Below are 114564 nucleotides of genomic sequence, written 5' to 3'. Positions count from 1 at the left end.
GCGGCTACACGGCCGGGATCATCGGGTTCTGTTCCGGTACCGGCGACATGCTTGATCTGGTGGAGCTGTACACGAACCGCAAGCCGGGCAACGTGCTGGCGAAGTACCTGCCGGCTCTGCGTCGGGTGGACGGCACCGACTCGCATGCCGGGCTCGACCCGAACTACACGAAGGACTGGAAGACCGCTGCGGCTGACAGCGCTTTCAAGACCGCCCAGAACAACGAGCGCGACCGGGTCTACTTCAACCCGTCCGTAGCCCAGGGCAAGTCCGACGGCGTCGGCACGCTCGGTCAGTTCATGTACTACGACGCGATCGTCATGCACGGCGACGGCGGCGACTCCACCAGCTTCCGCAACATCCGCAAGCGCGCCCTGACCAAGGCCAAGCCCCCGGCCCAGGGCGGCAACGAGACCCCCTGGCTGAATGCCTTCCTCGACGCCCGGGTCTGGGCGATGAAGCAGGAAGAAGCCCACAGCGACACCAGCCGCGTGGACACCGCCCAACGCGTCTTCCTCCGCAACGGCAACCTCAACCTCAACACCCCGCTGAACTGGAAGGTCTACGGCGACAGCTTCCACATCGGCTGACCCGCCCCCACCCTCCGCACCCCGAGTGTCCCCGGGGTGCGGAGGTTCTTCTTGTACTACGTCCCCCACACCCGCTCCTGCGTCGCGTGCTCCCGCCCGCCCATTCCCGGCCGCTCCTGCGTCGCGGCTCCCGGTGGTTGCAGCAGGCGCCCGTGGGCGGGTCTACCGATGGAACAGGACGTGCTGGGCGAGTGGCCGTGTCACGACGCGTTCCGGACGGGGCAGGCCGTCGTCAACTGGCGCTGGCCGCGCGGGTGCCCAAACCGGCGGTGCCCTTGGCCGGTGGGCTGGTCGGAGCGGAGCCAGTGCACGGGGTTGCTGATGGCGTGTGGGGTCTCTGAGTCGTACACCTGCCGGGTAGGCCGTTGACTCTGTGTGAGAGGAACGGCACGATTCGAGCACGGGTTGGGGTGGGCTGGGGGTTGGGGGAACTGCGATGGCCAGGGTGTTCATCAGTCATGCGGGTGCGGATTCCGCGCTGGCTGCCGAGGTGCATGACTGGTTGAGCGCGGAGGGGCACGACGTTTTTCTCGATCGGGATCTGCGGGACGGGATCGAGATCGGTGAGGAGTGGGAAGCTCGGCTAGGGGAGCGGTTGCGGTGGGCCGATGCCGTGGTCAGTCTGATCACGACGCCTTATCTGGAGTCCATCTGGTGCACCTTTGAGATCAGCATCGCTCGCGACCGCGGGAGCCGTGTACTGCCGGTCATCGCCGAGGAGGGTGTTCGGCATCCGCTGCTCAAGTCCTTGCAGTACACGGATCTGGCCGGCGGTCAGGTCGCTCGGGACGTGCTGTCGGAGGTACTGCGACGCATCGACGCGGCGGGTGGAGCAGGCTGGCCGGACGACCGTTCTCCGTTCCCTGGGCTGGTGTCGTTCGACGTCGACCTGCGCAAGGTGTTCTTCGGCCGGGCCGACGACGTCAGCGAGCTCGTCGGTCGGCTGAGGTCGCCGGCCGAGCAAGCCACCAGTACGGTCCTGCTGGTCGTCGGGCCATCCGGTTGTGGCAAGTCCTCCCTGGTACGGGCGGGAATGCTGCCCGTACTGGCGGACGAGCCCGACTGGCTGACACTCGCGCCGATGCGTCCACGAGCCGACCCCACCGGTGAGCTGGCCCGGCAGCTGGCCGAGGCGGCGCGGTCGCTGCCATTGAACTGGACTCCATCGCAAGTACGGGAGCAGCTGATGGAGCGCGGCCTGACCGCCGTGGTCGATGACCTCCTGATCGCCTCGCCCGGCCGGCGTCGGCGGCTGCTGATCGTCGTGGATCAGTTCGAGGAACTCCTGACCCAGACTCCGCCCGCGGAGAAGACCAGATTCGCCGAACTGCTCGCGGATGCGATGGCCGGTCCGTTGCAGGTAGTCGCCACCCTTCGGCCGGAGTTCCTCGACCGCATTCAGGTCGACCCCGACCTGGCGATCCTGTCGGCTTCGTCCCACCTCATCGGGCCGTTGCGGCGCGAAGCGCTGCGCAGCGTGGTGGAAGGGCCGGCAAAGGTCGCGGGGATCGGCATCCCGGACGAACTGGTGGACAAGCTCGTCGAAGACACCAGTACGGGCGACGGCCTTCCCCTGTTGGCGTTCACTCTCGAGCAGCTCGCCGAGGGGGTACGGCGGGGCGGCGCGCTCTCCGCTGTTCGCTACCGCCAGCTCGGCGGAGTCCAAGGCGCGCTCGTACGACAGGCCGACATCGCCTTGCAGAACGCCATGAAGGCAACCGGTCGCAGTGAAGTGGACGTCATCGCGAGCCTGCTGCGACTCGTCACCGTGGACGAAGACGGTCAGCCGACTCGGTGGGCGGTGAATCGGGCCGAGCTTCCGCAGGACGTCGTCACCGAACTCGATGCCTTCGTCGAACGCCGGCTGTTGACCACCAACGCGAGGGACGAACCCGAGCACAAAGTCGTCGAGCTCAGTGTCGCTCACGAGGCCTTCTTGTCAGCCTGGCCGCCACTCGATGCCGCCATCAAAGAAGCCCGTACTGCGCTGCGGGCCCGCCGCGCCGTCGAACACGCCGCTGCCGACTGGTCCGAGCAGCACCGTCCCGCGGACCGGCTGTGGGAGCGCGCGCAACTGGATTCCGCCGTACTGGACACCGGTGCGCGAATCCAGCGGGAGCCAGCGGAAACCGGACGAACCTGGCAGCGATGGCTACCTGGCGGCGAGCGGAAGGTGGTCACCGATCGCGTCGAGCTGAGCAGCACCGCAAGAGACTTCCTGTACTCCTCGATCACCCGCGACCGCCAACGCCGACGCCTGGCCACGACGATCCTGTCGGTACTCCTGGTCCTCGCCCTCACAGCGGCCGGCATCGCGGCCGTCCAGAGCCGGGTCGCGCAGAACCAGCAAGCTGAGGCAGAGAGCCAGCAGCGGATCGCGATCGCCCGGCAACTCGTCGCCCAGGCCGAGACCGCCGGATCCAACGATCCGCAACTGGCGCTGAAACTCGCGATCGCCGCCGACCGCATCGACCCCAGCGCGCGCACCCGCTCGAGCCTGGTCAACACCCTGATCTCCACCCGTTACGCCGGAACCCTGACCGGCCACACGTCCGAAATCGGTACGCCGGCCTTCACGCCCGACAGCCGGCTGATGGCCACCACCGGTAACGACGGCACCGTGATCCTCTGGGACGCCTCTGGCACCGCCCGCCCCCGCGCGATCGGGGTGCCCCTCAAACATGAAGTTGAAATGGTTGGTCCGATCGCGCTTTCACCGGACGGCAAACTGCTGGCGGTAGGTCTGGCGTTCACGAAGGTCGGCGACGCCAAGATGGTGTTGCTGTGGGACATCGCCGACCCGGCGCATCCGAAGCTTCGCGGTCAGCGGCTGGACACTGGAGCCAAACAACTGGCCCGGCTGGTCTTCTCACCGGACGGGCGCACACTCGCCGTCGGCGGTAGCTTCCCCGCGATCATCTCGCTGTGGAACGTCGCCGCCGCGAGCCGGCTCGGTCCGGTCTTCACGGTCGGTCAGAGTCTTTACGACCTTCAGTTCTTCGCCGACAGCCGCGTATTGCTCACAGCCGCCAGCGACGAGGACTACGACAAGTCGGTCAGCCTCTGGGATCTCAGCAAACCCGCTCATCCCCGGATCGGCCGGCCTATCGCCTTCAACTCGTCCGCCGCGTTCAATCCGGCCAGACGGCTACTGGCGACGGACGGCATCGACAGCTTCAACAGCGATGTGTTCCTGCGAGATCTGACCAACCCGGCCGCACCGCGCCAGTTGGGCGAGCCGTTGTCCACAGTTAGGTCGACAGCCCAGCACCTTTTCGTCTCGCCGGACGGCAAGACGCTCGCGATCGGTGGCTCCGGGGAAGAGAGCAACAGCTATGCGGTCCGGCTGGTGGACATCGCGAACCTTGCGGACCCCCGGCCCTATGACCGGCCACCGGACAGCAGCGGCGATTCGGAGCCGGCCGGACCGTCCGGTTCGCCCAACTTCATCACGGCGGAGCGTGGTGTCACCTCCCTCGTCTTCCTTCCCGACCGTCCCGTGGTCGCCACCATCTCCGGCGACTACAGCGTGCGGCTGTGGGATCTGGCCGACCGCATGCATCCGCGACTGCTCGGCGAACCGATCAGAGGCGGCAGCAGCCAGGGCAGGGCAGCGGTGGTCTTCCCTGACGGCCGCAGGGTGCTGACCAGCCGCACGGACGGTCCGATGGTCCTGTGGGACATCACCGACCCGGGCCTGCCGAGGTCGCTGGGAAGGCCGCTGGTGGGTGACGGGCCGGTATCCGGCCTGGCCTTCTCAGAGGATGCGCGCTGGTTGTCCGTCGGCCGTAAGGACACGATGACCCGGATCGACATCAGCGAAACGGCGCGTCCGCGACCGGCGGTGCCCCAGGACGTCGTCAGCGGCGGCAAGAAAGAGTCCGATGTCGTCTTCGATCCACGGGGCACCGTCGCGGCCGCAGGTGGAGATGGGCAGGTGACGGTGATGGACACCGCCGAACCCTCCAGACGGTCGGTGATCAAGCAGCCCTTCTTCCCGGGCAAGGGCGGCGAAGGAGTGATCAACGACCTCGGGTTCTCGCCGGATGGCAAAGTCCTGGCCATCGATGTTTTCTACGGGTTCGGCAGCTATCTGACGCTGTGGGACACCAGTGATCCTGGCAAGGTGCAGCGGTTCGGTCCGCCGCTCGATCCGATTGACTTCGGTGGCAAGGTTGCCTTCTCGGGGGACGGACACCTGCTCGCCAGACCGATCGTTCCGCACGGTGGTACCCGTGGTGCCCAGATCTGGGACGTCGGCAATCCACGCGAGCCGCGCGAGCTTGGCAGCCTGCGGACCCTTCACACCAAGCATGTGACGTCGGTCGCCATCTCGCCCGACGGACGGATTCTGGCGACGGGCAGCGAAGATCAGACCATCGTGCTCACCGACCTCAGCGATCCGTCTCATCCCACCCGGCTCGGCCTTCCGCTGACGCCGGAGATCGGTGGTGTGGGTTCACTCGCGTTCAGCCCGGACGGGCGGCTGCTGGCGACCGGTGGGGACAAAGGCACCGTTGTCCTCTGGGATCTCGCGGATCCCGTCAGGCCACGCCCGCTCGGCGAACCGCTGCCCGGAAGATCGCTGGTTCGTGCGATCGCGTTCACACCCGACGGGCGGAAACTCGCTGTCGCCGGTGCAGGCGACGGCACCGTAGGAGGACAGGTCACGCTGACCGATCTGAGTGGCCTGATCGAGTTGCGGGAGCATCCGACCGAACTGGCTTGTGCGCGGGTCGGTACAGGCCTCGATGTCGGCGAGTGGGCGCAGTACGTAGGAGCAGTTCCCTACCAGGAGACCTGCGGCGGTTAGAGCTACTGAGGCATGGGCGGGTCCTCGGCGAGTTTGGCCATCCAGCCTTCGTTCTCGATCGAGATGACGTCCTCGGCGGCGATGGCGAGAAGGCTCAACCGTTCGGCGGAGGCGCTCACCGACTCGCTCTGCAACTGGTCGAGGCGGTCGGCGGTACGAAGGAACTCGATCAGCTGGAACTCGTACCGGGTCGCGGCGACATGGACCGCGATCGCCGCCGTGATTGTCGTGATGACGGCGATCCAGGGGATCAGTCGCGATCCACCGACCACCGCCGCGGTCGCTCCCAGCAACGCACCGACCATCGCAAGCGCGATCTCGGCGGTGCGGAAGGATCGCAGTACGGACTGCAGACGGGTGGCCTTCAGCCGGTAGTAGCCCTTGATCTGCCGGGTGACCCGCACCTCGAAGTACGACGTCAGGTCGTGGATCGGCGGGAGTTCGCGCTCGGCCGGGGTGATGCCGGTCTGGTAGCGCAGGAGGTCGGCGCCGTCGGAGCGGACCTTGCTCACCTTCTCGCGCAGCCGCACGGCCTGATCGTCGTCCTGGTACTGACCGGCGCGGGCCAGCCAGAGGTGGATCTCACTCTTGAGCGCCTCGGCCACTGACCTCGCGCGGGTCCAGTCGCGGAGCTTGCGGCCGCTCCAGCCCGGGCGCAGGAGCGGAATCGCAGCCACCCCGAACGCCGCCAGGGCGACGAGGACTCTGCTCGCGGTCGGCGCCGGGTCGGCCAGGAGTCCGGCCAGCGCGCCCAGGGTAGCGGCGGCGACCGTTACGGCGAGTGAGAGGGCGCGGGCTCGGGCGATCTGCCGCTTCATGCGGTCGGCGGTCAGCGACCACATCGACTGCTGACGCCACAGGTCGTTGACGAATTCGGTGACGGACACGGGACAAAGAGTCCCACGGGGTGGACCGGGTTGAGCAGGGGTCGGGCGGGTGGGCGTGGGGTTGGGGGTGGCTTCGCATAGCCTGGGGGGCATGAGCACTCCGTCCGAGAAGTACGCCACTTTCCGCTCGGACCAGGAGCATCCCGCGGTGAAGGAGTTCCGGGGGCTCTACGACTTCCGGCTGGACGAGTTTCAGTTGCGGGCCTGTGCGGCGCTCGAGGACGGGCATCAGGTGCTGGTGGCGGCTCCGACCGGGTCCGGGAAGACGCTGGTCGGTGAGTTCGCCGTGCATCTCGCGCTCCAGCGGGGGCAGAAGTGTTTCTACACCACCCCGATCAAGGCGCTGAGCAACCAGAAGTACAGCGATCTCGTGCACCGCTACGGTCACGAGAACGTCGGGCTGCTGACCGGGGACAACTCGATCAACTCCGAGGCGCCGATCGTCGTGATGACGACCGAGGTACTGCGCAACATGCTGTACGCCGCCTCGCACACGCTGCTCGGGCTCTCGTACGTCGTGATGGACGAGGTGCACTACCTCGCCGACCGGGCCCGGGGCGCGGTCTGGGAAGAAGTCATCATCCACCTGCCGGACTCGGTCGCCGTGGTGTCGTTGTCGGCGACGGTGAGCAACGCGGAGGAGTTCGGCGACTGGCTGGAGACGGTCCGGGGCAACACCGTGGTCGTGCTGGAGGAGAAGCGGCCCGTGCCGCTGTTCCAGCACGTCATGGTCGGCAAGCGGCTGCATGACCTGTTCGCGGGCGAGGCGCCGACCGCGCGCGCCGGCGGCGTAGCGCAGTACGGGCCGCAGAGCACGGGCAAGCCGAAGTCCGGCAACCCTGCGAAGGCCAATGGAGCGCCTGACCTCAAGGACATGGTCAACCCGCAGCTGGTCAAGATCGCGCGCGACGACAGCCGGATCTTCAAGGACGACTCGCGCAAGCCGCGACGCCGGCGGGATCTGCCCAAGAGCCGGCCGACCCGGTCGCACTTCACGCCGTACCGGTCGGACGTGGTCGAGGAGCTGGATGCCGGGGCGCTGCTGCCGGCGATCTACTTCATCTTCTCGCGCAAGGGCTGCGAGGACGCGATGCTGCAGTGCCTGCGTTCCGGCCTGCGGCTGACCAAGCCGGGTGAGCGGGACGAGATCAAGCGTGTCCTCGCCGAGCGCACTTCGGATCTGCCGGACGAGGACCTCGGCGTACTCGGGTACCACGACTTCGCCGAGGCGCTCAGCCGTGGCATCGCCGCCCACCACGCGGGCATGCTCGCGGCCTTCAAAGAGGTTGTCGAGGAACTGTTCGCGCGCGGCCTGATCAAGGTCGTCTTCGCCACCGAGACGCTTGCCCTCGGCATCAACATGCCGGCCCGCACGGTGGTGCTGGAGAAGCTGAGCAAGTGGAACGGCGAAGCGCACGTCGACATCACGCCGGGGGAGTACACCCAGCTGACCGGTCGCGCCGGGCGCCGGGGCATCGACGTCGAGGGCCACGCGGTCGTGTTGTGGCAGCCAGGCTTCGACCCGCGCGCGGTCGCCGGCCTGGCGAGCACCCGTACGTATCCGCTCCGCTCGTCGTTCTCCCCGTCGTACAACATGGCCGTCAACCTGGTCCGCCAGGTCGGCCGGTCGAGGGCGCGCGACATGCTGGAGCTGTCGTTCGCGCAGTTCCAGTCCGACCAGGCCGTGGTCGGCCTCGCGCGTCAGGTGCAGCGCAACACCGAGGCGCTCGAGGGGTACAAGGAATCCATCGACTGCCATCTCGGCGACTTCCTCGAGTACGCCGCGCTGCGCCGCCGGATCGGTGATCGCGAGTCGTCGGGCTCGAAGCGGCGCAAGCTGGACCGCCGGGTCGAGGCGCAGGAGTCGCTGGAGAAGCTGCGGATCGGCGACATCATCCGGATCCCGGCCGGCCGCAGCGCGGGCTGGGCGCTGGTGCTGGACGCCGGCGTACGGTCCGAGCGGGAAGGGCCGCGGCCGACCGTGCTGACGCTCGACCGGCAGGTGCGCAAGTTGTCGATGATCGACTTCCCGACCCCGGTCGAGGCGATCAGCACGCTGCGAGTGCCGAAGAAGTTCAACCCCCGCAACCCCCAGCAGCGCCGCGAGCTGGCCCATGTACTGCGCGGTCGCACCGACATGATCGGCGAGGAGGGTCCGCCGTCGTCGCGCAGCCGCAGCGGCGATGTCGTCACGCACGCTGACGACCCGGAGTTGCAGCAGATGCGGGCCGAGTTGCGGGCGCACCCGTGCCACGGCTGCTCGGATCGCGAGGACCATGCCCGCTGGGCCGAGCGGTACTTCCGGCTGGACCGGGAGAACCGCGACGTCCAGCGCAAGATCGAGCAGCGGACGAACACGATCGCCCGCCAGTTCGACCGGGTCTGCCAGGTGCTCGACGCACTGCACTACCTGGATGGTGACAAGACCACCGAGGCCGGCGACCGGCTGTCGCGGATCTACACCGAGCTCGACCTGGTCGCGGCGGAGTGCCTGCGACAAGGGGTGTTCGACGACCTCGACGTACCGGAGTTGGCGGCCTGTCTGGCGGCGCTCGTCTACGAGTCGCGGTCCAAGGACGAGCCGACCTCGCCCCGGCTGCCGCGCGGCGAAGTACGGACCGCGCTGGAGCGGATGGGCGTGATCTGGCGCGACCTGTCGGTGCTCGAGCGGGACATGCGCGTCGACTTCCTCCGCCCGATGGATCTCGGCTTCTGCTGGGCCGCCTTCCGCTGGGCGTCGGGTGCTTCGCTCGCCGAGGTCCTCTACGAATCCGATCTGGCCGCCGGCGATTTCGTCCGCTGGGTGAAGCAGCTGATCGATCTCACCGAGCAGGTCGCTGACGCTGCCGGCCCCACGCCGCTGCGTTCGACCGCTCGCCAGGTCACCGACCAGATCCGCCGCGGCGTGATCTCCTATGCGTCGGTGGTCGACGAGCCGTAAGCCCATCCGTAAAAAGCACCGCAAATCCGCCTAACCGAAGGACCTAACCCGTGGAATTGTCACGCCGTCATCTAGGCAAGCTCGCCGTGGCGACCGGAACCGCCGCAGTCGTCGGTACTGCGATAGCGCGCTCCTCCGACGCCGCTGCGACCTGGAAAGCCACCGGGACCGCAGTACCGGCGCTTGCTGGTTTCGACAACCAACTGAAGATGTTCATGCAGGCTCGCGGGATCACGGCCGGGCAGGTCGCGGTCACCTACAAGGGCCGGCTCGTACTGGCTCGCGGGTACAGCACGGAGAGCACGCTGGCGGTCCAGCCCACCTCGCTGTTCCGGGTCGCGAGCGTGTCGAAGACGATCACCGGTGCCGCGATCACCAAGCTGGTGCAGGACGGCAAGCTGAGCCTGTCGACCCCGGTGACCTCGATCCTGAACATCACCCCCGCGACCGGTCTGACCAGGGACTCGCGCTGGTCGTCGATCACGATGTGGCGGCTGCTGCAGCACCTCGGGGGCTTCGATCGCAATGTCTCCGGCGACCCGAACTTCAAGGACGCCACCATCTCCAGGACCCTCGGCGTGCCGATGGAGCTGAAGCACGCCGACGTGATCAAGTACATGGCTGGGCAGAAGCTCGACTTCGCTCCGGGCTCCAAGTACGCGTACTCCAACTTCGGCTATCTGCTGGCCGGCCGGGTGATCGAGAAGGTCAGTGGCCTGAGCTACGCCAACTACGTGCAGCAGAAGTTGCTCACGCCGCTGAAGATCAAGCGAATGGCGCTGGGCTGGACCATCGCCAAGCACACCGGCGAGACGTCGTACGACTCGCAGTACTCCGGTCCGACCGTGCTGGACGGCACGGGCAAGACCGTCGCCGCGCCGTACGGGTCCTTCAGCATGCGGACCCAGGACGCCAATGGCGGCTGGATCGCGAGCGCGCCTGACCTGGTCCGCTGGGCGAAGATGTTCGACGCGCCGTCGACCGTGCTCAACAGCACGTCGCTGGGCCGGATCTGGGCCAAGCCCTCGACCGGCCTCAGTGCCGACGGTTCGTACTACGGCCTCGGTTGGCAGATCCGCCCGACCACCAGCGGCACCGGCCGGAACACCTGGCACACGGGCAGCATGCCGGGCACCTACTCCCTACTCGTCCGGACCTCCTCCGGGATGAGCTGGGCCGCCGTCTTCAACCGCCGCGACGACGCCAGCGGCAAGTCGTACGGCGACATCGACGCCGCCCTGTGGACAGCCGCCAACGGCGTAAAAACCTGGCCGACGCACGACCTGTTCCCCCAGTACTTCGCCTAACCCCCACCCTGCCTCACCGAAGCGCTTCACCTCCCCCCGGTGGGGTTCACCTCCGCCGAAGCGCTTCACCCCTGCCGGTGGGGTTCACCTCCGCCGGTGGGGTTCACCCCCGCTCGAGTGGTTCGCCCACTCGCAGACCAGGGGGCGAACCCCGGTACAGGGGGTGAAGCCCTCGCATGCGGGGTGGAGACCGCAGTACTTCGGTTGGCCCACTCGTAGCACCTCGGGCTCACCAGGTACGGCGCGTCGATGGGGTGTCGGCCGGGTGGGGTGGATTTTGGCCGAGGCTGGGGAGGAAGTTCGCCCGGATCGGGGGCAGAATCCACCCCAAGTCCCCTCGAAACCCGGCCAAGGTACCGAGCCATCGAAGGGCCCGGACGAGAAGCGATGTGGAGTGGGCCGGAACGGCGGGTGGCTCTGCCCAGCTGACCGGCGTACGTGGTGCCCTCCCCCGCTGAGCCCGCTCCGGAGGGTTCACCGTCCCTCCGGTGGGGTTCACCGTCCCTCCGGTGGGGTTCACCGTCCCTCCGGTGGGGTTCACCTCCGCCGGTGGGGTTCACCCCTGCTCGAGGGCTTCGCCCATTCGCAGACCAGGGGGCGAACCCCGGTACAGGGGGTGGAGCCCCATAGGCGGGGTGGAGACCGCAGTGCTTCAGCTAGAACATCAGGGCGCGGAAGTGGGGGTCGGTGGTGCTGTCTTTGCCTGCCATCGCGGTGAAGACAGCACGTACTGCGTCGATTGCGTCGTCGCCGTGGGACTTGCGGAGTTTGCGTTCGTAGGACTGGTGGAAGCGTCTCGCCGCGGCCAGGGCTGCCTGGCCGCGTTCGGAGAGGTGGATCAGGCGGGCCCGGCCGTCGGTGGGGTCGGGGTGGCGTTCGACGTAGCCGCGGCGTTCCATGTCGTCGACGATCTGGGCCGCGCCCTGTTTGGTGATGTCCAGCCGGATCGCGAGGGTGCTGATCGTCGCTGGTGCCCGGCCGAGGGTTCGCAGCACGAAGCCGTCGGAGCGGCCCTGGTCGTCGAAGCCCTGGGCCGCGGTCGTCGCGCGCAGTTCGCGGACGAACTCCTGCTCCGCGAGCAGCAGCAGGATGCCGAAATCGGGCTTGCCATTCGTCGTCATGTCACCCATGATAGACAAGCCAAGTTGAACAAGTCAGCTTGTCTAATTCCTGACAGGGGGACAGATGCCGATCATCCGCGCGGCCGAAGCGCCGCAGTTCGATCTTCCGGGTGCGCAGTTCACCGTGCTGGCCGCGCCCAGCCTGGGCTCCGAAGGGCTGTGCACCTGGCGGCTGCGGCTGGCCGCAGGCCCTCGCGACGATGCGCCGCACACGCTGGACCGCGACGAGATCTTCATGGTCCTGTCCGGCACCGTGCAGATCACACCGGGCGGCGAGAAGCTCGGCGCCGGCGATGCGGCCGTAGTACCGGCGGGAGAGCCGATCCAGGTTCGTAACCTCGGTGACAGCGACGCTGAGATCCACGTCGCCATCACTGCGGGCTTCACCGGCACCATGGCCGACGGGACCACGGTGCAGCCGCCCTGGGCCAAGTAGCCAACAAGCAGTAGTAGGTCAGCAGCGGCGGATGGGAGCGCTGTAGGTGGTGTTGCTCGGGTTGGCGACGTAGTAGTCGGTCACCCAGCTCCCATCGGTCAGCCGGTCCCAGACGGCCGTAGTACCGACTGTCGACCCGGCTCGCTGGCAAGTCACCCATGCCAGCGAGCCGATCGGCAGAAGACCTGGGTAGGCGCTGTACGACGTACCGGGACCGCGGCGCCTGGACAGGTTGTCGATCGTCGTTTGGTACGGGTAGCTGCAACCCGGGATCGGTGCGCTGTAGCCGGTCTTGTTGGGTGTGCGGACGTAGTAGTCCGTGACGTAGGTGCCGTCGATCAGCTTGTTCCACACTGTGGTGGTGCCGATCTTCGGGCCGTACGTCTGGCAAACGATGCGGATGCCGGCGTTCCGGGCGATCGTCGCCCGTCTCGGGTAGGCGGTGGAGGGGCCGCTGTAGCTGTAGATGGTCGTCCTGACCGTGTAGGTGTACCAAACCGAAGCGACCGGTGCGTCGAAGCGGTCGTTGTCGATGTTCAGCGTTTCGCCGCCGTAGGTTTCGTTGTGATCACCCCGGTACTGCTTGGCCCGCTGGCCCACGGCCCAGTAGCGATCGGAGATCGCCGGCCAGCCGGTCAGCGCGGAGTTCCGGTCCCAGAAGGCGATCCACACCGCGTCCGGGCGCGCGTACGCCGTCGAGTTGTAGACCTCTGCCAAGTGGCGAGCGCCGGAATCCCGGTGGGCGTACACCGCTGAGATGTAGCCGCGTCGGTGCAGCTCCTTCGTCCAGGACGACAAGTACCGCAGTACTGTCGCCCGGCAGGTCGCATCGGTTGCGTTGTAGTGCTCCATGTCGCCGTAGATCGCACTGCCCGGCAGTAGCCCGATCGCTGCGGCCTTGGCGACCGCATCTGCCGCCTGGCTCGTCCCCTGTGTTGCAGCGGACGGTGTAGTCATCTTCACCGCGTTGGCACGTGTTGTGCAGGGCGCCTGATAGCCCATGTAGATAGGGATGAGCCGCCACCCCATCCGCGTCACACTGCTCACCCAGCTGCCCGTCAGCTGCGGCTGCGTGCAACCACGGTTCACGCCGCCGAAGTAGATCCCGACCGCCTTGTACGGTGACGCTTTCCACGCCGCCATCTGCGCGACCGTCGGCGCAGTACAGGTGTCGAACGCCAACCCTGTGAACCTCGTCGCCGTCGCACTCGCCGGATACCCCACCGATGTCGCCGGCTCAGCTGCTGCCGGTACCACCATCCCCAGCGCCAGCCCGCCACACAGCAACGCGACAATCAACCGCAAACGCCTCATGAAGACCACCCCCTAGCAGTACACGCCTCCAAGAGGCGCCCTGCAATGCCTAGCGGAGTAGGGATGCAGCTCCGAGACGGTTCTGGCGGTCCTTGGCGACGACGCGGAGCTCGAGCTTGCCGGCCGGCAGCTTCGAGAAGACGCGGTACGGCGGGGCGTCGTCGGTGCCGAGGACGGTCCACTTCTGCTGGCCCGGCACGCGCAGCGCGAACGTCGCCTGCGCATAGGAGACGCCAGAGACGGTCGAGACGAGCTCCGTGCGGCCGTCCTGGGTCGTGTTGTCGCCCAGCGCGAGTGTCGGCTTCGGGGCGGCCGGGTCGGCCGGCAGCGCGCTCCGGCTGCGATAGACGCCTGCACTCAATGGCGGCAAGGTGAGCTTGAGCGTGTCGTCGGTGCTCGTCACCTGCGTGACACCAGCCGTCTGCAAGGCCGGACGGATCCGCTCGTACTGCGTACCTGACGCGCCAATCGGTACGTCGACGGTCTGCGCCGAGTTGGACGCATTGGCGACCACCAGGAACTCGCGACCCGTCGTAGGGTCGATCCGGCTGAAGGCGATCACGTCGCCGGAGGCGAGCCGCAGTACCTGGTTGCCGCGCTTCCAGACCGGGTCAGCGGCAGTGAAGCCGGCCAATGACCGCAGCTGGCGATAGAGCGGATGTGTGGGGTCGAAGTTGTCGTCGGCGGGCGTCTTGTCGGTGCCGACCTGGTCCTGCGTCTTGTGGGCGGCCACCTGCGTCGGGAACATGTCCTGCCGCGTCTCGGCGTCGCCACCCGTGCCGATGAAGCCCTGCTCGTCGCCGTTGTAGATCACCGGGTTGCCGCGCCACAGGAAGAGCAACTCGTTGCCCAGCTTCACCCTGGCCAGTAACTCCTGCTCGCTGATGTCGGGGTGATCCTGCTTCAGCATCATCGACAGCCGGCCCATGTCGTGATTGCCGACGAAGGTAGTCAGCGAGTACGCATTCGAGTCCGCGTCCGTGTAGAGGTCGTCGGACTCGAGCACCTGGCCGAGCAGCGACGAGCCCTTGCCGGACACGAAGTCCCGGGCCGCGCCCTGGAACGGGAAGTCCAGCACCGACTGCATCTTCGCCGCGGTGCTGTAGTGCGAGGTCAGCTCCGGATCACCGCTGTAGACCTCGCCGAAGATGAAGAAGTCCTTCTTGCCACGAGCAACGGCATGAGCCCGTACGCCGGGCGCGAACGCCTGCCAGAACTCGTCGTTCACGTGCTTGGCGGTGTCGATCCGGTAGCCGTCGATGTTCAGCTGGTCGATCCAGGACGAGTAGATCTGCTCCATCCCGGCGACCACGCGCGGGTGCTCGGTCATCAGGTCGTCCAAGCCGAAGAAGTCGCCGTACAGCAACTGCTCGCCCTCGTAGACGGTCGCGTCGCCGCGGTTGTGGTAGAGCGTCGGATCGTTCAGCCAGGCCGGCTTCTTCAGTTGCGCCGCCTCAGGAGCCAGGATCGGCTTGTACGGAAAGGATTTGTCGACAGAGAGCTTCGGGAAGTCCGGCCGCCCGGCCATCGCCTCGATGTCGAAGACCTTGCCATTGGCATCCTTGTAAGGGGCTTCCTGCAACGATTTGTACGGGTGCTCGCCGGCGAAGGTGATCACGTCCGCCGTGTACTGCGCGGTGATGTCGAAGAACACCTTGATGCCCCGCGCATGCGCCTTGTCGACCAGCGCGCGCATCTCCTGCGCGGTACCGAAGTGCGGGTCGAAGCTGGTGAAGTCGATGATCGCATACCCGTGGTACGCCGCGAACGCGCCCGCCGGCCCGAGGTCGACCACCCAGCGGTTGCGGAACGGCGGGTTCACCCAGAGCGCCTTCACCCCGAGGCCGGCCAGGTAGTCCACCTTCGACGAGAGCCCGGCCAGGTCGCCGCCGTGGAAGAACTGCTTGTCCGTCGGGTCGAACCCGTTCTGCAGCCGCGTCCCGGAGTCCAGCCCGCCACGGTCGTTGCGCTGGTCGCCGTTCGCGTAGCGATCGATCATCGTCATGTAGAACGGGACGCCGGTCAGGTCCGAGCGCAGCGAGTCCCGCGCCAACGCGGCGTCACCCGGGTCGGCCGCAGTCGCCGTACCGGCAAGCCCTAGCGCGAGCGTACTAGCGGTGAGCAACGAGACGACTACAGAGCGCTTCACGCGAGCAGGCTATCCCGGCTCGGGACCATCGTCCGGCAAGATGGCCTCCACCGGACAGCATTGGAGGATCGATGGACCCCACGATCGTCGACCGCGAGGCCCAGCCGTACGTCGCGCTGCGCGGCAAGATCGCGATGAACGAGATCGCCGAATTCGCCCGGCGGACGCCGGACCTGTTCGGCTGGCTCGCCGCGCGCACCATCGACCCGGTCGGTGAGGTGTTCTTCAAGTACGACGTCGTCGACATGGAGCACGGGCTGGTCCTGGAGATCGGTGTCCCGGTCGAGGAGCGGCAGCACGGTGAGGGCGAGATCGTCGCCGGAGTACTCCCGGCCGGTCGCTACGCCAGCGTGACCCACATCGGTCACCCGGACAAGCTGGTCGACGCCACCCGCGATCTGCTCGCCTGGGGCGCCGAGCAAGGACTCGTTTGGGACAGCGATGGCGACAAGTGGGGTTGCCGCCTCGAGGTCTACAAGTCGGACGTCGACGAAGACATGGACAACTGGGAGACCGAACTGCTCTTCCGGCTCCGCGGCTGATCGCGTTGCCGACGATCCTGGCCGGGGTGAGCCGGCTCGATCCTGAGCGGGTCCGGCATGTCGCCTCGCCGCTGATCGAGCTCGGATGCGCTCTCCACGTCCTCGCCGAACCTCGGCATCACGGTCGCACCGAGTGGGCCGAGCAGGTCCCCGCAGTACTCCGGAAGGACCTCGCGGCCTGGGCCTGGACGGTCCGTGCGGTGCGGGCCCGCTTCTTCGCGACCAGTACGGCGACCGGCGTGCCGGCCTTCTCCGACGAGCTCGCGGCGCTGCGATCACGCCCGCCCGAGGACCTTGCCGCGGAGTTGGTTCGCCCGCTGCGTGGCCGTCCGCTGAGCACCCGGACGACCGACGCCGACGCAGTACGGCGCTGGGCCCGGAGCCGGGGGCCGTCGATCGCGGCTCTGGTGGAGAGGCTGCTGACGGATCCGGCCGAGCCCGTCGCAGAGTTTCTCGACCTGCTCGACTTGTGCTGGCACGGGTGGTTCGGTGAGGTTTGGGCCGAGTCGCGGGATCAGCTGGCGGCGCGAGGCAGGCAGGATCGGGATCTGGGCGTGCGCGACGGGCTGAGCGCGATGCTGCGGTCGCTGGACGCGTCGATCGAAGTACGCGATCCGGACGGCATGGTCGTGCAGAAGGTCCAGAACAAGCGCATCGACGTGGCTCAGCACTCGCTCCTGCTGGTGCCCAGCAACTTCATCGCTCCCCACCTGTTCCTCGGCGAGGTGCCCGGCGAGCCGCTGACCATCATCTATCCGGCCGGCGGTCGCGGGCAGGCCGCAGTACCGACTGCGCAGGCGATTCGCCATCGGCTGGAGGCGCTGGCTGTGCCCGATCGGTTGCAGGTCTGCCGCGCCGTCGCGAGCGAGTCGAGGACCGCGGGGGAGATCGCGACGATCTGGAACCTCAACCCGACGCAGGTCACCCGGCATCTGCGCGCACTGACCAGAGCCGGGCTGGTGACGGCCGAGCGCCAGGGCAGGTTCGTCGCCTACCGGCTGGACGAAACCGCGATGCGCAGCATCGGCACAGATCTGCTCGACCTCGTGATGCGCTGACGATTTCCGTCAATCCAACGGCCGCCGGGCCGGCCTGGCTGTTGGCTGGTGATCATGAGCCTTCCGCCGCCGGTCCGCCGCCTGGTCGCCGCGACCCTGGTCAACACCTTCGGCAACGGGGTGTACGCCGCCGTCGGCGCGCTTTATCTGACTCGGGTGGCAGGTCTATCCGTTGGGCAAGTCGGTATCGGCCTGACGGTCGCCGGTCTGGTCGGCCTGATCGCGAGTACGCCGCTGGGCGTCGCCGCCGACCGCCTCGGGCCCAAGCGCGCGTACATCGTGTTCCTCCTGCTGCAGGCGATCACGATGAGCGCACTGACCCAGGTCCGTTCCTTTCCCCTGTACGTCGGTATCGCGGCCCTGACCGCGATCGCGGACTCGGGCCAGCGCGGCGCGAAAGGCGCTCTGATCGCCGGCCTGGCTCCGCCCGATCAGCGGGTCCGCACCCGGGCGATCCTGCGGGTGACGACGAACATCGGGATGGGCGTCGGGATGGGCCTGGCCGGGATCGTGCTCGCCGTCGACAGGGCCGAGGTCTACGTGATCGCCCTGCTCGCCAACGCGGCGACGTACCTGGTCACGGCCGCGGTGGTGCGATGGGGCATGCCGAGGCTGGCTCCGGTGCCGTCGGCAACGGGTCCGTCGGGGTTCACCGCGCTGAAGGACCGGCCGTTCCTGGTCTTCGTCGCGCTCGACGGCCTGCTCAGCATGCACAACTCGATGGCCCAGGTGGCGATCCCGCTGTGGGTGGCGACCGCGACCGACGCGCCGACCTGGTTGATCTCGGTGCTGCTGGTGACGAACTCGGTGGCCGTCATCCTGCTGCAGCTCAGAGTTGCCCGAGGCACCGAACACCTGGCTGGCGCCGCCCGGGCGGGCCGTCGAGCCGGACTCCTGCTCGCGCTGGCCTGCGCGGTCCTGGCGGTGACCGATGTGACGTCGGGTGCGGTGACGATCGCCCTGCTCCTGGTGGCCGCGGTGGTTCACGTCCTGGGGGAGATGTTGCAGTCGGCCGGCGGATGGGGGATCAGCTTCGAGCTGGCGCCGGCTGGCGCGCAAGGCCAGTACCAGGGAGCCTACGCAATGGGACATCAGGTCGGCGATCTGATCGCGCCGTTCGTGCTGACCGTGGTCGCAGTCAGCTGGGGCTGGCCGGGATGGTTGCTCACTGCCACCATCTTCCTGCTCGCCGGAGCCTTCATCCCCGTCGTCGTCCGACGGGCGGAGTCAGGCCGCGACCGGCTGGAGCAGGTCGCGGAGCTGGCGAGCGGCCGAGAACCCGGCCCGGTTGCCGCCGATAGTGCTCGCTGAAGGGCCGTAGCCGACCAAATGGACCCGGGGCTCGAGGACCGTGTGCGTGCCGTCCATCCGGATGCCGCCGGAGGGTTCGCGCAGATGGAGCGGTGCGAGATGACCAAGGTCGGCCCGGAAGCCCGTCGCCCACAAGATGGCGTCGACCTGCTGCTTGCGCCCGTTCGCCCACTCGACGCCAGCAGGCGTGATCCGCTCGAACATCGGCAGCCGGGTGTAGACGCCCTTCCGGTACGCCGCCTGCTCCTGTTCGCGCAACTGCAGGCCCGTGACTGCTACTACGCTCTTGGGTGGTAGCCCGGCCCGGACGCGTTCCTCCACCTTGGCGATGATCTGGCGGCCGATCTCCGGCCCGAACTCCTCACCCGGCGTACGCCACTCCGGTGGCCGTCGGGTCACCCACGTCGTTTCGGCGTACTCGGAGATCTCGGCGAGGAGTTGGACGGCGGAGGCGCCGCCGCCGACCACGAGCACGTGCTGGCCGGTGAAGTCCCGCGGGCCGTTGTAGTCGGCCGTGTGCAGTTGCTTGCCCTTGAACGTCTCGATGCCGGGATACCAAGGGATGAAGGGACGGTTCCAGGTGCCGGTCGCGTTGACGATCGCCTCGGCCTGGTAGCTGTCGTGATCGGTGGTCAGCTCGAAGAGTTCGCCGTCGTGCCGCACTCTCTCCACGACCACCGGCCGGAGTACTGGAAGCTCATATGTTGTTTCGTAGTGTGCGAAATATTGCGGGACAAATACGTTGGCCCGCTCATCACCGGCACTGTCCGGTACTGCGACGCCCGGCAGGTTGGAGACGCCGTGCACGTCGTGCATGGTGAGCGAGTCCCAGCGATGCTGCCAGGCGCCACCCGGTGCCGGGTTGCGGTCGAGCACCACGACCCCGTCGTACCGGCTGAATCCCATCCTGACCAGGTGATACGCCGCCGACAGTCCGGCCTGCCCAGCCCCGATCACTGCCACCTGGGTGCTCTTCACACCCAGTGCAACACCTCAGGCAGGCACGGATCTTCCCCGGATCACTCCCAGCTGTTGTCGATGCGCTTGTGGTAGCGCTGCCCGGCCTTGCCGCCGATCATCGCGGCCAGCAGGCTGACCACCAAGACGGCGGCCGCGAGGATCAGACTGCCCGCGGTCAGGGTCTCGTCGGAGATCGGGATCGCCGGCAGGTCGACCCGGTCGAACACGTCGTACTGCGACCCGGCGAGCGCGCCGATCCCGGCGACGATCAGGGTCACGATCAGGCCGATGGCCCAGACGCCGATGCCCTGCCGCGCGCCGTCGAAGCGCGCGAGCCGGCCGGCGACGTACCCGCCGTTGTAGTAGGCGATCGCCATCATCACCACCAGGACGGCGCCGGAGACGATGCCGATGGTGCCGGCGTTGGCCTCGGCCGCCGAGCGGTCGATGGTGATCGCGTAGTCGACCGCGGCGGCGATCGCGCTGATCACTCCGGTCAGCAGCACTGTCAGGCCGATCGCGATCAACCAGCCGTAGAACGCGGCTCCGGACTTGAAGCCCCGGTAGGCCGGGTTGACCTCGGCCGCCGTGGACGTCTTGATGTCGGCCCGATGGGTCGCGGGGGTCCGCTCCTCCACCACCGGGTCCTCGCTGACCTGCCTGGACGGGGTGAACCGCTGGGTGTCAGAGTCGTCCCGGTATTGCTGAACCATGTCGCCGTCTCCTTACATAGACAGCCCCGTGCTCCCTCCCTCGTACCCGTCGTTATGCGCCTTAATCGAGCAGACTGTCGATCTTGTCGTGGTAGCGCTGGCCCGTTTTGCCGCCGAGCAATGCAGCGAGTAGCGGGAACATCAGCAGCGCGGCCGCGGTGATGAGCCCGCCGGTCAGCAGGACGTCGTTGCTGAGCGGTACGTCGGGGCGGTCGACCCGGCCGGTCAGGTCGTACTGGCTGTTCAGGAAGGCGCCGACGGTCGCCGCGAACACGATCAGTAAGAACGTGATCATCCAGACGCCGAAACCCTGCCGGACGCCGTCGAAGCGCGCGAGCCGGCCGGCGACGTACCCGCCGGTGTAGAAGGCGAGACTGAGCATCAGCACGAAGACGGCTGCCGCGGCGATGGCCGTAGTACCGGCCTGGCCCTCGGCGTCGGCTCTGGTGTAGTCCAGAACGTAGGTGGTACCGGCTGTCGCGCCGGTGACGATTGCGCTGAGTAGCACGACCATGGAGCCCATGATCAGCCAGCCGAAGAACGCCGCGCCGAACTTGAAGCCGCGGTAGGACAGGCGCTCGGGGTCGGTCGGCTCGGGTGGCAGCGGTTTGTCGGGGATCAACGTGACGTTGGTCATCGCTCGGTGAGCGGCCGCCCGTGCCTCCTCGTAACGCTGGGTCGCCGAATCGTTCCCGGGCTTGGTCAAGGTGATGGTGTCGCCGTTATCCACTGCCGTTTCTCCTCACAGTCCGCCCTGCGGCGGGGTCCCTACCCGGAAGGTGGGCGGCTCATGCCGGGTATTGAGAGGACTTAACTATCTCTTGCAGCCGACCTCAATGGCGCGTCCGGATAGCGGCGAGGAGTGAAGACCAACTCCCCGCCTGCGCGGGCCATCGTCTGGGTCTGCGAGGAGCCGATCAGCAGCAGACAGCGCATGTCGACCTGGTCCGGATCCAGCTCCGCGAGCGTGGTGACCGTGATCGACTCCGCGCGACCGCCGACGTCGCGGCCGATCACGACAGGAGTGGTCGGGGAGCGGTGTTCGAGCAGGAGGTCGCGAGTGGCGCCGACCTGCCAGGTGCGGGACTTCGAGGCCGGGTTGTAGATCGCGATGGCGAGATCAGCCGACGCTGCCGCGGTCAGGCGGGCGGCGATCACCTCCCACGGCTTGAGGCGGTCCGACAGCGACAACACGCAGTAGTCGTGGCCGAGCGGCGCACCCACGCGGCTCGCCACCGCCTGCGCCGCGGTCATCCCGGGCAGCACCTTGACGACGATGTCGGCGTACTCCGGTTCGGACGCGACCTCAGTGACCGCGCTCGCCATCGCGAAGACGCCGGGATCGCCAGAGGAGACGACAACCACCCGCGACCCCTTGCGGGCCAGGTCGAGGGCGAACGCGGCGCGCTCGGACTCCACCTTGTTGTCCGAGCCGTGCTTGCGCTGCCGGGCGCGGTCGGGCAGCCGGTCGACGTACGGGCCGTAGCCGATCAGGTCGTCGGCCTCGGCGATCGCCGACCGCACCTGCGGCGTCATCCACTCGGGGCCGGCCGGTCCCAGGCCTACTACTGTCACCGAGCCCTCGACGGCTATCGCCGTGCTTTCGGCGAGCGGCTTGGCGTTGTTGATCGGGCTGGGGAGCAGGGCGAGCGAGAAGTACGGCACCGAGTCGGGGTCGACGTCCTTGAGCGGTGCGGTGCGCTGGGCGTCGGTGGTCGCGCGTTCGACGTACCAGGCCTCGTCTGCCCGTCCGGACAGCTCGAAAGCCTCTCTGACGTTCTCGAACGTCCGTCCCAGCTTCATGACCGCGGCGGCGTCGGTGGTCCGGAGCCGCTCGGCCAGTACGTCGGTCGGCAAGGTGCCGGGGAGCACAGTGAGGATCTCGTCGCGCTCACACAGCGGGCGGCCGAGTACTGCGGCCGCTGCGCTCACAGAGGTCACACCGGGCACTACCTCGCAGCTGTAGCGGTCAGTGAGCCGCTTGTGCATGTGCATGTAGGAGCCGTAGAACAACGGGTCGCCTTCGGCCAGTACTACGACGTTTCGGCCGGCGTCGAGGTGGGCGGCCAGTCGTGCGGCGCAGTCTGTGTAGAAGTCGTCCATCGCGCCCTGGTAGCCACCGGGGTGATCAGTGGTCTCCGTGGTCAGCGGGTACATCAGCAGCTCTTCCAGCTGCCCTTCGCGCAGGTACGGCGCTGCTACCGAGCGCGCGATGCTCCGGCCGTGCCGGGCGCTGTGGTACGCGATGACGTCGGCCTCGCCGATCAGCCGCGCCGCCTTCACAGTCACGAGTTCGGGGTCGCCCGGGCCGAGCCCGACACCCCAGAGCCGTCCGGTCATTCTTCCTCGCTCGCGATCGCGTTGATGGCGGCGGCAGTGATCGCACTGCCACCCCGGCGGCCCCGCACGACCAGGTATTCCAGCCCCAGGTCGTTGGCGGCCAAAGCTTCCTTGGACTCGGCGGCACCGATGAACCCGACCGGGATGCCGAGGATCGCGGCCGGCCGGGGCACGCCGTCGCGGATCAGCTCGAGCAGCCGGAAGAGCGCGGTGGGAGCGTTGCCTATGGCAACCACCGAGCCTGCGAGGCGGTCCGTCCAGAGGTCGATCGCCGCTGCGCTTCTGGTTGTTGTCAGCTGCTTGGCGAGCTCGGGCACGGATGGGTCGCTCAGCGTGCAGACGACCTCGTTGTCCGCGGGCAGCCGTTTGCGGGTGACCCCGGCCGCGACCATCGCCGCGTCACACAGGATCGGCGCTCCGCCCTGCAGCGCAGTCCGGGCGGCCTTCACCACTCCGTCCGACCACGCGAGATCCTGGACCAGATCGGTCATCCCGCAGGCGTGAATCATCCGGACGGCGACCTGCGCGACGTCGGCCGGCAGCCCGTCGAGCGCAGCCTCCGCACGAATCGTCGCAAACGAGCGCCGGTAGATCTCCGCGCCATCGGTCACGTACTCGTACTTCTCACTCACTGCGCCCTCACCTCGTCGACCTCCATCACGACCCCGTCAACCGAGTAGCCGCCACCCGCCAGAGCAAGCACATCCACAAACTCTCCCCCCGGCCGCCCACACCGCCGCTCACACCCTGCCCAGTGCACGCGCCGCCCTGACGCGGCCGACCAGCCCGGTACTACGCGCCGCGCGTCGCCTCGCACATCCGCCAAGGCCTTCGCGCACCCCGGCCGCCCAGCACACGACGTAACCCCGTTCCACGGCGACGAGGGCTCCAACACCAGCCCAACCGCCTCCAGCCGCCGCACAGCGCCTTCTACTACCCCCGCGACCACTACCGACCGCCAAGGCGTAACACGCAGTACCGGACGCTGCTGGGTGTCCGCTTGCTCAGCAACCTCCGCCAGAACCGCAGCCTGCTCGGCGTCCAGCACTCCCAGCGGCACGGTGACAACCAACACCTCAGCCCCAACAAGATCTGTAAGACGCCCAGCTGCCAACCCGCGCCCCGTCTGCTCGCCTAGACGCCCAGTGGGCTGCTCTCCAAGTCTCAGGCGTGCCAGCACTCGCTTGGGGCCGGCTGTCAGTTCCGCCAGCCGCCAGGCCTCGGACTGCTGCTCGGCGCGCTCCGCCAGGAACGCCTCCGCTGCAGCGACCATGACTTCAGCCGCCTGCTCCACCGCCACCAGTACGCCGGTGGCGACTCCAGCGAGCAGCAGCTCGCCCCGCTCACCATCGACCATCCGCAAGCCCACATCAGCCTTCGCTGACGCCAGATCCCCGCGCCCGTCGTCCAGCGCGAACAGGAACCGCCCAGGCAACCCGGCCAGCCCCGGACGAGCACACAGCAGCCGATCCACCTCGCCAGCCACCGGCAGTACGTCGTACCGGCTGTGCTGGTCGAGTCCGGAGAGTGGCGAGGCGAGGACGTTGCGCACGCGCTCGTGTGAGATGGACGGGAGCAGCCCAGCCGCGTACAGCCGATCGGACAGCTCCACCGGCGCGCCCGGCTGCAGCGCCCGGATCTGCACGTTCGCCCGCGAGGTCAACTCCAGGTGACCGTCCCCGAGCTCCACAGCCGCCGCAGCCAGCAACCTCAGCTGCTCCGCGCTCAGCACCCCACCAGGCAGCCGCACCCGCGCGAGGCCACCATCAGCCGCCTCATGCACAGCAAGCACCCCCGGACACCGGTCCGGTCGCACCCGCCCACGAAGCTCCACGGCCGTGATGCTACTTCCCGCCCTCCCCCTGTGTTCCGCACCACAACCCACAACCCCAACGCCCCACCACTGCCCAATCCCCAACCACCCCAGCCCTCGCCCACTACCCGCACCCCGCCGCCCAGCACCAGCCCACCGCCGACCGCCTGCACTACCGACCCCCGCCGTCCGGCGCCTGCCCGCAGCCCGGCGCGCTGCCCACTACTCGGCGCCCCGGCACCTGCCCGCTGCCCACCAACCACCCAGCCGCTCACCGCCACCCATCAATCCGCCACCTTGGGCACCGCCGAGCCGCGATTCACACTCTGGAGTCGCTGACCAGTGCCCAAGGTGGCGGCACGACTTGTTGGGGGAGCATGTTGGGCACCGGCCAGGCAGGATTCGCGTCGCCGTGTGCCTACGCGGTGCTCAAGGTCCGCGACAGGCTACTGATCGGCGACCTTGTCCTTGACGCGGGTGGCGAGTTGGTGGCGGGGCGCTCAGGTCGTGCACAAGGTTGCGGGAGGTCCGGCTCGCCGAACGCGCCATCGGTTGGAGAGTGGCTGGTCGCGGCGTCGCCTGGACTGAGTGGAGGGGCGGGCGGGGGCTGGACTGAGTGGAGGGGCGGGGGCTGGGCGTGCGGAGCTGGCGTGGTGGTCGCGTCGCGAGGCCGGGGCAACCAGGCCCTTCGGTGGGGTCAGCTCCTCGACGAGCGGTTCGCCCGCTGGTATAGCAGGGGGCGAACGGCTCGAGGCGAGGTTGAGCCCACTGTGTGAGAGGCAATGACCTACCACACCGACGGACAACCACAGTCCCTAGCGTGCGCCGGCCAGCCGGTACTGCGGCCAATTGGTGGCGCGGGTGACGGCTGCAGTGCGCGAGGTGCGCGACGTGCGCGAGGAGGGCGGGGTGGTTAGAGGTGCGGGTGGGGGTAGTCGGGGGAGCGGTGCTGGAAGGAGAGGATGCCGGGGTTGCGGATTCGGCCGGATTCGATCTCGATGGCGCGCTGGATCGTGGTGTCGGCGTGCCAGGCTTCGGGGCCGTCGAGCACTGTCCGCAGGTAGGGGAGCAGGGCTTCGCTGATCTCCCAGCTGGCCGAGTTCCACAGGTACGACGGGGTGTGGTCGACGCCGTAGTACGTGATGTTGTCCCCGACGATGAAGGTGGGCTCGCCGAATCCGGTCGGCCGGGCCCAGCTGAAGCCCATGCCGAGGTCGCAGGAGACGTCGACGATCAGGCTGCCAGGCGCGAACTCCGCCAGGTCCTCCTGTATCAGGAACGTCAACGGCGCGTCCGGGTCCTGCAGAACACAGTTCACGACGATGTCGTGCTGGGCCAGGAAGCCCGCCAGCGGCACTCGCTCGTCGTCGATCAGCGCGTGACTGCGCCGCGGGTCGGACGTGTCGTCGGCGTCGTCGTGGTCGAACTGGATCATCCGCGCCGAGTGGATCGGCGAGCTGACCGCCGTCACGCCACGCCCGGTCAGTACGTCGACGTCGTGGATCCCGTGCGCGGCCAGTGCCGTCACGGCACCTCGCGCCGTCGCGCCGAAGCCGATCACGACGGCGTTCAGGCGGCGGCCGTAGTCGCCGGTCGAGCCGATCAGCTCCAGCGCGTGCAGCACGGAGCAGTAGCCGGCCAGCTCGTTGTTCTTGTGGAAGACGTGCAGGTTGAACCTGCCGTCGGCGGTCCAGTGGTTCATCGCCTCGAAGGCGATCACGGTCAGGTCGCGGTCGATCGCGAGCTGGGTCACCTTGTCGTCCTGGACGCAGTGCGGCCAGCCCCAGAGCACCTGGCCGGAGCGGAGCTCAGCGAGGTCTTCCGGTTGTGGCTTCGGCAGGAGGACGACGTCGGTCTTGGCGATCAGCTGTTCCCGGTCGAGGACGCCGGCTACGGACTGGGACAGCTGCAGGTCGGAGATGCCGAAGCGTTCGCCGTACCCGGACTCGAGGAAGACACGTCGGCGCAGATCCTCGTCGATCCGGTCGAAGTGGTGCGGATGGATCGGCAGCCGATGCTCGTTCTCTTTGCGGGAACGGCCGATGACGCCGAGAGTTAACTGGTCCACGAAGGCCCCTTTGGTTACCGCCTGTTTAGCACACAACCACTGACGATCAAGACCGTCAAGAGGGCTACCAGGCCGCCGCAGACCATCGTGGTGGACACGGTGATGGCGTCGACGACCAGCCCGCCGAGGAGGGCTCCAGCGGACAGAGTCGCCTGGAAAGACGACGTGAAAAGCACAGTGGCCGCCTCCCGAGCTTCCGGAGCTGCCAGGGCGAACCAGGTCATCGAGCACGCCGGTACTGCGCCGTACGCGATGCCCCAGACGACTAGTAGCGAAGTTGCGCCTGCTGTGGATCGGCCGAGCACCGGGAGTAGGAGAGTGGCGGCGGCGATGAGGCTTGCACTGGTGATGAAGGTGGCTCGCAGGTGCCTGGCGACCGTAGTACCGGCTAGGAAGTTGCCTACTAGGCCTGAGGCGCCGTAGACGAGTAGTAGCTCGCTGATGTGGTGTGTGCCGGTGACGTCTCGCAGGAAGGGTGTTACGTAGGTGTAGGTGCCGAAGTGGGCGGTGACGATCAAGCAGGTTGCGACGAGGGCGATACGTGTCTGCCTCAGGCGGAGGAGGTCGCGGAGTACGGCGAGCCGTGTCACCTGCAGCGGCGGTAGGGGAGGCAGTACAACCAACAGGGCGGCCAGCAAGGCGACAGTCAGCACCCCGAGTACTACGAACGGCACCCGCCATCCGAAGTGCTCTCCGATGAAGGTGCCCGCTGGTACGCCGAGTACGGAGCCCAGTGGCACGGCAGAGAAGATGACAGCCGTCGCGCGGACTACCCACCGCTCCGGTACCAGCCGTGCAGCCAGCCCGGCCCCGATCGACCAGAAGCCGCCAATGGTCATCCCCACCATCAGCCGGGCGATCAACTCCACCCAGTACTCCGATGCTGCCGCCGCCAGGAAGTCGGCCGTGGCGAGCAGGACCATCAGCGCGCACAACATGATCCGCCGATCCAGCCGGGCCGTCGCGACCGTGATGACGGGCGCAGCAACAGCCGCGACCAGCCCGGGTACCGTCATCAACCACCCGGCCCGCCCAGGCGAGACGCCGAAGTCGCCCGCCATCGGCGTAAGCAGCCCGATCGGCAGAATCTCGGTGGTCACGATCGAGAAGATCCCAAGCATCACCGCGATCACCCCCAGCCACCCCAGCCGCTGCGAACGGGTAATAGTCGTCGTCTCCAGAACAGGCATGCACCAAGTCCAGCCGCCCAGCACTCCGCAAACTGGCGAAAATCCGCCACCCTGATAGCCCCAACCACAACGCCGCTTTCCCGCCACTCCCGCCCCGCCGCCCCCGCCACTCCCACTCCACCCGCGAGTAGTTGACGGCTGGGATCATCCGGAAGTGGATTATCCCGAGGTACTCTGATCGCATGGCTGATACACCGTTGCGCAAGGTTCCGGACCTGACCGGGCTGCTGAAGCATGCCGGTCATGTACTGGAGACCCAGCTGACCGCCGCGCTGGCCGAGGTTGGCCTGTCGCCGCGGATGCAGTGCGTGCTGCTCTACGCGCTGGAGGAGGAGCGGACCCAGATCCAGCTCGCCGAGCTCGCGTACCTCGACAAGACGACGATGGTCGGGACCGTGGATGCCCTGGAGAAGGCCGGTCTCGCCGAGCGCAAGCCGTCGCAGACCGACCGGCGGGCCCGGATCGTCGCCGTCACCCCCGCCGGCGCCGAGGCCGCCGCCGAGGGCCAGCGAATCGTCGACCAGGTGCACGCCGACGCGCTCGCCGCCCTCGCGGCCTCCCAGCGCAAGCATTTCGCCGACTCCCTGGCCGAGCTTGTCGGCGGCCAGCTCGCGACGCCGGTGGAGGCGCAACCGGTCCGGCGCGCAAGGCAGCGCTCTTGATCCACTAAAAGATCGTCTACTACGGAACTATCTGTTAAGGTCGTTCTTGTCCTGCTCAAGTGACAAGGAGAACGACCGATGACCTCGACGATCGAGCCGACCACCTCCGGCTCCGCCGCCCCCTCCACCGGCCCTTCCGTCCAGCCGTCCCGGGCGAAGGCTCTCGCGGTGCTGTGTGTGATGCAGCTGATGATCATCCTCGACGGCACCGTGGTGACGGTGGCGCTGCCGACCATCCAGAGCGACCTCGGGTTCTCGCAGGCCGGGCTGGCCTGGGTGATGAACTCCTACCTGATCGCCTTCGCCGGGCTACTCCTGCTCGCCGGGCGGATCGGTGACCTGATCGGCAGCAAGCGCGTCTTCGTCGCCGGGCTGACCGTCTTCACCGCGGCCTCGCTGCTCTGCGGTGTCGCCACGAGTTCCGAAGTACTGATCGCGGGCCGGTTCCTGCAAGGCGTCGGCGGCGCGCTCGCCTCGGCGGTGATCCTCGGCATGATCGTCGGCCTCTACCCGGCGCCGGCCGAGCAGGTGCGGGCGATGGGGGTCTACGGCTTCACCTCCGCCGGTGGCGCCTCCATCGGCCTCATCCTCGGCGGTGTGATCACCCAGACCGTCGGCTGGCACTGGTCCTTCCTGATCAACGTCCCGATCGGTGTGGTGTCCGTGCTGCTCGCACTGCGGCTGCTGAAGGCGCAGCCCGGCCTCGGCCTCGGCAAGGGAGCGGACGTCCTCGGAGCGGTACTAGTGACCGCAGGCCTCTCACTGTCCGTCTACACGATCGTCCAGACCGCCGAGCCGACCGCCGAGCTGCTGCGGACGATTGTGCTGGCCGTGGTCTCGGTCCTCCTGCTCGCAGGCTTCGTACTACGCCAGGCCCGCGTCACGCAGCCGCTGCTCTCTCTGCACATCTTCCGCAACCGACAGGTGACAGTGGCCAACCTCGTCGTCGTACTGCTGTTCGCGGCCGGCTTCGGCTTCCAGTTCATGACCGCCCTCTACCTGCAGCGAGTGCTGGGCTTCGACTCCCTCCGGACCGGCCTCGCCTTCCTGCCGGCGCCGATCCTGGGCGCAGTGATGTCCCTGTTCATCGGGCCCCGACTGATCGCTCGCTTCGGCGGCCGTGCCCTCCTGCTGGCCGGGCTCGGCGCCCTCCTCGCCGCACTGCTGCTGATGAGCCAGGCGCCGGTCGACGGCTCGTACCTCGTTAATGTGGTCGCCCCACTTCTCCTGGTCGGTGGCGGAACCGGTGCGGCGATCCCTGCGGCGATCATGCTCGCCATGTCCGGCGCCGAGCCGGGTGACGCAGGCCTGGCTTCTGGGTTGAACAACACTGCCCAGCAGGCAGGCGCAGCGGTCGGTACTGCGGTACTGGCGACCCTGGCCGCCTCGCGTACCGCAGTACAGGCCACTGAAGGTGCGTCTCCGGTCGGCGCATTGCGGGACGGGTACAGCGTCGCCTTCGTTGCCGCGTCGGCCTTTGTCCTCGCGGCGATCGTCGTCGGCGCAACCCTGCTGCGCAGAGGCGCTAGGCGAAGGCGGTCCAGTAGTCCAGCATCTGCTCGGACAACCGCGTCTGGGTCTCGGTCAGCGGCGCATCCCAGCCGCCGAGGCTGAAGAGGTATGGCAGCTCCACAGCGTGCGCGGCGCCCTGCCCCGGTTGGGAAAGCGGTGAATGCCTGTCAGCGAACTCATACGCATACACCGGGACCTTCCGAACCGCCTGCCGATCAGTGGCGACCTGCGTGCATGACCAAATCCGGTCAGTCGTCACAGCAGTCCAAGCCGCCGCCGTCGACCCGTACTGCGCCAGCGGGTACTCCTGCAACACCTTCGTGGCGTCGCTAGCGCCGACCATGTCGGCCACCAGTCGCGGGTAGTCCGCATCGGTGAGCACGCCCCCGTTGAACGCGCTCAACCAGGCTGCAGCCTCATCGTGGTTGTTGCCGGACAACACCGGAACCCGGTGGAACAGTCCCGCCTTCATCGCCTTCGCCGGGCTCAACGGCAAGACCGCAGTACCGCCGTACGCAGGCTGCGTGAACCGCAACGTGTCCTCAACCAGTACTGCGGGGTCTGCCGCGCGTAGGCAGTCCAGCGCAGCCTGACCCGGCTTGCAGTTCAGCTTGGCCGTGGTGTCAGCCACCCACTCCTTGCCGCTCTGCTGCACAGTGCTCGCCGGGACCCACGGCGAGTCAGCCGCCTGTCCGGGGTACTGACTGTTGTCGGCCCAGTTGAAGGCGCAGGAGCCACTCTGCATGACCGCCTTCGCGAACCCAACGGAGGGGCGGCTTGCTGGTCCTGGATGCCGTAGGTGCCAGAGCCGGGCAGGCCCGGGTAGCCGAAGAAGCCGAAGATCCCCAGCCTGTAGTTGACCGTCACCACCACTACGTCCCCGCGGGTGGCCAGCTTCGATGCTCCGTAGCTGTGCCGACGCCGGAGAAGAAGCCGCCGCCCGGGATCCACACCACGACCGCACGCGGCTTGGTTGCCTTCTGCGTGGGGGTAGTGACGTTCAAGTACAGACAGTCCTCATTAGTAGAGCCGCCTAGCGCTTCCAGGTTGTCCTGTTGCGGACAGGCGCTCGAGAGCTCCACTGCCTCTCGGAAGCCGGTCCATGGCTTCACGGGCTGCGGCGGCTTCCAGCGCAGGGCGCGCACCGGCGGAGCGGCGTACGGGATGCCGTTGAAGACTCGGGTCGTTGCAGTCGGGTGCCCGCGTACTAGTCCGGCATCGGTGCGTACTACGTCCTGTTCGGCCGCTGCCGCCTTGTCGACAAGGAGTGCGGCCGGCAGCAGCGCTAGCGCCAATGCCAGCCGCACCTTCTTACGGATAGTTGTTCTCATGCCGTGCAGCCTCTGCCAGGACCTACAAGCCCCGCTTCGGCCGCACGGCCACTCCGCCTACACCTTTGGCCTAATGCTCAGCAGTAGAGGTTGTCGCCGGGGGAGACGCCCAGCAGTTGGGTGAACCGCTGGTAGGCGTCCACTCGGCTCTGTACCTGGCCCGGGTTGCCGCCGTTGCACTCGATCGAGCCGTTAATGCTGCGGATGGTCTCGCCGAAGCCGGCACCATTCACCATCGCGTTGTGCGGCGTCATCGTGCCCGGCCCGGTCTGGGTGTTCCAGTACCAGAGCCCGGTCTTCCAGGCGATCGCCGAGTTCTGCTCGACCTGCCACGGGTTGCCGAGCAGATCGATGCCGAGGGCGTCACCCGCGGCCTTGTAGTTGAAGTTCCAGCTCAACTGGATCGGACCGCGGCCGTAGTACGCCGCCTGGCCGGCCGGGCAGCCGTAGGGGCGGCCCCAGTCGCAGTAGTGCGGGTAGTTCGCCTCGTTGATCTCCTTGATGTAGACCAGCCTGCCGGTCTCGTGGTTCACGTTCGCCAGGAAGGCGGCGGCCTCGCGCTTTTTGGTGGTGTCGTCGCCGGTGTTCGCGAAGCCCGGGTAGGCACTGAGCGCGCTGGTCAGGCCGGAGTAGGTGTAGAAGGGATTCCGGTTCGGGAACATCTGGTTGAACAGCGATTCGCTGACCGGGAATGCGCCCGGCTGCGGGTTTCCGCCGTCGCAGGTATGCGGATTCCAGTACCAGGTGCTGATGATCGGGTCGTACCCGGGATTGTCGTGCTCGGCGACGTAGTACTGGCCGTCGGTGTATTTCACGATACGGCCGGAGGCGTACCAATTGCCGGCCACCCAGTTCGGGTAGCTACAGGCCTGGGTCGCGTCAGGCGCCTGTTCGCGGGCATCCGCGGGGACGGTGAGCAACATCGACAACGCGGCTGCGACGGCTACGACGACCGGCAGAACGCGCACAAAACGGGGCATCTTCATGGTGCGACTCCTCTGTCCTGACCGCGACGCAGGGGGAGGGCGCCACGATCATGGGGGCGGTGGACAAATGGCCCGGTCAGCGTAGAGCGGCCGGATCGCCGAGGAGAAGAGCGTGCGCTCTAGACTTTCTAAAGAACCTTTGGTAATGTCTTGCCTATTCTGGAGAATTGCCCAGAATTCTGTTTAGGTGCGATTTCTGCGCAAGAGATAGGTATCCATGATCCAGCCCTTGCGCTCGCGGGCTTCGGCGCGCACCTCGACGATTTTCTCGGCCACCTGCGACAGGGGTCCGGCGACGAGCAGTTCGTCCGGCGTACCGAGGTAGGCGCCCCAGTAGATGTCGGCATCCTGGTCGGTGTGCTGGGTGAAGGCGGTCTGCGCGTCGAGCATCACCACGACGTCGTCGACCTCGTCCGGCCAGTTCTTCGCCAGCCGCCGCCCGGTGGTGATCTGGACCGGCCGGCCCACCTGGTTGAGTCCGACCCGGTGCCGGGCCGCGAGCGCGGACACGCTGCTGATGCCCGGGATGACCTCGATCTCGAAGCTCACCTCACCGCGGGCGAGGATGTCGTCGAGGATCGCCAGCGTGCTGTCGTAGAGCGACGGATCGCCCCAGACCAGGAAGCCGCCGACCTGGCTGTCGCTCAGTTCGGCCGCGATCAGCTCCGCGCAGACGTCCGCCCGGCGCCGCCGCCAGTCGTCGACCGATTCGACATAGGCGTCACTGCTCCGGTCTCGCGCGGGATCCTGGCCGTACACGATCCGATGCTCGCGCTCGCCGGCATGCCGCCGGAGAATCTCCTCGCGCAGGTCGACCAGCTCCTGCTTGACCTCACCCTTGTCGAGCACGAAGAACACGTCGACCTGGTTCAGCGCCTTCACGGCCTGAATCGTCACGTGATCCGGATCGCCGGCCCCCACCCCGATCACCTTCATCTCCATCATGCCGCCGAGGGTAGTTGGCAGGCCCCCCGGGTTTGGCTGCCCACCCAGTCACTGCTAATTTCAAAGTAACTACGTCGAGAGGTCGTCGTGCCCACTGCGGAAGAAATGCTCAGTACTGCGTCTGTGGTTGCCCTCGGCGCCTGCCTCGGTGCGGTGGCGCCCGAGCTGGACCTGGTGGCGACCAAAGCGGCCGCGAAGCAGTTGGCCGGCGCGACGTTCAGCGAGCGGGGCCGGCTGGTCCGCGACGCGCTGCTGACCGATCTGCCGCCGCGATTCGCGCCGCTGGACAAGATCTTCCGGGCGGCGCTCGACGATCCGGCCTTCACCGGCTGGATGACCTGGCCGGTGACCGAGGCGGTCGCAGTACGGGCCGTTGCGGAGGGGGAGTTCGAGGCTGGGCTCGAGTTGCTTGCCGAGCTCACGCCCAGGCTGACGGGGGAGTTCGCTCTCCGGACCTTCCTTGCGGCCGATCTGGATCGCACTCTGGCGGTCGTGGCCGGGTGGACCGGGCGTCCTGATGAGCACGTCCGCCGACTTGCGAGCGAAGGCACGCGGGCGCGGCTGCCGTGGGCGAAACGCGTGCCGGGTCTGATCGAGCAGCCCGAGGTGACTCGGCCGATCCTGGAAGAGTTGCGGCGCGACGAATCGGAGTACGTACGCCGCTCTGTCGCCAACCACCTGAACGATCTCAGCCGGCTGGATCCGGCCCTGGCAGTCGCGATCGCGGGCGAGTGGCTGGCGTCGCCGGCGCCGACGACCGAGCGGCTGGTGCGACATGCGTTGCGCACCCTGATCAAGGCGGCGGACCCGGGAGCCCTTGCATTGTTGGGTTTCGAGCCGCCCACTGGGCTAGTGGTCGACGGGCCGCTGCTCGCAGTACAGGCGGTTGCTGTCGGGGACTCGCTGGCTTTCGAGTTCAGTGCGCACAACCGGGGTGCCGGGGAGTTGCGGCTGGCGATCGACTACATCGTCCACCACGTCAAGGCGAACGGAATGCTCACGCCGAAGGTCTTCAAGCTCACCACCCGCACCCTCGCGCCAGGCGAGTCGACGACGATCGGCAAACAGCACTCGTTCAAACCGATCTCAACCCGCAGCTACTACCCAGGCGAACACGCCCTCGAACTCCAAATCAACGGCCACCCCTTCGGCCGCTCCACCTTCACTCTCGCACTGGAAGGAACGCCATGACGATCCCCACCGAGTACACCTACACAGTCGACCTGACCCACGTGGAAAAGCTCGACAACACCCACTACGTCCTCACCAACCACCTGGAAGGCAACTTCCCCGGTGGCCAGGTAGACCTGATCTACCGCTTCACCCTGAGCACCGACCACCTCATCACCACCCTGGAAAACGCTCCCTGACCAAACTCCGCGCTTGTTAGGCTGCGAGCGGGTCGTGACTGGCGTCTCGGGATGGATCAACCATCGGGAAGCGGCCTCGTCATGATGACGTCGTGCCGTGCGCCTGGGCTTCTGGAATCGATCTGGGAGACACGGCATGGTCCAGTACTGCGGCCCGGCGCCCCGACTCGTCGGCATCGTCAACATCACCACCGACTCGTTCTCGGACGGCGGCCGGTTCCTGAATCCCGAAGCCGCGATCGCTCACGCGTGGAGCCTGCGCGCCGCGGGTGCTGACATCGTCGAGCTCGGGCCGGCCTCGAGTCATCCGGATGCGGAGCAGGTGAGCGCGGCGGAGGAGATCCGCAGGCTCGCCGACGTCATCGATCAGCTGGTCGACGACGGCATCCCCGTGGCGGTGGACTCCTTCCGTGCGGAGACCCAGCGGTACGCCGCCGCGCGGGGAGCCGCCTACTTGAACGACATCCAGGGCTTCCCTCACCACGACAGGTACGAAGAACTCGCCGGCCTCTCTTGCGACCTAGTGGTCATGCACTCGGTCCAACGCCGAGGACCGGCCACCAGGACGGTGACCGATCCGCGGACCATCTGGCCGGAGGTCGAGCAGTTCTTCGCCGACCGCTTGGCCGCACTCGAAGCCGCGGGCGTCAGCCGTGATCGACTGATCATCGACCCCGGTCTGGGCTATTTCCTCGGGAGCAACCCGGAACCGTCGGTGACGATGATGGCCGCGCTCGGGCAGTTGAAGGCACGGTTCGGCCTGCCTGTCCTGGTCTCGCCCTCGAGGAAGTCGTTCCTGCGATCCCTCACCGGCAGCGATCTCGCCGCCATCGGGCCGGCCACCCTGGCGGCAGAGCTGTACGCCGCGACTCAGGGCGTCGACTTCATCCGCACCCACGACGTCGCCGCCCTCCGCGACGCACTGAAGGTGTACGACGCTCTGAGTGGGTAGCTCCTGGAACAAGCAGGGCCCGCAAGGCATCCCCGGCGCGACTGGACCTGTCGGTGCGACCGGACCCGCTGGTGCAACGGGCTGCCCGCCCGGCCAGGTCGTAGTCAGTGGGGGCACCGGCGGCAGGCCCGGACCTCCACCACTCACAAACCTCCCGTTTCCCGCCGGGAGCACGCCTGCGCACGCCTGGCCGGGTGCGATCAGCTAAGGTTTGTGAGTGGCGGCGGTCCGGCCCATGTCCGAAGCAATGGAGGGCATGCGCCGCCCGCGCCGCTAGTCCGTCGAGGCTGGTTTGCCGTGGCGCCATTCGCGTTCGAAGGGGAGGCGCCAGGCGTGCGGGGCGATGAGTTGGTGGATGGCGTTGGGGCCCCAGGTGCCCGGTGCGTAGGGCTTGACCGGCGGTGGGTCTTCCAGCAGCAGGGTCGAGTTCTCCCAGAGTGACTCAATGCCCTCGGCCGTCGTGAACAGCGTGTGGTCGCCGCGCATCGCGTCCAGGATCAGCCGCTCGTACGCTTCCAGTACGTCGCCCGCCGTCGCCGTCTCCTGGGTCGAGAACTGCATCGACAACTTCTCCAGCCGCATCCCCGGGCCCGGGCGCTTGCCGTAGAACGACAGCGACACCCGCGACGAGTCGGCCAGGTCGAAGGTCAGGTGGTCCGGACCCTGCGCCCCGACGCCGGAGCCGGCCGGGAACATCGTCTTCGGCGCCTCCTTGAAGGCGATCGAGATGATCCGCATCCCCTCGGCCATCTTCTTGCCGGTGCGCAGGTAGAACGGCACACCGGCCCAGCGCCAGTTGTCGATCCCGACCTTCATCGCGATGAACGTCTCGGTGTCGGAGTCCGGCGCGACGCCCTCCTCGCCGCGGTAGCCGCCGTACTGGCCGCGGACCACGTCGGCCGGCTGGATCGGCAGCATCGACCGGAAGACCTTGTTCTTCTCCTCCGAGATGGCCCGTGGTTCCAGTGCCGTCGGCGGTTCCATCGCGACGAACGCGAGCACCTGCAGGACGTGCGTGACGACCATGTCCTTGAACGCGCCGGTCGGCTCGTAGAAGGTGGCGCGCTGGTCCAGGCCGAGTGACTCGGGGATGTCGATCTGGATGTGGTCGATGAAGTTGCGGTTCCAGATCGGCTCGAACAGCCCGTTGGCGAACCGGAAGGCGAGAATGTTCTGCGCCGCCTCCTTGCCGAGGAAGTGGTCGATCCGGAAGATCTGCGACTCGTCGAACGTCTCGTGCACGAAGTCGTTCAGCTGGATCGCGCTCTGCAGGTCGTCGCCGAACGGCTTCTCCATCACCACCCGCGCGCGGTCGACGAGGTCGGCGTCGCGCAGCATCTGGATCACCGAGTGCGCGGCCTTCGGCGGCACCGACAGGTAGTGCAGCCGGCAGGCGTCGGGTCCGAGCGCGTTCTCCGCCGTCTTCACCGCGGCCGCGAGCGCGTCCGGCCCGGCCGTGGTCGGCACATACTCAAGCCGGTCGGAGAACTGCGCCCACTCCTCGTCGGTGATCTTGTGCGTCCCGTACGTGTCCACCGCTTCCCGCGCGCGAGCCCGGAACTCGTCCGTCGTGAGCTCCTCGGTCGCAGTACCGATAATCCGTACGTCGGGCGCGAACCGCGACTGCTGCAGGTACGCCAGCCCTGGCAACAGCTTGCGCTTGGCCAGGTCGCCGGTCGCTCCGAACAGCACGATCACGTGCGGAGCAAGCGGCTCAGGATCCCTCCGCGACGGCCGCGAACCGGGCGCCGGATAGGCGATCGTCTGAGTACGGGAGTCGGGCATTTCTGAGTCCTCCTACGGACGGCGCCACCAGCGGTTTTCAGTCTAGGCAGGTCCTACGGCTTGGCGGGGTGCGCCCGGCCCACTCGAGCATGGCGTGGCGACCGTCTGGCCGCGCACGCCGTTGGCCGACGCGGTTGGAGGCAGGTCAGCGCACGGTTCCCGCGTCTGCGCTGGTGCTTCCGAGCGCCCGTGACAGCAGGACTTGCCGGCTTCGTGCGCCCGTGCGCGCGAGTACTGCGCGAATGTGGTCGTGGGCAGTGTGCTCGGAGATGACCAAGCGTTCGGCCACCTTCCGCGTGTCGGCACCTCCGCACAGCAGCGCAAAGACCTCAAGCTCCCGGGTCGTGAGCCCGTGTGCCAGGCCGTACACCTCGGCCCGGTCCGCAGGCGTGCAGTCTTCGATCGCAACTGCGATGTCGGGGCCGAGCCGAGCCGCCCGCATGGTCACCCAGCGCCCCGCAGCCAGGTGGACACGTGCCGTCGGCTCGTGGCTGTCAACGCCTGCCTCCCGGGCGACCAGTTGGGCGGCGACGTTGTAGGCCTGAGCCGGGACGGGGGTCAGGGCGCCGTCGGTTGGGTTGAGCAGGCGGAGCCAGGCATCGGTCGAGGGTGTCTGGGAGCGGACGCCTAGGTCCTCGCCGAGGAGGAGGACAACAGGCCCCAGGCGTTCATCGGGGTGTGTGGTGGTGAACGTCCTGGCCAAGGCCCCACGCAGGCCGCTCGTGATCACAGGCGCGGCTTTGTCGAGGAGAGCGACCTCCTCATCGCCGAACCCATGGGCGCCGTTGCGCCACAGGTCGAGGAACCCCCAGCATCCGTGCCTGTCCCGAAGCACCAGGGACGCCACATCGGTGACCCCGAGGTCCTGCTGGACCTCTCGCCACACCTGGCTCGCCTCGAGGCGGTCGCCCACGGTTCGACGAAGGGTGGCGACTCCGGTCAGCGCGGTCCAGCGGTTGACCTCGGTGAGGTACTTGGCCCGGATCAGCTCGGGCAGTCGCTCGTTGGGCAGCCCCGGCACGGCGGCGATCGGAGACGCGCCGACGCAGGTCACCGGATCAGTGAGGAGGAACGCGTACGCGCCGTACGAGACCAGCCCCGCGAGCGTGTCGAGCAGGCGAATGCGCAGTTCACGCTCGTCGAGGCCCCCCGCACACAGCCGCTCGATCGCGTTGATGGAGCGACGGGGATCGGCAGCCACACCACACAGCATAGGTACTGATCCCACGATTCTGGGATGGTCCGCGCCGGGGTTCCGGCCGGATCCTTGGGGGCATGACCACATTGCGCATCGAGAACACCGTGACGGACTACGACGACTGGAAGGCCGCGTTCGACAGCTACGCCGCGGTCAGGAAGCGGATGGGGGTGCGTTTCTACCGCATCACCCGGAACACCGCGGACGACCACCAGGTTTTCGTGGAGTTGGACTTCCCCGATCGGGAGAAGGCCGAGATCTTCCTCACCTTCCTCACCGACAAGGTATGGCGAACGCCGCGGTCGCGTGCCCTGCTCACTGAACATCACCAGCCGCGCTTCCTCGAGCTGGTCGATGCTGCGGCGATCGTTGCGGAGGCGTCGTGATGCGTTGGGGATCCAGCGCAAAGTGTGCTGATCTCCAGCGGAAAGTAGCAGGCTCGGCCGTGGTGGCTTGCGCGCTCAGCCTGGTGGCGGCGTGCGGCGGCGACACAGGATCGGTGACCACGTCGCCGCCGACTACCTCCACGGCCAGCTCGGGCAAAACGCCCGCCGGCGAGGCTCCGGAGGACCGGGTCGACGTGACCGCCTTGACAGCAACCACGGTCTGCGACGCGATGCCGGTCGCCGAAGTCTCCAAGATCACCGGACGCGAGGTCTCGCACGGCAAAGGCGAGGTCGGAGCCTGCAACTGGAAGGCTCCCGAGGCGATCCGCATCCGCATTTACCCGCCGGCAGAGTGGTCGCCGCACGGCGACTCCGGCATGCGTGACCTGTCAGGCATCGGCAACGAGGCGTACGTTGCCAAGGGATCGTTCGGCAACGGTTACGTCGCCGAAGCCTTGTTCACCGACCGCGCCGTCGCCGCGATCATTCCAGCCGGCTGGGCGACTGAGGAGATGGCGATCGAGCTGCTGCGAGCCGCTGCCGAAAACCTTGGTTGAGGGTCCAGATGCCCTTCCGTGTGTGCGAGCGGCGCGGACGTCGAAGTACCACTGCTGCTCCTGCCGCGACTACCTTGCCGAAAGTCCTTCTGCTGATCATGAAGGAGAACGCAGGATCCGGCGGCTAGGTTGCCTTCAGCAACGAGTGCCCATCCAACCCGCAGACCAAGGGCTTGCCGGGCTGACCTGGCGTCAGAAGGCGGCGAAGCCGCTGCGGTGGTTGGTGTTCCGGAACTGGAACCTGAACTTGGTGCCGTCCCTGACGCCGGAGGCCACGACCTTCCAGCTCGTCCCGACCTGCTTCCACGAGGTCTGACAGGACCCTGTGCCATCGCTCTTGGTGAAGCACACGCGGACCTCCGCGGTGGTGCCCGGCGTCAAGTTGAGCTTCAGATTGATGTCCGCGCACCGACTGGTTGTCGTCCAACTACTACGCCCCACCGGCGGCTGGTAGTACCCCATGCCCGTCGTCTTGGTGAAAGACGTGGGCGTACCAAGACAAGTAGCAGCACTAGCCGTCTGAGCCCCCATCCCAGCAGTAAGCCCGCCGGCCACCACCCCAACAACCCCTGCAACCGCAGCAACCCGTCCTCGTGCAAACCCACCGGCAAATCGAGACATCGTGACCCTCACATTCCCTGGAGAAGTACTCATCCCGAGAAGAGTCACAGCCGAGGCTTTCCACCACCTTTCTAAGCGCTTTCCACCACGGCACCAACCGGCGCCGATTCGCCGGAGGTGACCACAGCGATGGGGGGTCCGGGGGGCGAAGCCCCTCCGGGCGGGGTGTGGGGGCCGCGCCCCCACAAAGCACGAAGGGCGATCCCTGCACGCGCTCTCCGCGTGCATAGATCGCCCAGATCGACCGCGCCCCCGGCAGGATTCGAACCTGCGCACCCGCCTCCGGAGGGCGGTGCTCTATCCCCTGAGCTACGGGGGCTCAGGAACGAGCAGAACAGTAGCAGGAAATTCGGCAAGGGCTCGCACCGGGGGAGACCCTGAACAGCCCCTGGGTCTTGCGCGCGGCGGGATCTCGGCACCGCCGGCAGCCGTCATAGTGGTCGTAAGTCCAAGCACCGAAAGGAAAACGAACTCATGGCTAGCTCTTTGGTCCGTCCGTCCAGCGGTCGATGGATCGGCGGTGTCTGTGCCGGCCTGGGTCGCCGGTTCGGTCTGTCGGCGAACACCGTGCGGCTCATCTTCGTGATCAGCTGTCTGCTGCCCGGCCCGCAGATCCTGGTCTACCTGATTCTCTGGGTCCTGATGCCGTCGGAGCGCTGACGCGGGTGGCATGAAACCCTGCTCTCCATGAGAGCGGGTCTGCTGGCGGTCGCCGTCGCGCTGAGCTTGGTACCCGTGGTGAGCGGCTGTCAGGTCGGCCCGGCGCCACCCGGTCCCGCGGAGCTCAGGACCGGCCCGCCACCGTGGAACGCGCCGCGCGACGCGGTCTCGTACGTCGACAAGGCGGGCTTCGAGCGGTTGCCGCTCGACTTCAAGGGCCCGGCGCCGTTCACGGTGACGCTCACCGTCACCGTCGACGGCAAGCCGGTGCAGGTCCCGGCCGACATCGGCGTCGACCGGATCCGCGCCGAGCAGGCGGCGATCCACACGCACGACACGGACGGCCTGATCTCCGTCGAGGCGAAGACCAAGGCCGAGCGCCCCACGCTGAACCAGTTCTTCACCCTTTGGGGAATCCGGTACGACGCCCGCTGCCTGGCTGACGCCTGTACCTCGCTGACCGTCCGCGTCAACGGCCAGCCGGCGCCCTGGGACACCAAACTCCCCCGCGAAAGCGTGATCGAGGTAGCAGCCAAGCACTGACGAGTCGCAGGAACCTGGCGGCCACCCTCCGCCTGAGCTCAGCTTGACGTCAGTGCCGACAGTGCTAGCATTGAAGGCACTGACGACGATGGAGGTGATTCAGTATGGCAGTGATCACTGTACGTAACCTGGATGACGAGGTAAAGCAGCGCCTACGAGTCCGGGCTGCACGCAACGGCCGCTCAATGGAGGCGGAAGCGCGCGCGATGATCGTCGCCGCTGTGGGCGACGAGGACGAGCCGAAGAACTTCTTCATGGCCTGGCACGAGGCGTTCGCCGAGCTCGGTGGCGTTGACCTCGAGTTGCCGGAGCGGACCGGCACTCACCGGGTCGTCGACTTCGACTGATGATCGTTCTCGACACCAACCTCCTGTCCGAGCTGATGAAGGCCGCACCGGACGAGTTGGTCTGGTCGTGGTTCCAGGCGCAGCTACGCGAGGATCTCCACACCACGGCCATCACCGTTGCTGAGATCCACAGCGGCATCCAGCGGATGCCGAACGGTCGACGCAGAGAACAGGTGCGGAAGACCGCTGACGGGATGTTCGCAGCGGTAACGGACGAGGTCTTGTCCTTCACCGCCGAAGCCGCGATGGCCTACCCGGTCGTGCTGGACCGCCGGACGCGAGCCGGCTTGCCGATTCAGCCTCTCGACGCTCAGATCGCGGCCATCTGCCTGGTCGAGGAGGCCACGTTGGCGACCCGGAACACCAAGGATTTCGTCGAGACCGGGGTGGAGCTCGTCAACCCCTGGGAGTGAGGGCGTACCGGGCTGTGGATACTGAGTCAAGGGTTTGGGGCGCGGGCCATTAGGCTGGCCCGGTGACTCCGGAACAGCTCGCTGAGAAGATTTTACTGGCCCTGACCGCGCTCGTCGGTGACGGGGCGATCACGGTCGAGGGTGGCTTGCCTGGCGAGCTCAAGGTGGAGCGGCCCAAGAACCCCGAGCACGGCGACTACGCGACCAACATCGCGATGCAGCTCGGCAAGCGCTCGAGCCTGGGGAATCCGCGCAAGCTCGCCGAGTTGCTGGCGGCCAAGCTGCAGGACGACGACGCCATCACGGCCGTCGAGATCGCCGGTCCCGGATTCATCAACATCCGGGTCGCGGCCGATGCCCAGGGCAAGATCGCCGCGCAGATCCTGGATGCGGGTCCGGCGTACGGGAGCAGCGACTCGCTCAAGGGTCAGCCGATCAACCTGGAGTTCATCTCCGCCAACCCGACCGGCCCGCTGCACCTGGGGCACACCCGCTGGGCCGCCGTCGGTGACGCGCTGGCCCGGGTGCTGATCGCGGCCGGCGCCAAGGTGACCCGCGAGTTCTACGTGAACGACCGCGGCGCCCAGATGGACAAGTTCGGCTCCTCGCTGCAAGCCGCCGCGCACGGCGTACCGGTGCCGGAGGACGGGTACCACGGGGAGTACATCAACGATCTCGCCGCGCAGATCGTCGCCGAGGTGCCGGGGATCAAGGAGTTGCCCGAGGACCAGCAGCCGGTCGCGTTCCGCGAGGCCGGCTACGAGCGGCAGCTCAAGGAGCAGCAGAGCCAGCTCGAGCAGTTCCGGACCAAGTTCGACGTCTGGATGTCGGAGCGCAGCCTGCACGAGCAGGACGGTGTCGGCCACGCGATCGAGAAGCTCCGCGAGCAGGGCCACCTGTTCGACGACGACGGCGCGCTCTGGATGCGCACCACCGACTTCACCGACGACAAGGACCGGGTGCTGATCCGGACCAACGGCGAGCCGACGTACTTCGCCTCCGACGCGGCGTACTACGTGAACAAGCGCGAGCGCGGCTTCGAGGTCTGCATCTATCTGCTCGGCGCCGACCACCACGGCTACGTGAACCGCCTCAAGGCGATCGCGGCCTGCGCCGGTGACGACCCCGAGCACAACATCGAGATCCTGATCGGCCAGCTCGTCAAGATCCTCAAGAACGGCGAGGAGATGAAGCTGTCCAAGCGGGCCGGCACCATCGTCACGCTCGCCGAGCTGGTCGAGGAGAGCGGCGTCGACCCCCTGCGGTACACGCTGTGCCGCTACCCGGTGGACTCGCCGCTGACGCTGGACATCGAGGAGATGACCCGCCAGGTCAGCGAGAACCCGGTGTACTACGTGCAGTACGCGCATGCTCGGCTGGCCTCGATCCTGCGCAACGCCGACGAGCTCGGGATCAAGCTGGACGAGTTCGATCCGGGGCTGCTCAGCCACGAGAAGGAGGGCGACCTGCTCCGGGCGCTGGCCGAGTTCCCGCGGGTCGTCGCGACCGCGGCCGAGCTGCGCGAGCCGCACCGGGTGGCCCGCTACCTCGAGGACACCGCTTCGGCGTTCCACAAGTTCTACGACAACTGCCGCGTGCTCCCGCGCGGCGACGAGGAGGTGGAGCCGGTGCACAAGGCTCGCCTGACCCTGGTCGGTGCGACCAGGACCGTGCTCGCCAACGGGCTGGACCTGCTTGGCGTCAGCGCTCCGGAGCGGATGTGAGGGCGCACGAGGCGGGCACGCTGCACGCCGACATCGGCCACAAGGTTCCGCCGTGGCTGCGCGCGCCGCGTGATCCCAACGACCTGGTCACCTCGCTGTGGTCGAACACGGCCAAGAAGAACGCCGAAGGCGCCCTCGAGGTCGGCGGCGTCGACCTGCGCGAGCTCGTCGCCGAGCACGGCAGCCCGGCGTACGTGCTGGACGAGGACGACTTCCGGGCCCGGGCACGCGCGTTCAAGCACGGGTTCAAGGACTTCGACGTGTTCTACGCGGGCAAGGCCTTCCTCTGTACGACGGTCGTCCGCTGGGTGATGGAGGAGGGGCTCAACCTCGACATCTGCTCGGGCGGCGAGCTCGCCGTCGCCCTCAGAGCGGGCGCTGACCCCAAGCGGCTCGGGTTCCACGGCAACAACAAGTCCGAGCAGGAGCTCGCCCGTGCTCTCGACGCCGGTGTCGGCCGGATCATCGTCGACTCCCAGCACGAGATCTCCCGATTGATCGCGCTGGCGGGCGAGCGGGACATGGTCGCGCCGGTGATGGTCCGGGTCACCGCGGGCGTCGAGGCGCACACCCACGAGTACATCGCGACCGCCCACGAGGACCAGAAGTTCGGCTTCTCGATCACCTCGGGAGCGGCGTACGAGGCCGTTGCCCGGGTCAACGAAGCGGCCGAGCTGGAGCTGCTCGGGCTGCACTCGCACATCGGCTCGCAGATCTTCGACTCGTCCGGGTTCGAGGTGGCCGCCAAGCGCGTGATCGCCTTGCACGCAAGGGTTTCCGACGAGCTCGGCGTAGACATGCCGGAGCTCGACCTGGGCGGCGGTTTCGGGATCGCCTACACCACCCAGGACGATCCGTCCGACCCGGCGCAGCTGGCCACCGAGATGGGCAAAATCGTCGAGCACGAGTGTCGCGCGTTCGGCGTCGACGTGCCGAAGGTGTCGATCGAGCCGGGCCGCGCGATCGTCGGGCCGGCCGTCTGCACGGTCTACACGGTCGGCACGGTCAAGGAGGTCGCGCTCGACGCCGGCGCGCAGCGGACGTACGTCTCCGTCGACGGCGGGATGAGCGACAACATCCGCACCGCCCTGTACGACGCGGACTACTCCTGCACGCTGGCCAACCGGTACTCCGATGCCGAGCCGACGCTGGCCCGGGTGGTCGGCAAGCACTGCGAGTCGGGCGACATCGTGGTCAAGGACGAGTTCGTCCCGGCGGACGTCACGCCGGGCGACCTGGTCGCAGTACCGGGCACCGGCGCCTACTGCCGGTCGATGGCGAGCAACTACAACCACGTACCGCGGCCACCGGTGATCGCGGTCAAGGACGGGCAGTCGCGGGTCGTGGTTCGTCGCGAGACCGAGGACGACATGCTCGCACTGGACATGGGGGCCGAGTGAACACGTCAGCCAAACCCTTGAAGGTGGCGCTGCTGGGCTGCGGCGTCGTCGGGACCGAGGTGGTCCGGATCCTCACCGAGCGGGCCGACGACCTCGCCGCCCGGGTCGGCGCCCCGCTGGAGATCGCGGGGATCGCCGTCCGCCGGGCCGGCCGGGCCCGCGACATCGCCGTCGACCCCGCGCTCGTCACCACCGACGCGCAGGCGCTGGTCGCTCGCGACGACCTGGACCTGGTGATCGAGGTGATCGGCGGGATCGAACCCGCCCGCGGCCTGATCCTGAGCGCGCTCGAGCACGGCGCCTCGGTCATCACGGCGAACAAGGCACTGCTCGCCGAGGACGGCCCGACGCTGTTCGCCGCCGCCGAGAAGTACGAGCGCGACCTGTACTTCGAGGCCGCCGTCGCCGGCGCGATCCCGATCCTGCGGCCGCTGCGCGAGTCGCTGGCCGGTGACGACATCACCCGGGTGATGGGCATCGTCAACGGCACCACGAACTACATCCTCGACAAGATGGACTCCACCGGCGCGGGCTTCGACGAGGCACTCGAAGAGGCCCAGGCCCTCGGGTACGCCGAGGCCGACCCGACCGCCGACATCGAGGGGTTCGACGCGGCCGCGAAGGCCGCGCTGCTGGCGAGTTTGGCCTTCCACACCAGGGTTTCCATCGCCGACGTGCACCGCGAGGGCATCACCGAGGTGTCCGCGACGGACATCGCCTCGGCCCGCGAGATGGGCTGCGTGGTGAAGTTCCTGGCGATCTGCGAGCTGGACGAGGCGAGCGACTCCGTCGGCGCCCGCGTCTACCCGGCGATGATCCCGCTGAGCCATCCGCTGGCCTCGGTCCGGGACGCGTACAACGCCATCTTCGTGGAATCCAAAGCGGCCGGCCAGCTGATGTTCTATGGTCGTGGGGCCGGCGGTGCCCCGACGGCCAGTGCTGTCCTCGGGGATCTGGTATCCGCCGCGCGCAACCGGCTCAAGGGCGTGCCGGGGGTCGGCGAGTCGTCGTACACTCAGCGGGCCGCGCGGCCGATGGGTGCCACCCGCACTCGCTATCACGTGTCGCTGGACGTGGCCGACAAGGCCGGGGTACTGGCGGCGGTGGCCCATGCCTTCGCCGAGCACGGCGTGTCGATCCAGACCGTCCGTCAGGAAGGCCGGGGCGGTGACGCGCAGCTTGTCGTGGTCACCCACACCGCCACCGACGCCGCTCTGGCCGCGACCGTGGAAGCCCTGCGCGAGATGGACATCGTGCGAGAAGTCAGCAGTGTGATGCGGGTAGAAGGAGATTGAGCCATGGCTCTGCAGCGGCCACACCAGTGGCGAGGCGTGATCGAGGAATACCGCGACCGGCTCCCGGTTTCGGCGGACACTCCGGTGGTCACCCTCGGCGAAGGCGGTACGCCGCTGGTGGCCGCGCAGTGGCTGAGCGAGCAGACCAACTGCGAGGTCTGGCTCAAGGTCGAGGGCAACAACCCGACCGGCTCGTTCAAGGACCGCGGCATGACGGTGGCGATCTCGCTGGCCGCGCAGGCCGGTGACAAGGCCGTCGTCTGCGCCTCGACCGGCAACACGTCGGCTTCCGCCGCGGCGTACGCGGTGCGCGCTGGGCTGCTGCCGCTGGTCCTGATCCCGGCCGGCCGGATCGCGAAGGGCAAGCTCGCGCAGGCGATCGTGCACGGCGCGAAGCTGATCTCGATCGACGGCGGCTTCGACGACTGCCTGCGGATCGTGCGCGAACTGGGCAAGCACTACCCGGTTGCGCTGGTGAACTCGGTCAACCCGGTCCGGCTGGAAGGCCAGAAGACCGCGGCGTTCGAGGTGTGCGACGCGCTCGGCGACGCGCCGGACCTGCACGTGCTCCCAGTCGGCAACGCGGGCAACATCGCGGCGTACTGGAAGGGCTATCTGGAGTACAAGAAGGACGGGATCTCCTCGAAGGCGCCGCAGATGTGGGGTTTCCAGGCCGAGGGCGCCGCGCCGATCGTGACCGGCCGGATCGTTGAGAAGCCGGACACGGCCGCGACCGCGATCCGGGTCGGCAACCCTGCGTCCTGGACGCTAGCCGAAGCCGCGCGGGACGAGTCGGGCGGCCGGATCGAGGCCGTCAGCGATGACCAGATCCTGTCCGCGCAACGCGACCTGGCCGCACGCGAAGGCGTCTTCGTCGAGCCCGCCTCGGCCGCCGGGGTGGCCGGACTGCTGGCCGCCAAGGCCGCGGGCCGCCTCGATGCCGGATCGACCGTGGTGATCACTGTCACAGGCCATGGCCTGAAGGACATCGACACCGCACTGTCGTACGCGACCATCGAGGAGGCTCCCGTGACGCCGGCCGACACCGACGCGGTGGCACGCGTCGCCGGGCTGGTGTGAGTTGGCGACCGGCGGACCGGTCCGCGTCCGGATCCCGGCCACCAGCGCGAACCTCGGCCCGGGCTTCGACGCCTTCGGCCTGGCCCTGACCCAGTACGACGAATTGATGGTGACGCCCGGTGGTTCCGGGGTGACCGTCGAGGTGACCGGCCCGGGTGAAGGCGAGGTGCCGCTGGACGAGTCGCATCTCGTGGTGCGCTCGATCCGCGCCGGGCTGGAGTCGCTCGGTGCGTCAGTGCCCGGTTTCGCACTGCAGTGCGAGAACGGGATCCCGCACGGTCGTGGCCTGGGTTCGTCGTCGGCCGCGATCGTCGGCGGCATCGCAGCGGCGTACGGGCTGACTGGTACGCCGATCGACCGCGATCAGGTGCTGGCGCTGGCGAACGAGATCGAGGGGCATCCCGACAACGTCGCCGCGAGCGTGCTGGGTGGCTTCACGATCGCGTGGACCGATGGCGAGACCGGCCGGGCGATCCGGTTGGAGCCGGTGGCCGACTTGTCGGTGGTCGCCTATGTCCCGTCGACGCGAGTGCTGACCAAAGAGGCTCGCGGGTTGCTGCCGAGCGCAGTACCGCATGCGGATGCGGCGGCGAACGCTGGTCGGGCCGCGTTGCTCGTCGCGGCGCTGACGGCGAGGCCGGAGCTGCTGATGACGGCGACCGAAGACAGGCTGCATCAGGAGTATCGCGAGGCCGCAATGCCCGAGAGCCTTGCCCTGGTTCGCAAGCTCCGGGGGAGCGGACTGCCGGCCGTCATCAGTGGCGCGGGCCCGACGGTGCTGGTGCTGGGCGGTCCCCCAGAAGGCTTGGCGGCCGACTCGGTGGACGAGGAAGACCTGTCGCAGCGGCCGGTGACCTCGGACGACGAGGAGCCGAGTGGATACCCGCAGGCACCGGACGGCTGGCGGCGCTACGAGCTCGGTATAGATCCACTCGGTGTGCAGGTCTGGTCCGCCGATGCGGAACAACTGATCGCCGAGGGCGGGAATGAACGATCCCGGACACGCGTTGAACACCTCGAGGCAGCAGACTGACCCTGAGTGGTGCTAGTCTCGACTCACCCGATCCCCTCCAGGTGATCGGCGAACTCTCGCCGCATCGGGCTTTGCTCCCGGCACCCAGGTGTACGTGGCGATCTCCCAGTGAAGGACTTGCGCCGCCTGCGCCGGAGATTTCCGGGGGACCCCAGATTCAGCGAGAGCCGCCTCTTTATTACCCCGCGTCGCCGTTTCGTCGGTCGCGGGAGATGATTCCGGGCGATGAACCTTTCAGGACATCGTCCATCCGTGTGGGAAGGACCTCACGTGACAGAAACTGTTGAAGCCTCCAGCGGAGCCGGTACTTCGGCCCCGGGCACTGACGCGACGGCTACCGCCGGAACGCGGCGCCGCAAGGCCGGAGGCGGCCTCGAAGGCATGCTGCTCCCCGAGCTCAAGCAGCTCGCCGGGACGCTCGGCATCAAGGGCACCGGCGCGCTGCGCAAGGGCCAGCTGATCGAGGCGATCAAGGCGGCCCAGTCGGGCAGCGGTTCGGCGAGCGGTTCCCGCTCGCGGTCGAGCCAGCCGACCCTCGACGAGGCAGCCCCGGAGCCAGTGGTGGCCGTGCAGCGCTCGAAGCGCCCGGTGGCCGAGGCCCCGGCTCAGGACGCCCCTCAGCGAGCCGGTAGCCGCCGGACGCGGGCCGCCGCCGGTCAGACCGGCGCGGAGACGGCCGAGCAGAACGGCGCCGCCACCAAGGTGGTCGAGCCGGCCCCGGTCGCGGCGCAGAGCAGCAGCCCGGTGGCCGAGGCCGTCCAGGCGCCGGAGAAGGCTGACAACTCATCGGCCGAGCAGACCTCCGACCGCGGCGAGAGCCGTGGTGACCGGGGCGAGGGCAACCGCGACCGCAACCGTGGCCGCGACTCCCAGACCCGCGACTCGCAGCAGACCCGCGACGGCCGCGACTCTCAGCAGAGCCGTGGCGAGAGCCAGCGCGACGGCCAGCAGGCCCGCGACGGCCAGAGTCGTGGCGAAGGCCGGGACGGCGGCAGCTCCAGCAACCGCGACTCCCAGCCGGCCCGCGACGGTCAGGCCCGTGACGGTCAGGCCCGCGATGGCCAGGCCCGCGACGGTCAGCGCACCGACCGTGACGCCAACCGCGAAGGCGGCCGTGACGGTGGTCGCGACGGTGGGCGCGACGGTGGGCGGGACGCCAACCGTGACCGGCAGAGCCAGAACGACCGCGGCGAAGAGGGCGAAGGCCGTCGCCGCCGCCGTCGGGGCCGCGACCGCGACCGGACCGGCAGCGAGCGCCCGAGCCGCGACACCGGTGGCCGCGACAACCAGCGCAACCGCGGCCGCAACGACCGCTTCGAGCCGGAGCCGACGATCAACGAGGACGACGTCCTTGTGCCGGCCGCGGGGATCCTCGACGTGCTCGACAACTACGCCTTCGTCCGGACCAGCGGCTACCTGCCGGGCCCGAACGACGTGTACGTCGCGCTGTCGATGGTGAAGCGCTACGGCCTGCGCAAGGGTGACGCGATCACCGGCGCGGTGAAGCAGCCGTCGGACGGCGAGCGCAAGGAGAAGTTCAACCCGCTGGTCCGGATCGACACCGTCAACGGGTCGGACCCGGAGGTCGCCAAGCAGCGTCAGGACTTCAACAAGCTGACCCCGCTGTACGCGACCGAGCGGCTTCGCCTCGAGACCGAGCCGAACATCCTCACCACCCGGATCGTCGACATCGTCAGCCCGATCGGCAAGGGCCAGCGCGGCCTGATCGTCTCGCCGCCGAAGGCCGGTAAGACGATGGTGCTGCAGGCACTGGCGAACGCGATCACCACGAACAACCCCGAAGTACACCTGATGGTCGTGCTGGTGGACGAGCGGCCCGAAGAGGTCACCGACATGCAGCGCACGGTCAAGGGTGAGGTCATCGCCTCGACCTTCGACCGGCCGGCCGACGACCACACCACGGTCGCGGAGCTGGCGATCGAGCGGGCCAAGCGCCTGGTCGAGCTGGGTCACGACGTGGTCGTGCTGCTCGACTCGATCACCCGCCTGGGCCGGGCGTACAACATCGCGGCACCGGCCAGCGGCCGGATCCTGTCCGGTGGTGTCGACTCGTCGGCGCTCTACCCGCCGAAACGGTTCTTCGGCGCGGCCCGCAACATCGAGGACGGCGGCTCGCTGACCATCCTGGCGACGGCGCTGATCGAGACCGGCTCCAAGATGGACGAGGTCATCTTCGAGGAGTTCAAGGGCACCGGCAACATGGAGCTGCGGCTGCGCCGCGAGTTCGCCGACCGCCGGATCTTCCCCGCCATCGACGTAGTCGCCTCCGGCACCCGCCGCGAGGAGCTGCTGATGAGCAAGGACGAGACGGCTGTGGTCTGGAAGCTGCGCCGGGTGCTGTCCGCCCTGGACGGCCAGGCCGCCCTGGAGCTCCTGATCGGCAAGCTCAAGGAGAGCAAGTCGAACATCGAGTTCCTGCTCCAGGTCAACAAGACCACCCCGTCGGCGGGCAGCGGCCGCAGTACCGACGACGGCAGCTGATTGCACTACCTCGCAAGCTGACTGGATCGCCCCGGAATACTGGGGCGATTCGTCAGGTTGGGGGGTCTGATGGCAGACTTGTCTGTTGGTTCCGGTTCACGTTCGCACCTGGCGGGCGACCCGGGGCGCGCAATGACATCGAGGAGATCCATGAAGAGCGACATCCACCCGAACTACGTGGCGACCAAGGTGACTTGTGCCTGCGGCGCGTCGTTCGACACGTACAGCACCGCGGAGAACGGCGTCATCCACTCCGACGTGTGCTCGCAGTGCCACCCGTTCTACACCGGCAAGCAGAAGATTCTCGACACCGGTGGCCGCGTCGCCCGCTTCGAGAAGCGGTACGCGAAGAAGTAGCGACGAAAGCTCTGGGCGAGGTGTGCCTGCGGACAACGCAGGCCGCCTCGCTTTCGTGTGTTGTGCGGCTTCGCCGCGAGCGGGGGCTTCGCCACCCGCACCCCCTTTGCGCGGGTTGATGCTTGTTCGTACCCGAGAGGAGTGCAGGCATGTTCGAAGCGGTACAGACGCTGAAGGCGGAGTACGCCGAGCTGGAGCGGCGGATGTCGGATCCAGAGCTGCACTCCGACCAGGCCGTCGCGCGTCAGGTCGGCAAGCGGTACGCCGCGCTGGCGCCGGTGGTTCGCGCGTACGACGAGTGGCTGCAGACCGCCGACGACATCGAGGCGGCGCGTGAGCTGGCGCACGAGGATCCGTCCTTCGCCGAGGAGGCCACCAAGCTCGAGCACCGGCGCGACGAGCTGGCCGAGAAGCTGCAGGTGCTGCTCGTCCCGCGTGACCCGAGTGACGACAAGGACGCGATCCTCGAGATCAAGGCCGGCGAGGGCGGCGACGAGTCGGCGCTGTTCGCGGGCGACCTGCTGAAGATGTACCTGAAGTACGCCGAGTCGCAGAACTGGAAGACCGAGGTGCTCGACTCGGCCGAGTCCGATCTCGGTGGCTACAAGTCGATCACCGTCGCGGTGAAGGCCAAGGGCACGCCCGAGCCCGGCGAAGCGCCGTACGCGAAGCTGAAGTTCGAGGGCGGCGTGCACCGGGTGCAGCGGGTGCCGGTGACCGAGTCACAGGGCCGGATCCACACTTCGGCGGCCGGCGTGCTGGTGCTGCCCGAGGCGGAGGACGTGGACGTCGAGATCGACCAGAACGACCTGCGGATCGACGTGTTCCGGTCGTCCGGTCCGGGTGGTCAGAGCGTCAACACGACCGACTCGGCGGTCCGGATCACCCACCTGCCGACCGGCATCGTCGTGTCGATGCAGAACGAGAAGTCCCAGCTGCAGAACCGCGAGCAGGCGATGCGCGTACTGCGGTCCCGGCTGCTCGCCGCTGCTCAGGAGGCCGCCAACCAGGAGGCGTCCGACGCCCGCCGGTCGCAGATCCGCACCGTCGACCGCTCCGAGCGCGTCCGCACCTACAACTTCCCGGAGAACCGCTTCTCCGACCACCGGGTCGGCTACAAGGCGCACAACCTGGACCAGGTGCTCAACGGCGAGCTCGCCCCGGTGATCCAGGCGTTGACCGACGCCGACCTCACTGCGCGTCTAGAGGCCGTCGAGTCCCAGTGAGCGTCCGTACTCTGCTCGCCGAGGCCACTGCGCAGCTGGCCGAGGCAGGCGTCGCCTCACCCGACTACGACGCCGCCGAGCTACTTGCCCACGTCACCGGCGTACGCCGGATGCAGCTCGGCATGGTGCAGCCCACAGCCGACCAGCTAGCGCAGTACGCAGTCCTGCTGGCGCGCCGGGCGCAGCGAGAGCCACTACAACACCTGACCGGTACTGCGGCCTTCCGCTACCGCGACCTTGCCGTAGGGCCAGGCGTGTTCGTGCCGAGGCCGGAGACCGAGGTGCTCGTCGGCTGGATCCTCGACCGGATCGCCGACGTCGAGAACCCCTTGGTGGTGGATCTTTGCAGCGGTTCGGGAGCAATCGCGGGAGCTGTCGCCACGGAGCGGCCCGACAGCACTGTGCACGCGGTCGAGTTGTCGGCCGAGGCGTGCGTCTGGGCCCGGCGCAACCTGGCGGGGACCGGAGCCACCTTGCATGAGGGCGACATCGACGGCTGCCTGCCCGAGCTGGATGGCCAGGTCGACGCGGTGATCTCCAACCCGCCGTACATCCCTTTGACTGCTTGGGAATCCGTCACGGCCGAGGTACGCGATCACGACCCGGCCCTGGCGCTGTGGTCGGGCGACGACGGGCTGGACGAGATCAAGGTGGTCGCCGCGACAGCTGGGCGGTTGCTGAAGCCCGGTGGCTGGTTCGGTTGCGAGCATGCCGACGTACAAGGGGAATCGGCGCCGGCGGTGTTCGCCGCGACCGGTTTGTTCACCGAGGTTCGCGACCAGCACGACCTGTCCGGGCGGCACCGTTTCGCAACTGGCCGACGGGTCTGAACTACTCGTAGACCACGAACTCCGGCCGGGGTTTGAGCACCATCACCTGCGCGGGCGTCATCAGCGGGCCGTGCCGGGTGTCTTCTTGGTAGAAGAGTTTGAACCCCGCGTGCACCCCGGGCGCCATCGTCTGGGTGAGCTTGCGCCACGTGGATTCCTTGGCCGAGCGGCTGCCGATGCCGTCGACCGACTTGATCGTGACCACCCCCGGGTGCCGCTTCAGCGCCGTCTCGTTGCTGACGATCCGCGCCGACAACTGATGGAAGACGAACACCTTCTCCGGCAGGTTGTGCCGGCTGACCAGCCCGGACAGGTACTGCGCGATGCCGTCCAGCTCGGCACCACTGGTGTGCCCGAAGACCTTCCCCGGCACCTGGCTCGGCCCGACCGCCCACTCGGGGTCGAAGGCGAGGCCGACGTCGGGTTCCTTCAGCCACCGCTCCTGCCGTTTCACCTCGTCGAGGATCTTCGCCCGGCCCGGCTGGATGTCGAGCAGCAGGAGCATCCGGTGCTTGCGGGCGACCTTCAGGTAGCTCTCGATCTTCTGGTCGGACAGCCGGCTGCGGTACTTGCGGTCCTTGCCGGGATGATCGTTCGCGACCACGACGATGAGTTCGAGCACCGGCAGCGGAGTACGGCCGACGGCATAGGACCTGGCGAGCTTGTCCAGCTTCTCCGCCTTCGCGTCCAGGTCCTTGTCGAGCGGCCCGAGCGCCGGCGAGCCGGGCAGACCGACGTACCCGACGAGCTGGTACTTCGGGAACAGCTGCCGCCCACCGCGGGGCAGCCCGCCGTCCGCCGCGGGAGCGGGCATCGTGCTGGCTGGTTTCGGCACGGGTTTGAGACTCGGCGCCGAGCCCGCGTCCGCCTTTCCGTCGCCGTCCGCCTTGCCGTCGCCATCGCCGCAACCGGCCGCCAACAGCAGCATCAGGGTCGTGAGCACCACACCAGTCCTGCGCACCGCACCAGACAACCACGCCAAACCGACAAAGCCACGTCCAGGCGTGGCGGACTAGTGGTGGGTCACCACTAGGTGATCGCCTCGGAGACCCGGCCGAGCGCAGCCAGGATGCGAGTCGGGTCGAAGACCAGTTCCTCCGACAGCAGCGACTGGACGAGCAACCCCGTGAACATCGCGTGGACCAATCCGCCGGCGTCGATTCCGGCCGCGTCCGACCCGAGGCCGAGGAGCTGGGCGACTCGTGGACGCGTGGCGGCGAATCCCTCGGCGAGCCGGTCCGCGACCACCGGATCGTGGAGCCCCCGGCCCAGCGCGACGACGAACGCGCGCGCGAGGTCCTCGTTCTCGGCACGCGTTGCCTCGACTGCCTGCGCTGCTTGCCGGAAACGCTCGGCCGAGGGTGCCTCGCCGTCCACCGCCGAGAGACCGTCGCCAATGCTCTCGAGCCACCGATCGAGGCCCTCGACCACCGCGGCCGACATCAGTTCGTCCTTCGAGCCGAAGTGGTAGCCGATCGACGCCAGGTTCGCGCCGGACTGCCGCGCCACGGCGCGTGCCGATATCTGGTCGACCGGCAGCTGAGCGAGACAGCTGAGGGCCCCTTCGAGCAGAGCGGCTCGATTACTCGGTTGCGCACACATGGAGCGAGGGTAGCGGCAATCTAGACGTTCGTATAAATTCGAACACAGTCACTACGGGAAGGTGTCCCATGACCGTCGCGCTGTACGTTGTGGCCGGCCTCTTGGTCGCGTTGCTCGGGTTCTCTGCCAGCCTGAAGTTCTCGGGGAAGCCGGAGGTGGTTGCGTCCTACGCCCGCGTGGGCGTCGCCCGTCGCCGCCTTCCCGTCCTGGCAAGTGTGCTGCTGCTAGGTGCTGCTGGAGTTGTCGCTGGATTCATCTGGACACCCTTGGGTGTAGCCGCGGCAAGTTGTCTGGCGCTGTACTTCGTGTTGGCGCTCGTCGCCCACGCAACTCACCGGGACCTGTCGCACGCTGCGACGCCCGCGGTAATCCTGGCGCTCGCAATCGGTGCCGCCGTTCTGTTCGGCATGGAGCTATGACCTGGTCCAGATCCGCCGTAGCGACTCGGCGCGGCGAAGTCGGCGATAGGTCCACAGGACGCTTTGCGCGACAACGACCCCGACTGCGGCGTTCGCAAAACCCAGGAGCGCGGCCACCGGGATCTGCCCGATGCTGATGTCGCCGACGCTCATCACGAGGATCGGCCAGCCGACCGTCGCCAGCGGTAGGGCGGCCCACCACCAACGGCCCAGGAGCAGGCCGAAAACTATGACCGTGGGGATCACGGCCGGTCGCCCCGGTTCGGCGCGTCGTCGAACGCCGGTCGTCCCGTCCGCTCCGTCGCGTACAGCCCTCCGACGTGCATCGCCTCAGCGTCGTCGTCGGGCCGGGCCGGCAGGCGGTCAGCGAAGACCTCCGCATCGTCCTGCGGCAGGTATCCCAGTGCGCGACCCGGATCGAGGTCCCACCAGGCGCGGCTGTTGGCCGAAATGCCGTAGATCACGACAAACCCGGTCGTGCTGGCCGTCAGGCAGGCATCGAACATCCGGACGCAGTCAGCGTGGGAAAGCCAGGTCGAAAGAGCCCGCCGGGAATCCGGTTCTGACCTGAAGGAACCTATTCGGCAAGCGATCGTACTGAGGCCGTAGCGGTCGGCGTACAGACTGAGGAGTGCTTCCGCGGTGACCTTGCTGACCCCATAGAACGTGTCTGGACGATGGGGCGCATCGACCGGCAGGACTTCAGTTCGAGGGTGATAGCCAACGGCGTGGTTGGAAGACGCATAGACGAAGCGTCGTACGCGCTGGGCCACCGAGGCCTCGAGCAGTGCCAGGGTGGTGATGGCGTGCGACTCCAGTGCCGCGGGAAGAGAGGTCTCTCCCGGATGGCCGGCGAGGTGAATGACGGCCTCGGGCTGCTCGATCTCGAAGATCGACCGGACAGCCGCCGCGTCCCTGCAGTCGACTTGGTGCCAACGGGTGTGCCGGGAGTCGACCGCGACCTTGTCCAGCCCGATCACCGTGTGCCCTCGGCCGGCCAGGCCCTCGCAGAGGACCTGGCCAATGCGCCCCGCGGCACCCGCTATCAGCACCTTCATCTATCCAAGCTAGCAGCTATCTATACATTCGTGCAGATAGATCGTACGACGGACGCCCACGCGGCTCCTGCGTCGCCGCTCCCCACCCCTCAGCTACCTCGCTCCTCCGTCGCTCGTCCGCTGCCATTGAAGGCGAAATGACGCACGGGTGACGCCAGCCGACTGGCTGGCTGGCGCACCGCCCCCGCTCCCGCCCCGGCTTCGGCCCGCCCTCTCGGTGTGCTTCACCCCTCCTCCGGGGGTTAGCCCCCTGCTCTGCCAGGGGGCGAACCCCATCACGACGAGCGACCCCCTCCGCCGCTGGCGAACCCCGCGGCCGCTGGCGAACCCCTCGGCCAGGGGGCGAACCCCTCGGCCAGGGGGCGAACCTCTCCGCCCGTGGGCGAGCGAGCCCTCCGCTTCCGTGGGGGAACTACTCGTCGATGACGTCGACGTGGGCCGCATGCTGACGCACCAGGCGACCCGTTCTCCTGGCTGGCCGCATGCTGACGCACCAGGCGACCCGTTCTCCTGGCTGGCCGCATGCCGACGCACCAGAGACCCGCCGGGCTGGCTGGCTAGCCGCCGCAAGCTGACACATAGGCAGCCCCACCAACACTTCGCCAGCCTCACCGGCAAGTAGTGCTCAAGCAGTCTGGATCACGCTGACCAGGTCCATCACCGCGCCCCGGACGCCGGGGATCCGGGTCAGCCGGAGCAAGCGGTCGACCAGCGGTACCGTGCTTGTGATCAGCAGGTGCGTGCGGCGCAGCCCCTCGCTGTCGTCATGCACCCAGAACAGCACGATCCCCATCTGCATCAGTTGGTTATGCGTTGGCGACGTACTCGTCGATCTCGGTGAGCAGGGCGGCCTTGGTGCTGTCGTCGGCGTAGGAGACCTTGATGGCGGTGCGGGCCAGGTCGGCCGCGCCTTCGTTGTCGAGGTCCAGCAGGTCCGCCGCGACGGCGTACTCGTTGACGATGTCGGTGCCGAACATGGGCGGATCGTCGGTGTTGATGGTGACGACCAGGCCGGCGTCGACCATGCCGCGCAGCGGGTGCTCGTCGTACGACGCGACCACCTGGGTGGCGAGGTTCGAGGTCGGGCTGACCTCGAGCGGGATCCGGTGCTCGCCCAGGTAGTCGACCAGGGCCGGGTCCTGCAGGGCGGAGGTGCCGTGACCGATCCGCTCGGCCTTGAGTACGCGCAGCGCGTCCCAGATCGTCTCCGGGCCGGTGGTCTCACCCGCGTGCGGCAGGCTGTGCAGACCGGCCGCGCGGGCGGCATCGAAGTACGGGGCGAACTGCGGCCGCGGTACGCCGATCTCCGGGCCGCCGAGGCCGAATCCGATCAGGCCTTCCGGACGGATCTCGGTGGCGATCCGCAGCGTCTCCGCGGCCGAGACCAGGCCTGCCTCGCCGGGGATGTCGAAGATCCAGCGCAGGGTGACGCCGAGTTCCTTCTCGGCCGCCGTCCGGGCATCCTCGATCGCCTCGCAGAACGCCTCGGCGGCCATCCCGCGACGGACCGACGAGTACGGCGTGACGGTGAGCTCGGAGTACCGGATGTTGTGGCCGGCCATCTCGCGGGCGATCTCGTAGGTGAGCAGCCGGACGTCTTCGGGCGTGGTGATCAGGTCCACCACGGACAGGTAGATCTCGATGAACTTCGCGAAGTCGGTGAAGACGAAGTACTCCGCCAGCGCGGCGGCGTCGGCCGGCACCGGGGAGTTCGGGTGCCGGGCGGCGAGCTCGGCGACGATCCGCGGCGAGGCGGATCCGACGTGGTGGACATGCAGCTCGGCCTTCGGCAGGCCCGCGAGGAAATCGCGCGTCACGGTCATGGCCGGGATCCTATGCACGGCCGGAGGTGACTTGCCGGGAAGCTGACAATCATTTGTCAGGAGCGCGCCTGGCGAACCCGGCTGGAGAGTGGAGCCGGGGGAGTGGCACGATGCACTCCGTGAGCGAGCGCTTTGACTTCACCGGTGATGAGCTGGCACCGGCCTACCGCGCGGCCGTGGACGCCATCGAGGCCGGCGACCTGGTCGTACTGCCGACGGATACCGTGTACGGGATCGCCGCGGACGCCTTCAAGGCCGACGCCGTGCAGCGACTCCTGGACGCCAAGGGGCGCGGCCGCGACATGCCGCCACCGGTACTGATCTCGGTGGTCGAGTCGCTGGACGCGCTGGCGACCGACATACCGGACGCCGGCCGCAAGCTGTGCGAGGCCTTCTGGCCGGGGCCGCTGACGGTGATCTGCCACGCGCAGGGCTCGCTGATGTGGGACCTCGGCGACACCCAGGGCACGGTTGCCCTCCGCGTGCCGGACCACGAGAACACGCGCGAACTCCTGTCCCGCACAGGACCCCTCGCGGTCAGCTCAGCCAACCTGAGCGGGCAGCCGGCGGCCCTGGACGTGTACGACGCCGAAGCCCAGCTGCTCGACACAGTCGCCGTCTACCTCGACGGCGGCATCACCACCGCCGGCGAGCCTTCCACCATCGTCGACCTCACCGGCGAAGTCCCCCACGTAGTCCGCCTCGGCGCCCTCTCCCTGCAACGACTGCAGGAAGTAGTCCCCGAAACCACCACAGACCTAACCTCACCCCCCGACGAAACCGCCGAGGTGAAGCCTGCGGACGAGCCGACAGCGGACGACGGCCCGGACGGTGAGCCGACCGCCGATGCCAAGCCATCCAATGTCTCGCCTGTCGATGGTGGTCCGCCCGAGGAGGCGGCCGAGCCGAAGCCAGCGGACGAGCCGGCTGCCGAGCCGGAGCCAACCGAATCGCAGCCCTCTGCGTCTCACCAGCAGGAAGCCGGCGACAAAGCAGGGGAGCAGGATGTCGTGCGGGACAAGGCAGCTGATGTGAGGCCTGCGGACTAGTGCGCGAGTATCTGCTGGTCCTGTTCGTGGCGATGGCCACGACCTTCATGCTGACCGGCGTGGCCCGGCAGATCGCATTACGGTACGGCGCTGTCGCGAAGGTGCGAACCCGGGACGTGCACAAGGTCCCGATCCCGTACTTCGGCGGCATCTCGATCCTCGGCGGGCTGATCGCCGGATTCGCGGTCGCCTCCAGCCTGCCGTTCCTCGGCGACAGCCTGCAGGTCGCGCACGACGCCCGGGCGATCCTGATCGGCGGCGTGGTGATCTGCGCGGTCGGCGTGGTCGACGACCTGTACGAACTGGACGCGATCACCAAGCTGGCCGGCCAGGTCCTCGCCGTCGGCGTGATGGTTGTCCAGGGCATCCAGCTCTACTGGCTCCCACTCCCCGGCGGCATCTTCTCGCCACCGATGGCCCAGCTCGCCGTCCTGACCGCCGGCATCCTGCTCGTCTCCACCAACGCCGTGAACTTCGTCGACGGCCTGGACGGCCTGGCCGCCGGCGTCACCGCGATCGGGGCCGGCGCCTTCTTCACCTACTCGTACCTGCTGAACGTCGAGCAGAACCTCGACCGCGCCACCACGTCGACCTTGATCACGGTCGCACTGGCCGGCGCCTGCCTGGGCTTCCTGCCCCACAACTTCTTCCCAGCAAGGGTCTTCATGGGCGACTCCGGCGCCCTGCTGATCGGCTTGATGCTGGCCGCATCGACGATCAGCCTCACCGGCCAGATGGACCCGAACGCAGTCCCGTACGAGGTCGGCGGCTCCAGCCTCCTGCCAGCCCTGCTCCCGCTGATCCTGCCGATAGCAGTGCTCGCGATTCCGGCGCTCGACCTGACGATGGCCTACGTACGCCGTACCAAGGCCGGCCGCTCACCCTTCGCCGCCGACAAACTCCACCTCCACCACCGCCTGATGCAACGCGGCCACTCACACCGCCGCGCTGTCTTGCTGATGTACCTGTGGACGTTCCTGATCGCGTTCGGCGTAGTGGTCCTCGGCCTGCAACTCAAGTGGTGGACAGCCCTCCTCGTCCTCGCCGTAGCCGTCACCGCCATCCTCCTCACCACCGGCCTGCCCCGACGCTCCAGGGGCACACTCTCGAAGGTCTGAGATGGACCTGACCGGGACCAGACCAGTGAGCGTCGTGGCCTACGGATAAGGTGTTCGTGTACAGCGGCAGGGACGCTCGTTTTGCTGACGATTTTGCTAACGCGGAAGACTTTGTGCTAGTTTTCACAAGCACCAGCAATCAACAGCTTCACCCCTGACCCCGCCCACCCGACGACCGAGGGCAAGAATCCCGGTCGCCAGCAGGACGGAACCACCAGATGGCTCCCGAAGTAGTAAGCCAAGACACGGCCGGCCAGGCCACTCGGCACCCGGCTCTGGCGATGTTGCGTGGTGCAGTCGTCGCCGGCGTCGTCGTCGGCCTGAACGCGGCCGCGGTCGCAGGCGTCGCCGCAGGCCTCAAGGGTCTGCTGGGCGCGCTGCTGGGTCTGCTGATCGTGGTCGTCTTCTCGGGTGCCGGACTCTTCGCGCTGCACCTGTCCCGGCATGCCAGTCCGACCGCCCAGCTGGGGATGGCGATGGCCTCCTATACCGGCCGGATCGCGATCTTCGGTGGCCTGCTCGCCCTCGCGCTGAGCTCCGAGAGCCTGGCCGAGAACGTCAACCTGACCGCGCTCGGAATCAGCGCGATGGTCGTCGTGATGGGCTGGATGGCCGGCGAGATCTGGGCCTGGTCCCGGCTGCGGGTGCCGATCTACGATCTCGACCACGAAGTGAACGCATGAGCACTCTGCGTAACGCCGTGGATAGCCGTTTCCCAGCCTCGTTCGAGGGTGTGGCGAAGGGCACTGACAGCCCCGCTCAGGCCGATGTGACCGGGCGTCTTGCCGACTGGTACCTTTCGGGTGCCAATGAGCCAGCAAGAGGAACCGAAGCCGACGCCGAACCCTTCCGCCGGAGGCGGTACGAACGACACTTCCGGCGATGGCTGGCGGGTCCTGTCTTATCTGATCGGCGGAATCCTCGTCTACGGGGGTATCGGGTTCGGATTGGACCGCTGGCTGGGCACCCAGTTTCTGCTTCCGGTGGGCATCGTCCTCGGTGCCGGCCTGAGCATCTTGATGTTGCACTTCCGGTACGGGCGCTCCTGAGCCCTGCCGGGTCTGACGTAGTTGACCGCCTTGCCCTGAGCCGCCCTGCCCTTAGCCAGATGGCGAACGACTTGAGCACGACGCGAGAGGAGACCCGGTGATCGCCGGCGTTTCGACCGAGTTCATCCCACCCGGTCCACAAAGTTTCGAGACCCCACCGATCTTCAGCGGTGTGGAGTGGTTCACCAAGCCGGTCCTGGTGGCCATGCTGTCGGTGATCGTCATCGTCTGGTTCTTCTACGGAGCGTCGCGCAAGGCCGCGATCGTGCCGAGCAAGCTGCAGTTCGCCGGCGAGCTCGGGTACAACTTCGTCCGCAACTCGATCGCCCGCGACGCGATCGGCAGCCGCGAGTACATGAAGTACGTGCCGTACCTGTGCGGCCTGTTCTTCTTCATCCTGTTCAACAACGTCGCCGCGACGATCCCGCTGATCCAGTTCCCGACCTTCAGTCACATCGGCTGGGCCTATGTCGCGGCGATCATGAGCTGGGTCATCTACAACGCGGTCGGGATCAAGAAGCACGGCGCCTGGGGCTACTTCAAGCACCAGACGATGCCGGCCGGTGTCCCGCTGTGGCTGATGCCGCTGATGATCCCGATCGAGTTCATCTCGAACATCCTGGTCCGCCCGGTCTCGCTGAGCCTGCGGCTGTTCGCCAACATGTTCGCGGGTCACATCCTGCTGTTGGTGTTCGTGCTCGGCGGCGAGTACATGATCCTGCACTCCGGCAGCATCGCGATCGGCGGCGTCGGCATCATCACCTTGCTGATGGCGCTCGCGATCGCGGGTCTGGAGCTGTTCGTGCAGTGCATCCAGGCCTACATCTTCGTCGTCCTGACGGCGCAGTACATCGGCAGCGCGATCGCTGACGATCACTGATCCGCACCACCCAACAGACCCGTACCAACGGAATCCCGGATGTTCCATCCGTACCGAAAGGAAACACAGCAATGAACGCTCTTCAGATGACCGGTGACATCGCCGTCCTCGGCTACGGCCTGGCTGCGATCGGCCCGGGCGTCGGCGTCGGACTGATCTTCGCCGCCGTGATCAACGGCACCGCGCGTCAGCCCGAGGCCCAGAGCAAGCTGCAGTCCATCGCCTGGATCGGTTTCGGTGTCACCGAGGTGCTGGCGATCATCGGTATCGCCCTCGCCTTCGTGTTCCAGGGCAACTGACCTTCTCCCTGACTGACAGGACCCAGACATGCTGACGAAACTTCTGCCGTTGACAGAGGCTGCCGCTGAGGAGACCCCCAGCCCGCTGATGCCGCACACGGCTGAGATCATCTTCGGCTTCGTCTTCCTGATCCTGCTGGCCTTCGCCTTCTCCAAGTTCGTCTCGCCCAAGTTCGAAAAGGCTTACGCCGATCGGACCGCGGCGATCGAAGGCGGGATGAACGAGGCCAAGCGGGCCCAGGCCGAGGCGAAGGCGGCGCTCGACAAGTACAACGCGCAGCTGGCCGAAGCCCGGCAGGAAGCTGCGAAGATCCGCGAGGACGCGCGTGAGCAGGGTGCGCTGATCATCGCGGAGATGCGTGAGCAGGCCAACACCGAGGCCGAGCGCATCGTGACCCATGCCCGGACCCAGATCGACGCGGAGCGGGCTCAGGCCGTCGCTTCGCTGCGCAGCGAGGTCGGCACCATGGCGACCACGCTGGCCGGTCGCATCGTCGGCGAATCGCTCGAGGACGAGGCGCGTCAGCGTCGCACCGTCGAGCGCTTCCTGGCGGACCTGGAATCCTCGGAGTCGGCTCGCCAGGCAGTTGGAACGGACGGCTGATGCGCGGCGCATCGAGGGAGTCACTCGCCCGGGCCCAGGAGGTCCTGGCGGGGGTCACCGTCATCGAAGGCCTGGGCGCCGAGCTGTTCTCGGTGGCCAAGCTGCTCGACAACAACGGCGCGCTCCGGCGCACCCTGACCGACCCGGCCCGCCCGCAGGCGACCCGGACCGGTCTGGTCGAGCAGTTGTTCAGCGGCAAGATCTCCGCCCAGGCGGTGGAGCTCCTGTCCGCCGCCGTGGCCGGTCGCTGGGTCAGCAGCCGTGACCTCGGCAACGCACTCGACCAGCTCAGCGTCGAGGCCGACATCGCGTACGCCGACGGCCAGCGCAAGCTGGACGAGCTGGAGGACGAGCTGTTCCGGCTCGACCGGGTGGTCGCGGCCGAGCGGGAGCTGAGCGACAAGCTGAGCGACCGCAACATCCCGCTCGCACCTCGCCAGGAGCTGATCCACGGGCTGCTGCAGGGCAAGGCCGATCCCGTCACCGTGCGGCTGGCCGAGCGCGCGGTGGACGGCCGGGGCCGCAACTTCGCGGGCTCGATGCGGTCCTACCAGGTCGCTGCCGCGGCCCGGCGCAATGCCAGCATCGCGACCGTGCGAGTGGCTGTCGACCTGTCCGAGGACGAGCGTTCCAGGCTCGCCGAGGCGCTCGGCCGGCAGTACGGTCGGCAGATCCAGCTGAACGTGATCGTCGACCCCAAGGTCGTCGGCGGCGTCCGGGTGGACATCGGTGACGAAGTGATCGACGGAACCATCGCGGCCCGGCTCGACGAGGCGCAACGGCGCATCGCGGGCTGACCCTAACGACATAGTGCGGCGCTAGTGGTCAGCAAACCTCTAGAGCCAATTTCACAGGCCAGCTAGGTCAAGGAAGCAGGGACGGAAGATAATGGCGGAGCTCACGATCAGGCCGGAGGAGATCCGGGACGCCCTGGATCGCTTCGTCTCCAGCTACGAACCGGACAAGTCGACCCGCGAAGAGGTCGGCACCGTGGTCGACGCTGGTGACGGAATCGCGCACGTCGAGGGCCTGCCCTCGGCGATGACCAACGAGCTGCTCGAGTTCGAGGACGGCACCCAGGGCATCGCCTTGAACCTCGACGTCCGTGACATCGGCGTCGTCGTCCTCGGTGAGTTCAGCGGCATCGAGGAAGGCCAGCAGGTCCGCCGGACCGGCACGGTCTTGTCCGTGCCCGTCGGTGAGGGCTACCTGGGTCGCGTCGTCGACGCGATGGGTAAGCCGATCGACGGCCTGGGCGAGCTCAAGGACCTCGAGGGCTCCCGCGCCCTGGAGCTGCAGGCCGCCGGCGTGATGGACCGCCAGGAGGTCCGCGAACCGCTGCAGACCGGTATCAAGGCGATCGACGGCATGATCCCGGTCGGCCGCGGCCAGCGTCAGCTGATCATCGGTGACCGCAAGACCGGCAAGACGGCGATCGCGGTCGACACGATCATCAACCAGAAGGCCAATTGGGACTCCGGCGACCCGGACAAGCAGGTTCGCTGCATCTACGTGGCGATCGGCCAGAAGGGCTCGACGATCGCCTCGGTGCGCGGCGCGCTCGAAGAGGCCGGCGCGATGGAGTACACCACCATCGTCGCCTCCCCGGCGTCCGACGCGGCCGGCTTCAAGTACGTCGCGCCGTACACCGGCTCGGCCATCGGCCAGCACTGGATGTACCAGGGCAAGCACGTCCTGATCGTCTTCGACGACCTGACCAAGCAGGCCGAGGCCTACCGGTCGATGTCGCTGCTGCTGCGCCGCCCGCCGGGCCGCGAGGCCTACCCGGGTGACGTCTTCTACCTGCACAGCCGTCTGCTCGAGCGCTGCGCGAAGCTGAGCGACGAGCTCGGCGGCGGGTCGATGACGGGTCTGCCGGTGATCGAGACCAAGGCGAACGACGTCTCGGCCTTCATCCCGACCAACGTCATCTCCATCACCGACGGCCAGATCTTCCTCCAGTCGGACCTGTTCAACGCCAACATCCGCCCCGCCATCGACGTCGGTATCTCGGTGTCCCGGGTCGGCGGCGCCGCCCAGGTCAAGGGCATGAAGAAGGTCTCCGGCTCGCTGAAGCTGGATCTGGCCCAGTTCCGTGCGATGGAGGCGTTCGCGATGTTCGCCTCCGACCTCGACGCCACCTCGCGCCGCCAGCTGGACCGCGGTCAGCGACTGGTCGAGCTGCTGCGTCAGCCGCAGTACTCGCCGTACCCGGTCGAGGAGCAGACGGTCTCCATCTGGGCCGGTACGACGGGCAAGTTCGACGATGTCCCGGTCAGCGACGTACTCCGGTTCGAGCGCGAGTTCCTCGACTACCTGCGCCGCGAGAGCAACGTGCTCGACGCGGTCCGCGAGTCGGGCAAGTTCGAGGACGAGTCGGCTGCCGCCGTGACGGACGCGCTGGACGCGTTCAAGCCGACCTTCCAGACCTCCGACGGCCAGCTGCTGGTCGGCAAGGAGGAGTCCGAGGCACTGGACTCCGAGAACGTCGAGCAGGAGCAGATCATCCGGCAGAAGCGGGGCTGATCGTCCATGCCCGCAACCCAACGTGAGCTGAAGGATCGGCGGAGCTCCGTCTCCACGATCAAGAAGCTCACCCGCGCGATGGAACTCATCGCGGCGTCCCGGATCGTCAAGGCGCAACAGCGCGCCAAGGCGGCTGGTCCGTACGCGCGTGAGCTCACCCGAGCCGTGTCGGCGGTGGCGACGTTCTCGAACGTCGACCACCCGCTGACCACCGAGAAGCCGAACCCGAAGCGTGCCGCGGTGCTGTTGATCACCTCGGACCGTGGCCAGGCCGGCGCCTACTCCTCCTCCGTCATCCGCGAGGGTGAGCGGCTGAACCAGCTGCTGCGCGAGGACGAGAAGGAGATCATGCCGTACCTCAGCGGCCGCAAGGGGATCGCCTACTACACCTTCCGGCAGCGCGACATCGCGCAGTCGTGGAGCGGCGACTCCGACGCGCCGTCGTACGCCCGTGCACGGGAGGTCGCCGACGCGTTGATCGAGGCCTTCCTGACCCCGACCGAGGAAGGCGGCGTGGACGAGATCCACATCGTCTTCACCCGGTTCGTGTCGATGCTGACGCAGCGCCCGGACGTCATCCGGCTGCTGCCGTTGGAGGTCGTCGAGGGCGAGGAGGCCCCGGCCGCGGACGACGTACTGCCGCTGTACGAGTTCGAGCCGTCCGCCGAGGACGTGCTTGACGGGTTGCTGCCGAAGTACGTCGCGAGCCGTATCCACTACTGCATGCTGCAAGCGGCGGCTTCCGAGCTGGCCAGCCGGCAGCGCGCGATGAAGTCCGCGACGGACAACGCGCAGGATCTGATCGAACGACTGACCCGCGAGTACAACCAGGTGCGGCAGTCGGCCATTACCCAGGAAATCAGCGAGATCGTCGGTGGCGCCAACGCGCTGGCCGATGCCAACGCCGGGAGCGAGTGAGAGAGATGACTGCCACGGTTACCGAGAAAGACAACAGCGGCGCGGCAGGTGCCGTTGGCCGCGTCGCCCGGGTGATCGGCCCGGTCGTCGACATCGAGTTCCCCGCGGACGCGATGCCGGAGATGTACAACGCGCTCGAGGTGGAGATCACCTTGGCCGATGTCACCAACACGATCACCCTCGAGGTCGCGCTGCACGTGGGCGACAACATCGTCCGGGCGATCTCGATGAAGCCCACCGACGGCCTGGTTCGCGGTACCGAGGTGCGCGACACCGGTGCGGCGATCTCCGTGCCGGTCGGCGACGTCACCAAGGGCCGGGTCTGGTCCGTGACGGGCAAGTGCCTGAACCAGGACGAGTCCGAGTTCGAGATCACCGAGCGCTGGCCGATCCACCGCAAGGCGCCGGCCTTCGACCAGCTCGAGTCCAAGACCGAGATGCTGGAGACCGGCATCAAGTCCCTGGACCTGCTCACCCCGTACGTCCAGGGCGGCAAGATCGGCCTGTTCGGCGGTGCGGGCGTCGGCAAGACCGTGATGATCCAGGAGATGATCTACCGGATCGCGCACAACTTCGGTGGCACCTCGGTGTTCGCCGGGGTCGGTGAGCGCACCCGTGAGGGTAACGACCTGATCCACGAGATGGAGGACGCCGGCGTCTTCAAGGACACCGCCCTGGTCTTCGGTCAGATGGACGAGCCGCCGGGCACGCGTCTTCGCGTCGCGCTGTCCGCGCTGACGATGGCGGAGTACTTCCGCGACGTGAAGGAGCAGGACGTTCTGCTCTTCATCGACAACATCTTCCGGTTCACCCAGGCCGGTTCCGAGGTCTCCACGCTGCTCGGCCGGATGCCGTCCGCGGTGGGTTACCAGCCGAACCTGGCCGACGAGATGGGCGTACTGCAGGAGCGGATCACCTCGACCCGGGGTCACTCGATCACCTCGATGCAGGCGATCTACGTGCCGGCCGACGACTACACCGACCCGGCGCCGGCCACCACCTTCGCGCACCTGGACGCGACCACCGAGCTGTCGCGTGACATCGCCTCGCGTGGTCTGTACCCGGCCATCGACCCGCTGACGTCCACGTCGCGGATCCTCGACCCGCAGTACATCGGCCAGGAGCACTACGACGTGGCCATCCGGGTGAAGCAGATCCTGCAGAAGAACAAGGAACTGCAGGACATCATCGCCATCCTGGGTGTCGACGAGCTGTCCGAAGAGGACAAGATCACCGTCGCCCGGGCGCGCCGGATCGAGCAGTTCCTATCGCAGAACACCTACATGGCGGAGAAGTTCACCAACACGCCGGGTTCGACGGTGCCGCTGAAGGACACCATCGAGTCGTTCAAGAAGATCACCGAAGGCGAGTGCGACCACATCGCCGAGCAGGCGTTCTTCAACGTCGGTTCGCTCGATGACGTCGAGCGGCGTTGGGCTGAGCTCCAGAAGGAACTCTGATGGCAGAAGACACCGGCAAGCACCTCGACGTCGCGCTGGTCGCGGCCGAGCGGGTCGTCTGGGAGGGGCAGGCGAAGATCGTCATCGCCCGGACCACCGACGGTGACGTCGGCATCCTGCCGGGGCACGCACCGCTGCTGGGTCTGCTGCAGGGTGGCACCGTCCAGGTGCGGACCGTCGACGACGAGTACTTCGTCGCGGCCGCGCCGGACGGCTTCATCTCGGTGGCGAACGACCGGGTGTCGATCCTGGCCGAGAACGCCGAGATGGGTCACGACATCGACCTGGAGGAGGCGAAGCGGGCGCTCGAACAGGCCCAGGCCGCCGGCACCAACAGCGAGGACGAGCAGGAGCATGTCCGGCTCGCCGAAGCCCGGGTGAGGGCCGCCGAGAAGGCGTCCTGAACCCACCTGCCATAATTGAACAGAGCACGAGTCAGTACGGTTCGGGGATGGTGTCACCACAGCGAGGGCACCAGGAATGAGGTTGGCAACTTATGAGCACAGTCCTCGAATTGGTCGGGGTCTGTTGCCTTGCTGCCGTACTGCTGATCATCGCTTTCGCGTGCCGTCGTCGCTGGTTGTCCAGGGACGGCGGCACGTTCGATTGCAGCCTGCAACTCGCTGAGAAGGACCACGGCCGCGGCTGGGCGCTGGGCCTGGCCCGCTACGTCGGTGACGACCTGCAGTGGTTTCGCGTCTTCAGCCTGGCCTGGTGGCCGAAGCTGACCGTGAACCGCCGCCAGCTCGAAAGCGTCACCACCCGCCGCCCGATGGGCAACGAGCCCCTGGTCACCTACGCCGGCCACGTCATCGTCGACGCCGAGCTCCGGGACCGCACCGTCCACTTCGCGATGACCGAAGAAGCCCTCACCGGCGTCCTCGCCTGGATGGAATCCGCCCCTCCCAGCACCCAGACATATCTCTAGGGTTCTTTGACCGGCCTGTCTAGGGTCGGGGTATGACGGGCATTCTGCTGGAGCTGGATCTGACGCGTGGGGTCCTGGAGACTCCGCCTGCGTCGCCGTTGGCTGCTTTCCGGGCGCGGCATCTGCCGACCCTGCGGGAGTTGGTGGTGGCGTTGCGTAAGGCGGCGAAGGACGACCAGGTGGCCGGCGTCGTCGCGCATCTGGGTGGCCCGGCGCTGTCGCTGGCCCAGGTGCAGGACCTGCGCGAGGCCGTGGCTGACTTCCGGGCGTCGGGGAAAGGCGCTATCGCCTGGACCGAGTCGTTCGGGGAGGTCGGCGGCGGGACCGTGCCCTACTACCTGGCGACCGCCTTCGACGAGATCTGGGTCCAGCCGTCGGGCGATCTCGGGATCACCGGCGTGTCCGTGCAGGCGACCTTCGTGCGGGGTGCGTTGGACAAGGCCGGCGTGATCCCGCAGTTCGGGAAGCGGCGTGAGTACAAGACCGCCGTGGACACGTTCACCGAGAAGGAGATGACCGGGCCGGCGCGCGAGATGGCGTCGCGGCTGGCCGAATCGGCGTACGAGCAGATCGTCGAAGGCATCGCCGTACGGCGTCAGCTGGAGCTCGCCAAAGTGCGTGAACTCGTGGACAGCGCGCCGATGCCGGCTGAGGCCGGGCTTGAGGCTGGGCTGGTCGATCGGCTCGGCTACCGGTCCGACGTCTACGAAGAATTGCAGAAGCGGCTGGGGGAGACCACAGCCTTGCTGGCCGAGCGCTACGTACGCCGTAGCCCTCGCACGCTCCAGGAGGTTCGGGAGAACCTCCCTTGGCCGCAGAAGCCTGTAGTGGCGGTCGTTCGGGTCAGTGGAGGCATCACTGTCGGCCGCAACTCCGGTAGTGGCCCGCTAGGTGGTTCCAGCTCGGGTTCGGACACCATCGGAGCTGCTCTGCGAGCCGTAGCCGATGACGACAAGGTCAAAGCCGTCGTACTGCGTATCGACAGCCCCGGCGGCTCCTATGTCGCCTCTGACGCCATCCGCCACGAGGTACTGCGCCTGCGAGCCACCGGGCGACCAGTGATCGCGTCCATGGGCAGTGTCGCGGCCTCCGGCGGGTACTTCGTGGCGATGCCGGCCGACGTGATCGTGGCCCAGCCAGGCACGATCACCGGCTCCATCGGCGTCCTGTCCGGCAAGGGCGTAGTACGGGATGCATTGGGCCGCATCGGCATCTCGCAAGAGGCTGTGTCGCAGGGGCAGAACGCCCGGATGTACTCCGCTCAGGAGGAGTTCTCGCCGGAGCAGTGGGAGCGCCTGGAGGAGACTCTGGACCGCATCTACGCAGACTTCGTCGCCAAGGCCGCCCAGGACCGCGGAATGCCCGAAGCAGACCTGGAAGCCCTGGCCCGCGGTCGCGTCTGGACCGGAGCCGATGCGCACGAACGCAAACTGGTCGACGAACTGGGCGGCTTCGAACACGCCCTCCAGGTAGCCTGCAACCGCGCCGGCCTGGACCGCGACCACATCGCCCTGACCGTGGCCCCACACCGCTCGCTCCTGGATCGCTTGCGCCCGCCGGAGTCCACCGAAGACTTGGCGGCCACAGCAAAGGCTTGGACGGCTGACGGCCTGACCAGCACGCTCTACACCGCCCTCGGCCTCCCACCCACCGGCGTACTCACCATGCCGCTGAACTGGCGAATCACCTGACCCGCCGGTGATCGCGTCCGGAGAACTCACGGTTCTCCGGACACGATGACGGGATCAGCGGACGGCGCCGTAGATGTTCTGGTCGAGGCCGCCGTTGTTCGGGCAGGTGTCCGGCCCGAAGGTGCCGTCGGGGTTGGCGGCCCGGCACTGCAGCACGTCGAAGCCGTCCACGCCATCAATCGGATAGCGCGGATCGGTGCCCGCGACAACGTCTCGGTGATCCGTCCAGGTCATGAACACGGTCGTTCCCGAGGCGGCGATGTAGTTGTAGTCACCGAAGAACGGCACATCGCGGTTACCGAACTGCTCGTACTGCGGCATCGTGCGAGCCGTGGTCACCTCACTGGTCGTCCAGCTTGCACCGTCGTCCGCTGACGTGGCGTAGAAGGCCGCGAGTCCGGGACCGGCGGACACCCCGCCCGGCGGATTCGCCGGCACCGCACGGTTTCCGACGGGGACACTGCGGAAGTCGCGTCCGCCTGGACCCACCGCGGCGTCGAACCGGCTGTCCTGCCAGACGGCGTGCAGCTGGCCGGCCTCGGCCACGATGTCGGGGAAGTACTGATGGCCGTCAGCCTGCGAGTCGATCCGCGCCGGCGTGGACCACGCCCCGCCTCCCGTGCTCGTGCGTAGGAAGTAGATCGAGGCCTGGCTGCCGGTGCCTGGGCTGATCGTGCCGTACGTCGTACCGGTGGACGCCTGCGTGCCGGGGACGGTCCCGTCGTAGACCAGGAACACTTCGTCCGGATCACCGGATGTGGTCGGATCAGCGGTGATCCGCACCTGCGAGTTCGCCCGGTGGAACACGTAACCGGACTGGCAGGCCAGCGGCCCGTCCCCGCAGTCGCGCGCGAACGCCCGCGGCTCCGGACTCGCGCAGGCACCCAGTGTGCCGTCGCCCACGAGGCACGCGTCGTACTTCGCCTGGCCATAGGCAGGAGCCGAGACCGTCTGGTCGCCCGGGTCCCAGCCGATGAAACCAGTCGCCACGGCCGGCTTGGTGAACGACTTGCCGCCGTTGACCGACTTCACCCACGCGACAGCGTTGCCCTGCAACTGCCCCTGGTTCGGGCGGAACTCGAACTGCCGCCACGCGACGTAGACGTCACCGTCCCGGGTCACCGCGATGTCGCAGAACTGGCTGCCGTGGACCGACTCCGACACCTTCTGGCTGCTGAAGGTCTGGCCGCCATCGCTCGACCGGGCCAGGAACACGCCGTTGTTCGGGCCGCTCGCGGTGAAGCGTGCCCAGCAGACGTAGACGTTGCCCTCGTACGGGCTGTCCGCGCCGCGGTCCACCTCGAGCTGGATCTTGTCGTGGAACAGCCCGAGGAAGATCGGGCTCGGCGTCCCACGCTCGACCAGGGTCGTGAACTGGTACGACGGGCTGGCGCCGCCCGGCCACCCATAACGGGCGACCCAGATCGAGCCGAGTGCCGGTTTGCCGCGGTTGAAGCCGATGCCGGCGTAGTAGAGGTGTCCGTCGTTGTCCCAGGCCTGCACCGGGTCCCCGGCGTTGGTGACGCCGATCCGCTGCAGCGGCGACGCGGTACCGGCTGGTGAGGTGTCCCCGGGGTAACCCGGCAGCAGGCTGTTGGTCCACGATGTGCCGCCGCTACCCGAGTAGTAGAAGCCTGCCCAGGTGCCGCCGGTGGTCGGGACCGTGCAGTAGTCGTTGGATCCCGAGCTCATCAGCGCCGGATTGTGCGGGGCCACGCTCGCGGTCGGTTCGTTCTGCTGCCGATTGTTCGTCGAGCAGGCGGCCAGCACCGGGTCGGTGCCGCCGTCGTACCGCACATAGGTGCGGTCACTTACCGCTACGTCTCCCGGCGCCGCGCCGGCGGGTACGGACAGCAGCGGCGCCATCAGGCCGACGGAGAGTACGCCGGCCACCACAAAACGCTTCACGACTTCCCCTTGGGACAGTCCCCCGAGCAGTTCGACTCAGTGCGACCGCCCGATGCACTGGACGGCAGCGACAGCCACGTACAGCTCTTCTCACAGGAGACGTCCGACACCCCCCACTGTCAACAACCCGGCCAATTGGCCGGGGTTGTCGCTATTTGTCGCGTTCGCCGCCCGGTACCCAGAGGACGTCGCCGCCGGAGGAGAGGTTGGCTACCCGGCCGAGGATGAAGAGCAGGTCGGACAGGCGGTTGAGGTACGTGATGGCGAGCAGGTTGATCGTCGGGCCGTGGGCTTCTACGGCTGTCCAGGCGGAGCGTTCCGCGCGGCGGGTGACTGTGCGGGCGACGTTCAGGTACGCCGCGCCGGGGGTGCCGCCGGGGAGGATGAACGAGCGGAGTTTGGTGAGGCGGTCGTTGTACTCGTCGCACCAGCCTTCGAGCCGGTCGATGTAGTCCTGGGTGATCCGCAGCGGCGGGTACTCCGGGTCGGGCGTGATCGGGTTGCACAGGTCGGCGCCGACGTCGAACAGGTCGTTCTGGATCCTGGTCAGCAGTAGCACCAGGGCGCTGTTCAGGTATCCGGCGGCGATCGCGACGCCGATCGCCGAGTTCGCCTCGTCGACATCGCCGTACGCCACCACCCGCGCGTCGGTCTTCGATGCCTTGCTCATGTCGCCCAGGCGGGTCTCACCGGCGTCACCGGTCCGGGTATAGATCCGCGTCAAGTTCACAGCCATGTCGGCACTCTACGCAAGCGTGGAATGCTCAGCCGATAGAGTCAGCGGGTGGAACGGTTTCGGATCGCAGGTGAGGCACGACTCGTTGGGTCTGTCGAGGTGGCAGGCGCGAAGAACAGCGTGCTGAAGCTGATGGCGGCGGCACTGCTGGCGGAGGGGACGACGACGCTCCGGCAGGTGCCGAGCATTCTGGACGTCACCTTCATGGCCCAGTTGCTGGACACCCTGGGCTGCACGGTGAAGGTGGATCCGGAGACCTCCAGCGCGACGATCGCCGTACCGGCGGAGATCGGCCACCAGTGTGACTACGAACTGGTCCGCAAGCTGCGCGCCTCGATCTCGGTGCTCGGACCGCTGCTCGGCCGCTGCGGCCGCGCCGAGGTGGCGTTGCCCGGGGGTGACAACATCGGCTCCCGCGGGCTCAACATGCACGTCGCCGGACTCGAGGCGATGGGCGCGAAAGTCCATATCGAGCACGGTTTCGTGATCGCCGAGGCACCGCAGGGCCTGCACGGCGCCGAGGTCTGGCTGGACTTCCCGAGTGTCGGCGCGACCGAGACGATCATGATGGCCGCCGTGCTGGCCAAGGGCAGCACGGTGATCGAGAACGCCGCCCGCGAGCCGGAGATCCAGGACATCGCCGCGATGCTGGTCGAGATGGGCGCGCAGATCAGCGGCGCCGGCTCGCCGCGGATCGAGGTGACCGGGGTGGCCGGGCTGCTGAACCCGGTCGACCACGTCACCGTGCCGGACCGGATCGTCTCCGGCAGTTGGGCGTTCGCCGCCGCCATCACCAAGGGTGACGTGACGATCGCGAATGGTCACGCCGAGCATCTCGAACTGCCGCTGGACAAGCTGCACAAGGCCGGCGCGGAGATCACCGTGATGGATTCGGGATTCCGGGTCCAGATGCATGACCGCCCGAAGCCGGTCGACGTCGTCACGCTGCCCTATCCGGGCTTCGCCACCGATCTGCAGGCGTTCGTGATCGCGATGAACGCGGTCAGTGACGGCGCCGCGATGGTCACCGAGAACCTCTTCGAGGGCCGCTTCACCTTCGCCCAGGAGCTCACCCGCCTCGGCGCGCACATCCAAACCGACGGCCACCACGCCGTAGTACGAGGTGTGCCGCGGCTGTCCGGTGCTCCGGTGGTCGCCAGCGACATCCGCGCGGGCGCTGCCCTCGTCATCGCGGGCCTCGCGGCAGAAGGCGAAACGCTCGTCTCGGCAGCCCACCACGTCCACCGCGGCTACACCGACTTCGCGGGCAACCTCCGCCGCCTCGGCGCCGATGTGACGGTAGAACCGGACGACGCCGAGCTGTACTGGAACTAACCACCTCGCCCAACCACCTGTTCAGCTGGTTCGGGGCTCCCTCCCAGGGTGCGCCAAACTCCCCAAACGCCTTGCGCTGAAGGGTTTCTGGCTCGGCCGGCGCCGTGAGTCCAATGAGGGCTGCTTAACCGGTTTGGGGAGGGTTTTGTCCGGGACCGGGGAGGCAAATGTCCATCTTCGGGTACATTTCCCTCCCCAAGTCGGGAGAGCAGTTCGCGACAGGAACCCACCCGCGCCTCACCACCTGCCCACTGGACTTATCCACAGAAGGTCAAGACGGGGCGAATGAACACAACGGATGGGGGAGGGGGCGGATGGTTGGGGGCGCGGGGAGGGGAGGGGCAGCTAAGGTCTGTCGCATGACTGACCGTGTGATCAAGCCCGTCGGCCGTGGATTCCTCTTTCTCGACTCGCATCCCGCTGGGTGTGTGCAGCTCGTCAAAGGGCTGACGGAGCAGGTCGAGGCGCGCCGGCTCGAGCAGCGCCCGGTCGCGCTCGTAATCGGGTCCAGCTCGGGCTACGGCCTGGCGGCGACGATCGCCGGGCTGGCGCGGTACGGGATCGACGGCATCGGCATTTCCTTCGAGAAGGCGCCAGCACGCCGTACGGCGACCGCGGGCTGGTACCGCACCGCCGCCACTGCCGCGTACGCCGAGGAGCGCGGCAGCGACTTCCACTTCATCAACGCCGACGCGTTCGCCGACACCACCAAGGCCGACGTGCTCGACCTGCTGCAGGAGAAGTTCGGGGGAGTCGACTACCTGATCTACAGCGTCGCCGCGCCTCGCCGGGTCGACCCGCGCACCGACACGACGTACCAGTCGGCCATCAAGGCGATCGGGCAGCCGGCACAGACCAAGAGCCTCGCGTACGACGCCGGCGAGCCGGTCCTGCAGGAGGTGGGCATCGAGGTCGCCACCGACGAGGAGGTGGCCGAGACCGTCGCCGTCATGGGTGGCGAGGACTGGTCCCGCTGGGTGGATGCCCTGGAGGAGCGCAAGCTGCTCAAGGACGGGTTCAGCACAGTGGCGCTGACCTACATCGGCTCCGAGCTCACTGGCCCGATCTACCGCCAGGGCTCGATCGGTGCGGCCAAGGCGCACCTGGAAGCCACTGCCCGCGAGCTGAGCGAGCGAGACGGAGTACAGGCCCGTACGTCGGTCAACGGCGCCGCCGTCACGCAGGCGTCGTCCGCGATCCCCGGCATCGGCCTCTACGTGAGCCTGCTGCACAAGGTGCTCGGTGACGGGCTGCAGACACCCATGCAGCAGTCGATCGCCCTGTGGGACCAGCTGACCGGTGAGAAGCCGCTGGACCTCGACGACGACGGCCGCATCCGCCTGGACCGCTGGGAGCTCACCGACGACGTCCAGAGCGCTGTGAAGAAGCAGTGGGACGCCGTGACCCAGGACAACATCGCAGAGGTCGCCGACACCGTCTGGTTCTACGAGGAAGTCCGCCGCCTCTACGGCTTCGACGTAGCCGGCGTGGACTACGAGCAAGAGGTAGAGGTCGACGTGGAGTGGCCTACAAAGGCTTGAACGACACCATCTCGAGGACCAGGTCGCCGGCGTCGTCGGAGGCGTCCAGGTCGATGGTGGCAGTGATTCGCCAGTCGTGGTTGCCTTCTGGGTCGTCGATGATCTGCTGGACCTCCCAGTAGCCCGGGTGCTCCTCGACCATGAAGAGCGCCGGGCCACGGGCGGCAGGGCCGGTGCCGAGGCTGCTGTGCTCGGCGTAGTACGCAGTACCGGCTTCTGCCCAGCGGCCGGCGTCCCAGCCCGACTCGGTGTCCAGCTGGCCCAGCTCGGCCCAGCGATGCAGTGAGACGAGCTCGACGCGGCGGAACATCGCGTTGCGGACGAGCACCCGGAAAGCCCTGGTGTTCAAGGTGATCCGGCGCGGGCCCTGCGGGACGGGTGCGACGACCTCCGCGGTGGTCGGGTTGGTCAGCTCCTCCCACTCGTCGAGCAGGCTGGAGTCGGTCTGCCGGACGACCTCGCCGAGCCACTCGATCAGGTCGGTCAGGTCCTCGTTCGCCTTGTCCGGCGGGACGGTCTGCCGCAGCGCCTTGTACGCGTCGCTGAGGTAGCGCAGGACGATGCCCTCGGAGCGCGCCAGACCGTAGTACTGGATGAACTCGCCGAACGTCATCGCCCGCTCGAACATGTCCCGGGCGACGGACTTCGGCGACAGCCCGGCCTCGGCGATCCACGGATGGGTCTGCCGGTAGATGTCCAGCGTTGCCTCGAGCAACTCCTCGAGCGGCTTCGGCCAGCTGATCTCCTCGAGCAGCTCCATCCGCTCCTCGTACTCGATCCCGTCGGCCTTCATCCCGCTGACAGCCTCGCCCTTGGCGTGGTGCAACTGCGCCATCAGGATCGCCCGTGGATCTTCGAGCGTCGCCTCGACCACAGACACCACGTCGAGGGCGTACAGCGGGTCTTCGGGGTCGAGCAGGTCTAGGGCGGCCAGCGCGAAGGTGGACAGCGGCTGGTTCAGCGAGAAGTCCTTCTGCAGGTCGACGGTCAGCCGCAGCGACCGGCCGAACTCGTCGGGCTCGTCCAGCCGCTCGACCACCCCGGCGGTCAGCAGCGTGCGATAGATCTGGATCGCCCGCCGAATCAGCCGCAGTTGCGCCTTGGAGTCCTCGTGGTTGTCCTGCAGCAGGTGCCGCATGCTCGCGAACGCGTCGCCGTCGCGGGCGATCACGTTCAGCAGCATCGCGTGGCTGACCCGCATCCGCGACTGCAGCGGCTCCGGCTCGGCCGCGACCAGCCGGTCGAAGGTGTCCTCGCCCCAGGTGACGAAACCCTCCGGCGGCTTCTTCTTCTGCACCCGGCGCTGCTTCTTCGGGTCGTCGCCCGCCTTCGACATCGCCTTCACGTTCTCGATCACGTGGTCGGGTGCCTCGACGACGACCGTGCCGGAGGTGTCGTACCCGGCGCGGCCCGCGCGGCCCGCGATCTGGTGGAACTCCCGCGCCTTGAGGATCCGCTGCCGGCGTCCGTCGTACTTGCTCAACGCGGTCAGGACCACGGTGCGGATCGGCACGTTGATGCCGACGCCGAGCGTGTCCGTCCCGCAGATCACCTTCAGCAGCCCCGCCTGGGCGAGCTGCTCGACCAACCGCCGGTACTTCGGCAGCATGCCGGCGTGGTGGACCCCGATGCCGTGCAGGACGAGCCGCTGCAAGGTCCGGCCGAAGCCGGGGCTGAACCGGAAGTGCCCGATCAGCTCCTTGATCTTTTCCTTCTCTTCCTTCGTGCAGACGTTGATGCTGGTCAGCGCCTGAGCCCGCTCCAGCGCCGAGGCCTGGGTGAAATGCACGACGTACACGGGGGCCTGATGCGTCACGAGCAGCTCTTGCAGCGTCTCGTGCAGCGGCGAGGTGACGTACTTGTAGACCAGCGGCACCGGGCGCTCGCCCGACGAGACGATGGCGGTCGGGCGGCCGGTCCGCCGGTTCAGGTCGATCTTGAAGCGCTCGACATCACCGAGGGTCGCCGACATCAGGATGAACTGCGCGTCGGGCAGTTCCAGCAGCGGCACCTGCCAGGCCCAGCCGCGGTCGGGTTCGGAGTAGAAGTGGAACTCGTCCATCACGACCTGGCCGACGTCGGCGGCCGCGCCTTCGCGGAGGGCGACGTTGGCGAGCACCTCGGCGGTGCAGCAGATGATCGGCGCTCCGGCGTTGACCGAGGCGTCGCCGGTCAGCATGCCGACCTTGTCCGCGCCGAAGACGTCACACAGCGCGAAGAACTTCTCCGACACGAGCGCCTTGATCGGGGCGGTGTAGAAGGTGCGCTTGCCGTTCGCCAGCGCCGCGAAGTGCGAGCCGGTCGCGACCAGGCTCTTGCCGGAGCCGGTCGGGGTGGACAGGATCACGTTCGATCCGGTCATCACCTCGATCAGCGCTTCCTCCTGCGCCGGATACAGCGTGATGCCCTGCGTACCCACCCAGGTGGCGAAGGCGTCGTACAGGGCATCGGCGTCGGTGGTTCCCGGCAGCTTCTCGGTGAGCGTCATCGCTTCCATTGTCCCGCATGGTTCAGAACAGGGCTGCCATCAGGTCCGCGGGAGCTCGAGTGCCGGGCCAGTCGCTGACCTGGCCGTCGCCGAGTTCGACTATTCGCCAGGCGCCGTCGGTACGGCGTACCAGGTCGACTGTCACGAAGGGGAGGGCCAGATCGGTGACGAGCGGTTCCACCTCGACCAGGTCGAGGCCGTCGGGCAGCTCGTCCGGGGTGTCGGGGTGGGGAGTGATCAGGGCGCAACTGCCGCCGATCCACCAGGTCCGTGCCTCCGCGCCGGTGAACTCCTCGAACCGGCGCAGCACGAACCCGCCCGTGAACGCGTCACCGCGCAACTCCAGGAACCGCGCCGCGACCCGCTGAACCGCCACCCGGTCAGTGACATCGGGGATGTACGCCGCCTCGTCCCAGTAGTGCTTCATCGATTTCACATGATCACGCAGTACTGCGGGCCCGCCGCCGAGCCGCTCGCAGACGGCGTCCAGCCCGGCCAGATCCGGCCCGTCGGTCCAGGCGGACTCCGGCGTCAATGGCCTCAACGCCTCGTACCAACCCGGAAGCTCATGGGCGGCCCTGTACTCATCGCCGCTGGTCCGCAACGTGACCCGCCGGGCGTCGAGCGCCTTGGCGAATCCGTCGTACTCGCTCGCGGTCATCATCCAGCCGCGGTAGACCGCGTCATCACCCGCCGGTACTCCGGCGACGGCCTCGTCCGGCCGATCGAGTGCGTCGTGGTCGATCCGCGCGACGGCGATCCCGCTCTCGCGCGCGGCAGCGGCCTGCGCGGCGAAGTGCGGATCCACCCGGCGCGGGTTCAGCGGGTCCCCCGGTACCAGCAGCATGCCCTGAATTGTCCCCGCCCGGGCCGCTCTTCGCTCACCTTTTCCGCGCGCCAGGCCAAGGACTTCCTGCCGTAATCCGCGGTAACACAACCGATCAATGCTCCTTGTAGCTTCGCCGGCGTGACACTTTCGTCGTCCCGCCGCCGGGTCCGGCTCTGGTTCGGTCCGCACCAGATCGCCGACTTCATCGGCGAAGCGGCCCACGCCGACCGCTACGAAGCCGCCATGCGCCGCCGCTTCCCGGGTCTTCAGATCACCAACGATGGCCTGCGGCGTGCCGATGGACAGGACATACTGCCGCACAGGTAGTGCACTCGCGCCTCACCGCGGGTTCGGCGTACGGCGTCACGGGGGTGCACTACCTGTCGGTCGGCACATCTTTTGCTATCTCAGTTCGTAGGCCCGATGGATTGCCTGGTACACCTCGTTGCCTGAGGCATCGACCGCTTCGGGAGCCACCTTCGCCAGCTCGGCGGCGGGTTCGCGGCTCGCGCTCTGCGCGGTCACCTGGGCGGCGACTCGTTCCTCGTGGCCGCTGGCCGCTGGCCGCTGGCCGCTGGCCGCTGGCCGGGGTCGGCGGCGGCAACTTGGCCGTCGCGCGCGCCAGGCCCGTACCTCGTCCCGGCGATGCCGCCGGATCAGGTTGGTCGCGATCCCATACAGCCAGGCGCGCACGACGCCGTTGCGGCCGTCGAACTTGGCCCGCTGCCGGAACGCGACCAGGAACGTCTCCGAGGCCAGGTCGTCGGCCAGATCGCTGCCCAGCCGGCGGGCGACGTACGAGTGCACCTGCGGGAAGTACCGGTCGAAGATCAGCGTGAACCGGTCCGGCTCCCGCGCCGACCGTGGGGTGGGGTCAGAACTTGCACTGCTGCCGGCCGGCTCACCCTGGTTCGATTTGGGTTTGATCAGGAGGCGTCGAGGAAGCCGCGGGCCGCCTGTTCGTCGGTCGGCCAGACGTAGACGCTCCAGCCTTGTTTGGTCCGCGCGGCGGTCGCCTTGATGCCGAGATCCTTCAGCATCGAGACCTTGACCCGGGCCTCGTTGTACGTCCGCAGGGTGCCGACATCGACGAGCAGTCCGAAATTGTCCGGTTCGGCGGGAGAGTAGTCAGTACGGCGCACCAAGGACCCGCCTTTGGCCTTGGAGAACGCCCAGCGGGTGAGCAGCACCATGAACCCGGCGAGGGCGATGGTCACGACCGGGAAGAGAAAGTAGTGTTCCGCGAACACGGACACCATTGTCTCGCGAAATGGAAGGTCCCGAACCCTTGGCAACCTTCCGTGTCGCCAGGGAGTCTTTACCAACACACGCTGCAAGCGCGGCCGATTCTCGGGGGCCGCCGGAAGAGCGGAGGGCACGGACATGCTCGCACCGACCCACAACGCAGTACGACCTGATGAAAACGTGATCCGGCTGGCCGGACTCCTGGACGTCCGCTCGGTCGGCGACGTCCGCCAGGAGATCAACCAACTGATCGACACCTCCGACGGCGACGTAATCGTCGACCTGGAGGCCCTCGACGCCCTGGACGCCACCGGCCTCGGCCTGCTCGTCGCAACCCACCGGCGCACCCAACTCCTCGGCCGGCAGTTGGTACTCCGCCACCCGGTGCCGTCGGTGATCCGGATCCTGGCGGTCACCCGCCTCCACCGAATCCTCCACGTCGAGCGAACTCCGCTTCCGATATCCGCCTAGGTACTACGCCCGCCTCGCGCCGCCTCCTCCGTCGGCGCTCCCACCCGCCCCGGGGTTGCCGCTCCTACGTCGCGGGGCGGCCCCTGGCGCGCGCCATCCACAACCACCCTCCGCCCGTGGCCACGCCTCGTCGCTCCTGCGTCGCGCCTCGGCTGGTCGGGTGGATGCGTGGCTGATCACCTTGCCGGGGTTCGTCGCTCCTGCGTCGCGCCTTGCGCCTGGGGCTCGTCGCTCCTGCGTCGCGCCTTGCGCCTGGGGCTCGTCGCTCCTGCGTCGCGCCTCAGCCTGGCCAGTTGGCCGAGCGGCTGGGCCACTCTGTGCACCACCCGGGCATTCTACTAGCGAGTAACCAACTTCCCGGTGCACAAAGTGGTCCCGCCCGGCGGGCAGTTCATCGGCGCTCGCCGGTTCTTGGTGCTCGACGCCTGCCTCCGCGCCTCGGGAGGTTGGACGGGTGCCCACCAGCCACGCACTACCCCGCGACGCAGGAGCGGCAACCCCGGGTGGGCGGGCAGGAGCGGCCGACGGAGGGGGCCGCGAGCGGGGGAAACCTCAGCTCTCAGAAGCCAACTTCAACGTCTCCAGCGACTCCACCAGCACCGCATCGAGTTTCTTGTTGTTGAACAGCAAGCCGAAGAGCGGCCCTGCCATCGACTCCTCGACGACAACCCGGGTGGTGTTCTCGCTGACGGATTCCAGCGTGAAGCGGTGGACGACCTTCGCGCCCAAGGCCGCGCCGGTCCACGCGATCTCCTGCGGGCCGTTGACCACAGCGAAGCGCGCCTTCATCTTCGCGCCGCCCTTGACCCGCGTGAAGCGGCTGTCGACAGCGACGCCGTTCTCGAGCTGGATGTCCTTGACGCCAGGCTCGAGGTTGGTGGCCCAGTTCGGTACGTCGCTCAGCTTCTGCCAGACCCGCTCGATCGGTGCCGCGATGGTGATTTCGCGGCGGCCCTGGATCGCGGCCCGGTCGTCGATGCGGCTCTTCTTCGCGTACTCCTCGTGCAGGACGGCGATCGACGGGCCGGTGTAGAAGAGCGAGTTGGTCATCTGCCGTCCTTCGTCAACGCAACTTCGTGTTGCGATTGCGCCGGACTATGCCAGCTGGCCGGCCTGCGCACTTGACCTCCGACGTCATTGCGCCCGTAGTACTGGCCGGCGTGTTCGTTGTGATCTAAGCCGCTGGTGACACCAGTCACGAGAGCGCGACTCACAAGGGCACACAGTCCTACTCTCGGGTATATGACCTCCGAGAAGGACCGCCCCTGGGTGATGCGGACGTACGCCGGCCACTCGTCGGCGGCGGAGTCGAATGCGCTCTTCCGGCGCAACCTGGCCAAGGGGCAGACGGGACTGTCGGTCGCCTTCGACCTGCCCACCCAGACCGGGTACGACGCCGATCACCCGCTGGCCAAGGGCGAGGTCGGCAAGGTCGGCGTACCGGTGGCTCATCTGGGTGACGTGCGCGCGCTGTTCGACCAGATCCCGCTCGCGCAGATGAACACGTCGATGACGATCAACGCGACCGCGATGTGGTTGCTCGCGCTCTACCAGGTCGCCGCGCAGGAGCAGGGCGCGTTGCCGGACGAGCTGACCGGCACGACCCAGAACGACATCGTCAAGGAGTACCTGTCGCGCGGGACGTATGCCTTCCCGCCGGACGCGTCGCTGCGGCTGACCACCGACCTGATCGCCTACACGGTCTCGAACGTCCCCAAGTGGAACCCGATCAACATCTGCAGCTACCACCTGCAGGAGGCCGGCGCGACGCCCGTGCAGGAGTTGGCCTTCGCGCTGTCGACCGCGATCGCAGTACTGGATCGCGTCCGCGACGGCGGTCAGGTCCCGGCTGAGCGGTTCGGGGATGTCGTGCAGCGGATCTCGTTTTTCGTGAACGCCGGTGTGCGGTTCATCGAGGAGACCTGCAAGATGCGCGCGTTCGTGCGGCTCTGGGACGAGATCTGCGTCAACCGGTACGGCGTGACGGATGCCAAGGCGCGCCGCCTTCGGTACGGCGTACAGGTGAACTCGCTCGGCCTGACCGAGGCGCAACCCGAGAACAACGTGCAGCGGATCGTGCTGGAGATGCTCGGCGTCACGCTGTCCAAGAACGCGCGTGCCCGGGCCGTCCAGCTGCCGGCCTGGAACGAGGCGCTCGGACTGCCGCGGCCGTGGGATCAGCAGTGGTCGCTGCGCATGCAGCAGGTGCTCGCGTACGAGTCGGACCTGCTCGAGTACGAGGACATCTTCGACGGCTCGCACGTGATCGAGGCGAAGGTGGACGAGTTGGTCGCCGGGGCGCAGGATGAGATCGACCGCGTTCAGGCGATGGGTGGTGCCGTCGTCGCGGTGGAGAGTGGTTATCTAAAGCAGGCGCTGGTCGCGTCGCACGCCGAGCGCCGGCAGCGGATCGAGTCGGGTGAGCAGGTCGTCGTCGGCGTCAACAAGTTCGACAACACCGATCCGTCACCACTCACGGCCGATCTCGACACCGCGATCCAGACGTCGGATCCGCAGGCCGAAGCCGCCGCCCTGAAGTCGCTGGAAGAATGGCGTGCTCAGCGGGACAGCAAGGCGGTCGAGGATGCGCTGACCACTTTGCGCGACGCGGCGAAGGGCACCGAGAACCTGATGCAGGCGACCCTGAAATGCGTCCGGGCTGGGGCGACGACGGGGGAGTGGGCCGGCGTACTGCGGGAGATGTTCGGCGAGTACCGCGCACCGACCGGGGTGACCGGGTCGGTCGGGGTGTCCGGCGGTGGTGAGGCGATCGCGGCCGTCCGGGCGAAGGTCGCGTCGACGTCGGAGGAACTGGGTGGCCGGCTGCGGTTCCTGGTCGGCAAGCCCGGTCTGGACGGGCACTCGAACGGCGCCGAGCAGGTCGCGGTACGGGCTCGCGATGTCGGTTTCGAGGTGATCTACCAAGGGATCCGGTTGACCCCCGAGCAGATCGTCGCCGCGGCTGTTGCCGAGGACGTGCACTGTGTCGGACTGTCGATCCTGTCCGGCTCGCACATGGAACTCGTCCCGCAGGTCGTCGCCGGCCTGCGCGCGGCCGGGCTCGAAGACGTCCCGGTCGTCGTCGGCGGCATCGTCCCCGACGCCGACGCCCGCGCCCTCCAGGCAGCCGGCGTCGCCGCCGTCTACACCCCCAAGGACTACGACCTCACCGGCATGATGTCGAACGTCGTCGACGTCATCCGCCGCGCGAATGGCCTCTAGTTAAAAGCAGTGGTGGTGGGGCGGGGATGATGTCGAACGTCGTCGACGTCATCCGCCGCGCGAATGGCCTCTAGTTAAAAGCAGTGGTGGAGGGGCGGGGGCCGCGCCAACAACCTCTGAAAGCTGCGGACCGCCACCACTCACGAAACTCGGGTGGTGGCCTCCGGCCAAGCGTGCACAGGCGTGCTCTCGGGTGGAAACGGCAGGTTTGTGAGTGGTGGCGGTCCGGGGTCACCTCTCATGCTGGGCGGCGATCAGGTCTTCGACCGACTTCGGGAGGGTGGTTTCGAAGTCGAGGAGTTTGGCCCAGGTGAGGGTGACGGTGAGGACGACCATCTCGGAGTACAGAGCCTTCACGCCCTCGAGCCAGCCGGGGTACTGGTCCTCAGTCATCACCTTGCGGCCGGCGGTCAGGTAGCCCTCGGGGATGCCTTGGACCAGCTCGACCTCGGTGGTGCCGCGGAGCAGGAGGGCCTTCGGCGGGAAGGCGCTGGTGTCGATGGTGAGGGCGACTTTCGGGTTCCTGCGCAGCGCGGCGACCTTGGCCGACTTCGGCACGGTGGCCATCACGAGCTTGTCGCCCTCGATCCAGAAGCCGATCGGGATCACTCGCGGGTCCCCGTCCAGGCCGTCATAGGCCAGCCGGGCCGGCGTCGGGCCGTTCAGCAACTGCTGCGAGTACGGCTTGGCGAGGATCTCGGTGATCTGCTGGCTGTCCATGGTGAAACTTCCTCTCGGTTGGTCTACACCCGGGGGACGAAGCCGCCCACACCTTCTCGACATCGCTAGGTTGAAAAGATGCGGGAAACATTTGCGTTCGGGGCCGGGCAGGTTGAGCTGACCGAGGACGGGGCGGTGGCGGCGGTGCTGCATCCCCTCCGGAAGCACTCCATGCTGCTCGAAGACGGCGTCGTGCATGACCCCACGCACTACTGGGGCAAAGGCTTCGTGATCACCGATCGTGGCAGCCACCGGTTCGACGCGCCGGACTTCACGAGGTGGCGGCAGACCGGGATCGACCTGCTCCACCGCCTGGGCGACCTGGAGTTGAGAGTCGGCCGCCGGTTCGGCGAGCACTGGACCGAGACGTACGAAGTACGGAACACAGCAGACGAGCCAGTCGCGATCGGATCACTCGCGGTCAGTACGCCGTACCGCGACCTCTACAGCTCTAGCCGGGAGAGCCTCAACGGCGCAGTCCACGCTCACCTCTGGACGGGTGGCGCGGACTCCTGGGTCTGGGCGGTGCCGATGGACGGCAGCGGACCCGGGCTCGGCCTGCAACTCACGGAGGGCGAGCTATGGGCGTACTCCGTCGAGTCCCGCGACGGCGGCACCGGCAGCAACATCCGCGGCCATCTCTACCTCCACGCCACCGACCACGCCCGCGCGCCGCACGCGATGGGCGGTCAGCCCCGCATCGTCCTCCAACCCGGCGAGTCCCACCGCTGGACCTGGCAACTCGCCTGGCACGACACCCTCGCCGCCTTCCACGCCACCCGCGAGCCACTCATCGACGCGACGACCCTCGCTGCCGAGATCGGCGAGACGATCGCGCTCCAGTTGGCCGATCACGCGACCGGGCCCGCGTCCGTCACCTCGGACACCCCCGGTACGCAGTACGTCGAAGCGACCGATGGCAAGCGGACCTCACGCGTCAATGTGCTGTTCCACGAGCCGTTGCGCACCATCGTCGAGCGGCGCGTGCGGTTCGTGCTCGATCACCAAAGGCCGGTCGAGTTGAGTGACAGCCGTCGCTTCTCCTTCGTGCCCTACGACACCGAGACCGGTCTGCGGGTGCTCTCCGGCGCCTGGCGCGACTGGTCGGACGCCCGCGAGCGGATCGGCACGGCATTGTTGCTCCAGGCAACCAGAGATCGTGGCTGGGGTGACCGGGCCGAACTGGACGAGGCGCTGGCCGGCTACCAGCGGTTCGTCACGGAGCACCTGGTCGCCGACGACGGTACGGTCGCCGACGACAGCCTGCACGAGAGCCACGTCCGGCTCTACAACTTCCCTTGGTTCGCCCGCTTCTTCCTCGGCCAGGGTGACGTCAAGACAGCCATCCGCATCATCGACCGGTACTACGAACTGGGCGGCGACCACTTCCTCGCCTTCGACCTGGGACCGATTCTGCGGGAGCTGTCCACCGTCGACGAGGTGTCTGCCCGGATGCGCGATCACCTGGCCAGGCACGCGCGCGCCTTTCTCGACTACGGCGACGACCTCCCACCCCACGAGGTCAACTACGAGCAGTCGATGGTCGCTCCACTTCTGGAGCTTTTGATCGCCGCTCACCAGGAGAAGCCCTTCGACCCAACCGAGCTCACAAAGCGCTTGCCCTGGCTGACCGCCTTCGCCGCAGACCAGCCCGACGTACGGATGCGGCATGTCCCGATCCGTCACTGGGACGGGTACTGGTTCGGCTTGCTGCGCCTGTGGGGTGACGTCTTCCCGCACTACTGGTCTGTGCTCAGCGCCTCCGTCTACCTGACCTGGCCGCGTGACCTGGTCTCCTCGACCGAAGCCGATTGGCTCACCGCAGCCGGCCAGGCGATCCTTCGCGCCAACCTCGTGAACTTCCACCCCGACGGCTCGGCCACCTGCGCGTTCGTCTATCCCAGCGCCGTCAACAATCGCCCCGCCCACGTTGCGGACCCGCTGGCCAACGACCAGGACTGGGCGCTGGTCTACTCGCTTCGTTTGGGCATCATCTGACCGACATGAGCAGTTTTCTGAAACTTCCTCACTGAAATCGATTTCCAGTGGTAGCTTCCTGTCATCACGACTGAGTGCCACCGAGCGGTGGCTGACTGTGGTGGGGGACGCCGTGGTTGCCAATGTGAGTCTGGGTCGCCAGCAGCCGGATCTTTCCGAGCACGAGAAACTCTTCCGGGAACTGCTGCCCGCGCCGATCGCCGACGGCTACCTGGAGCTGATCGGCCTCGGCCAGCGCCCGTGGTCGGAGTACGACGTGGTCGGCCAGGAGCTGATCACCCGGCAGCTCGCCTACCTGCACCGGTTCCAGGGCATCGAGACGCTCCGGCCAGTCGATCCGCTGATCGCGACGAGCGGGTTGCTGACCCAGGTCCAGCGTGAGCTCGCCCGCCAGCAGGACCGGCTCGTCCAGGGGTATGTCGCCGCGGCCGAACTGCATCATCAGCGGCAGTTGCATGACAGGCAGGCGAGCGAGGTGCCGTCGCTGCTCGCCCAGCTGCTGACCGATCGCGACGAGATCGCCGAACGCTGGATGACCTCGATCCACACCGTCCAGTGCGCCTACCGCTCGATCTCCGTCCCCGATCCTGATCAGACCGCGCCGATCCTTCCGTCGCCGCTCGCGAGTACCTGTGACTCGATGCGGTTCCGCGAGCTCTGTACGCCGGAGTTCCTCGCCGGCCCCCGAGGCACCGAAGCGGTTCGAGCCGCCGTCGAGGCAGGGATCGAAGTCCGTACTGCGCACAGCCTGCCGATGCGCCTGCTCATCGTGGACGACCACTTCGCGCTCGTCGGTCTGGTCCCGACCGGGACGAGCGGCGCCCTGCTCGTCCGCTCGGCGGTGCTCATCGCCGCGCTGACCCAGTACTACGACCAGCTGTGGTCGGCCGCCACTCCAGTCGTGCTGCCAGGCGCCGTACGGACTCGGCCCGACTCCCATCAGCTCGGCGCGACCGAGCGGGAAGTCCTGTCCCTGCTGGTCCATGGGCTCAAGGACGAAGCGATCGCCCGCCATCTCGGCCTCAGTGTGCGCACCGTCCGCCGGCACATCTCCACGGTGATGGAGTTCGTCGACGCCCCCACCCGCTTCGCCGCCGGCGCCGCCGCCCAACGCCTCGGCCTCCTCAGCTGAACCCCCTCCCCGCCCGCCCCCGCTGCTGGAGGGAGGTGGCAAGCCCACCACTGGTGGGCTCGTACCCCAAGCGGCGACCTTGGACAAGGTAGACCCTGTCCGAGGCCGCCGTTTGGTGTGCATGCCCACCTCTAGTGGGCTTGCCGCGTCCCGCCGGGCTTCGGGTGTCGGCGGGGTGGGGTGGGGTGGGGTGGGCGCTTGGCCAGTTCGGGAAATTGTCCACTTCTGACCTGTCGGTGAGCGGGCGCAGGCAGCAGGCTGGTGGACGAGGAGTTCCGCCCCGTCCACCCTCAGGTTCCCGCCCACTGCTGTCCCCCAGCTGCAGAGACATCCGCGGCGTTCGCCGCGCGATGTGCTGTGCCGTGCGTGGAAACCGGCTTCGCAGAGAGGTCACCCATGCCCTATCCAAGATCGCGCCTACTCGGTCCATATCCCGGCCGCCGCTCGGCGCGCTGGATCGGCGTCACTGTCGGTCTGGCGCTGGTGGCAGCCGTGCTGCAAGTTCCCGCCGAAACCGTAGCCGCACCGACTGAAGAGACGACCGCGGCCGCCGACCTGCCGCTCGAACGTCCTGACGAGGCAGCGGCCGTCGTCACCGCCAGGACGACTGGCAAGCCGGTACTCATCACCGGCAAGACCACCGAGACCACCGAGTACCGCGCGCTGCCCTCGGGCCGGATCGAGGCGACCGTCGCCGCCGGTCCGGTCCGGATGCATGACGAGGAAGGGGAGTGGATCGACGTCGACCTGACGCTGGTCCAGCAGGCCGACGGCTCGGTCGCTCCCCGGGCCCACCCGTACGGGCTGACGCTTGCTGGTGCCACCACCGGCAAGGCAGACCACGAACTGGTCGCCGTTGGTGCGAAGGGCGCCGTTCCAGCCTCGGCTGGTCCGGACCGTTGCCGGCCCCCGAACTCGACGGCAACATCGCCACGTACCGCGAGGTGAAGCCCGGCGTGGACCTCGTCGTCGAGGCGACCCGGACGGGCTACCAGCAGCACCTGGTGGTGAAGAACAAGGCGGCTGCCGCCCAGCTCAAGCAGCTCCGGATGCCGTGGAAGACCGACGGCATGACCACCAAGCTGGATGGCAAGGGCGGCCTGAAGGTCTCGTCGGGCACGGTGAGTCGCGACGTGCCGGCTCCGGTGATGTGGGACTCGACCGTCGACAAGGCTTCCGGTGAGCACACCCGCCGGGCCGCGGTCGGGCTCGGCCTGGCCAAGAACGCGCTGGTCCTGACGCCGGACGCCGGCTTCCTGAGTGATCCGAAGACGGTCTATCCGGTGACGATAGACCCGTCGCAGAGTTCGGGTGCGAACTTCGACGCGTTCGTGCAGAACACCTACACCAGCGACCAGTCCGCTGCGACCGAGCTGAAGCTCGGCACCTACGACGGCGGCGGCAACAAGGCCAGGTCGTTCCTGCGATTCGACAACCAGGAATGGCTCTGGGACAAGCAGATCCAGGCCGCCACGCTGAATCTGTGGGAGACCCACTCGTACTCCTGCACGGCGGCGGGCTGGGAGGCCTGGCGCACCGCCGACGTCACGAACGCGGCGCGGTGGACCGCGCAACCGGCCGAGCTGGAGAAGGTCGGTACGTCGACCCAGACGAAGGGCTTCTCGTCCTCCTGCGGTGCCGGCTGGGTGACGATCCCAGTGACGGCCGCGTTCCAGCACACGGCGACCAACCATGCCACCAAGACGAACATCGGGATCAAGGCGGCCAGCGAGACCAGCAGCACCAGCTGGAAGCGGTTCGCCTCCCGTGAGGCCGCGGCCAACCCGCCGTCGGTGACGGTCACCTACCAGACCAAGACCGCGGTGAACGCCCAGGCGACCGCCCCTGCGACGGTTTGCGGCACCGGCGCCGCACGTCCGTACATCTCCACCCGTACGCCGCAGTTGCGGGCACAGATCAGCGATGGTCTCGGCGCCAAGGTGTACGGCAACTTCGAGTGGCAGCCGATCGGCGGAGCCACCACCACGGCCACCGAAGGCCCCGGCGCATCCGGCGCCTGGCTGGGCACCACGATCCCCACTGGTGCCTTCGTCGAGGGCGGCAGTTACGCCTGGCGAGTGCAGGGCACCGACGGTACGACGCCTGGCGCATGGTCGTCCTGGTGCGAATTCACCGTCGACACCATCGCACCCGCAAGTGCACCGACTGTTTCGTCCACGACGTACCCGGTCGGCCAGTGGTCAGGTGCAGCCGGTACGGCGGGGACCTTCACCTTCGGCGCCGCAGGTGTCGGCGACGTAGTGGCCTACGAGTACGGCGTCGACACCAACCCGCCGGACGAGGTGATCAACGCCGCCACCCCGGGGGCGACCACCAGCGTCAGCATCACCCCGACCGCGGACGGACCGCACACGTTGTGGGTCCGAACCAGGGACAAGGCCGGCAACCGGTCGCCGCTGACGGCGTACGGGTTCGCTGTCGGTGGTGGCGCGGTGATCTCACCGAAGAACGGTGACGTCAGCGCGGCCAAGACAGCGATCGTCGGCGCGGGCCGTACTACGGCCACCGGTGTCACCTACCAGTGGCGTCGCGGAGATACCGACGCCTGGGTGACGATCCCGGCCGCTCACGTTCAGGTGGCCGCCGGTGGCGGTGCCGTGACCTGGCCGCTGGCGACCAGTGGCAGCGGACAGTTCCCGAAGCTGAACTGGAACCTGGAGGCCACTCTGGCCGCGGTCGACACCCAGTCGATCCCGCGGGACGGACCGGTCCAGATCCGGGGCAACTTCATCGGTGGCACGGCCGCATCGTCGGGTGGGGTGAAGCTCACCTTCGACCGCAACCTCGCGACAGCGGCCACCGACGAGGTCGGCCCCGGTGACGTCAACCTGTTGACCGGCAACCTCACCATGTCCGAAACCGATGTGACGGTCGACTCCTATGGCAGCGATCTGACCGTCAACCGGACCTACAACAGCCGCCAGTCGGCCAAGACCGATGCTTCGGGCATGTTCGGACCGGGCTGGATCTCCGGGGCGATCGTGGACGAGGCCCAGACGCCGTACACGTCCCTCGACGTCTTCGGCACGCTGATCCAGGTCGGAACCCCCGAGGGCGACACCGTCGGCTTCACGGCTCGCGACGGTGTGAACTTCGACCCCGAGGTGGGGCAGGAGACCCTGAAGCTGACCTACGCGAGTGCGACCGACACGTACAAACTCGCGGACGAGCAAGGCTCGATCGTCACGTTCGGCCGGGTCACGGGGACAACTGCCGGCAAGTACTACCCGACGGCGACAACGCTGCCGGGCAGTAATCAGATCACCACCTACAACTGGGAGAAGGTGACGATCGGCGGTGCGGAGGTAGTACGGCCGATCCGCATGCTGGCACCGGTTCCGGATGGTGTCAGCTGCGCGACGATGGCCCGTGGCTGCCGGGCGCTGAACTTCACCTATGCCACCGCGACCACGGCCACCGGCAGCACCGAGGCGGCCTGGGGTGACTATCTCGGGCGGGTGAAGGAGATCTCCTTCACCGCTTGGGATCCAGACCTCGTCACGCCTGCGATGCGGACGGTACCGGTCGCGCGGTACAGCTACGACAACGCGGGCCGGCTGCGTTCGGCCTGGGACCCGCGGCTGGACTCCGGCACCAACCACGTCGGCGACACCTACAGCTACCAGGCTGACGGTGTTCTCTCGACCGTGAAGCCGGCCGGACAGGAGCCTTGGCAGCTGAGCTACACGACGTTGCCGAACGACCCCGCCATCGGCCGCCTTCACAAGGTGACTCGCTCTGCTCTGACGGCAGGCACCGCCGTCGAGACTGTTGTCTACAAGGTTCCTCTGTCCGGAGCAGGTGCACCGAATGACCTGTCTCCTGGGCAGACCAAGCGGTGGGGACAGCCAGAAGCTCCCACTGACGCCGCGGCCGTCTTCCCACCTGACCAGGTGCCTGGCGGCAATCCGTCCACCGGTGCGCTACCGTCGAGTTGGGAGCGGGCAACCGTCACCTACCTGGATTCCAACGGCCAGGAGATCAACAAGGCGACACCGGGCGGCAACATCACCACCACCTGGTACGACGGTTTCGGCAACTCCGTTCGCTCACTGACCGCGGAGAACCGCAATCGGGCCCTGAACCAGTCGCCGTCGGACAATGACGCCGCGGAGCAGACCCTGGCGCAGGCCTACTCCACTGTGAACAACTTCTCGCTGGACGGAGAACGGCTCGAGAGCACTCTGCAGCCCGAGACGGAGGTTCGCCTCAGCACCGGCGCCACGGCCAGGGGCAGGCAGCTCACCCGGAACACCTACGACCAGGGCGCGCCCACCGCTGGCGCTCCGTTCAACCTGGTCACCACCACGGAGTCGCAGGTTCGGCTCTGGGGCGCTGGCGGTACCGCGATCGAGGCGGATCGCCGCGTCACGACCATCGGCTACAACTGGAGTCTGCGGATGCCGACGGTGACGACCACCGACCCAGGGGGTCTGGGCCAGACCGTCCGTACCGCCCTGGATCCAGTCACCGGTCTCGAAACCTCCTCGACCCAGGTCGCGGGCGGTACGACCACCAACACCCCGGCCACGCAGAAGACGGTCTACTACCGGGCCACCGCCGGATCGGGGTACGGCGAATGCGATCTGCGGCCGGAGTGGGCGAACCTGACCTGCCGTCTCCAGCCAGGTGGTCAGGCCGCCACCGGGCCTGAGCTGCCGGTCAAGGTGCAGACGTACGACATGTTCAACCAGCAGCGGTTGCTGATCGAGAAGACCAGTGCCGGGACGCTGCGAACCAGCACCACGAAGTTCGACCCGGCCGGCCGGATCCTGGAGCTCGCCACGGTGGCGGCAGCAGGCCTCGGTACGGCGGTTCCGATCCAGCGCACCGTCTACGACCCGCTCAACGGCAACATCCTCCGCACCGAGTCGGTGTCCGGCGGCACCGTCACCGCCGAGATCGTCCGCACCTACGACACTCTCGGCCGGGTCACCTCCTACAAAGATGCCGACGGCAACTTGTCCACCACGACGTACGACCTGCTCGGCCGCCCGGCGACCACCTCGGATGGCAAGGCGAGCCGGATCTACGGTTACGACTATCGCGGTTTGCTCACCTCGGTGAACGACAGCAACACCGGCACCTACACCGGTAGTCACAACGCCGACGGGCAGCTGGTCAGCGAGACCTGGCCCAACGGGGTCAAGGTCGACACCCGGTACGACGAAGCCGGCGAACAGGCCGGTGTCACCTACAGCAAGCCAGGGTGTTCCTCCGGCGACTGCACGTTGTTCAGTGAGTCGCTGACCGGGACAGCGCAAGGCCAGACGGCCAAGCGGGTCTCCACTCTGTCCAGCCAGCTCTTCCGCACCGACGCGGCCGGGCGGGTCACGTCGGTCGAGGAGACCATCGGTGAGAAGTGTGTGACCCGGGCGTACGGGTTCAGCACTGCCACGGACAGGACGAGTAGCGCCGAGTACGGTCCGGCTGCTGACGGCAGTTGCCAGACGACCACCCCGGCGACCTCGCGGACCTGGACCTACGACACGGCGAACCGGGTGACCACCGCCGGCTACGCCTACGACGCTCTCGGCCGGACCACGACAGTGCCGGCCATCGACACGGGAGCACCCGGGGCCGGGATCGTGACGGCCACATACCACGCGGACGACCTGGTGGACACGGTTACTCAGGGCGGTCGTACGACGGACTACACCATCGACGTCACCGGTGAGCGGATCCGATCCTGGACCGACAACTCGACCGGTGAGGTGGTGACGAACGTCAACCACTACGACGAGGACGGGGATTCGCCGGCCTGGACCCAGGAAGGTGCGACCCGGTTCACCCGGGCCGTCCCGGGCCTGTCCGGTATGACCGCGATCGTCGACAGCGACAGTGGCGCACCGGAGTGGCAGATCGCCGATCTGTCCGGCGACATCGTGGCCACCATCCACAGTGGTGACGAAGGGCTGTCCAGCACCAGCCAGGCCGACGAGTACGGCCGGCTCGGCGACTCCGAGGCCGTCGGGAAGCAGCGCTACGGCTGGCTCGGCGGACAGCAGCGAGCCGCGGACGCACCGTCCGGGATCGTCTTGATGGGTGTCCGGCTCTACAACCCGGCCACCGGGCGCTTCCTGCAGGTCGACCCGATCTACGGCGGCGGTTGCAACGCGTACGAGTACGCGTGCGCCGACCCGGTGGACAAGGTCGACCTGGACGGCAAGTGGCCGTGCTGGAGCAAGAAGTGTGTGCTCAAAGCAGCCGCGAAGAAGTTGAAGGCACTCAAGAAGAAGATCAAGCGGAACAAGTACGTGCGGTGGGTCTGGCGCAAGGTCGTCAAGAACAAGTACGTGCGGGCCTGTGCCAAGGGCGCCGGTCTGTCGATGCTGCGGAAGTCCTTCTGGGCCAAGTACAAGAGGCTCCCGTACAAGATCGGCCGCTGGGGCGCGCAGGGCTGTGCCTTCGGTGTCGTCAAGACCTACGTCTGGCAGAAGGTGAAGCGGTGGTTGTTCCACATCCCCGGTCCAGGGCCGATGTCGCCGTCAAGCCGCAGATAGGGCTGACGAGGCACCCCTGCACCTGATCCGCTGATCCACACCCGGGCGGCCCTCACCAGGGCCGCCCGGGTTTCTACCCTCCGTCCAGGTTTCCCTGCTCGACCAGAAAGGTCATGCGCATGTCCCCTGAATCCAGCTCGCGCATGCTGCGTAGTGATCACCTGACCCGCTCGGCGCGCTGGATCGGCGCAGCCGTCGGTCTCGCGCTGGTGGCCGGTCTGCTGCACGGACCGGCCGGTGCCACACCGGTGGACCAACCTGCCGTCAGGCCGGACACACCGCTGGAGCGTTCCGGCGAAGCGGCGGCTGTCGTCACCGCCAGGACGACAGGCAAGCCGGTGCTGATCACGAGCAAGACCACCGACACAACGGAGTACCGGGCGCTGCCGTCTGGTCAGATCGAGGCGACCATCGCTGCTGGTCCGGTCCGGATGCGGAACGCGAACGGCGCGTGGATCGCCGTCGACGTGTCGTTGGTCCGGCAGGCCGACGGTTCCGTTGCCTCCAAGGCCCATCCCTACGGACTGAAGCTGTCCGGGCCGGTCGGCCAGGGGGATCATGACCTGGTCGCGTTCGGTAGGCCCGGCCGGCGTTCCACTCTCGGCTGGTCCGGTCCGCTACCGACTCCGGAGATCGACGGGTCCACTGCCACCTATCGCGAGGTGAAGCCCGGTGTCGACCTGGTCGTCGAGGCGACTAGAACCGGCTACCAGCAACTGCTGCTGGTGAAGAACCGGCAGGCCGCAGGACAGCTGAAGCAGATCAGGATGCCTTGGAAGGCGGACGGTCTGACCACGAAGCTCGACGGCAGGGGCGGCCTTAAGGTCTCGTCGGGCACCGAGAGCCACGACGTACCGGCACCGATGATGTGGGACTCGACCGTCGATCAGGCGTCCGGTGAACACCTCAGGAGGGCGCCGGTGGGGCTCGGCCTCGGCAAAGGTGCGCTGCTGCTGACGCCCAACGCGGCGTTCCTGACCGACCCGAAGACCGTCTACCCGGTCACCATCGACCCGTCGCAGAGCTCGGGTGCGAACTTCGACGCTTTCGTCCAGTCCAGCTACAGCACCGACCAGTCCGCCGCGACCGAACTGAAGATCGGCACGAACGACGGCGGCGCCAACAAGGCCAAGTCGTATCTGCGGTTCGACAACCAGGAATGGCTTTGGGACAAGCAGATCCAGGCCGCCACGCTGAGCCTATGGGGGCATCACTCCTACTCCTGCACAGCCAGGGGGTGGGTGGCACACCGGGTGGCCACCGTGACGAACACGGCCCGCTGGACGAACCGGCCGGCGCAGTACGAGCAGGTCGGAACCTCGACCCAGACCAAGGGATGGGGAAGCGCCTGCAGTGATGGCTGGGTGACGATCCCGGTGACCGCGGCGTTCCAGTACACGTCGGCGAACAAGCTGACCAGTACCAACATCGGGATCAGCGCGGCGAGCGAGACCGACAACTACGGCTGGAAACGGTTCGGCTCCCGCGAGGCCGCCAATCCGCCGTCGGTCACGGTCACCTATCAGACCAGGATCGCCGTCGACGCCCTGGCGACCGCACCTGAAACCGTCTGCGCCACCGGCGCGGACCGGCCGTTCATCTCCAGCCTGAATCCCCAGTTGCGGGCGCAGATCAGCGACACCCTGGGCACGCAGGTGTACGGCACCTTCGAGTGGAAGGTGGTCGGCAGTACCACCAGCACCACCACGACCGAAGGCCCTGGCGCCTCTGGATCCTGGATGGGCACCACCATCCCCGACGAGGCGTTCACCGAAGGCAGCAGCTATGCCTGGCGAGTCCGGGGCACCGACGGCACCTCGCCCGGCGAGTGGTCGACCTGGTGCGAGTTCACCGTGAGCACCATGCTTGCCACCGCGAGGTAGTACGTTCTCGGAAAGCGGTCCAGACCACAAGCGGAGGAAGCCCATGCTGAGACAGGTCGCGGAGGGCGTGCTGGTCCACCAGAGCGAGTTACTCCAGAACAACGCGATTGTCGTGCAGGGCCGGGCCGGCGTACTGCTCGTCGACCCCGGGCTGACGGGCGACGAAATGGCCGCCATCGCGGACGGCCTTCGCGACTTGGGCCAGCCTGTGGTGGCAGGCTTCGCGACGCATCCTGACTGGGATCACGTGCTCTGGGACGCGGTACTCGGCGACGCGCCCCGGTACGGTACGGCCCGCTGTGCGGCGTTCATGCGAGACCTGCGGTCGAACGCGGACTGGAAGGCCCGCGCCGCCGAGGGGTTACCGCCGGAAGTCGCCGAGGAGGTACCGCTCGACCTGTTCGGCCTCACCGCACTGCCTGCCGGAACCACGCACCTTCCGTGGGATGGCCCTCAGGTCCGGATCATCGAGCATCCGGCGCATGCCCCGGGCCATGCGGCGCTGTTGATCGAGGAACACGGGGTTCTCGTCGCCGGCGACATGCTTTCTGATGTCTTCATTCCGATGCTCGACAACTTGACCGACACCAATGACCCGATCGCGGAGTACCTCGTGGGGCTGCGGCTGCTCGAGGACGTGGCGGTCGACGTCAAGGTCCTCGTCCCCGGTCATGGGTCCGTCTGCGGAGCTGATCAACTCCGCAGACGGATCGACCTGGATCGGGCGTACGTGCATGCCTTGCGTGACGGCCAGGCTCCCGATGACCCGCGGCTCGGCGCATCGGCCAAGCCCGGCTGGGAGTGGGTAGACGATATTCACAGCGGGCAAGCCCAGCGCTTCGGCCCAGGCAGCGCCTAGGCGGTCAGGGGAGCTTGGCGTAGGCGCGGACGGGGAAGGTGCCCAGGCCAGCGATCCGCGGCGCGGTGGCGGTGAACGTGGCGCCGGTGGGTGGGACCTGGGCCAACCCGGTGAGGTGTTCGACGATCGCGATGCCCGCGCCGAGCAGCAGCGTGTGGGCGGGCCTGGTGCCGTCGGTCATGTCGTCGATGTTGGCCGCGTCGATGCCGACGAGTACGGCGCCGTTCGCGATCAGCCACTCAGCACCGTCGCGGGTCAGGAAATGCGGCTCCTCGACGTACTGCGGCGTACCGAAGCGGGCGTCGTCGCCGGTGTGCAGCAGCACCGCCTTGCCCTGTACGTCGTACGTCGCGAGGGCGGCGGCGTCGATCCCCAGGCGTCCGCTGTCTTCCAGCCGGACGACGACCGCGGGCAGGTCGGCGGTGCGGTCGAGGCCGAAGCCGGTCAGATCGTGGCCGTCGGGGTAGCGGTGGTACGGGCTGTCCATGTAGGTGCCTGTGTTCGTCACCATCGTGATCAGCCCGATCTCGAACTCGGTGCCCGGCGCGTAGATCTCCCGCGACGCCTCCCGGGTCAACTGCTTGTCCAGCTCCGGGCCGGGCAGGTTCGGGAGCGTCACCATGCCGTCGCGGATCACGTGACTGAGCTCCACGTACTCCGCCCGCCCGCCGCTCGGCTGGCGGTTGGCTGCCGGGCCGCCGCGAGTGCCCTTGTGGGCCGCCTCGATGATCTCCAGGTTGGCGAGCTCTACGTCGCCGGCCATCAACAATCCGAGCGAATCGAGGAAGAGTTCGCCGACCTGCGCGGACGTCACCTCCGCCGAAGGAACGTCGACCAGGAAGCCCTGGACCTCGAGACCGCCTCCGTTCGTGAAGGAGACGGCGGCGTCGAAGCGGGCGCGATAGGTGCTCATGCCAGCCATCCTCACCCATCCCACCCACCCCCGACCCCACATCCCAAATTCCCCTCAAGTCGCTTGGCCAACACGAAGCCGAGGATCCTCGCCCGGCAGCCCGGCAGCCCGGCAGCCCGGCAGCTGAGCCGCTGGCGGTTCGCAGAGTGCCACCCTTCCGGGCCGCGGCGTGAAGGATTTTTGCCGCTCCGTGGCAACAATCCTTCACGCGGGTCATCTGTCACTCCTCGACTGCGTGACCGTGTGTCCGCCGTGACGAGGGCGTGGACGGCCGCGCACGCACGACCTCGCGCCGATACCCCGACACGCCGAGGGAAGCGTTTGCTTACGGGAGAGAGGTATGCGCGGACGTCCGGACCCTCCCAGCCCTTGGGCCCCAGGGAGTCTCGCCGTCGGGTGGGCGGAGGTGCGGCGAAGGTGTTCTAGCGCAGTTGTGGGAGCAGATTGCGGAGAGCGTCGGTGGTGAAGTTGTGCAGGCTGGTGCCGTAGGAGATGCGGGTGGCGCCCTGGGCGATCAGTTCTGACGGAGTCGGGCCGTTCGGCTTGGCGTGGGCGTTGATCGGGCCGCCGATGTCGTCGGCCAGCCTCTTCAGGACGTCGAGCGGCGCCATGATCGGGTAGACGCAGTCGGCTCCGGCACGGCGGTAGGCCCGGCCCCGGGCGATCGCGTCGTCGACGGTCCCGCCCGCGATGAAGTCGTCGATGCGGGCGTTGAGGACCAGGTCGGCCCCGGCCGCAGCCCGTACTGCGCACAGGTGGTCCGCCTGCTGCTGGACATCCACCAGTTCGTCGAGGACCGAGTCCTCCAGGTTGCAGCCGACCGCGCCGGTCTCCAGCAACCTGTCGGCGAACTCCTTCGGGTCCAGCCCGTAGCCGGCCTCCATGTCAGCCGTCACCGGTACGTCGACCGCGCGCGCGATCCGGGCGATGGCTTCGAACATCTCGGCCGGCGGGGTCAGCTGGCCGTCGTCGTACCCGAGCACCCGGGCGACCGCACCACTGCTGGTGGCGATCGCGGGGTAGCCGGCTTCGGCGATGACCCGGGCGCTGACGGGGTCCCAGGCGTTCGGCAGTACCAGCGGGGTCGGGCCGTGGTGCAGGGCCCGGAAGGTCTCGGCCGTCTTTGCGTCTGTGGTGGCCATCGCGGTCAGGCCGGGTTGTAGTGGCCGGGCTCGAGGCGGCAGGCGACGCCGACCCGGTTCCACGCGTTGATCATGATGATCAGGCCCATCAGCTGGGCCAGCTCCTTCTGGTCGAAGGCGGCCGCGGCGATCTCGTAGACCTCGTCCGGGACGTGGTCGACGCTGATCAGCGTCATCGCCTCGGTCAGCTCGAACGCGGCCAGCTCCTGCTCGGTGTAGAACTTGCGCGCCTCCCGCCAGGTGGCGACCAGGTTGACCCGCTGCTCGGTGTCGCCCTCGTGCCGGGCGTCCAGGGCGTGCATGTCGAGGCAGTAGGCGCAGCCGTTCAGCTGCGAGGCGCGGATCCGGACCAGCTGCGAGAGCTTCGGATCAAGCCCGAGCGCGGAAACCTCGTCCAGCGCGCACAGCGCCTCGTAGAACTCCGGTGCATGAGTGGCGATCTTGACTCTGCGAAGTGTCGTTGTGCTCATGCCGACAACGCTAAACGCAGATCGGCCCAGGTGTATGGTCCACTTCCATGGAAGAACGAGGGGCCAATTCTGGTCGGCAAGCCGACGGAGCCGATCCGGCGGCGGAGGTCGGGCTCGCCGGGGCCGACCTGCACCTCGACTTGGCGCACCGCCGTGGGCGAGCCGACCTGGTGCAGGCGTTGCACGAGTCGATCCGGACCGGTCGGCTGACGCCCGGCACCCGACTGCCTTCGTCCCGCTCACTCGCCAAAGACCTCGGCATCGCCCGCAACACCGTCGCCGACGCCTACGGCCAACTAGTGGCCGAAGGCTGGCTAACCGCCCGCCAAGGCTCCGGCACCGTCGTCGCCGACCGAGTCCTCCCAACCCACACCACCGCCCCCNCCACCACTGCCCCCACCACCCGCCCCACCGCCAGCGGCGCCCCCTCCACCCCAGCCACCCGCGCCCGCGCCTTCACCTCCGCCACCTCCGGCATCGTGCCCTCCCGTCCTTCCACCGGAATTTCTTTGCCGGAGGCAAAGAAATTCCGGTATGACCTGACCCCTGGCTCGCCGGATGTGTCCACCTTTCCTCGGGGGGAATGGTTGGCAGCTGCTCGCAAAGCGTTGCCTGCGGCACCGAATGACGCCTTCGGGTACGGCGACCCGCGCGGCCGTCCGGAACTGAGGCAGAACCTGGCCGACTACCTAGCCCGAGCCCGCGGCGTACGAGCCGATCCCGACCGCATTCTCATCTGCTCCGGCTACGTCCAGGCGCTCAACCTGCTGACCGACGTACTGCGCGAACAAGGCGCAACCACCATGTCAGTCGAGGAGTTCGGCTACAGCCTCCACTGGGACGTGATCCGCTCCCGTGGCCTCCAACCGCACCCCGTGCCAGTCGACAAACACGGAGTACGGTCCGACCTGCTCGCAGGCCAAGCAGCCCTCCTCACGCCAGCACACCAAATGCCACTAGGCGTCCCGCTCGCACCAGACCGCCGTACCGCGGCAGTCGAGTGGGCCCGCGAATCCGGCGCGATCCTCATCGAGGACGACTACGACGGCGAGTTCCGCTACGACCGCCAACCAGTAGGAGCCTTACAAGCCCTGGACCCAGAGCGAGTCGTCTACACCGGTACTGCGAGCAAAAGCCTCGCCCCCGGCCTGCGACTAGCGTGGATGGTGCTGCCGGAGCACCTGATGGAGCCGGTCCTCGAAGCCAAACGCACAACGGACTTGCTGACCGCGACACTCGACCAGCTCATCCTCGCGGAGTTCATCGCCTCCGGGCACTACGACCGCCACGTACGCCGTACTCGCCAGCACTACCGCCGTCGCCGCGACCACCTGGTTGAGCTACTGGCCGTCCGGGCTCCCGGCGTCACCGTGGCCGGCATCTCGGCCGGCTTGCACGTGCTGCTCGACGTACCAGGCGACGCAGCCGAAATGGTCGCCCGCGCCAAACGCCAGGGCCTGCTAATCGCCGCGCTCGACACCTACCGCTTCACCCCGGACCCGGCCGCCCGCCAGGCCCTGATCGTCGGCTACGGCACCCCACCCGACCACTCCTACAACGGAGCCCTAGACCTGCTCTGCCAGATCCTCGCGGTCTAGTGCGCGGGTCAAGGCGCGGATGTCCTCAGGCCCTACTCGGCAGCAGCCGCCGATGTACTCCGCTCCGGCCGCCACCCATCCGGGCGCCAACGAGGTGGAGTCAGCTGCGCCGCCGGTCCAGCGGCGACCTCCTGCGTCCCATCCTTCGCCACTGTTGGGGTAGGCAACTACCGGCTTTCCGCTCACCGCGGCGGCGAGTTCGACGGCCCTTTGGACATCTTCCGGTGCGCAACAGTTGATGCCAAGGGCAACGAGGTTTGTACTCCGGATGGCGAATGCTTCCTCGAGCGGCTGGCCGGCGCGAGTGCGAGTATCGGCCGCGGAGTACGAAAGCCAGGCAGGAAAGGCGATCTCGTCGATCAGCTCGACCAGCACCGCTGCCTCATCGAGATCGGGAATCGTTTCGACGGCCAGCAGGTCGGGGCCTGCAGCAACCAACAACTCCAGCCGAGGCAGATGGAAATCGCGCAGGAACGCCTTGCTCACGCCGTACCGGCCCCGGTACTCCGACCCGTCGGCGAGGACCGCGCCGTAGGGACCAACCGATGCTGCCACAAACCGCTCCTGCCCGTCGACGGCCAACTCATCGCGGACTCGCTTGGCAATGGCGACGCTAGAACTGATCAACCGTTCTGCCTCGTCACGTGGCACTCCCGCCTTGCCGAAGCCGGAGACACTCGCCTGGTAGCTGGCCGTGGTCGCGAAGGTGGCGCCGGCTTCGTAGTACGCCCGATGCACGGCTGCGATCTCGCCCGGCGCGTCCTTCAGCAATCGCGCCGACCAGAGCGCATCGGAAAGATCGTGCCCGCGATCTTCCAGGGCGTTCGACATTCCACCGTCGAGGATGTGCACAGCTCAGCCTTCCCGAACCAGTTCGAGCACTTCGTCCGCGCAACCCCAGGACAGCGTGACGCCGGAGCCGCCGTGGCCGTAGCAATGGATCACGCGGCGATCGCCGGAGCGCACGCTTTCGCAGCGGACCTCGGGCCGGGCCGGCCGCAGGCCGACGCGATGCCGGAGGACTTTCGCCTTGCGGAGCTGGGGAATCAGCTCGGTGGCGCGGTCGAGGATCTGCCCAGCGGTCTTCTCGTGAACAGTGAGATCCCAGTTGTCCGGCTGACTGGTGCCGCCGACAACCACATCCTTCGAGCGCGGTACGACGTAACACAGATCCTGCGGGCCGCGGTCGGCGATCAGCCACTCGGCGAGGCCGAACTGTTGGACGGTGAGCACCTGCCCGCGAACCGGCGTGATGGTCGGGTCGTGGGCGGTCAGTCGGGCGCCGAGGCCCGCGCAGTTCACGACGATCTCGGCCGTGTTCGGCAAGCTCGACAGCGCGGCCCGAGTGAGCGTCCCACCGGCCGCCTCGAGCCGTTTCACCAAGTACTGCAGGTAGAGCGGCATCTCCACGACCGGCGTCGTGAACGACCAGCCGTCACGGAAGCCGGGCGGCGGCGACCCGACGCGACGCAGATCGGGGAGCGCGTCCGCCCAGACCGGGTCCTTCGCCGGCTCGAGCAGGTACTCCTTGCCGTGCCGCAACTGCACCGACGGTTCGGACGCGGCCAGCTTGCCGAACTCCTCGTACGACGAACGCGCCCAGCCGGCGACCTGATCGCCCGCCGACAGGAACGGATACCAGATCGCGGCGGCGACGGCCGACGTGGTCTCCAGTGGCAGATCCCTGGCGAACACGCCCACCTCGTACCCGGACTCGGCCAGCCTGACGGCACAGCTGAGCCCGATCACTCCCGCCCCCACCACGATTACTCGCATTCACGCATTGTCACCTGCCTGGCGTCACTCCGCCACCGGCGGCGCTCAGCGCACCAGGCAGGGACGCTTCGGGTCGAACGTCCAGTCCTTGATCAGGTACTGCATCGCGATCGCGTCGTCGCGAGCGCCGAGGCCGTGGGCGAGGTAGAGCTCATGCGCGGTCTGGAGGGCATCCCGGTCCAGCTCGACGCCAAGTCCGGGTGCCGTCGGTACGGCGATCCTGCCATTGGTGATCCGCAGTGGATCCTTGGTCAGCGCCTGACCGTCCTGCCAGATCCAGTGGGTGTCCAGCGCGGTGATCTCGCCTGGCGCCGCCGCGCCGACCTGGGTGAACATGGCCAGCGAGATGTCGAAGTGGTTGTTGGAGTGCGATCCCCAGGTCAGCCCGAAGTCGTGGCAGAGCTGGGCCACCCGCACCGAACCGCTCATCGTCCAGAAGTGCGGGTCCGCCAGCGGGATGTCCACCGCGTTCGCGCGCAGCGCATGGCTCAGTTCGCGCCAGTCCGTGGCGATCATATTGGTCGCGGTACGCAACCCGGTGGCGCGCTTGAACTCGGCCATCGTCTCGCGGCCGGACAGTCCCGGCTCCGGCCCGCACGGATCCTCGGCGTACGCGAGTACGTCGCCCAGACCGGAGCACAACTCGATCGCCTCCCGCACCGGCCAGGCGCCGTTCGGGTCGATCGTGATCCGGGCTGTCGGGAATCGCCGGGCCAGCGCGGTGATCGCGGCGAACTCTTCCGGACCGGCGAGAACGCCACCCTTGAGCTTGAAATCGGTGAAGCCATAGCGATCCTGCGCCGCCTCGGCCAGCGCCACCACGGCATCCGGCGTCAGCGCCTCCTGACGACGCAAACGTGACCACCGATCGTTGCCGCCGTCATCAGTTCGGTAAGGCAGGTCCGTACTGCCGGGATCGCCGACGTAGAAGAGATAGCCGAGCACCGGTACGGTCTCGCGCTGCTGCCCGTCGCCGAGCAGCTCAGCAACCGGTACTCCGAGGTGCTTGCCCATCAAGTCGAGCAAGGCCGACTCCAGCCCGGTGACGGCGTGCACGGTCGTGCGAAGGTCGAACGTCTGAGCGCCCCGGCCACCGGAATCGCGGCCGGCGAAGGTCGTACTGACCTCCCGGAGCAGCTGTCGGTAGCGGGCAATCTCCTTGCCCACCAGGAGTTCCGCGGCTTCAGCCACTGTCGAAGCGATCTTGCCGCCACCGGGAACCTCGCCCAGACCGACGTTGCCCTCGCTGTCGGTGAGGATGACGACATTCCTGGTGAAGAACGGTCCGTGCGCGCCGCTCAGGTTGAGCAGCATGCTGTCGTACCCGGCGACCGGGACGACCTCGACCGAGCTGATGGTCGGGGTCACCCGAGTTTGCCGATCAGGTCGGTCAGCTGGGCCAGTTCGTCGTCGGTCAGGTCCTGCAGCGGGGGCCTGACCGGTCCCGCCGACCGGCCGATCGCGGTCAGCCCAGCCTTCACGATCGACACCGCGTAGCCCTTCGTCCGGTCCCTGATATCAAGATAGGGCAGCACGAACTCCCGGAGCTTGCGGTAGACGCCATCGCGGTCCTGGGCCCGGACGTCGGCGTAGAAGCCGAGCGCGAACTCGGGTACGAAGTTGAAGATCGCCGACGAGTACGTGCTGACGCCCAGTTGCAGCAGCGGCAGCGCGAAGGTCTCAGCGGTCGGCAGCCCGCCGATGTAGGTCAGGCGGTCGCCGACGCGGGCATAGATGCGGGTCATCATCTCGATGTTGCCCACGCCGTCCTTGAGACACACCAGATTCTCGTTGCGGTCGGCAAGCACCGCGACGGAGGTGTCGTCCAGGATCGCGTTGGCACGGCTGTAGACGGTCACCCCGAGCGAGGTGCTGCGGCAGACGGCCGAGACGTGCTCAACGAGTCCGGCCTGCCCGGCCTCGGTGAGGTACGGCGGAAGCAGCAGCAGGCCGTCGGCTCCGGCGGCCTCGGCAGCCTGAGCCTGGGCGATGGCCAGTGCGGTTCCGCCAGTGGCCGGCGCCAGTACCGGAACCGTGCCGCCGATCTCGGAGACCGCAGTACTGACCACGGTGTCGATCTCGGCCGGTGTCAGCGAGAAGCCCTCGCCGGTACCGCCGGCCGCGAAGAGCCCGGCGACCTCGTACTGGCTCAGCCAGGACAGGTGTTCGCGGTAGCGGGCCTCGTCGAACGCGAGGCCACTGTCGAACGGCGTGACCGGAAAGGAGAGCAGTCCGGTCTTGAGCTGAGCGGCGAGCTCACGGGGGGAATAGTGCGTCACGCCGTCAGCGTAAGGAGGCCTTCTGATGCCTGTCCAAGATCCATTTAGTATCTATTGATGCTCTGAGGGCATCACAGGGTCGTCGAACAGCCGCAGGACGCGGTGCAGCAGGGGACTGGTCGACTCCCGGTTCCAGATCGCATGCAACTCGACGGGCCCGGCCTCGGTGGAGTCGACGAGATCGCAGTACACGACGCCCTGGACGCCGAGACTTCGGGCCGAGGCCGGTACCAGGGCGACACCGCGACCGGCCGCCACCAGCAGGACGACGGTGAGGATCTGCTGGACCCGTTGCTCGATCCGGGGATGGACGTTGGTGAGGAAGCGCACCGTCAGTTCGTGGAAGTAGCGGGCCTGCGTGGGGGAGTAGCTGATGACCTGCTCATTGGAGAAGTCGGCCGGCGTCAGCGCTCTGTCGGCGGTGGCCAACCGGTGATCAGCCGGTACTACGGCGCAAAGCGGCTCGCGGAACACGACCCGGGAATCGAGCGCCAGGGAATCGAACGGCGGGCGACCCAGGCCCAGATCCAGCTCGCCGCGGAGCAGGCCGTCGACCTGAGCCGGGGTGACTCGCTCGTGCAGGATCACGTCGACACCCGGTAGTTCCTCGGACATCCGGCGGAGCAATGGGCCGAGCGTCCTGATCGCGGAGACCGCGGTGAACCCCAGCCGGAGCGTGCCGGCCGCACCACCTTCGACGCGGCGGGCCAGGTCGCTCGCGGTCTCGACCAGGGCCAGCAGCCGGCGCGCCTCGGCGAGGAAGGCCTGGCCGGCGTCGGTCAGCGCCACCCGGCGGTTGTCGCGTTCCAGCAGCCTGGCCCCGACGGCGCGTTCCAGTTTCTGCACCTGCCGGCTCAACGGCGGCTGGGTCATGTTCAGCCGTTCGGCGGCGCGGCCGAAGTGCAGTTCCTCGGCGACCGCGACGAAGGCGCTGATCTGATCGAGGGAAAACATGATTCGCAAAAGGTATCACTCGATGCCCAAACGGCCTTGGACACGTATTAATGGCCACCCTACGCTCACGAAATCGGCCCGCTCAGAGGAGAAATTCCATGAAGTTCACACAGATGAGCCGCCGGGCCTTCCTGGTGGCGGCCGGCGGTGTGACAGTCGCCGCGATGCTCTCCGCCTGTGGCGGGGTCAAGACGACGTCGACCGGCGGAGAGGGCAAGTACCCGACCGGGAACATCCAGATGAGTGTCGGCGCTTCGCCTGGTGGCAGCACCGACCTGATCACCCGCGCCATCGCCGAGGGAGTCGGCAAGGAGCTGGGGGTCTCGGTGCCGGTGGTGAACAAGCCGGGCGCCAACGGCGCGCTCAACGCCAAGGAGCTGCAGTCCGCCAAGGCCGACGGCTACAAGATCGCCGTTCAGAACGCGTCGCTCTTCACGATCACCCCGCTGGCCGTCTCCGCGGCCGAGGCCGTGAAGGTCGACGACTTCGACCTGATCACCGGGATCTCCCAGGACGACTACATGCTGGCGGCACCGGCCGCGTCGGGGTACAAGAATATCGCCGACCTGAAGAAGGCCGGCAAGAACATCAAGTACGGCACGACCGGCGTCGGTACCGGGGCGCAGCTCGCCTCCGCGCTGACCTTCAAGGTGGCCGGGATCCCGTCCACCTCCGTGCCCTTCGACGGTGGGGCCCCGGCGATGACCGCGTTGCTCGGCAGTCAGGTCGACGTGGCCACGTTCCAGATCGGCGAGGGCATCGAGAACGTCAAGGCGGGCAAGCTCGTCCCGCTGGCCGTCTTCTCGGCCGAGCGGATCAAGTTCCTGCCGGACGTGCCGACTGCCAAGGAGCAGGGCTTTGACGTGGTCGTCGCGCAGTACCGCTTCCTGACGGCGCCGAAGGGCACTCCCGAGGACGTGAAGACCAAGCTGGCCGAGGCCGCGAAGACAACCTTCGCCACCGAGGAGTACAAGAAGTTCAACGCGGCGAACTTCCTCACTCCCATCGAGGTCGCGCCCGGCGAGATCGGGAAGATCCTCGACGAGGCCAGTACGAAGTACAAGGCGCAGATCGACCAGTACGGCATCGAACTCGGCGCCAAGAAGTGAGCACTGCCGAGCCGCCTGCCGCCGAGCCGCCGATCGACAGCGCGGCGCTGCTGGCGGAGCTGGCCGAGGACCGGCCGCCGCCGGCCGGGCCCTGGGCGCAGGTCGGTGCGGCCGGCGTTACCGGACTGATCGGGCTGGCTGGGCTGATCCTCTCCGCGCGGCTCGGCCTCGGCCAGCTCACCGCACCCGGCCCGGGGCTGTGGCCGTTCGTGGTCAGCGTCGTCATCACCACTTTGTCGGTGCTGCTGGCGCTGACCGGGCGGCAGGGGACCGATACCGAGAAGTTCTCCCGGTCCAGCCTGACGATCGCGACCGCCGTGGTCACCCTGGTCCTGCTGGGGCTCGCCTTGCCGGTAATCGGATTCGAGATCCCCTCGCTGCTGCTGACCTTCGTCTGGCTGCGGTGCCTGGGCAAGGAGTCCTGGCGGTCGTCGATCGTGATCAGCCTCGGCACGGTGGTCGCGTTCTATCTGCTGTTCGTGCTGGTGCTCAAGATCCCTCTTCCCCGGCTCATCTGATGGGCCGCACCTCAGCTGAAGGGCCGAGATGGACTTCCTGAACCCGGTGCTCGACGGCTTCGGCGTCGTCGTGCAACCGGCCAATTTGCTGTACTGCCTGGCCGGCGTCGTGATCGGCATGCTGATCGGAGTGCTGCCCGGGCTCGGCCCGGCCGCCACGATCGCGATCCTGCTGCCGGTCACGTACGGCGTCGAGCCGGTGTCGGCGATCATCATGCTGGCCGGCATCTTCTACGGAGCGCAGTACGGCGGAACCATCACCTCGGTGCTGCTGCGACTGCCCGGCGAGGCGTCGTCCGTGGTCACCGTCTTCGACGGCTTCGCCTTGGCCAAGCAGGGCAGAGCCGGTACTGCGCTCGGCATCGCGGCCATCGGGTCCTTCATCGGTGGCACGGTCTCGATCATCGGGCTCACCCTGCTGGCGCCAGTGGTGGCGAGCGTCGCGCTGGACTTCGGCCCGCCGGAGTACGCCGCGCTGGCCCTGTTCGGCGTACTGCTGGTGGCGACCGTCGGCAACGGCGGCCGGCTCAAATCGGTGATCGCGGCATGCCTCGGCCTGCTGCTGGCCACGGTCGGCCGGGACACCTTCACCGGTGCCGACCGCTTCACCTTCGCCAACCTGGACCTTGCCGACGGCATCGACTTCGTGCCGATCGCGATGGGACTGTTCGGTCTCGGCGAGATCCTCTACAACCTGGAGGAACGCCAGCACAAGCGGCAGGAGCCGGCCAAGGTCTCCACCGTGTGGCCGTCCCGGCAGGATCTGCGCCAGTCCCGTGGCGCCATCGGTCGCGGCTCGGTGATCGGCTTCGTGCTCGGAGTACTGCCGGGTGGCGGCGCGACACTGTCGTCCCTGGTCGCGTACGCCGTGGAGAAGCGCCGGGCCAAGGAGCCGGAGCGGTTCGGACGCGGCGCGATCGAAGGCGTGGCGGCACCGGAGAGCGCCAACAACGCGGCCGCCACGTCATCGTTCATCCCGCTGCTCACGCTGGGCATCCCGGCCAACGCGACGATGGCGCTCATGTTCGGAGCCCTGCTGATCCAGGGCATCCCGCCCGGACCGCAACTGGTCTCGGAGCACCCGGACCTGTTCTGGGGCGTCGTCAACTCCATGTACGTCGGCAACATCCTCTTGCTGATCATGAGCATCCCGTTGGTCGGCGTGTTCGTGAAGATCCTCCGCATCCGCCCGGCCGTGCTGGCGCCGATCACCGTGCTGATCACGCTGCTGGGGGTCTACACGGTGGCCAACCGGATCTTCGACGTCTTCCTGGTGATCGTCTTCGGGGTGCTCGGCTACCTGATGAAGAAGTTCGGCTTCGAGCCCGGACCGTTGGTGCTGGCCTTCGTCCTCGGCAGCGTGATGGAGATCGCGGTCCGCCAGTCCCTGCTGATCTTCGGCGGCGACGTGACCGGCTTCTTCACCCGGCCGATCTCCGGCACGGTCCTCGCCGTCCTCATCCTGGTACTGGTTCTTCCGGTCGCCAGGCAAATCAGAAAGTCCCGGCAGCAGAGCCGGCCAGACAAGGAGTTGGTGTGAGCACCTCGCGTGTCTCCCGGGTCGTGATCACCCCCGTCGCCTTCGCGGACCCGCCGCTGCTCAACGTGGTGGGCGTGCATCAGCCGTACGCGTTGCGCGCCATCGTCCAGCTCCAGACCGATAGTGGGAGCGTCGGTCTGGGCGAGACGTACGCCGACGACGCGCACCTGGCGCGACTGGCGGCCGTTGCCGACGTGCTGCCCGGCTTGGACGTCTATGACCTGAACGGTCTGCGGCAGCGGGTGAGCGAGGTACTGCGGCTGGACGGGAGCGCGAAGGTGGGCGGCATGCTGGCCATCCAGAACCCGGCCGATGTCGTGCTGTCCCCGTTCGAGGTCGCGCTGCTCGACATCCAGGGCAAGGAACTGGGCCGGCCGGTCGCCGATCTGCTCGGCGGCGCGGTGCGGACCGAAGTACCGTTCAGCGCCTATCTGTTCTACAAGTGGGCGGCTCATCCGGGCCTCGAGCCAGACTCGTGGGGCGCCGCGCTCGACCCGGACGCGATCGTCGCGCAGGCGACGCGGATGGTCGACGAGTACGGCTTCACGGCGATCAAGCTGAAGGGCGGGGCGTTCCCGCCGGATGAGGAGATCGAGGCGGTAAAAGCGCTGGCTGCGGTCTTCCCAGGTCACAAGTTGCGGATCGATCCCAACGGCGCTTGGACACCTGCGACGTCGGTGCGGGTGGCCGAGGAACTCGAGGGGATCATCGAGTACCTCGAGGACCCGACGCCTGGCATCGAGGGGATGGCGCAGGTGGCGGAGCAGACCGACATTCCGCTGGCCACGAACATGTGCGTCATCGCCTTCGACCATCTCAAGCCGGCCGTGCTGGCCGACGCCGTACAGGTCGTCCTGTCGGATCACCACTACTGGGGTGGTCTGCAGCGGTCACGGCTGCTTGCCGGGATCTGCGACACGTTCGGTCTAGGTTTGTCGATGCATAGCAATTCGCACCTGGGGATCAGCCTCGCCGCGATGACCCAGTTGGCGGCGGCGACTCCGAACCTCACCTACGCGTGCGACACCCACTACCCCTGGAAAACCGAGGACCTCATCAAGCCAGGCGCACTGGACTTCTCGGGCGGCAGCATCCGACTGCCGGACAGCCCCGGGCTGGGAGTCGAACTCGACGAGGACGCCCTCGGCCGGCTGAACGACCAGTACCTATCCTGCGGCATCCGCGCCCGAGACGACACGACGTACATGCGCACCGTGCACCCGGACTTCACCCCGAACACTGCCCGGTGGTGACTGCTACCTCTGCAAACGGTGGCGGCCCGGACCGCCACCACACACCAACCTCGACTGGTCGCATCCGGCTGAGCGTGCGCAGGCGTGCTGCCGGGCAGAAACGGCAAGTTGGCATGTGATGGCGGTCCGGGCCGGCTACCCAAGATCACAAACTTCAGCTTCGCCGCCCCTAGCCCTCTAGCTGGACCAGCAATCCTGGAACGCCACCCACCTGATCATTCGCCCCCTTTGACCCTCTCCGCACCGCTCCCGCTTCCGATGGAAGCAACTGCTGGAGGTCGGTGGCGAGTGCTACTTCTGTAGGCGGTGGCGGGTGTTTGACAGGTGTACGCGGGCTGCGGCTCGGGCGCCCTCGGGGTCGGAACGGGCGATCGCGTCGTAGATGTTCTCGTGCTCCGCGATGACTCGGGTGAAGTGGGAGGCGTCGGCGGGTGAGTACGACGGGTCCAGGCGGGTGCGCGGCAGCATGATCATCATCGGTCCGAGCGAGTCGAGCAGCTCGGAGTAGAAACGGTTGCCCGAGGCAACGGCTACTTTGAGATGGAACGCAAAGTCCGCCGCCACCAGCTTGCCGGGGTCCTGCCCCGCCCGGCGGAAGTCGGTCAGCGCCCGGGCGATCGCCTTCAGCTGATGCTCGGTACGCCGTCCTGCCGCCAGCCCGGCGGCCTCGACCTCGAGCCCGATCCGGAAATCGAGCAGGTCGAGGACGTCGCGATGCGAGCGGATCCGGGAGGCGTCGAGGGAGAACTCGTGCGCGGGCAGGGCGAGCACGAACGACCCGCGGCCCTGGAAGGTCTCTACCAACCCGGCTGCCTGCAGCCGGGAGATCGACTCGCGCACCACCGTCCGGCTGACCCCGAACTCCGCGGTCAGCGAACTCTCGGCGGGCAACTTGCTCCCCGGCTCGAGCTCGCCCGCCAGAATCCGTTCCTTCAGCCGCTCGACCAGCTCATGCGCCAGCCCGCGCCCACCCTCGCGATCCAACTGCTCGTTCATCGAGTGCCGAACTCGCAGGAGTCGACGGTCCACGCCTTGCACTGGTCGCTGGTGGAAAACCCCAGCCCCGGCCGGTCCGGCACCAGCATCCGTCCGTCCTTCGTCTCGAGACGCTCGTTGAACAAGGGATCGAGCCACTCGAAGTGCTCCACCCACGGCTCCCGCGGGTACGCCGCGGCGAGGTGCAAGTGGATCTCCATCGCGAAGTGCGGAGCAAGCTGCAAGCCGTGGTGGTCGGCCAGCGTCGCCAGCTTCAGGAACGGCGTGATGCCCCCGATCCGCGGCGCGTCCGGCTGGATGATGTCCGCCGCGCGGGCCTCGATCAGGCGGACATGCTCGGTGACGCTGGACAGCATCTCCCCGGTGGCGATCGGCGTGTCGAGCGTCGCGGCCAGTTGCGCATGTCCTTCGGCGTCGTAGGCATCGAGCGGTTCCTCGATCCAGACCAGGTCGAACTGCTCCAGAGCCCGCCCGACGCGCAGTGCCGTACCGCGATCCCACTGCTGGTTGGCGTCGACCATCAGCGGTACGCCGGTGCCGAGATGCTCGCGGACGGCGCTGACCCGCTCAAGATCGATCCGGCTGTCGGGCTGGCCGACCTTGAGCTTGATCCCGCCGATGCCGTCGGCCAGCGACTTCGACGCGCGCTCCTTGACCTCCTCGATCGGCGCGTGCAGGAAGCCGCCCGAGGTGTTGTAGGTCCGCACCGAGTCCCGATGCGCACCGAGGAGCTTGGCCAATGGCAGGCTCGCCCGCTTCGCCTTCAAATCCCACAACGCGATATCGATCGCCGCGATCGCCTGGGTGGCGACCCCGGACCGACCAACCGAGGCACCGGCCCAGAGCAACTTGTCGTACAGCTTGGCGATATCCGACGGGTCCTCGCCGATCAGGTTGTGCCCGATCTCCTTGGCATGCGCGTACTGCGCCGGCCCGCCGGCCCGCTTGGAGTAGCTGAACCCGATCCCGTGCTGGCCGTCCTGGGTGGCGACCTCGGCGAACAGCAGCACGACCTCGGTCATCGGCTTCTGCCGCCCGGTCAGCACCTTGGCGTCGCTGATGGGCTGATCGAGCGGAAGCACCACGGAGGACAGCCGGAGATGGCGGATACGATCACTCATGAAGTCATCGTACAAGTTAACAACTTGTCTGACGACTGGTTCCGCCTTCCGGGTGGCCGGGAGGCGCGGACCGCCCCCACTCACAAAGCCGGCGAACCCAGGCACCAGTTCGCCCAGTCACGCTCACCGCGGCAACTGAGGTGGCCGTGCCGGGTGGTTTGTGAGTGGCAGCGGTCCGCCCCTAACGCAGCTCCACCGCAAGGCTGTAGAGCCGGGTGATCTGTGCGGCGCCGTTGTTGTCGTCGGAGAGCAGGTAGAGCTGCCGACGGCCGCCCGGGAGCCAGCCGCCGAGGGCGAGACCTTCGACGTTGTCGAGCAGCGGGTTGGGCTGCGGCTGCTTGGCGATCGCGCCCGACGGCGGGCAGTCGACCAGGTCGAAGAGCAGCTTCTTCCGCAGGAACACCCCGTCCGGAGCATCCGCGAGTGACGCCCGCTGGCTCACGTCCGCCGCCTGGCGCAACGACACGGTGAACACCCGGATCGTGTTGCCAACGCCCGGCGTGAAGGTCCGCTCCAGCGAGACGAGCTCGTTGCGGCCGACGACGGCGAGCTCGACCAAGGAGAGTCCTGGGTCCGGCTTGTAGGCGTACTGCGCGGCGACGGCGTACTCGCCGCCGGGGTGACCGGCGTACCGGATGATGCGGTTGCGGCTGCTGCCTTGGGCGTCCGTGCCGTCGGGGGCGAGCGGGCCTTCCATCCCGGCGTACAGGGTGTGGCCGTCGGGGCTGACCGCGAGCGACTCGAAGGTGGCGTTGGTGCTTGCCTCACCGGCCGGTGCGACCTGGAACCGCGATGGCACTGGCAGCGAGGCGACCTGCTTGCCGTCGGAGAGCCGGAAGCGCCGGATCGACGGCTCCCGCTCGGAGGTGGCGAGGATCGTCCGGCCACCGCGCTCCGCGACCAGGCCTTCGCCGTCGAAGTCCGCCCCGTTGTACGGCGTACCGTCCGGTCGCCGCAGGATCGTCATGCTGTCCACTGCTACCTGGGGTTTGCCCTGCTTCGAGCCCAGCTTGAGTCCGAAGACCCGGGCCGGCGTGGTCTGCACGTTGTCGACCAGCGCGAGCGCGTGCCCCGGCCGGGTGACGTTGAGGGCCGACAACCCCGCCACCGGTTGCCCGTCGTACGACGCCTTGTCCAGGCTGTCCGAGAAGCCCAGGAGCCGCGCATCCGGCGAACAACTGCCCCCAGAACCACCAGAGCCGCCGTCCGCGCCGGTCGGACCCGGCGCAGCGGCGGCTGCGGTCAGCGAAGTGGTCAGCGCGGCCAGTACTGCGGCCGCGGCGAATGGTGTCTGCCAGCGCATCAGGAATCC

The 114564-nt window shown here is 67.8% G+C and carries 102 protein-coding genes, 1 tRNA gene, 1 pseudogene and 1 riboswitch (1 of these 105 cut by a window edge); of the genes and pseudogenes, 60 read left to right on the top strand and 44 right to left on the bottom strand.

Annotated elements, in window-relative coordinates; translation table 11 throughout:
• Both A3ES_RS0109245 and A3ES_RS51130 read left to right on the top strand, forming a co-directional pair.
• A protein-coding gene (locus tag A3ES_RS0109245) for a chitosanase (RefSeq protein ID WP_272944606.1) crosses the window boundary here: on the top strand, positions 1–590 show its 3' portion. The gene continues 283 nt to the left of window position 1, outside the view; 590 of the gene's 873 nt are visible here — the last part of the coding sequence; the start codon falls outside the window, past its left edge; it ends in the stop codon at positions 588–590.
• A gap of 436 nt (positions 591–1026) precedes the next feature.
• Positions 1027–5403, top strand: a complete 4377-nt coding sequence (locus tag A3ES_RS51130; protein WP_020386515.1) for an nSTAND1 domain-containing NTPase — start codon at positions 1027–1029, stop codon at positions 5401–5403.
• Between the two features lie 2 nt (positions 5404–5405).
• Here the strand turns inward: A3ES_RS51130 and A3ES_RS0109235 are convergent, their stop codons facing one another.
• Positions 5406–6290 (bottom strand): DUF4231 domain-containing protein, encoded by an 885-nt coding sequence (locus A3ES_RS0109235; protein ID WP_020386514.1) that lies wholly within the window; start codon positions 6288–6290, stop codon positions 5406–5408.
• Between the two features lie 91 nt (positions 6291–6381).
• Here A3ES_RS0109235 and A3ES_RS0109230 point away from each other — a divergent pair, with 91 nt between their 5' ends.
• Both A3ES_RS0109230 and A3ES_RS0109225 read left to right on the top strand, forming a co-directional pair.
• Positions 6382–9231 carry a DEAD/DEAH box helicase gene (locus A3ES_RS0109230; protein ID WP_020386513.1) on the top strand — a complete coding sequence of 950 codons (2850 nt, stop codon included), beginning with the start codon at positions 6382–6384 and terminating at the stop codon, positions 9229–9231.
• A gap of 50 nt (positions 9232–9281) precedes the next feature.
• A complete protein-coding gene (locus A3ES_RS0109225; protein WP_026162704.1) occupies positions 9282–10538 on the top strand; it encodes a serine hydrolase domain-containing protein in 1257 nt (418 codons plus the stop codon).
• 656 nt (positions 10539–11194) lie between these two features.
• Here the strand turns inward: A3ES_RS0109225 and A3ES_RS0109220 are convergent.
• Entirely contained in the window at positions 11195–11659 is a 465-nt protein-coding gene (locus tag A3ES_RS0109220) for a MarR family winged helix-turn-helix transcriptional regulator (protein ID WP_040454270.1), read from the bottom strand.
• A 64-nt stretch (positions 11660–11723) separates the two neighbouring features.
• Between A3ES_RS0109220 and A3ES_RS0109215 the strand changes: the two genes are divergently transcribed.
• Positions 11724–12095 carry a cupin domain-containing protein gene (locus A3ES_RS0109215; protein WP_020386510.1) on the top strand — a complete coding sequence of 124 codons (372 nt, stop codon included), beginning with the start codon at positions 11724–11726 and terminating at the stop codon, positions 12093–12095.
• 18 nt (positions 12096–12113) lie between these two features.
• On the opposite strand, the gene A3ES_RS0109210 is transcribed toward A3ES_RS0109215, so the two are convergent.
• Positions 12114–13409 carry a glycoside hydrolase domain-containing protein gene (locus A3ES_RS0109210; RefSeq protein ID WP_063745931.1) on the bottom strand — a complete coding sequence of 432 codons (1296 nt, stop codon included), beginning with the start codon at positions 13407–13409 and terminating at the stop codon, positions 12114–12116.
• Between the two features lie 49 nt (positions 13410–13458).
• Positions 13459–15558, bottom strand: coding sequence for an alpha-amylase family glycosyl hydrolase (locus A3ES_RS46700; RefSeq protein WP_020386508.1), 2100 nt, complete (start codon positions 15556–15558; stop codon positions 13459–13461).
• A gap of 71 nt (positions 15559–15629) precedes the next feature.
• Here A3ES_RS46700 and A3ES_RS0109200 point away from each other — a divergent pair, with 71 nt between their 5' ends.
• Genes A3ES_RS0109200 through A3ES_RS0109190 form a run of 3 tightly spaced genes read left to right on the top strand, consistent with a single transcriptional unit; the run spans position 15630 to position 18469 of the window.
• Complete coding sequence (locus tag A3ES_RS0109200) at positions 15630–16100, top strand: GyrI-like domain-containing protein (protein ID WP_020386507.1); 471 nt, start codon at positions 15630–15632, stop codon at positions 16098–16100.
• A gap of 26 nt (positions 16101–16126) precedes the next feature.
• On the top strand, positions 16127–17158 hold the full coding sequence (locus A3ES_RS0109195; protein ID WP_237744891.1) for an ArsR/SmtB family transcription factor: 1032 nt from the start codon (positions 16127–16129) through the stop codon (positions 17156–17158).
• A gap of 54 nt (positions 17159–17212) precedes the next feature.
• The gene (locus A3ES_RS0109190; RefSeq protein WP_020386505.1) at positions 17213–18469 is read left to right on the top strand and encodes an MFS transporter; all 1257 of its coding nucleotides are present in this window, start codon (positions 17213–17215) and stop codon (positions 18467–18469) included.
• Here the strand turns inward: A3ES_RS0109190 and A3ES_RS0109185 are convergent.
• From A3ES_RS0109185 to A3ES_RS0109150, 8 genes are all read right to left on the bottom strand, one after another.
• The gene (locus A3ES_RS0109185; protein ID WP_020386504.1) at positions 18386–19447 is read right to left on the bottom strand and encodes an FAD-dependent oxidoreductase; all 1062 of its coding nucleotides are present in this window, start codon (positions 19445–19447) and stop codon (positions 18386–18388) included. The genes A3ES_RS0109190 and A3ES_RS0109185 overlap by 84 nt on opposite strands.
• 41 nt (positions 19448–19488) lie before the next feature.
• Positions 19489–20142, bottom strand: a complete 654-nt coding sequence (locus A3ES_RS0109180; protein ID WP_020386503.1) for a hypothetical protein — start codon at positions 20140–20142, stop codon at positions 19489–19491.
• 61 nt (positions 20143–20203) lie between these two features.
• Positions 20204–20872 (bottom strand): hypothetical protein, encoded by a 669-nt coding sequence (locus A3ES_RS0109175; protein WP_020386502.1) that lies wholly within the window; start codon positions 20870–20872, stop codon positions 20204–20206.
• Between the two features lie 80 nt (positions 20873–20952).
• A complete protein-coding gene (locus A3ES_RS0109170) occupies positions 20953–22482 on the bottom strand; it encodes a precorrin-2 C(20)-methyltransferase (protein ID WP_020386501.1) in 1530 nt (509 codons plus the stop codon).
• The gene (locus A3ES_RS0109165; protein ID WP_020386500.1) at positions 22479–23114 is read right to left on the bottom strand and encodes a precorrin-8X methylmutase; all 636 of its coding nucleotides are present in this window, start codon (positions 23112–23114) and stop codon (positions 22479–22481) included. Before A3ES_RS0109165 ends, A3ES_RS0109170 begins: the two co-directional genes overlap by 4 nt.
• Positions 23111–24316: a precorrin-3B synthase gene (locus tag A3ES_RS46695; RefSeq protein WP_157630408.1), complete on the bottom strand. Its 1206-nt coding sequence runs from the start codon at positions 24314–24316 to the stop codon at positions 23111–23113. The genes A3ES_RS0109165 and A3ES_RS46695 overlap by 4 nt, the downstream gene beginning before the upstream one ends.
• Positions 24317–25208: 892 nt before the next feature.
• Positions 25209–26363: a N(5)-(carboxyethyl)ornithine synthase gene (locus A3ES_RS0109155; protein ID WP_020386498.1), complete on the bottom strand. Its 1155-nt coding sequence runs from the start codon at positions 26361–26363 to the stop codon at positions 25209–25211.
• A gap of 14 nt (positions 26364–26377) precedes the next feature.
• Positions 26378–27553 carry an MFS transporter gene (locus A3ES_RS0109150; RefSeq protein ID WP_051084665.1) on the bottom strand — a complete coding sequence of 392 codons (1176 nt, stop codon included), beginning with the start codon at positions 27551–27553 and terminating at the stop codon, positions 26378–26380.
• A 182-nt stretch (positions 27554–27735) separates the two neighbouring features.
• Between A3ES_RS0109150 and A3ES_RS0109145 the strand changes: the two genes are divergently transcribed.
• Together A3ES_RS0109145 and A3ES_RS0109140 are read left to right on the top strand one after the other, a co-directional pair.
• On the top strand, positions 27736–28215 hold the full coding sequence (locus tag A3ES_RS0109145; RefSeq protein WP_020386496.1) for a MarR family winged helix-turn-helix transcriptional regulator: 480 nt from the start codon (positions 27736–27738) through the stop codon (positions 28213–28215).
• A gap of 78 nt (positions 28216–28293) precedes the next feature.
• Positions 28294–29829 (top strand): MFS transporter, encoded by a 1536-nt coding sequence (locus tag A3ES_RS0109140; RefSeq protein WP_020386495.1) that lies wholly within the window; start codon positions 28294–28296, stop codon positions 29827–29829.
• Here A3ES_RS0109140 and A3ES_RS56695 read toward each other — a convergent pair.
• The 4 genes and pseudogenes from A3ES_RS56695 to cobF all read right to left on the bottom strand — a co-directional run bounded on the left by A3ES_RS56695 (position 29741) and on the right by cobF (position 32989).
• Positions 29741–30472, bottom strand: a complete 732-nt coding sequence (locus A3ES_RS56695; protein ID WP_020386494.1) for a carboxylesterase family protein — start codon at positions 30470–30472, stop codon at positions 29741–29743. The genes A3ES_RS0109140 and A3ES_RS56695 overlap by 89 nt on opposite strands.
• 86 nt (positions 30473–30558) lie before the next feature.
• Positions 30559–31058 (bottom strand): annotated as a pseudogene (locus A3ES_RS56690) (carboxylesterase family protein); the annotation flags it as partial.
• Positions 31059–31135: 77 nt separating this feature from the next.
• Complete coding sequence (locus A3ES_RS0109130) at positions 31136–32044, bottom strand: chitinase (RefSeq protein WP_020386493.1); 909 nt, start codon at positions 32042–32044, stop codon at positions 31136–31138.
• 183 nt (positions 32045–32227) lie between these two features.
• Positions 32228–32989 (bottom strand): precorrin-6A synthase (deacetylating), encoded by a 762-nt coding sequence (gene cobF / locus A3ES_RS0109125; protein ID WP_026162699.1) that lies wholly within the window; start codon positions 32987–32989, stop codon positions 32228–32230.
• An 87-nt stretch (positions 32990–33076) separates the two neighbouring features.
• On the opposite strand from cobF, the gene A3ES_RS0109120 reads away from it, so the two are divergent.
• The 3 genes from A3ES_RS0109120 to folP all read left to right on the top strand — a co-directional run bounded on the left by A3ES_RS0109120 (position 33077) and on the right by folP (position 35311).
• Positions 33077–34180, top strand: coding sequence for a DNA alkylation repair protein (locus A3ES_RS0109120; RefSeq protein WP_026162698.1), 1104 nt, complete (start codon positions 33077–33079; stop codon positions 34178–34180).
• A complete protein-coding gene (locus tag A3ES_RS53895) occupies positions 34177–34359 on the top strand; it encodes a hypothetical protein (protein ID WP_020386490.1) in 183 nt (60 codons plus the stop codon). Before A3ES_RS0109120 ends, A3ES_RS53895 begins: the two co-directional genes overlap by 4 nt.
• 24 nt (positions 34360–34383) lie before the next feature.
• Positions 34384–34475: riboswitch (ZMP/ZTP riboswitch) on the top strand.
• 20 nt (positions 34476–34495) lie between these two features.
• The gene (gene folP, locus A3ES_RS0109110) at positions 34496–35311 is read left to right on the top strand and encodes a dihydropteroate synthase (protein ID WP_020386489.1); all 816 of its coding nucleotides are present in this window, start codon (positions 34496–34498) and stop codon (positions 35309–35311) included.
• Positions 35312–35584: 273 nt separating this feature from the next.
• Here the strand turns inward: folP and zwf are convergent, their stop codons facing one another.
• Together zwf and A3ES_RS0109100 are read right to left on the bottom strand one after the other, a co-directional pair.
• Positions 35585–37096 carry a glucose-6-phosphate dehydrogenase gene (gene zwf / locus A3ES_RS0109105; RefSeq protein ID WP_020386488.1) on the bottom strand — a complete coding sequence of 504 codons (1512 nt, stop codon included), beginning with the start codon at positions 37094–37096 and terminating at the stop codon, positions 35585–35587.
• A gap of 145 nt (positions 37097–37241) precedes the next feature.
• Positions 37242–38297, bottom strand: a complete 1056-nt coding sequence (locus tag A3ES_RS0109100) for a helix-turn-helix transcriptional regulator (protein WP_202806467.1) — start codon at positions 38295–38297, stop codon at positions 37242–37244.
• A gap of 74 nt (positions 38298–38371) precedes the next feature.
• Between A3ES_RS0109100 and A3ES_RS0109095 the strand changes: the two genes are divergently transcribed.
• The 3 genes from A3ES_RS0109095 to A3ES_RS53890 all read left to right on the top strand — a co-directional run bounded on the left by A3ES_RS0109095 (position 38372) and on the right by A3ES_RS53890 (position 39553).
• The gene (locus tag A3ES_RS0109095; protein WP_020386486.1) at positions 38372–38680 is read left to right on the top strand and encodes a hypothetical protein; all 309 of its coding nucleotides are present in this window, start codon (positions 38372–38374) and stop codon (positions 38678–38680) included.
• Between the two features lie 113 nt (positions 38681–38793).
• Entirely contained in the window at positions 38794–39237 is a 444-nt protein-coding gene (locus A3ES_RS0109090) for a hypothetical protein (protein WP_020386485.1), read from the top strand.
• Between the two features lie 145 nt (positions 39238–39382).
• Positions 39383–39553: a hypothetical protein gene (locus A3ES_RS53890; RefSeq protein WP_157630407.1), complete on the top strand. Its 171-nt coding sequence runs from the start codon at positions 39383–39385 to the stop codon at positions 39551–39553.
• A 552-nt stretch (positions 39554–40105) separates the two neighbouring features.
• On the opposite strand, the gene A3ES_RS0109080 is transcribed toward A3ES_RS53890, so the two are convergent.
• A tRNA-Arg gene (locus A3ES_RS0109080) sits at positions 40106–40177 on the bottom strand.
• A gap of 155 nt (positions 40178–40332) precedes the next feature.
• On the opposite strand from A3ES_RS0109080, the gene A3ES_RS0109075 reads away from it, so the two are divergent.
• The 13 genes from A3ES_RS0109075 to prmC all read left to right on the top strand — a co-directional run bounded on the left by A3ES_RS0109075 (position 40333) and on the right by prmC (position 53268).
• Positions 40333–40518 carry a PspC domain-containing protein gene (locus A3ES_RS0109075; protein ID WP_040454269.1) on the top strand — a complete coding sequence of 62 codons (186 nt, stop codon included), beginning with the start codon at positions 40333–40335 and terminating at the stop codon, positions 40516–40518.
• 27 nt (positions 40519–40545) lie between these two features.
• Positions 40546–41061 (top strand): hypothetical protein, encoded by a 516-nt coding sequence (locus tag A3ES_RS0109070; protein WP_020386482.1) that lies wholly within the window; start codon positions 40546–40548, stop codon positions 41059–41061.
• A gap of 104 nt (positions 41062–41165) precedes the next feature.
• Positions 41166–41408, top strand: a complete 243-nt coding sequence (locus tag A3ES_RS0109065) for a FitA-like ribbon-helix-helix domain-containing protein (protein WP_020386481.1) — start codon at positions 41166–41168, stop codon at positions 41406–41408.
• Positions 41408–41821, top strand: a complete 414-nt coding sequence (locus A3ES_RS0109060) for a type II toxin-antitoxin system VapC family toxin (RefSeq protein WP_020386480.1) — start codon at positions 41408–41410, stop codon at positions 41819–41821. The genes A3ES_RS0109065 and A3ES_RS0109060 overlap by 1 nt, the downstream gene beginning before the upstream one ends.
• Positions 41822–41883: 62 nt before the next feature.
• Complete coding sequence (gene argS / locus A3ES_RS0109055; protein WP_020386479.1) at positions 41884–43545, top strand: arginine--tRNA ligase; 1662 nt, start codon at positions 41884–41886, stop codon at positions 43543–43545.
• The gene (lysA, locus tag A3ES_RS0109050) at positions 43542–44945 is read left to right on the top strand and encodes a diaminopimelate decarboxylase (RefSeq protein WP_020386478.1); all 1404 of its coding nucleotides are present in this window, start codon (positions 43542–43544) and stop codon (positions 44943–44945) included. The genes argS and lysA overlap by 4 nt, the downstream gene beginning before the upstream one ends.
• Positions 44942–46240 (top strand): homoserine dehydrogenase, encoded by a 1299-nt coding sequence (locus A3ES_RS0109045; protein ID WP_020386477.1) that lies wholly within the window; start codon positions 44942–44944, stop codon positions 46238–46240. The genes lysA and A3ES_RS0109045 overlap by 4 nt, the downstream gene beginning before the upstream one ends.
• Before the next feature lie 3 nt (positions 46241–46243).
• Complete coding sequence (thrC, locus tag A3ES_RS0109040) at positions 46244–47320, top strand: threonine synthase (protein WP_020386476.1); 1077 nt, start codon at positions 46244–46246, stop codon at positions 47318–47320.
• A 1-nt stretch (position 47321) separates the two neighbouring features.
• Positions 47322–48353 carry a homoserine kinase gene (gene thrB / locus A3ES_RS0109035; protein WP_020386475.1) on the top strand — a complete coding sequence of 344 codons (1032 nt, stop codon included), beginning with the start codon at positions 47322–47324 and terminating at the stop codon, positions 48351–48353.
• Between the two features lie 270 nt (positions 48354–48623).
• Positions 48624–50855 carry a transcription termination factor Rho gene (rho, locus tag A3ES_RS0109030; protein ID WP_020386474.1) on the top strand — a complete coding sequence of 744 codons (2232 nt, stop codon included), beginning with the start codon at positions 48624–48626 and terminating at the stop codon, positions 50853–50855.
• Between the two features lie 150 nt (positions 50856–51005).
• Positions 51006–51212, top strand: a complete 207-nt coding sequence (rpmE, locus tag A3ES_RS0109025; protein WP_020386473.1) for a 50S ribosomal protein L31 — start codon at positions 51006–51008, stop codon at positions 51210–51212.
• 149 nt (positions 51213–51361) lie between these two features.
• Positions 51362–52438 (top strand): peptide chain release factor 1, encoded by a 1077-nt coding sequence (gene prfA, locus A3ES_RS0109020; protein ID WP_020386472.1) that lies wholly within the window; start codon positions 51362–51364, stop codon positions 52436–52438.
• Positions 52435–53268, top strand: a complete 834-nt coding sequence (gene prmC, locus A3ES_RS0109015) for a peptide chain release factor N(5)-glutamine methyltransferase (RefSeq protein ID WP_020386471.1) — start codon at positions 52435–52437, stop codon at positions 53266–53268. The genes prfA and prmC overlap by 4 nt, the downstream gene beginning before the upstream one ends.
• Before the next feature lies 1 nt (position 53269).
• Here prmC and A3ES_RS0109010 read toward each other — a convergent pair whose 3' ends face one another.
• The gene (locus A3ES_RS0109010) at positions 53270–54211 is read right to left on the bottom strand and encodes a hypothetical protein (protein WP_237744890.1); all 942 of its coding nucleotides are present in this window, start codon (positions 54209–54211) and stop codon (positions 53270–53272) included.
• Positions 54212–54297: 86 nt separating this feature from the next.
• Positions 54298–54870, bottom strand: coding sequence for a TetR/AcrR family transcriptional regulator (locus A3ES_RS51115; protein WP_083933297.1), 573 nt, complete (start codon positions 54868–54870; stop codon positions 54298–54300).
• A 68-nt stretch (positions 54871–54938) separates the two neighbouring features.
• Between A3ES_RS51115 and A3ES_RS51110 the strand changes: the two genes are divergently transcribed.
• The gene (locus A3ES_RS51110; RefSeq protein WP_020386468.1) at positions 54939–55289 is read left to right on the top strand and encodes a DoxX family protein; all 351 of its coding nucleotides are present in this window, start codon (positions 54939–54941) and stop codon (positions 55287–55289) included.
• On the opposite strand, the gene A3ES_RS0108995 is transcribed toward A3ES_RS51110, so the two are convergent.
• The 4 genes from A3ES_RS0108995 to A3ES_RS0108980 form a co-directional block, all read right to left on the bottom strand.
• Positions 55284–55535, bottom strand: coding sequence for a hypothetical protein (locus A3ES_RS0108995; protein WP_020386467.1), 252 nt, complete (start codon positions 55533–55535; stop codon positions 55284–55286). The genes A3ES_RS51110 and A3ES_RS0108995 overlap by 6 nt on opposite strands.
• Entirely contained in the window at positions 55532–56347 is an 816-nt protein-coding gene (locus A3ES_RS0108990) for an NAD-dependent epimerase/dehydratase family protein (RefSeq protein ID WP_020386466.1), read from the bottom strand. The genes A3ES_RS0108995 and A3ES_RS0108990 overlap by 4 nt, the downstream gene beginning before the upstream one ends.
• A 625-nt stretch (positions 56348–56972) precedes the next feature.
• Complete coding sequence (locus A3ES_RS52430) at positions 56973–57146, bottom strand: hypothetical protein (protein WP_020386465.1); 174 nt, start codon at positions 57144–57146, stop codon at positions 56973–56975.
• Positions 57147–57153: 7 nt separating this feature from the next.
• On the bottom strand, positions 57154–58170 hold the full coding sequence (locus tag A3ES_RS0108980) for an adenosine deaminase (protein WP_020386464.1): 1017 nt from the start codon (positions 58168–58170) through the stop codon (positions 57154–57156).
• Between the two features lie 110 nt (positions 58171–58280).
• On the opposite strand from A3ES_RS0108980, the gene A3ES_RS0108975 reads away from it, so the two are divergent.
• From A3ES_RS0108975 to sppA, 14 genes are all read left to right on the top strand, one after another.
• Positions 58281–59219, top strand: a complete 939-nt coding sequence (locus A3ES_RS0108975; RefSeq protein WP_020386463.1) for an L-threonylcarbamoyladenylate synthase — start codon at positions 58281–58283, stop codon at positions 59217–59219.
• The gene (locus tag A3ES_RS0108970; protein ID WP_020386462.1) at positions 59219–60337 is read left to right on the top strand and encodes a glycosyltransferase family 4 protein; all 1119 of its coding nucleotides are present in this window, start codon (positions 59219–59221) and stop codon (positions 60335–60337) included. The genes A3ES_RS0108975 and A3ES_RS0108970 overlap by 1 nt, the downstream gene beginning before the upstream one ends.
• Before the next feature lie 218 nt (positions 60338–60555).
• Positions 60556–61020, top strand: coding sequence for a Cg1360 family ATP-synthase-associated protein (locus A3ES_RS0108965; protein ID WP_020386461.1), 465 nt, complete (start codon positions 60556–60558; stop codon positions 61018–61020).
• A 126-nt stretch (positions 61021–61146) separates the two neighbouring features.
• Entirely contained in the window at positions 61147–61386 is a 240-nt protein-coding gene (locus tag A3ES_RS0108960; protein WP_020386460.1) for an AtpZ/AtpI family protein, read from the top strand.
• A gap of 97 nt (positions 61387–61483) precedes the next feature.
• A complete protein-coding gene (atpB, locus tag A3ES_RS0108955) occupies positions 61484–62266 on the top strand; it encodes a F0F1 ATP synthase subunit A (protein WP_020386459.1) in 783 nt (260 codons plus the stop codon).
• 71 nt (positions 62267–62337) lie between these two features.
• Positions 62338–62565 (top strand): ATP synthase F0 subunit C, encoded by a 228-nt coding sequence (gene atpE, locus A3ES_RS0108950; RefSeq protein ID WP_020386458.1) that lies wholly within the window; start codon positions 62338–62340, stop codon positions 62563–62565.
• A 28-nt stretch (positions 62566–62593) separates the two neighbouring features.
• A complete protein-coding gene (locus A3ES_RS0108945) occupies positions 62594–63169 on the top strand; it encodes a F0F1 ATP synthase subunit B (protein ID WP_020386457.1) in 576 nt (191 codons plus the stop codon).
• Positions 63169–63966, top strand: coding sequence for a F0F1 ATP synthase subunit delta (locus A3ES_RS0108940; RefSeq protein WP_020386456.1), 798 nt, complete (start codon positions 63169–63171; stop codon positions 63964–63966). The genes A3ES_RS0108945 and A3ES_RS0108940 overlap by 1 nt, the downstream gene beginning before the upstream one ends.
• Positions 63967–64057: 91 nt before the next feature.
• Positions 64058–65695: a F0F1 ATP synthase subunit alpha gene (gene atpA / locus A3ES_RS0108935; protein ID WP_020386455.1), complete on the top strand. Its 1638-nt coding sequence runs from the start codon at positions 64058–64060 to the stop codon at positions 65693–65695.
• Between the two features lie 6 nt (positions 65696–65701).
• Positions 65702–66613, top strand: a complete 912-nt coding sequence (locus A3ES_RS0108930) for a F0F1 ATP synthase subunit gamma (RefSeq protein WP_020386454.1) — start codon at positions 65702–65704, stop codon at positions 66611–66613.
• Between the two features lie 5 nt (positions 66614–66618).
• Positions 66619–68073, top strand: coding sequence for a F0F1 ATP synthase subunit beta (gene atpD / locus A3ES_RS0108925; RefSeq protein ID WP_020386453.1), 1455 nt, complete (start codon positions 66619–66621; stop codon positions 68071–68073).
• Entirely contained in the window at positions 68073–68477 is a 405-nt protein-coding gene (locus tag A3ES_RS0108920) for a F0F1 ATP synthase subunit epsilon (protein ID WP_020386452.1), read from the top strand. Before atpD ends, A3ES_RS0108920 begins: the two co-directional genes overlap by 1 nt.
• Before the next feature lie 92 nt (positions 68478–68569).
• Positions 68570–69001, top strand: a complete 432-nt coding sequence (locus A3ES_RS0108915) for a DUF2550 domain-containing protein (RefSeq protein WP_020386451.1) — start codon at positions 68570–68572, stop codon at positions 68999–69001.
• A 32-nt stretch (positions 69002–69033) separates the two neighbouring features.
• A complete protein-coding gene (gene sppA / locus A3ES_RS0108910) occupies positions 69034–70692 on the top strand; it encodes a signal peptide peptidase SppA (RefSeq protein ID WP_020386450.1) in 1659 nt (552 codons plus the stop codon).
• Between the two features lie 54 nt (positions 70693–70746).
• On the opposite strand, the gene A3ES_RS0108905 is transcribed toward sppA, so the two are convergent.
• Together A3ES_RS0108905 and A3ES_RS0108900 are read right to left on the bottom strand one after the other, a co-directional pair.
• Positions 70747–72600 carry a sialidase family protein gene (locus tag A3ES_RS0108905; RefSeq protein WP_157630405.1) on the bottom strand — a complete coding sequence of 618 codons (1854 nt, stop codon included), beginning with the start codon at positions 72598–72600 and terminating at the stop codon, positions 70747–70749.
• Between the two features lie 151 nt (positions 72601–72751).
• Positions 72752–73336: a cob(I)yrinic acid a,c-diamide adenosyltransferase gene (locus tag A3ES_RS0108900; protein ID WP_020386448.1), complete on the bottom strand. Its 585-nt coding sequence runs from the start codon at positions 73334–73336 to the stop codon at positions 72752–72754.
• Between the two features lie 48 nt (positions 73337–73384).
• Here A3ES_RS0108900 and murA point away from each other — a divergent pair, with 48 nt between their 5' ends.
• The gene (gene murA, locus A3ES_RS0108895; RefSeq protein WP_020386447.1) at positions 73385–74671 is read left to right on the top strand and encodes a UDP-N-acetylglucosamine 1-carboxyvinyltransferase; all 1287 of its coding nucleotides are present in this window, start codon (positions 73385–73387) and stop codon (positions 74669–74671) included.
• 359 nt (positions 74672–75030) lie between these two features.
• Positions 75031–76212, top strand: a complete 1182-nt coding sequence (fabV, locus tag A3ES_RS0108890) for an enoyl-[acyl-carrier-protein] reductase FabV (RefSeq protein ID WP_020386446.1) — start codon at positions 75031–75033, stop codon at positions 76210–76212.
• On the opposite strand, the gene A3ES_RS0108885 is transcribed toward fabV, so the two are convergent.
• Positions 76199–78700 (bottom strand): DEAD/DEAH box helicase, encoded by a 2502-nt coding sequence (locus tag A3ES_RS0108885; RefSeq protein ID WP_026162692.1) that lies wholly within the window; start codon positions 78698–78700, stop codon positions 76199–76201. The two genes, fabV and A3ES_RS0108885, sit on opposite strands and share 14 nt — an antisense overlap.
• 22 nt (positions 78701–78722) lie before the next feature.
• Positions 78723–79547: an ATP-grasp domain-containing protein gene (locus A3ES_RS0108880; RefSeq protein ID WP_020386444.1), complete on the bottom strand. Its 825-nt coding sequence runs from the start codon at positions 79545–79547 to the stop codon at positions 78723–78725.
• A gap of 120 nt (positions 79548–79667) precedes the next feature.
• On the opposite strand from A3ES_RS0108880, the gene A3ES_RS0108875 reads away from it, so the two are divergent.
• Positions 79668–79856 carry a hypothetical protein gene (locus tag A3ES_RS0108875; RefSeq protein ID WP_020386443.1) on the top strand — a complete coding sequence of 63 codons (189 nt, stop codon included), beginning with the start codon at positions 79668–79670 and terminating at the stop codon, positions 79854–79856.
• A 75-nt stretch (positions 79857–79931) separates the two neighbouring features.
• Here the strand turns inward: A3ES_RS0108875 and A3ES_RS46665 are convergent, their stop codons facing one another.
• Together A3ES_RS46665 and A3ES_RS0108865 are read right to left on the bottom strand one after the other, a co-directional pair.
• Positions 79932–80360 (bottom strand): RNA polymerase sigma factor, encoded by a 429-nt coding sequence (locus A3ES_RS46665; RefSeq protein WP_272944607.1) that lies wholly within the window; start codon positions 80358–80360, stop codon positions 79932–79934.
• 95 nt (positions 80361–80455) lie between these two features.
• The gene (locus tag A3ES_RS0108865) at positions 80456–80788 is read right to left on the bottom strand and encodes a hypothetical protein (protein ID WP_020386441.1); all 333 of its coding nucleotides are present in this window, start codon (positions 80786–80788) and stop codon (positions 80456–80458) included.
• Positions 80789–80912: 124 nt separating this feature from the next.
• Here A3ES_RS0108865 and A3ES_RS0108860 point away from each other — a divergent pair, with 124 nt between their 5' ends.
• A complete protein-coding gene (locus A3ES_RS0108860; protein ID WP_020386440.1) occupies positions 80913–81245 on the top strand; it encodes an STAS domain-containing protein in 333 nt (110 codons plus the stop codon).
• Positions 81246–81797: 552 nt separating this feature from the next.
• Here A3ES_RS0108860 and A3ES_RS0108855 read toward each other — a convergent pair.
• Positions 81798–82295, bottom strand: coding sequence for an SRPBCC family protein (locus tag A3ES_RS0108855; protein WP_020386439.1), 498 nt, complete (start codon positions 82293–82295; stop codon positions 81798–81800).
• Positions 82296–82487: 192 nt separating this feature from the next.
• Between A3ES_RS0108855 and A3ES_RS0108850 the strand changes: the two genes are divergently transcribed.
• Positions 82488–84467 carry a protein meaA gene (locus A3ES_RS0108850; protein WP_026162691.1) on the top strand — a complete coding sequence of 660 codons (1980 nt, stop codon included), beginning with the start codon at positions 82488–82490 and terminating at the stop codon, positions 84465–84467.
• A 231-nt stretch (positions 84468–84698) separates the two neighbouring features.
• Here A3ES_RS0108850 and A3ES_RS0108845 read toward each other — a convergent pair whose 3' ends face one another.
• A complete protein-coding gene (locus A3ES_RS0108845; RefSeq protein WP_020386437.1) occupies positions 84699–85187 on the bottom strand; it encodes a pyridoxamine 5'-phosphate oxidase family protein in 489 nt (162 codons plus the stop codon).
• A 78-nt stretch (positions 85188–85265) separates the two neighbouring features.
• On the opposite strand from A3ES_RS0108845, the gene A3ES_RS0108840 reads away from it, so the two are divergent.
• The 6 genes from A3ES_RS0108840 (at position 85266) to A3ES_RS0108820 (ending at position 97583) form a co-directional block, all read left to right on the top strand.
• A complete protein-coding gene (locus A3ES_RS0108840) occupies positions 85266–87185 on the top strand; it encodes a hypothetical protein (protein ID WP_020386436.1) in 1920 nt (639 codons plus the stop codon).
• 124 nt (positions 87186–87309) lie between these two features.
• The gene (locus A3ES_RS0108835) at positions 87310–88317 is read left to right on the top strand and encodes a helix-turn-helix transcriptional regulator (protein WP_157630404.1); all 1008 of its coding nucleotides are present in this window, start codon (positions 87310–87312) and stop codon (positions 88315–88317) included.
• Between the two features lie 396 nt (positions 88318–88713).
• The gene (locus A3ES_RS51105) at positions 88714–89265 is read left to right on the top strand and encodes a hypothetical protein (protein ID WP_051084663.1); all 552 of its coding nucleotides are present in this window, start codon (positions 88714–88716) and stop codon (positions 89263–89265) included.
• Entirely contained in the window at positions 89217–94841 is a 5625-nt protein-coding gene (locus tag A3ES_RS51100; RefSeq protein WP_051084662.1) for a DNRLRE domain-containing protein, read from the top strand. The genes A3ES_RS51105 and A3ES_RS51100 overlap by 49 nt, the downstream gene beginning before the upstream one ends.
• Before the next feature lie 119 nt (positions 94842–94960).
• On the top strand, positions 94961–96724 hold the full coding sequence (locus A3ES_RS46655) for a DNRLRE domain-containing protein (RefSeq protein WP_169501757.1): 1764 nt from the start codon (positions 94961–94963) through the stop codon (positions 96722–96724).
• 43 nt (positions 96725–96767) lie between these two features.
• Complete coding sequence (locus A3ES_RS0108820) at positions 96768–97583, top strand: MBL fold metallo-hydrolase (protein WP_020386434.1); 816 nt, start codon at positions 96768–96770, stop codon at positions 97581–97583.
• Between the two features lie 4 nt (positions 97584–97587).
• Here A3ES_RS0108820 and A3ES_RS0108815 read toward each other — a convergent pair whose 3' ends face one another.
• The 3 genes from A3ES_RS0108815 to A3ES_RS0108805 form a co-directional block, all read right to left on the bottom strand.
• Positions 97588–98496: a cyclase family protein gene (locus tag A3ES_RS0108815; protein ID WP_020386433.1), complete on the bottom strand. Its 909-nt coding sequence runs from the start codon at positions 98494–98496 to the stop codon at positions 97588–97590.
• A gap of 422 nt (positions 98497–98918) precedes the next feature.
• Positions 98919–99638, bottom strand: coding sequence for an isocitrate lyase/PEP mutase family protein (locus A3ES_RS0108810; RefSeq protein ID WP_020386432.1), 720 nt, complete (start codon positions 99636–99638; stop codon positions 98919–98921).
• Between the two features lie 5 nt (positions 99639–99643).
• Positions 99644–100108: a carboxymuconolactone decarboxylase family protein gene (locus tag A3ES_RS0108805; protein WP_020386431.1), complete on the bottom strand. Its 465-nt coding sequence runs from the start codon at positions 100106–100108 to the stop codon at positions 99644–99646.
• A 47-nt stretch (positions 100109–100155) separates the two neighbouring features.
• Here A3ES_RS0108805 and pdxR point away from each other — a divergent pair, with 47 nt between their 5' ends.
• On the top strand, positions 100156–101706 hold the full coding sequence (gene pdxR, locus A3ES_RS0108800) for a MocR-like pyridoxine biosynthesis transcription factor PdxR (RefSeq protein WP_020386430.1): 1551 nt from the start codon (positions 100156–100158) through the stop codon (positions 101704–101706).
• Here the strand turns inward: pdxR and mmuM are convergent.
• From mmuM to A3ES_RS0108775, 5 genes are read right to left on the bottom strand one after another with little or no spacing between them, the layout of a single operon-like run.
• The gene (gene mmuM, locus A3ES_RS55000; RefSeq protein ID WP_020386429.1) at positions 101674–102558 is read right to left on the bottom strand and encodes a homocysteine S-methyltransferase; all 885 of its coding nucleotides are present in this window, start codon (positions 102556–102558) and stop codon (positions 101674–101676) included. The two genes, pdxR and mmuM, sit on opposite strands and share 33 nt — an antisense overlap.
• Positions 102559–102561: 3 nt before the next feature.
• Positions 102562–103482: an FAD-dependent oxidoreductase gene (locus A3ES_RS54995; protein ID WP_026162689.1), complete on the bottom strand. Its 921-nt coding sequence runs from the start codon at positions 103480–103482 to the stop codon at positions 102562–102564.
• A gap of 45 nt (positions 103483–103527) precedes the next feature.
• The gene (locus tag A3ES_RS0108785) at positions 103528–104850 is read right to left on the bottom strand and encodes an enolase C-terminal domain-like protein (RefSeq protein WP_020386427.1); all 1323 of its coding nucleotides are present in this window, start codon (positions 104848–104850) and stop codon (positions 103528–103530) included.
• Positions 104847–105761, bottom strand: a complete 915-nt coding sequence (kdgD, locus tag A3ES_RS0108780; protein WP_020386426.1) for a 5-dehydro-4-deoxyglucarate dehydratase — start codon at positions 105759–105761, stop codon at positions 104847–104849. The genes A3ES_RS0108785 and kdgD overlap by 4 nt, the downstream gene beginning before the upstream one ends.
• Before the next feature lie 51 nt (positions 105762–105812).
• A complete protein-coding gene (locus tag A3ES_RS0108775) occupies positions 105813–106715 on the bottom strand; it encodes a LysR family transcriptional regulator (protein ID WP_020386425.1) in 903 nt (300 codons plus the stop codon).
• Between the two features lie 98 nt (positions 106716–106813).
• Here A3ES_RS0108775 and A3ES_RS0108770 point away from each other — a divergent pair, with 98 nt between their 5' ends.
• Genes A3ES_RS0108770 through A3ES_RS55440 form a run of 4 tightly spaced genes read left to right on the top strand, consistent with a single transcriptional unit; the run spans position 106814 to position 111135 of the window.
• Positions 106814–107824, top strand: coding sequence for a Bug family tripartite tricarboxylate transporter substrate binding protein (locus A3ES_RS0108770; RefSeq protein WP_020386424.1), 1011 nt, complete (start codon positions 106814–106816; stop codon positions 107822–107824).
• Positions 107821–108342, top strand: a complete 522-nt coding sequence (locus A3ES_RS0108765) for a tripartite tricarboxylate transporter TctB family protein (protein ID WP_020386423.1) — start codon at positions 107821–107823, stop codon at positions 108340–108342. The genes A3ES_RS0108770 and A3ES_RS0108765 overlap by 4 nt, the downstream gene beginning before the upstream one ends.
• A gap of 28 nt (positions 108343–108370) precedes the next feature.
• On the top strand, positions 108371–109882 hold the full coding sequence (locus A3ES_RS55445) for a tripartite tricarboxylate transporter permease (RefSeq protein ID WP_020386422.1): 1512 nt from the start codon (positions 108371–108373) through the stop codon (positions 109880–109882).
• Positions 109879–111135: a glucarate dehydratase family protein gene (locus tag A3ES_RS55440; RefSeq protein ID WP_020386421.1), complete on the top strand. Its 1257-nt coding sequence runs from the start codon at positions 109879–109881 to the stop codon at positions 111133–111135. Before A3ES_RS55445 ends, A3ES_RS55440 begins: the two co-directional genes overlap by 4 nt.
• A gap of 291 nt (positions 111136–111426) precedes the next feature.
• Here A3ES_RS55440 and A3ES_RS0108750 read toward each other — a convergent pair whose 3' ends face one another.
• From A3ES_RS0108750 to A3ES_RS0108740, 3 genes are all read right to left on the bottom strand, one after another.
• Complete coding sequence (locus A3ES_RS0108750) at positions 111427–112131, bottom strand: FadR/GntR family transcriptional regulator (RefSeq protein ID WP_020386420.1); 705 nt, start codon at positions 112129–112131, stop codon at positions 111427–111429.
• A complete protein-coding gene (locus A3ES_RS0108745) occupies positions 112128–113252 on the bottom strand; it encodes an L-talarate/galactarate dehydratase (protein WP_020386419.1) in 1125 nt (374 codons plus the stop codon). The genes A3ES_RS0108750 and A3ES_RS0108745 overlap by 4 nt, the downstream gene beginning before the upstream one ends.
• Before the next feature lie 181 nt (positions 113253–113433).
• Positions 113434–114555 carry an esterase-like activity of phytase family protein gene (locus A3ES_RS0108740; RefSeq protein ID WP_020386418.1) on the bottom strand — a complete coding sequence of 374 codons (1122 nt, stop codon included), beginning with the start codon at positions 114553–114555 and terminating at the stop codon, positions 113434–113436.
• Positions 114556–114564: the final 9 nt, after the last annotated feature.

Source organism: Kribbella catacumbae DSM 19601 (genome assembly GCF_000372465.1).
Lineage (GTDB): Bacteria > Actinomycetota > Actinomycetes > Propionibacteriales > Kribbellaceae > Kribbella > Kribbella catacumbae.
Note: the sequence above shows the minus strand (reverse complement) of the source record. Positions and strands in the feature narration are given on the sequence as shown.

What these genes read in the sequence shown, in the direction of transcription:
- A3ES_RS51130 (WP_020386515.1), top strand. Translation starts at nt 1,027, where the DNA reads ATGGCCAGGGTGTTCATCAGTCATGCGGGTGCGGATTCCGCGCTGGCT.
- A3ES_RS0109230 (WP_020386513.1), top strand. Translation starts at nt 6,382, where the DNA reads ATGAGCACTCCGTCCGAGAAGTACGCCACTTTCCGCTCGGACCAGGAG.
- A3ES_RS0109220 (WP_040454270.1), bottom strand. Translation starts at nt 11,659, where the DNA reads ATGACGACGAATGGCAAGCCCGATTTCGGCATCCTGCTGCTGCTCGCG.
- A3ES_RS0109215 (WP_020386510.1), top strand. Translation starts at nt 11,724, where the DNA reads ATGCCGATCATCCGCGCGGCCGAAGCGCCGCAGTTCGATCTTCCGGGT.
- A3ES_RS0109210 (WP_063745931.1), bottom strand. Translation starts at nt 13,409, where the DNA reads ATGAGGCGTTTGCGGTTGATTGTCGCGTTGCTGTGTGGCGGGCTGGCG.
- A3ES_RS0109200 (WP_020386507.1), top strand. Translation starts at nt 15,630, where the DNA reads ATGGACCCCACGATCGTCGACCGCGAGGCCCAGCCGTACGTCGCGCTG.
- A3ES_RS0109190 (WP_020386505.1), top strand. Translation starts at nt 17,213, where the DNA reads ATGAGCCTTCCGCCGCCGGTCCGCCGCCTGGTCGCCGCGACCCTGGTC.
- A3ES_RS0109180 (WP_020386503.1), bottom strand. Translation starts at nt 20,142, where the DNA reads ATGGTTCAGCAATACCGGGACGACTCTGACACCCAGCGGTTCACCCCG.
- A3ES_RS0109170 (WP_020386501.1), bottom strand. Translation starts at nt 22,482, where the DNA reads ATGACCGGACGGCTCTGGGGTGTCGGGCTCGGCCCGGGCGACCCCGAA.
- A3ES_RS0109150 (WP_051084665.1), bottom strand. Translation starts at nt 27,553, where the DNA reads ATGCCTGTTCTGGAGACGACGACTATTACCCGTTCGCAGCGGCTGGGG.
- A3ES_RS0109145 (WP_020386496.1), top strand. Translation starts at nt 27,736, where the DNA reads ATGGCTGATACACCGTTGCGCAAGGTTCCGGACCTGACCGGGCTGCTG.
- A3ES_RS0109140 (WP_020386495.1), top strand. Translation starts at nt 28,294, where the DNA reads ATGACCTCGACGATCGAGCCGACCACCTCCGGCTCCGCCGCCCCCTCC.
- A3ES_RS56695 (WP_020386494.1), bottom strand. Translation starts at nt 30,472, where the DNA reads ATGCAGAGTGGCTCCTGCGCCTTCAACTGGGCCGACAACAGTCAGTAC.
- A3ES_RS0109130 (WP_020386493.1), bottom strand. Translation starts at nt 32,044, where the DNA reads ATGAAGATGCCCCGTTTTGTGCGCGTTCTGCCGGTCGTCGTAGCCGTC.
- cobF (WP_026162699.1), bottom strand. Translation starts at nt 32,989, where the DNA reads ATGATGGAGATGAAGGTGATCGGGGTGGGGGCCGGCGATCCGGATCAC.
- A3ES_RS53895 (WP_020386490.1), top strand. Translation starts at nt 34,177, where the DNA reads ATGACGATCCCCACCGAGTACACCTACACAGTCGACCTGACCCACGTG.
- folP (WP_020386489.1), top strand. Translation starts at nt 34,496, where the DNA reads ATGGTCCAGTACTGCGGCCCGGCGCCCCGACTCGTCGGCATCGTCAAC.
- zwf (WP_020386488.1), bottom strand. Translation starts at nt 37,096, where the DNA reads ATGCCCGACTCCCGTACTCAGACGATCGCCTATCCGGCGCCCGGTTCG.
- A3ES_RS0109095 (WP_020386486.1), top strand. Translation starts at nt 38,372, where the DNA reads ATGACCACATTGCGCATCGAGAACACCGTGACGGACTACGACGACTGG.
- A3ES_RS0109075 (WP_040454269.1), top strand. Translation starts at nt 40,333, where the DNA reads ATGGCTAGCTCTTTGGTCCGTCCGTCCAGCGGTCGATGGATCGGCGGT.
- A3ES_RS0109070 (WP_020386482.1), top strand. Translation starts at nt 40,546, where the DNA reads ATGAGAGCGGGTCTGCTGGCGGTCGCCGTCGCGCTGAGCTTGGTACCC.
- A3ES_RS0109065 (WP_020386481.1), top strand. Translation starts at nt 41,166, where the DNA reads ATGGCAGTGATCACTGTACGTAACCTGGATGACGAGGTAAAGCAGCGC.
- A3ES_RS0109060 (WP_020386480.1), top strand. Translation starts at nt 41,408, where the DNA reads ATGATCGTTCTCGACACCAACCTCCTGTCCGAGCTGATGAAGGCCGCA.
- thrC (WP_020386476.1), top strand. Translation starts at nt 46,244, where the DNA reads ATGGCTCTGCAGCGGCCACACCAGTGGCGAGGCGTGATCGAGGAATAC.
- rpmE (WP_020386473.1), top strand. Translation starts at nt 51,006, where the DNA reads ATGAAGAGCGACATCCACCCGAACTACGTGGCGACCAAGGTGACTTGT.
- prfA (WP_020386472.1), top strand. Translation starts at nt 51,362, where the DNA reads ATGTTCGAAGCGGTACAGACGCTGAAGGCGGAGTACGCCGAGCTGGAG.
- A3ES_RS51115 (WP_083933297.1), bottom strand. Translation starts at nt 54,870, where the DNA reads ATGTGTGCGCAACCGAGTAATCGAGCCGCTCTGCTCGAAGGGGCCCTC.
- A3ES_RS51110 (WP_020386468.1), top strand. Translation starts at nt 54,939, where the DNA reads ATGACCGTCGCGCTGTACGTTGTGGCCGGCCTCTTGGTCGCGTTGCTC.
- A3ES_RS0108990 (WP_020386466.1), bottom strand. Translation starts at nt 56,347, where the DNA reads ATGAAGGTGCTGATAGCGGGTGCCGCGGGGCGCATTGGCCAGGTCCTC.
- A3ES_RS52430 (WP_020386465.1), bottom strand. Translation starts at nt 57,146, where the DNA reads ATGCAGATGGGGATCGTGCTGTTCTGGGTGCATGACGACAGCGAGGGG.
- A3ES_RS0108980 (WP_020386464.1), bottom strand. Translation starts at nt 58,170, where the DNA reads ATGACCGTGACGCGCGATTTCCTCGCGGGCCTGCCGAAGGCCGAGCTG.
- A3ES_RS0108975 (WP_020386463.1), top strand. Translation starts at nt 58,281, where the DNA reads ATGCACTCCGTGAGCGAGCGCTTTGACTTCACCGGTGATGAGCTGGCA.
- A3ES_RS0108965 (WP_020386461.1), top strand. Translation starts at nt 60,556, where the DNA reads ATGGCTCCCGAAGTAGTAAGCCAAGACACGGCCGGCCAGGCCACTCGG.
- A3ES_RS0108960 (WP_020386460.1), top strand. Translation starts at nt 61,147, where the DNA reads ATGAGCCAGCAAGAGGAACCGAAGCCGACGCCGAACCCTTCCGCCGGA.
- atpE (WP_020386458.1), top strand. Translation starts at nt 62,338, where the DNA reads ATGAACGCTCTTCAGATGACCGGTGACATCGCCGTCCTCGGCTACGGC.
- A3ES_RS0108945 (WP_020386457.1), top strand. Translation starts at nt 62,594, where the DNA reads ATGCTGACGAAACTTCTGCCGTTGACAGAGGCTGCCGCTGAGGAGACC.
- A3ES_RS0108940 (WP_020386456.1), top strand. Translation starts at nt 63,169, where the DNA reads ATGCGCGGCGCATCGAGGGAGTCACTCGCCCGGGCCCAGGAGGTCCTG.
- atpA (WP_020386455.1), top strand. Translation starts at nt 64,058, where the DNA reads ATGGCGGAGCTCACGATCAGGCCGGAGGAGATCCGGGACGCCCTGGAT.
- A3ES_RS0108930 (WP_020386454.1), top strand. Translation starts at nt 65,702, where the DNA reads ATGCCCGCAACCCAACGTGAGCTGAAGGATCGGCGGAGCTCCGTCTCC.
- atpD (WP_020386453.1), top strand. Translation starts at nt 66,619, where the DNA reads ATGACTGCCACGGTTACCGAGAAAGACAACAGCGGCGCGGCAGGTGCC.
- A3ES_RS0108920 (WP_020386452.1), top strand. Translation starts at nt 68,073, where the DNA reads ATGGCAGAAGACACCGGCAAGCACCTCGACGTCGCGCTGGTCGCGGCC.
- A3ES_RS0108915 (WP_020386451.1), top strand. Translation starts at nt 68,570, where the DNA reads ATGAGCACAGTCCTCGAATTGGTCGGGGTCTGTTGCCTTGCTGCCGTA.
- sppA (WP_020386450.1), top strand. Translation starts at nt 69,034, where the DNA reads ATGACGGGCATTCTGCTGGAGCTGGATCTGACGCGTGGGGTCCTGGAG.
- A3ES_RS0108900 (WP_020386448.1), bottom strand. Translation starts at nt 73,336, where the DNA reads ATGGCTGTGAACTTGACGCGGATCTATACCCGGACCGGTGACGCCGGT.
- fabV (WP_020386446.1), top strand. Translation starts at nt 75,031, where the DNA reads ATGACTGACCGTGTGATCAAGCCCGTCGGCCGTGGATTCCTCTTTCTC.
- A3ES_RS0108885 (WP_026162692.1), bottom strand. Translation starts at nt 78,700, where the DNA reads ATGACGCTCACCGAGAAGCTGCCGGGAACCACCGACGCCGATGCCCTG.
- A3ES_RS0108880 (WP_020386444.1), bottom strand. Translation starts at nt 79,547, where the DNA reads ATGCTGCTGGTACCGGGGGACCCGCTGAACCCGCGCCGGGTGGATCCG.
- A3ES_RS0108865 (WP_020386441.1), bottom strand. Translation starts at nt 80,788, where the DNA reads ATGGTGTCCGTGTTCGCGGAACACTACTTTCTCTTCCCGGTCGTGACC.
- A3ES_RS0108860 (WP_020386440.1), top strand. Translation starts at nt 80,913, where the DNA reads ATGCTCGCACCGACCCACAACGCAGTACGACCTGATGAAAACGTGATC.
- A3ES_RS0108855 (WP_020386439.1), bottom strand. Translation starts at nt 82,295, where the DNA reads ATGACCAACTCGCTCTTCTACACCGGCCCGTCGATCGCCGTCCTGCAC.
- A3ES_RS0108850 (WP_026162691.1), top strand. Translation starts at nt 82,488, where the DNA reads ATGACCTCCGAGAAGGACCGCCCCTGGGTGATGCGGACGTACGCCGGC.
- A3ES_RS0108845 (WP_020386437.1), bottom strand. Translation starts at nt 85,187, where the DNA reads ATGGACAGCCAGCAGATCACCGAGATCCTCGCCAAGCCGTACTCGCAG.
- A3ES_RS0108840 (WP_020386436.1), top strand. Translation starts at nt 85,266, where the DNA reads ATGCGGGAAACATTTGCGTTCGGGGCCGGGCAGGTTGAGCTGACCGAG.
- A3ES_RS51105 (WP_051084663.1), top strand. Translation starts at nt 88,714, where the DNA reads ATGCCCTATCCAAGATCGCGCCTACTCGGTCCATATCCCGGCCGCCGC.
- A3ES_RS46655 (WP_169501757.1), top strand. Translation starts at nt 94,961, where the DNA reads ATGTCCCCTGAATCCAGCTCGCGCATGCTGCGTAGTGATCACCTGACC.
- A3ES_RS0108820 (WP_020386434.1), top strand. Translation starts at nt 96,768, where the DNA reads ATGCTGAGACAGGTCGCGGAGGGCGTGCTGGTCCACCAGAGCGAGTTA.
- A3ES_RS0108815 (WP_020386433.1), bottom strand. Translation starts at nt 98,496, where the DNA reads ATGAGCACCTATCGCGCCCGCTTCGACGCCGCCGTCTCCTTCACGAAC.
- A3ES_RS0108810 (WP_020386432.1), bottom strand. Translation starts at nt 99,638, where the DNA reads ATGGCCACCACAGACGCAAAGACGGCCGAGACCTTCCGGGCCCTGCAC.
- A3ES_RS0108805 (WP_020386431.1), bottom strand. Translation starts at nt 100,108, where the DNA reads ATGAGCACAACGACACTTCGCAGAGTCAAGATCGCCACTCATGCACCG.
- A3ES_RS54995 (WP_026162689.1), bottom strand. Translation starts at nt 103,482, where the DNA reads ATGCGAGTAATCGTGGTGGGGGCGGGAGTGATCGGGCTCAGCTGTGCC.
- A3ES_RS0108775 (WP_020386425.1), bottom strand. Translation starts at nt 106,715, where the DNA reads ATGTTTTCCCTCGATCAGATCAGCGCCTTCGTCGCGGTCGCCGAGGAA.
- A3ES_RS0108770 (WP_020386424.1), top strand. Translation starts at nt 106,814, where the DNA reads ATGAAGTTCACACAGATGAGCCGCCGGGCCTTCCTGGTGGCGGCCGGC.
- A3ES_RS55445 (WP_020386422.1), top strand. Translation starts at nt 108,371, where the DNA reads ATGGACTTCCTGAACCCGGTGCTCGACGGCTTCGGCGTCGTCGTGCAA.
- A3ES_RS0108750 (WP_020386420.1), bottom strand. Translation starts at nt 112,131, where the DNA reads ATGAACGAGCAGTTGGATCGCGAGGGTGGGCGCGGGCTGGCGCATGAG.
- A3ES_RS0108745 (WP_020386419.1), bottom strand. Translation starts at nt 113,252, where the DNA reads ATGAGTGATCGTATCCGCCATCTCCGGCTGTCCTCCGTGGTGCTTCCG.
- A3ES_RS0108740 (WP_020386418.1), bottom strand. Translation starts at nt 114,555, where the DNA reads ATGCGCTGGCAGACACCATTCGCCGCGGCCGCAGTACTGGCCGCGCTG.